The organism is Nonomuraea guangzhouensis (assembly GCF_019396345.1).
GTDB lineage: Bacteria > Actinomycetota > Actinomycetes > Streptosporangiales > Streptosporangiaceae > Nonomuraea > Nonomuraea guangzhouensis.
This window is the reverse complement of sequence record NZ_JAHKRM010000046.1, coordinates 1-92,902: the sequence shown is the minus strand read 5'-3', so window position 1 is coordinate 92,902 and position 92,902 is coordinate 1. Positions and strand designations below refer to the sequence as shown.

General features: G+C 70.1%; 95 protein-coding genes, 1 tRNA gene and 1 pseudogene. 32 read left to right on the top strand and 65 right to left on the bottom strand.

The genetic code is table 11. From position 1 onward, the window contains the following. On the bottom strand, positions 1–1,810 hold a 1,810-nt coding region (locus KME78_RS56670; RefSeq protein WP_246654681.1), incomplete at its 3' end, for an AAA family ATPase. A 271-nt stretch (positions 1,811–2,081) separates the two neighbouring features. On the opposite strand from KME78_RS56670, the gene KME78_RS56665 reads away from it, so the two are divergent. Then, entirely contained in the window at positions 2,082–2,582 is a 501-nt protein-coding gene (locus KME78_RS56665; protein ID WP_219538362.1) for a hypothetical protein, read from the top strand. Here the strand turns inward: KME78_RS56665 and KME78_RS56660 are convergent. Further along, positions 2,579–2,941 (bottom strand): STAS domain-containing protein, encoded by a 363-nt coding sequence (locus KME78_RS56660; protein ID WP_219538361.1) that lies wholly within the window; start codon positions 2,939–2,941, stop codon positions 2,579–2,581. The two genes, KME78_RS56665 and KME78_RS56660, sit on opposite strands and share 4 nt — an antisense overlap. Positions 2,942–3,184: 243 nt before the next feature. On the opposite strand from KME78_RS56660, the gene KME78_RS56655 reads away from it, so the two are divergent. Further along, positions 3,185–3,517 (top strand): helix-turn-helix transcriptional regulator, encoded by a 333-nt coding sequence (locus tag KME78_RS56655; RefSeq protein ID WP_219538360.1) that lies wholly within the window; start codon positions 3,185–3,187, stop codon positions 3,515–3,517. A gap of 51 nt (positions 3,518–3,568) precedes the next feature. Here the strand turns inward: KME78_RS56655 and KME78_RS56650 are convergent, their stop codons facing one another. Together KME78_RS56650 and KME78_RS56645 are read right to left on the bottom strand one after the other, a co-directional pair. Continuing rightward, on the bottom strand, positions 3,569–4,867 hold the full coding sequence (locus tag KME78_RS56650; protein WP_246654678.1) for a serine hydrolase domain-containing protein: 1,299 nt from the start codon (positions 4,865–4,867) through the stop codon (positions 3,569–3,571). Between the two features lie 416 nt (positions 4,868–5,283). Continuing rightward, positions 5,284–6,246, bottom strand: a complete 963-nt coding sequence (locus tag KME78_RS56645) for a hypothetical protein (protein ID WP_219538359.1) — start codon at positions 6,244–6,246, stop codon at positions 5,284–5,286. Positions 6,247–6,362: 116 nt separating this feature from the next. Between KME78_RS56645 and KME78_RS56640 the strand changes: the two genes are divergently transcribed. Beyond that, entirely contained in the window at positions 6,363–7,073 is a 711-nt protein-coding gene (locus tag KME78_RS56640; RefSeq protein WP_219538358.1) for a TetR/AcrR family transcriptional regulator, read from the top strand. Positions 7,074–7,348: 275 nt separating this feature from the next. Here KME78_RS56640 and KME78_RS56635 read toward each other — a convergent pair whose 3' ends face one another. Continuing rightward, positions 7,349–9,214 (bottom strand): CASTOR/POLLUX-related putative ion channel, encoded by a 1,866-nt coding sequence (locus tag KME78_RS56635; protein WP_219538357.1) that lies wholly within the window; start codon positions 9,212–9,214, stop codon positions 7,349–7,351. A gap of 85 nt (positions 9,215–9,299) precedes the next feature. Here KME78_RS56635 and KME78_RS56630 point away from each other — a divergent pair, with 85 nt between their 5' ends. Both KME78_RS56630 and KME78_RS56625 read left to right on the top strand, forming a co-directional pair. Continuing rightward, positions 9,300–10,799 (top strand): serine/threonine-protein kinase, encoded by a 1,500-nt coding sequence (locus KME78_RS56630; RefSeq protein WP_219538356.1) that lies wholly within the window; start codon positions 9,300–9,302, stop codon positions 10,797–10,799. Between the two features lie 80 nt (positions 10,800–10,879). After that, positions 10,880–11,989, top strand: a complete 1,110-nt coding sequence (locus tag KME78_RS56625) for a DUF5925 domain-containing protein (protein WP_219538355.1) — start codon at positions 10,880–10,882, stop codon at positions 11,987–11,989. A gap of 133 nt (positions 11,990–12,122) precedes the next feature. Here the strand turns inward: KME78_RS56625 and KME78_RS56620 are convergent, their stop codons facing one another. The 4 genes from KME78_RS56620 to KME78_RS56605 are packed head-to-tail and all read right to left on the bottom strand — an operon-like array spanning position 12,123 to position 15,669. After that, complete coding sequence (locus tag KME78_RS56620) at positions 12,123–12,344, bottom strand: hypothetical protein (RefSeq protein WP_219538354.1); 222 nt, start codon at positions 12,342–12,344, stop codon at positions 12,123–12,125. A gap of 33 nt (positions 12,345–12,377) precedes the next feature. Then, entirely contained in the window at positions 12,378–13,973 is a 1,596-nt protein-coding gene (locus KME78_RS56615; protein ID WP_219538353.1) for a DUF7824 domain-containing protein, read from the bottom strand. Then, positions 13,910–14,311, bottom strand: coding sequence for a hypothetical protein (locus tag KME78_RS56610; RefSeq protein ID WP_219538352.1), 402 nt, complete (start codon positions 14,309–14,311; stop codon positions 13,910–13,912). The genes KME78_RS56615 and KME78_RS56610 overlap by 64 nt, the downstream gene beginning before the upstream one ends. After that, positions 14,308–15,669 carry an SWIM zinc finger family protein gene (locus KME78_RS56605; protein ID WP_219538351.1) on the bottom strand — a complete coding sequence of 454 codons (1,362 nt, stop codon included), beginning with the start codon at positions 15,667–15,669 and terminating at the stop codon, positions 14,308–14,310. The genes KME78_RS56610 and KME78_RS56605 overlap by 4 nt, the downstream gene beginning before the upstream one ends. Positions 15,670–15,752: 83 nt before the next feature. Between KME78_RS56605 and KME78_RS56600 the strand changes: the two genes are divergently transcribed. Genes KME78_RS56600 through KME78_RS56590 form a run of 3 tightly spaced genes read left to right on the top strand, consistent with a single transcriptional unit; the run spans position 15,753 to position 19,978 of the window. Beyond that, positions 15,753–16,805, top strand: coding sequence for a C39 family peptidase (locus tag KME78_RS56600; protein WP_219538350.1), 1,053 nt, complete (start codon positions 15,753–15,755; stop codon positions 16,803–16,805). 3 nt (positions 16,806–16,808) lie between these two features. Next, positions 16,809–18,719, top strand: coding sequence for a dipeptidyl-peptidase 5 (locus KME78_RS56595; RefSeq protein WP_219538349.1), 1,911 nt, complete (start codon positions 16,809–16,811; stop codon positions 18,717–18,719). After that, positions 18,716–19,978, top strand: a complete 1,263-nt coding sequence (locus KME78_RS56590) for a M20/M25/M40 family metallo-hydrolase (RefSeq protein WP_219538348.1) — start codon at positions 18,716–18,718, stop codon at positions 19,976–19,978. The genes KME78_RS56595 and KME78_RS56590 overlap by 4 nt, the downstream gene beginning before the upstream one ends. Here the strand turns inward: KME78_RS56590 and KME78_RS56585 are convergent. Next, positions 19,971–21,452: an FAD-dependent monooxygenase gene (locus KME78_RS56585; protein ID WP_219538347.1), complete on the bottom strand. Its 1,482-nt coding sequence runs from the start codon at positions 21,450–21,452 to the stop codon at positions 19,971–19,973. The genes KME78_RS56590 and KME78_RS56585 overlap by 8 nt on opposite strands. A 94-nt stretch (positions 21,453–21,546) precedes the next feature. Here KME78_RS56585 and KME78_RS56580 point away from each other — a divergent pair, with 94 nt between their 5' ends. Further along, positions 21,547–22,197: a TetR/AcrR family transcriptional regulator gene (locus KME78_RS56580; RefSeq protein ID WP_219538346.1), complete on the top strand. Its 651-nt coding sequence runs from the start codon at positions 21,547–21,549 to the stop codon at positions 22,195–22,197. Between the two features lie 39 nt (positions 22,198–22,236). After that, complete coding sequence (locus tag KME78_RS56575) at positions 22,237–22,818, top strand: TIGR03086 family metal-binding protein (protein WP_219538345.1); 582 nt, start codon at positions 22,237–22,239, stop codon at positions 22,816–22,818. Positions 22,819–22,837: 19 nt separating this feature from the next. Here the strand turns inward: KME78_RS56575 and KME78_RS56570 are convergent, their stop codons facing one another. From KME78_RS56570 to KME78_RS56560, 3 genes are read right to left on the bottom strand one after another with little or no spacing between them, the layout of a single operon-like run. Next, positions 22,838–23,803 carry an ABC-2 membrane transporter-related protein gene (locus tag KME78_RS56570; RefSeq protein WP_219538344.1) on the bottom strand — a complete coding sequence of 322 codons (966 nt, stop codon included), beginning with the start codon at positions 23,801–23,803 and terminating at the stop codon, positions 22,838–22,840. Next, positions 23,800–24,654, bottom strand: a complete 855-nt coding sequence (locus KME78_RS56565; protein WP_219538343.1) for an ABC transporter ATP-binding protein — start codon at positions 24,652–24,654, stop codon at positions 23,800–23,802. The genes KME78_RS56570 and KME78_RS56565 overlap by 4 nt, the downstream gene beginning before the upstream one ends. Beyond that, entirely contained in the window at positions 24,651–25,043 is a 393-nt protein-coding gene (locus KME78_RS56560; protein ID WP_219538342.1) for a GntR family transcriptional regulator, read from the bottom strand. The genes KME78_RS56565 and KME78_RS56560 overlap by 4 nt, the downstream gene beginning before the upstream one ends. 141 nt (positions 25,044–25,184) lie before the next feature. Here KME78_RS56560 and KME78_RS56555 point away from each other — a divergent pair, with 141 nt between their 5' ends. Further along, positions 25,185–26,222 (top strand): DUF8094 domain-containing protein, encoded by a 1,038-nt coding sequence (locus KME78_RS56555; protein WP_219538341.1) that lies wholly within the window; start codon positions 25,185–25,187, stop codon positions 26,220–26,222. On the opposite strand, the gene KME78_RS56550 is transcribed toward KME78_RS56555, so the two are convergent. Genes KME78_RS56550 through KME78_RS56540 form a run of 3 tightly spaced genes read right to left on the bottom strand, consistent with a single transcriptional unit; the run spans position 26,219 to position 28,110 of the window. Next, positions 26,219–26,974: a DUF427 domain-containing protein gene (locus KME78_RS56550; protein WP_219538340.1), complete on the bottom strand. Its 756-nt coding sequence runs from the start codon at positions 26,972–26,974 to the stop codon at positions 26,219–26,221. The two genes, KME78_RS56555 and KME78_RS56550, sit on opposite strands and share 4 nt — an antisense overlap. 50 nt (positions 26,975–27,024) lie before the next feature. Then, a complete protein-coding gene (locus tag KME78_RS56545; RefSeq protein WP_219538339.1) occupies positions 27,025–27,612 on the bottom strand; it encodes a phosphatase PAP2 family protein in 588 nt (195 codons plus the stop codon). A 30-nt stretch (positions 27,613–27,642) separates the two neighbouring features. Next, the gene (locus KME78_RS56540) at positions 27,643–28,110 is read right to left on the bottom strand and encodes an adenylyltransferase/cytidyltransferase family protein (protein WP_219538338.1); all 468 of its coding nucleotides are present in this window, start codon (positions 28,108–28,110) and stop codon (positions 27,643–27,645) included. A 159-nt stretch (positions 28,111–28,269) separates the two neighbouring features. On the opposite strand from KME78_RS56540, the gene KME78_RS56535 reads away from it, so the two are divergent. After that, entirely contained in the window at positions 28,270–28,731 is a 462-nt protein-coding gene (locus tag KME78_RS56535; protein WP_219538337.1) for an ATP-binding protein, read from the top strand. 114 nt (positions 28,732–28,845) lie between these two features. After that, complete coding sequence (gene bla, locus KME78_RS56530) at positions 28,846–29,787, top strand: class A beta-lactamase (RefSeq protein WP_219538336.1); 942 nt, start codon at positions 28,846–28,848, stop codon at positions 29,785–29,787. Between the two features lie 5 nt (positions 29,788–29,792). Here bla and KME78_RS56525 read toward each other — a convergent pair whose 3' ends face one another. Beyond that, on the bottom strand, positions 29,793–30,764 hold the full coding sequence (locus tag KME78_RS56525) for a helix-turn-helix transcriptional regulator (RefSeq protein ID WP_219538335.1): 972 nt from the start codon (positions 30,762–30,764) through the stop codon (positions 29,793–29,795). 226 nt (positions 30,765–30,990) lie between these two features. Between KME78_RS56525 and thrS the strand changes: the two genes are divergently transcribed. The 3 genes from thrS to KME78_RS56510 all read left to right on the top strand — a co-directional run bounded on the left by thrS (position 30,991) and on the right by KME78_RS56510 (position 35,116). Continuing rightward, on the top strand, positions 30,991–32,166 hold the full coding sequence (thrS, locus tag KME78_RS56520; RefSeq protein WP_219538334.1) for a threonine--tRNA ligase: 1,176 nt from the start codon (positions 30,991–30,993) through the stop codon (positions 32,164–32,166). A gap of 86 nt (positions 32,167–32,252) precedes the next feature. Further along, complete coding sequence (locus tag KME78_RS56515) at positions 32,253–34,172, top strand: TRAP transporter permease (protein WP_219538333.1); 1,920 nt, start codon at positions 32,253–32,255, stop codon at positions 34,170–34,172. Then, positions 34,169–35,116 (top strand): TAXI family TRAP transporter solute-binding subunit, encoded by a 948-nt coding sequence (locus KME78_RS56510; protein WP_219538332.1) that lies wholly within the window; start codon positions 34,169–34,171, stop codon positions 35,114–35,116. Before KME78_RS56515 ends, KME78_RS56510 begins: the two co-directional genes overlap by 4 nt. On the opposite strand, the gene KME78_RS56505 is transcribed toward KME78_RS56510, so the two are convergent. The 5 genes from KME78_RS56505 to KME78_RS67745 all read right to left on the bottom strand — a co-directional run bounded on the left by KME78_RS56505 (position 35,117) and on the right by KME78_RS67745 (position 39,521). Beyond that, positions 35,117–36,085: a magnesium transporter CorA family protein gene (locus tag KME78_RS56505; RefSeq protein WP_219538331.1), complete on the bottom strand. Its 969-nt coding sequence runs from the start codon at positions 36,083–36,085 to the stop codon at positions 35,117–35,119. It lies immediately after the preceding gene. Further along, positions 36,085–36,798: a DUF72 domain-containing protein gene (locus tag KME78_RS56500; protein ID WP_219538330.1), complete on the bottom strand. Its 714-nt coding sequence runs from the start codon at positions 36,796–36,798 to the stop codon at positions 36,085–36,087. The genes KME78_RS56505 and KME78_RS56500 overlap by 1 nt, the downstream gene beginning before the upstream one ends. Positions 36,799–36,841: 43 nt before the next feature. Beyond that, positions 36,842–37,702 carry an NAD(+)/NADH kinase gene (locus tag KME78_RS56495; RefSeq protein WP_219538329.1) on the bottom strand — a complete coding sequence of 287 codons (861 nt, stop codon included), beginning with the start codon at positions 37,700–37,702 and terminating at the stop codon, positions 36,842–36,844. 65 nt (positions 37,703–37,767) lie between these two features. Then, positions 37,768–38,373, bottom strand: coding sequence for a response regulator transcription factor (locus KME78_RS56490; RefSeq protein WP_219538328.1), 606 nt, complete (start codon positions 38,371–38,373; stop codon positions 37,768–37,770). Then, complete coding sequence (locus KME78_RS67745; RefSeq protein WP_219538327.1) at positions 38,370–39,521, bottom strand: sensor histidine kinase; 1,152 nt, start codon at positions 39,519–39,521, stop codon at positions 38,370–38,372. The genes KME78_RS56490 and KME78_RS67745 overlap by 4 nt, the downstream gene beginning before the upstream one ends. Positions 39,522–39,632: 111 nt before the next feature. Between KME78_RS67745 and KME78_RS56480 the strand changes: the two genes are divergently transcribed. Beyond that, a complete protein-coding gene (locus KME78_RS56480) occupies positions 39,633–40,262 on the top strand; it encodes a VC0807 family protein (protein WP_219538326.1) in 630 nt (209 codons plus the stop codon). A gap of 13 nt (positions 40,263–40,275) precedes the next feature. Here KME78_RS56480 and KME78_RS56475 read toward each other — a convergent pair whose 3' ends face one another. Together KME78_RS56475 and KME78_RS56470 are read right to left on the bottom strand one after the other, a co-directional pair. Further along, a complete protein-coding gene (locus KME78_RS56475; protein WP_219538325.1) occupies positions 40,276–41,439 on the bottom strand; it encodes an NAD(P)/FAD-dependent oxidoreductase in 1,164 nt (387 codons plus the stop codon). Between the two features lie 237 nt (positions 41,440–41,676). Beyond that, on the bottom strand, positions 41,677–42,504 hold the full coding sequence (locus KME78_RS56470) for an alpha/beta fold hydrolase (RefSeq protein ID WP_219538324.1): 828 nt from the start codon (positions 42,502–42,504) through the stop codon (positions 41,677–41,679). A gap of 140 nt (positions 42,505–42,644) precedes the next feature. On the opposite strand from KME78_RS56470, the gene KME78_RS56465 reads away from it, so the two are divergent. Next, a complete protein-coding gene (locus tag KME78_RS56465) occupies positions 42,645–43,082 on the top strand; it encodes a peptidase inhibitor family I36 protein (protein ID WP_219538323.1) in 438 nt (145 codons plus the stop codon). Between the two features lie 5 nt (positions 43,083–43,087). Here KME78_RS56465 and KME78_RS56460 read toward each other — a convergent pair whose 3' ends face one another. From KME78_RS56460 to KME78_RS56420, 9 genes are all read right to left on the bottom strand, one after another. Then, the gene (locus tag KME78_RS56460) at positions 43,088–43,627 is read right to left on the bottom strand and encodes a hypothetical protein (protein WP_219538322.1); all 540 of its coding nucleotides are present in this window, start codon (positions 43,625–43,627) and stop codon (positions 43,088–43,090) included. Between the two features lie 13 nt (positions 43,628–43,640). Next, the gene (locus tag KME78_RS56455) at positions 43,641–43,895 is read right to left on the bottom strand and encodes a hypothetical protein (RefSeq protein ID WP_219538321.1); all 255 of its coding nucleotides are present in this window, start codon (positions 43,893–43,895) and stop codon (positions 43,641–43,643) included. After that, positions 43,886–44,998 carry a purine-cytosine permease family protein gene (locus tag KME78_RS56450; RefSeq protein WP_219538320.1) on the bottom strand — a complete coding sequence of 371 codons (1,113 nt, stop codon included), beginning with the start codon at positions 44,996–44,998 and terminating at the stop codon, positions 43,886–43,888. The genes KME78_RS56455 and KME78_RS56450 overlap by 10 nt, the downstream gene beginning before the upstream one ends. Next, positions 44,995–45,903: an isopenicillin N synthase family dioxygenase gene (locus KME78_RS56445; RefSeq protein WP_219538319.1), complete on the bottom strand. Its 909-nt coding sequence runs from the start codon at positions 45,901–45,903 to the stop codon at positions 44,995–44,997. The genes KME78_RS56450 and KME78_RS56445 overlap by 4 nt, the downstream gene beginning before the upstream one ends. Next, entirely contained in the window at positions 45,900–46,325 is a 426-nt protein-coding gene (locus tag KME78_RS56440) for a nucleoside deaminase (protein ID WP_214641747.1), read from the bottom strand. The genes KME78_RS56445 and KME78_RS56440 overlap by 4 nt, the downstream gene beginning before the upstream one ends. Positions 46,326–46,332: 7 nt before the next feature. Next, a complete protein-coding gene (locus KME78_RS56435) occupies positions 46,333–47,145 on the bottom strand; it encodes a transglutaminase family protein (RefSeq protein ID WP_219538318.1) in 813 nt (270 codons plus the stop codon). Beyond that, on the bottom strand, positions 47,130–48,020 hold the full coding sequence (locus KME78_RS56430; protein ID WP_219538317.1) for an alpha-E domain-containing protein: 891 nt from the start codon (positions 48,018–48,020) through the stop codon (positions 47,130–47,132). The genes KME78_RS56435 and KME78_RS56430 overlap by 16 nt, the downstream gene beginning before the upstream one ends. 25 nt (positions 48,021–48,045) lie before the next feature. Next, entirely contained in the window at positions 48,046–49,563 is a 1,518-nt protein-coding gene (locus KME78_RS56425; protein WP_219538316.1) for a circularly permuted type 2 ATP-grasp protein, read from the bottom strand. A 194-nt stretch (positions 49,564–49,757) separates the two neighbouring features. After that, complete coding sequence (locus KME78_RS56420; protein WP_219538315.1) at positions 49,758–50,561, bottom strand: alpha/beta fold hydrolase; 804 nt, start codon at positions 50,559–50,561, stop codon at positions 49,758–49,760. Between the two features lie 98 nt (positions 50,562–50,659). Between KME78_RS56420 and KME78_RS56415 the strand changes: the two genes are divergently transcribed. Further along, the gene (locus KME78_RS56415) at positions 50,660–51,307 is read left to right on the top strand and encodes a TetR/AcrR family transcriptional regulator (RefSeq protein WP_219538314.1); all 648 of its coding nucleotides are present in this window, start codon (positions 50,660–50,662) and stop codon (positions 51,305–51,307) included. After that, positions 51,304–52,302: an N-acetylglucosamine kinase gene (locus tag KME78_RS56410; protein WP_219538313.1), complete on the top strand. Its 999-nt coding sequence runs from the start codon at positions 51,304–51,306 to the stop codon at positions 52,300–52,302. The genes KME78_RS56415 and KME78_RS56410 overlap by 4 nt, the downstream gene beginning before the upstream one ends. On the opposite strand, the gene KME78_RS56405 is transcribed toward KME78_RS56410, so the two are convergent. Further along, the gene (locus tag KME78_RS56405; RefSeq protein WP_219538312.1) at positions 52,297–52,815 is read right to left on the bottom strand and encodes a carboxylesterase family protein; all 519 of its coding nucleotides are present in this window, start codon (positions 52,813–52,815) and stop codon (positions 52,297–52,299) included. The two genes, KME78_RS56410 and KME78_RS56405, sit on opposite strands and share 6 nt — an antisense overlap. Before the next feature lie 314 nt (positions 52,816–53,129). On the opposite strand from KME78_RS56405, the gene KME78_RS56400 reads away from it, so the two are divergent. Continuing rightward, the gene (locus KME78_RS56400; protein WP_219538311.1) at positions 53,130–54,044 is read left to right on the top strand and encodes a helix-turn-helix domain-containing protein; all 915 of its coding nucleotides are present in this window, start codon (positions 53,130–53,132) and stop codon (positions 54,042–54,044) included. Between the two features lie 58 nt (positions 54,045–54,102). Here KME78_RS56400 and pruA read toward each other — a convergent pair whose 3' ends face one another. Both pruA and KME78_RS56390 read right to left on the bottom strand, forming a co-directional pair. Beyond that, entirely contained in the window at positions 54,103–55,776 is a 1,674-nt protein-coding gene (gene pruA, locus KME78_RS56395) for an L-glutamate gamma-semialdehyde dehydrogenase (protein ID WP_219538310.1), read from the bottom strand. After that, entirely contained in the window at positions 55,777–56,694 is a 918-nt protein-coding gene (locus KME78_RS56390) for a proline dehydrogenase family protein (protein ID WP_219538309.1), read from the bottom strand. 76 nt (positions 56,695–56,770) lie between these two features. Between KME78_RS56390 and KME78_RS56385 the strand changes: the two genes are divergently transcribed. Next, complete coding sequence (locus KME78_RS56385) at positions 56,771–57,823, top strand: PucR family transcriptional regulator (RefSeq protein WP_219538308.1); 1,053 nt, start codon at positions 56,771–56,773, stop codon at positions 57,821–57,823. On the opposite strand, the gene KME78_RS56380 is transcribed toward KME78_RS56385, so the two are convergent. From KME78_RS56380 to KME78_RS56370, 3 genes are all read right to left on the bottom strand, one after another. Next, the gene (locus KME78_RS56380) at positions 57,824–58,414 is read right to left on the bottom strand and encodes an FMN-binding negative transcriptional regulator (protein ID WP_219538307.1); all 591 of its coding nucleotides are present in this window, start codon (positions 58,412–58,414) and stop codon (positions 57,824–57,826) included. A 10-nt stretch (positions 58,415–58,424) separates the two neighbouring features. Then, entirely contained in the window at positions 58,425–59,528 is a 1,104-nt protein-coding gene (locus KME78_RS56375) for a glycosyltransferase (RefSeq protein ID WP_219538306.1), read from the bottom strand. A 108-nt stretch (positions 59,529–59,636) separates the two neighbouring features. Further along, positions 59,637–61,469: a SpoIIE family protein phosphatase gene (locus KME78_RS56370; RefSeq protein WP_246654676.1), complete on the bottom strand. Its 1,833-nt coding sequence runs from the start codon at positions 61,467–61,469 to the stop codon at positions 59,637–59,639. A 58-nt stretch (positions 61,470–61,527) separates the two neighbouring features. On the opposite strand from KME78_RS56370, the gene KME78_RS56365 reads away from it, so the two are divergent. Continuing rightward, positions 61,528–62,247 carry a GAF and ANTAR domain-containing protein gene (locus KME78_RS56365; RefSeq protein WP_219538305.1) on the top strand — a complete coding sequence of 240 codons (720 nt, stop codon included), beginning with the start codon at positions 61,528–61,530 and terminating at the stop codon, positions 62,245–62,247. 18 nt (positions 62,248–62,265) lie between these two features. On the opposite strand, the gene KME78_RS56360 is transcribed toward KME78_RS56365, so the two are convergent. Next, entirely contained in the window at positions 62,266–62,622 is a 357-nt protein-coding gene (locus KME78_RS56360; RefSeq protein ID WP_219538367.1) for an STAS domain-containing protein, read from the bottom strand. 176 nt (positions 62,623–62,798) lie between these two features. On the opposite strand from KME78_RS56360, the gene KME78_RS56355 reads away from it, so the two are divergent. Both KME78_RS56355 and KME78_RS56350 read left to right on the top strand, forming a co-directional pair. Beyond that, positions 62,799–63,569, top strand: a complete 771-nt coding sequence (locus KME78_RS56355) for a SigB/SigF/SigG family RNA polymerase sigma factor (protein ID WP_219538304.1) — start codon at positions 62,799–62,801, stop codon at positions 63,567–63,569. Positions 63,570–63,584: 15 nt separating this feature from the next. After that, positions 63,585–63,998, top strand: a complete 414-nt coding sequence (locus KME78_RS56350) for an ATP-binding protein (RefSeq protein ID WP_219538303.1) — start codon at positions 63,585–63,587, stop codon at positions 63,996–63,998. A 61-nt stretch (positions 63,999–64,059) separates the two neighbouring features. Here KME78_RS56350 and KME78_RS56345 read toward each other — a convergent pair whose 3' ends face one another. The 13 genes and pseudogenes from KME78_RS56345 to KME78_RS56285 form a co-directional block, all read right to left on the bottom strand. Continuing rightward, a complete protein-coding gene (locus KME78_RS56345; RefSeq protein WP_219538302.1) occupies positions 64,060–64,254 on the bottom strand; it encodes a hypothetical protein in 195 nt (64 codons plus the stop codon). 6 nt (positions 64,255–64,260) lie between these two features. Continuing rightward, entirely contained in the window at positions 64,261–64,965 is a 705-nt protein-coding gene (locus KME78_RS56340; RefSeq protein WP_219538301.1) for a hypothetical protein, read from the bottom strand. A gap of 5 nt (positions 64,966–64,970) precedes the next feature. Continuing rightward, positions 64,971–65,519, bottom strand: coding sequence for a hypothetical protein (locus KME78_RS56335; RefSeq protein ID WP_219538300.1), 549 nt, complete (start codon positions 65,517–65,519; stop codon positions 64,971–64,973). A gap of 69 nt (positions 65,520–65,588) precedes the next feature. Continuing rightward, positions 65,589–66,014, bottom strand: a complete 426-nt coding sequence (locus KME78_RS56330) for a hypothetical protein (RefSeq protein WP_219538299.1) — start codon at positions 66,012–66,014, stop codon at positions 65,589–65,591. A 114-nt stretch (positions 66,015–66,128) separates the two neighbouring features. Beyond that, the gene (locus KME78_RS67740) at positions 66,129–67,115 is read right to left on the bottom strand and encodes a group I intron-associated PD-(D/E)XK endonuclease (RefSeq protein ID WP_219538298.1); all 987 of its coding nucleotides are present in this window, start codon (positions 67,113–67,115) and stop codon (positions 66,129–66,131) included. A 60-nt stretch (positions 67,116–67,175) separates the two neighbouring features. Beyond that, a tRNA-Pro gene (locus tag KME78_RS56320) sits at positions 67,176–67,249 on the bottom strand. 417 nt (positions 67,250–67,666) lie between these two features. After that, positions 67,667–68,374: pseudogene (locus tag KME78_RS56315) on the bottom strand (transposase); the annotation flags it as partial. Positions 68,375–68,406: 32 nt separating this feature from the next. Further along, complete coding sequence (locus KME78_RS56310; protein WP_219538366.1) at positions 68,407–70,092, bottom strand: SulP family inorganic anion transporter; 1,686 nt, start codon at positions 70,090–70,092, stop codon at positions 68,407–68,409. 68 nt (positions 70,093–70,160) lie between these two features. Then, positions 70,161–70,502 carry an ArsR/SmtB family transcription factor gene (locus tag KME78_RS56305; protein WP_219538296.1) on the bottom strand — a complete coding sequence of 114 codons (342 nt, stop codon included), beginning with the start codon at positions 70,500–70,502 and terminating at the stop codon, positions 70,161–70,163. Next, positions 70,502–70,702 (bottom strand): hypothetical protein, encoded by a 201-nt coding sequence (locus KME78_RS56300; protein ID WP_219538295.1) that lies wholly within the window; start codon positions 70,700–70,702, stop codon positions 70,502–70,504. Before KME78_RS56300 ends, KME78_RS56305 begins: the two co-directional genes overlap by 1 nt. Before the next feature lie 178 nt (positions 70,703–70,880). After that, on the bottom strand, positions 70,881–71,606 hold the full coding sequence (locus KME78_RS56295; RefSeq protein ID WP_219538294.1) for a universal stress protein: 726 nt from the start codon (positions 71,604–71,606) through the stop codon (positions 70,881–70,883). 5 nt (positions 71,607–71,611) lie between these two features. Continuing rightward, positions 71,612–74,137 (bottom strand): cation-translocating P-type ATPase, encoded by a 2,526-nt coding sequence (locus tag KME78_RS56290; protein ID WP_246654674.1) that lies wholly within the window; start codon positions 74,135–74,137, stop codon positions 71,612–71,614. Between the two features lie 183 nt (positions 74,138–74,320). Next, positions 74,321–74,734 carry an Hsp20/alpha crystallin family protein gene (locus tag KME78_RS56285; RefSeq protein WP_219538293.1) on the bottom strand — a complete coding sequence of 138 codons (414 nt, stop codon included), beginning with the start codon at positions 74,732–74,734 and terminating at the stop codon, positions 74,321–74,323. Between the two features lie 368 nt (positions 74,735–75,102). On the opposite strand from KME78_RS56285, the gene KME78_RS56280 reads away from it, so the two are divergent. Continuing rightward, complete coding sequence (locus KME78_RS56280) at positions 75,103–75,282, top strand: hypothetical protein (RefSeq protein WP_219538292.1); 180 nt, start codon at positions 75,103–75,105, stop codon at positions 75,280–75,282. A 440-nt stretch (positions 75,283–75,722) separates the two neighbouring features. Here KME78_RS56280 and KME78_RS56275 read toward each other — a convergent pair whose 3' ends face one another. From KME78_RS56275 to KME78_RS56255, 5 genes are all read right to left on the bottom strand, one after another. After that, entirely contained in the window at positions 75,723–75,941 is a 219-nt protein-coding gene (locus KME78_RS56275; protein WP_219538291.1) for a PLD nuclease N-terminal domain-containing protein, read from the bottom strand. Positions 75,942–76,126: 185 nt separating this feature from the next. Then, the gene (locus KME78_RS56270; RefSeq protein WP_219538290.1) at positions 76,127–76,612 is read right to left on the bottom strand and encodes a nitroreductase/quinone reductase family protein; all 486 of its coding nucleotides are present in this window, start codon (positions 76,610–76,612) and stop codon (positions 76,127–76,129) included. A gap of 46 nt (positions 76,613–76,658) precedes the next feature. Beyond that, a complete protein-coding gene (locus tag KME78_RS56265; RefSeq protein WP_219538289.1) occupies positions 76,659–77,285 on the bottom strand; it encodes a sigma-70 family RNA polymerase sigma factor in 627 nt (208 codons plus the stop codon). Positions 77,286–77,344: 59 nt separating this feature from the next. Then, on the bottom strand, positions 77,345–78,001 hold the full coding sequence (locus KME78_RS56260) for a CBS domain-containing protein (RefSeq protein ID WP_219538288.1): 657 nt from the start codon (positions 77,999–78,001) through the stop codon (positions 77,345–77,347). Between the two features lie 143 nt (positions 78,002–78,144). Further along, positions 78,145–78,987 carry a universal stress protein gene (locus tag KME78_RS56255; protein WP_219538287.1) on the bottom strand — a complete coding sequence of 281 codons (843 nt, stop codon included), beginning with the start codon at positions 78,985–78,987 and terminating at the stop codon, positions 78,145–78,147. A gap of 128 nt (positions 78,988–79,115) precedes the next feature. Between KME78_RS56255 and KME78_RS56250 the strand changes: the two genes are divergently transcribed. Both KME78_RS56250 and KME78_RS68480 read left to right on the top strand, forming a co-directional pair. Beyond that, the gene (locus tag KME78_RS56250; protein WP_219538286.1) at positions 79,116–79,865 is read left to right on the top strand and encodes an HAD family hydrolase; all 750 of its coding nucleotides are present in this window, start codon (positions 79,116–79,118) and stop codon (positions 79,863–79,865) included. Then, entirely contained in the window at positions 79,862–80,764 is a 903-nt protein-coding gene (locus KME78_RS68480) for a pyridoxamine 5'-phosphate oxidase family protein (protein WP_443687886.1), read from the top strand. The genes KME78_RS56250 and KME78_RS68480 overlap by 4 nt, the downstream gene beginning before the upstream one ends. 42 nt (positions 80,765–80,806) lie before the next feature. Here the strand turns inward: KME78_RS68480 and gap are convergent, their stop codons facing one another. Further along, positions 80,807–81,790, bottom strand: a complete 984-nt coding sequence (gene gap, locus KME78_RS56235) for a type I glyceraldehyde-3-phosphate dehydrogenase (RefSeq protein ID WP_219538285.1) — start codon at positions 81,788–81,790, stop codon at positions 80,807–80,809. 229 nt (positions 81,791–82,019) lie between these two features. Between gap and KME78_RS56230 the strand changes: the two genes are divergently transcribed. Continuing rightward, on the top strand, positions 82,020–82,730 hold the full coding sequence (locus tag KME78_RS56230) for a DUF4389 domain-containing protein (RefSeq protein WP_219538284.1): 711 nt from the start codon (positions 82,020–82,022) through the stop codon (positions 82,728–82,730). A 37-nt stretch (positions 82,731–82,767) separates the two neighbouring features. Here the strand turns inward: KME78_RS56230 and KME78_RS56225 are convergent, their stop codons facing one another. From KME78_RS56225 to KME78_RS56210, 4 genes are read right to left on the bottom strand one after another with little or no spacing between them, the layout of a single operon-like run. Continuing rightward, positions 82,768–83,748, bottom strand: a complete 981-nt coding sequence (locus KME78_RS56225) for a carbamate kinase (protein WP_219538283.1) — start codon at positions 83,746–83,748, stop codon at positions 82,768–82,770. Further along, on the bottom strand, positions 83,745–84,674 hold the full coding sequence (gene argF, locus KME78_RS56220) for an ornithine carbamoyltransferase (protein WP_219538282.1): 930 nt from the start codon (positions 84,672–84,674) through the stop codon (positions 83,745–83,747). Before argF ends, KME78_RS56225 begins: the two co-directional genes overlap by 4 nt. Then, positions 84,671–85,846: an arginine deiminase gene (locus KME78_RS56215; RefSeq protein WP_219538281.1), complete on the bottom strand. Its 1,176-nt coding sequence runs from the start codon at positions 85,844–85,846 to the stop codon at positions 84,671–84,673. The genes argF and KME78_RS56215 overlap by 4 nt, the downstream gene beginning before the upstream one ends. Further along, positions 85,843–87,192, bottom strand: a complete 1,350-nt coding sequence (locus tag KME78_RS56210) for an amino acid permease (RefSeq protein WP_219538280.1) — start codon at positions 87,190–87,192, stop codon at positions 85,843–85,845. The genes KME78_RS56215 and KME78_RS56210 overlap by 4 nt, the downstream gene beginning before the upstream one ends. A 167-nt stretch (positions 87,193–87,359) precedes the next feature. On the opposite strand from KME78_RS56210, the gene KME78_RS56205 reads away from it, so the two are divergent. Next, positions 87,360–89,951 carry a bifunctional acetate--CoA ligase family protein/GNAT family N-acetyltransferase gene (locus tag KME78_RS56205; RefSeq protein WP_219538279.1) on the top strand — a complete coding sequence of 864 codons (2,592 nt, stop codon included), beginning with the start codon at positions 87,360–87,362 and terminating at the stop codon, positions 89,949–89,951. Positions 89,952–90,057: 106 nt separating this feature from the next. Continuing rightward, positions 90,058–90,732, top strand: coding sequence for a CBS domain-containing protein (locus tag KME78_RS56200; protein ID WP_219538278.1), 675 nt, complete (start codon positions 90,058–90,060; stop codon positions 90,730–90,732). A 373-nt stretch (positions 90,733–91,105) separates the two neighbouring features. On the opposite strand, the gene KME78_RS68555 is transcribed toward KME78_RS56200, so the two are convergent. Together KME78_RS68555 and KME78_RS68550 are read right to left on the bottom strand one after the other, a co-directional pair. Continuing rightward, positions 91,106–91,543: a hypothetical protein gene (locus KME78_RS68555; protein WP_504740178.1), complete on the bottom strand. Its 438-nt coding sequence runs from the start codon at positions 91,541–91,543 to the stop codon at positions 91,106–91,108. Continuing rightward, complete coding sequence (locus tag KME78_RS68550) at positions 91,449–92,009, bottom strand: sigma-70 factor domain-containing protein (protein ID WP_219538277.1); 561 nt, start codon at positions 92,007–92,009, stop codon at positions 91,449–91,451. The genes KME78_RS68555 and KME78_RS68550 overlap by 95 nt, the downstream gene beginning before the upstream one ends. Positions 92,010–92,134: 125 nt before the next feature. Between KME78_RS68550 and KME78_RS56190 the strand changes: the two genes are divergently transcribed. After that, complete coding sequence (locus tag KME78_RS56190) at positions 92,135–92,779, top strand: response regulator (RefSeq protein ID WP_219538276.1); 645 nt, start codon at positions 92,135–92,137, stop codon at positions 92,777–92,779. The last annotated feature ends 123 nt before the right edge of the window (positions 92,780–92,902 follow it).

The following is a 92,902-nucleotide window of genomic DNA, read 5'->3' as shown; positions in this document are numbered from 1 at the left end:
CCTCGGCGACGGTCGCCGCCGAGGCGGCGAAGTCGCCGATCCAGGTGGCCGCCATTCCCAGCGACGCGAGGCAGAGCGGGAGGTCGGTCAGGGCGCCGGCGGTGCGTACCACCTCGACCGCCCGGCTGTCGATCATGCGCATGGCCTGGTCGTCCCAGACGGCCGAGCTGACACCGTCGACCACCCAGCCCCACTTCAGCACGTCGCGCGCCGGAAGGTCCGCGAGCGCGGTCACCGCCCGGCGCAGTACGGGGACGGCAGCGGCCCTGCCGTCGGTGACGAGCAGCGCGCAGCCCTCGATCACGAGATCGAGGGCGCGCGGAGTCCCCGTCGCCGCCGGAAGCGCTCTCATGGCTCGGGAGATCGCCTTGAGGCTGTCCGCGTCCGCGAGCAACGCCGAGGCACCCCACGCGATCAGGTAGGTCTCGCGCGCGAGGTCCCTGTCGAAGGGTTCGAGCCGCCGCGCGACCGTCAGCAACATGGACGGCGCCTCGCTGTCGAGGTCGGCCGCGAACGCGATCCGGCTCCGTACGAGGTGGGCTCGGGCCCGCTGGAACTCGCTCCGGGCGTCCCGGTCCGCTATGTCGGCGAATTTCCGTGCGGCGTCGAGGTCGCCGGCCTGGAGGGTGGCGTCCGCGGCCGACACCGCGCGGTCCGCGCGCCGCGAGATGTCGACGGTCAGCGCCACGGATCGCTGCAGGAACGCCGCCGCGGCGGCCAGCCCGCCACGCGCCTGCGCCCGGCCGGCGGACCGTTCGAGTTCGGCGGCGACGGACTCGTCGGGCCCGGCCGCGGCGCACGCGAGGTGCCAGGCGCGGCGGTCCGGGTCGACCCGCGGGTCGGTGACCTCCGCCAACGCCAGGTGCGCCGCCCAGCGATCCTCTTCCGTCGCCGATCGGTACACGGCCGACCGCACGAGCGGATGACGGAACGTCACGCGTACGTCGAACGAAAGCAGCCCGTCCGTACCGCCGGCCAGGGCCGACGCGGGCGTCACGCCGAGCCGGTCGGCGGCACGCCACACCACGACGGGGTCGCCCACCGGCTCGGCGGCGGCGATCAGCAGGAGCAGCCGGGTCTGCTCGGGCAGGTCTTCGATCCGGCTCAGGAAGCTCTGCTCGATCCGGCCCGGCAGCGTGTCGGTGTGCAGGAGGCCGAATCCGCCGGCCATCTGGGTGACGGTCAGGCCGCGCGGCAGTTCCAGGAGAGCCAGGGGGTTGCCTTCGGTCTCCGCGACGATCCGGTCCCGGATCTGCCGGTCGAGCCGGGCGTGCGTGACCGAGTTCAGCAGGGTGTCCGCGGCGGCGTCCCCGAGGCCGGTGACCTCCAGGTCCGGCAGTCCGAGCAGGTCCTGAGCCCGCTCGCGGGCGCCGAAGACGAGGGCGACCGACTCCGCCAGCAGCCGGCGCGCGACGAAACCCAGGGCCTGCGCCGAAGCCCGGTCCATCCACTGGGCGTCGTCGACCACGCAGAGCAGCGGACGTACCTCCGAGGCGTCCGACAGGAGACTGAGGACCGCCAGCCCGATCAGGAAGCCATCGGGCGCGCTCCCCGCTCGTATCCCGAACACCGTCTCGAGCGCGGTGCGCTGCGGTGCGGGAAGATTCCGCAGCCGATCGAGCAACGGCACGCACAACTGATGCAGCGTGGCGAACGGGAGCTCCATCTCGGATTCGATGCCGACCGCCCGGAGTACGCGCAGGTCATCGGCCGTGTTCTGCACGTAGTCGAGCAGCGCCGACTTTCCGACGCCGGGCGCGCCGTGGACCACGAGCGCGCGGCTCTCCCCCATGCGGACGGCGCTGATCAAGTGGTCCAGGAGGGCACACTCGCTCCGGCGCCCGAGCAGGCCGACATTTTCCCCGTTACCTGAGCTATGCACCGGATATGCCATCTTTGCCCGCCTTTGTCGCGGTTTGGCCCCGGTACACGCTACAACGGCATTATCGCGGCCCGCATCTTCGCCCGACAAAGGTTTGCCCAAAGCAGACACACGAGCCCTCGGATAACACACGACCAGGGCCTTTCCCTGGCTCGACCGACCGCCGAACGCTGCGTACCGCAAACTCAGCTACAGGGTTGTGGCGACCTCCCGCTCCATCCGCCCGCCCGACGATCCCAAGATCCTCGCCGTGCCCGGCGATCTGTCTCAGCGGGGCATCGGCGGCCACCTCGCGAACATCTCCTCGTCCCTGGTCGAGTACGCCAACTCCCAGGTGCCCTCGGCACTCGCCTCACTGACCAAGGGCGGTCTGAGCGCGGTGACCAAGGCGCTGGCCATCGAGTACGCGACCCGTGGCATCCGGGCCAACGCCGGGGAGATCGACGACGTCGTCGAGGCCATCGTCTATCTCGAGCAGGCCCACTTCGTCACCGTTCTCCGCGAGGTCCTGGACCGCTGGAAGTCCGCGGTCGACGCGCACGAACCCCAGCGCGTCGCCGCCGGCTTCACCGAGAACGCGATCTTCCAGGGCCTGCACCCGTACGGCGTCGGACGGCAGGGAATCGTCGATTACTACGCCTCGCAGCCGCTCGGGATGGCCGGTCTGATCAGCCATTACCAGGTGTCCAAGCTCGACTAAGCAGGCTCCTGCGGGTGGAGCCGCTCGCCCTGCGTGCTGGTGATGGCCTGCTGCACGCCCGCGTGGATGTTCATGGTCATCCAGACGCCGGTGAGCTTCAGCAGGCGGGCCGGTGTGTCGTGCACGGCCGCCAGATGGAGTGCGCCGCCTTGTTCGTGCAGTGCCGCGTTGAGGCGTATCAGCACGTACAGGCCCAGACTGTCCAGGAAGGTGAGACCGCTCAGGTCGAGCAGCAGCGGCTCCCCGGGCCGGATCTGCTGGCCGAGGTAGGTCTCCAGCCGGGCGGCGTTGGTGGCGTCCACCTCGCCGGTCACGGTGGTCAGTGTGCCGATGATCAGGCGCCGGCTGTTCAGGCTCAAGGGCGGCATGGTGACTTGACGGGCTGCTCAGCGGGCCGGCGGCGGCACGACGGTCATGGCGTCCTCTCGGGGTGGAACCGGGGGGTCTGCCGAGTGCAGGCGGAGTGCCTTCCTCGCTTCTAGACTGTAATCCCCGAAGGGGGTTACCGGAAAGGCACTTCCGTATAGGATCTCCTGAAAAGAGGGTTCGGTCCGCCCCGCCGCCGCTGACAACCGCGCCGGGGGCGGAGAAGGTGAAGACCCGTGAGCGCATCCGACGACCGTTCGTCCGCCTGGACATTCCTCACCCATCACGCCCGCGTGCTGCTGGAGATCGCCCGCAACCCGCAGGCGCGGATGCGCGACATCGCCGACGGCATCGGCATCACCGAACGCACCGTGCAGGGCATCGTGACCGACCTGCATCAGGCCGGCTACCTCACCCGCGACCGGGTCGGGCGGCGCAACCACTACAAGCTCAACCTTGATGAGCACTTCCGCTACCCGACCGAGGCCGGCCTGCCGATCCGGCTGCTGATCGACATGGTCACCCGCCACGACCAGCTGGACCCCGACACCACTCCGCCCCCGCGATAGCCGGCGGGTCCGGGGTGGCGCCGGGAGGTGCCGCTTGGCGGCGGCTGTCCGTCAACGTTTGACGGACAGCCCCGCTGTGGGGAACAGGACGAGCGGGGACGCCTGCGACGTCCTTGCGTCGCTCTGCCCGCACAGCGCCAGCAGGACGTGGTCCACGAGGGCGAAGTCGATCGGACTCGGTTCGATGTTCCCGTTGTCGTCGAGGTGCTGGTACTTGGCCAGGTTGATCCCGAAGGACAACTGTCGCTTGCCGTCCGGGCTGGACAGCGACTGCGTGATCATGCCGAACACGCCGCCGTCATGCCCCCAGAACCGTCCACAGGGCAGGTCGATGGAGTAGATCCCGAGGCCGTAGTCGATCGCCACGCCGCCCGCCAGGACCGGCAGCGTCTTCCGCATCTCGGTGAGCTGGGCGTCGCCGATCAGTTCGCCGCGCAACAGCGCCCGGTAGAACCGGTTGAGGTCGTCCATGGTGGACACGACCGCGCCCGCGGTGCTCGCCCACGACATGTTGTAGACGCTGTAGTCGCGTGGCGGGTCGATCCAGCCGAACAGGGACTCGTAGGCCTTGGAATGCGGTCCGGGGATCTGCGGCGTACGAGGGAAGGAGGTGTGCCGCAGGCCCGCCTTGCGGATCACGTTGCGGGTGATGTACTGCTCGGCGCTGACGCCGGTCACCTTCGCCAGCAGCAGGCCCGCGATCACGTAGTTGGCGTTGGAGTACGATCCGGGCGTCGTACCCGGCTCCCCGGTCGGCGGCGCGGCGAGAGCGAACTTGACCAGCTCTTCCGGGGCGAACTCACGGAACCGGTTGTCGTCCAGACTGGCGCCCGAGCCCTCCAGCAGCGAGGGGAACGCACCCGCGATGTAGTCGCCGATGTGGCTGGTGTGGTTGAGCAGCATCCGTACGGTGATCTTCTGGCCGCGGTCGCCGGGGATGAGGCCGGGCAGGTAGCGGTTCACGGGCGCGTCCAGCTCGATGGTGCCGCGCGCCACCTGCTGGAGGATCGCCACCGAGGTGAAGGTCTTGGTGATGCTGCCGATTCGGTGGACCATGTCGGGTCGCACCGGCCGGCGGGTCACCACGTCGGCGACGCCCGCCGCTCCCTGCCACGTCTTGCCTGCTTCGCGTACTTCGGAGTAGATGCCGTACATCCCGGCCTGGTGGACGGCATCGAGGGACTGCCGCAGCGCCTGCCGGTCGAGCGCTGGATCGGTCGCCGCCGAGGCCGGGCCGGGTGTGGCCAGAACGCCTGCCACGGCCAGCGCGGTCACCGCGGCCATGATCCGCTTCGGGCGGCGCGCTGCCGCGGGTAACTTGTCGATCTGTCTGGGATGGCGAGAAATCATAGCCATCAGCCTGATCCAGGAGTGCCAACAGCGTCAGACGGCATTGTCATCGACCCGACATGACACCCATCATGCGAAACCGATGACAGGCGCGCCCACCTCGCTGAACCACCCAAGCGAAGACCGTCCCGGTCCGACTCAGAGACCTCGTGTGTGTGGGGGTCCACCGCCGGCGTGGGGTCCACCCGCCGTCGTGAGAGGTCTCCCGCCGTTATGGCCGTCCGCGCCGTTACCCGCCCGCCGTCGGCAGAAGCTCAGGGTCGAGTGTTCCTTTGTCGGGCCGGCTCGCGAGCACTCTCGTCGGCGGGCCCGCCACAGTGCCGTCGCCGCGCCTACGAGCAGCAGCGCGACCCCGATGAACGCCTCGGTGCCGCCGTGGGGTGCGAGGTGCCCGGCGTGGGCCAGCAGGGTCGCCGTCATCGCAGGTCGAAGGTGGTCGCGACGGCTGGGGCCTCGGCGAGGTGGATGGTGTGGGTGGTCGCGATGTGCAGCCAGGCGTTGCCGGTCCGCAGCGTCGTGACGGCCTTCGCCAGACCCCAGAACGCGACCTGCATGAACCATGCGAGGGACAAGGCGACCTGCGCGGGCGAATCCCACGCGAGGAACGCCTCGGTGATGTTGAGGGCGCCGTACGCGAGGGCGGACAGGACCGATCCGGTCACCCACGACCGCGCCAGGACCGACAGCCGCGGGGTCAGCAGCGACTGGGTCGTGATCATGATGGGCAGGAACGACCCGAGGGTGAACAGCACGAGGGTGAGCGCGTGCCCGGTGACGGAGGTCGTGTAGTACTCCGGGGTGGCGACGAAGAAGATCGGCGGGAGCCCGACGAGGGCGAAGTACGGTATCCACACCTTCGGCCGGTCGAACCGCAGCAGCATGCTGTCCGGGCGGTAGCCCAGCCGGTAGCGGAAGAACCAGTACGGCAGCACCGCGAGAGTGACGAAGTTGAAGATCGCCCAGGTCAGGGTGGTCGCAGGGGTCTGCCGGTCCCAGACGGCCTGCGCGCCGGGGGTGAGCCCGACGAAGGCGATGTGGGTGCGGATGCCGAACACGCTGCCGACCGCCAGGACCGCCGCCATCCAGGCCAGCAGCCCGGCGGTCTCCTTGCCGGGGTTGCGGAAGTCGGGGGCGTTGCGGTGATCGAGCGGTGCGCGGCGCCGCGCGAGGAGGAACAAGAACGCGATGCTGACGATGCCGCCGCCGATGCCGGAGAAGTACCCGATCGGCTCTTGGTCGCTGAGCGGCAGCATGGACCGGTCGGTCGTGAGGATGTAGACGGTGGCGGCCGCCCAGGCGGCGAGGAACAGCAGCAGCCATCGGTTGGTGAACAGGTCGCGCACGGCGGTCGGTGCCGTCGTCGGTGTGGGGGTGGTCATGGGGGACTCTCCCGAGAAGGCCGAACAGAATGGAGAACGATGTTCTCGTTGAGAGCATCGTTCTCTTTTGCCGACATGTCAAGAACAGTGTTCTCGTTTTGTGCGACCATGACGGGATGACGACCGCTTCCACCGGTCTGCGGGCCCGCCGCCGACAGGAGCTGCTCGCCGCTATCCGGACCGCCGCCCTCGAGGAATTGCGCCGCTCCGGCGCCGCCGGCCTGTCCCTGCGCGCCGTCGCCCGCGATGTCGGGATCGCCGTTTCCGCCCTCTACCGCTACTTCCCGAGCCGCGACGAGCTGCTGACCGACCTCATCGTCACCGCGTTCGACGAGCACGCCGACGCCGTCGAAGCCGGCGGCGCGCACGATGACGTGGGGGACGCGCTGCGTGGGGTCTGGCACGCGTACCGCGCCTGGGCGGTGGCCCACCCAGCCGAGTTCGGGCTCGCCTACGGCACACCGGTCCCCGGCTACGTCGCGCCGCCGGAAGACACCGTGCGTGCCGGCAGCCGCATCGGCCGGTTCGCCCTCGGGCTGCTCGCCCGCGCCTACGCCGAAGGCCGCCTCGACCGCGACACGCTGCACCGGCGCGCCATCCACCTCTCACCGGGCACCGCCGAACAGCTCGAGACCTGGTCCGGACGGCACGAACAGCAGGTGCCGACGGAGGTCCTCGCCGTCTGGCTCGACCTGTTCGTGCGCCTGCACGGTCTCGTGTCCATGGAGGCGTTCGGCCTGCTGCGCCCCATCACCCCGGACGCCGCCCCCTACGCCGCCGAAGTCGTCGAGACCGAGCTCGCCGCTCTGGTCAGACCCCGACCTTGATGGCCGGATGTTCGCCGCAGGGAACGCTTTGGACAGACGCTGACGAAGTTCTGCCTGCAGGTGAAGACCAGCTGTTTCCCCGGGCCGAGGTCCACTGCCCGTTGACGGGGCCTCCCGTCCGCGCGTTCCCGAGACCCTCGCTCATCACGGACATCCAGTAGCAGCAGACCCCGCTTCCGCGGACTGCCCGCGAGCGAACTCAGGACCGCGTCACGATCGGCTGAACCGGGTGCCACGTCCCGCCGTTACGGCCCGCGCTGCGACCCTGACCCCGTTCAGCGTTCGGCCAGGACGATGACCGCGTCCTGCCGGTTCAGGACGATGGGCTCGGACTTCGACGGGTTGAGGACGATGCCGTAGTGCGGCGGGATGTTGATGGCCGAGGTGTTGCGGTAGCCGATGGCGGTCTCCCCACGGCGCCGCGCCGCTTCGATGACCGTCGAGAACGTGACCCGCGTACCCGACGCGACGTAGGACCCGGCCGGGCGCGGATAGATCTCCGACCCGTGCGAGTCGAACAGGTAGCCGAACACGTCCGCCAGATGGCGGTTCTCCGCGAGCTGCGCCAGCAGGAGGCCGATCACCGTGTCGCTGATCACGATGTCGTCGGCCTCCGTCACCTCGGCGAGGGCGCGGTTGTTCTCGTCGTGCATCTCGCTGACGATCGAGTAGTGCTCGCCCAGCGCGCTCTGCATGTCGCGGAGCTGCAGCAGCGTCATGAGCGTGCGGGTGTCGGCGTGGTGCGGCTTGTAGCGGTCGTCCGACAGGACGATGACGTGCTGGAAGAGGCCGACGCCGAGCGACTCGAGCGCGTAACGGTCCGTGGTGTCGCACTCCTTGACGTTCACGGTGAGGTTGGCCAGGTCCGACAGGCCGGTCCCGGCCTTGGGGTGGTCGGCGGCGATCTCCAGGACGGAGCCGGGAGCGACGTAGGCGTCGAGGTAGTGGACGATCTGGCCGGCCCGGCCGTTCCAGTTGAGCAGCAGCGTGCGCTCGGGTTCGGCTTCGGGGCTGCCGGCGACGGTGAGCGCGGTCTCGTCGAGGGCGGGCGTGCCGGTGGCGAGCCGGATGGCGGAGTCGTCGTGCGCGATGACGACGACCTGGTCGCCGGCTTCGATGACGGTGTCCATGGGTGGGTTCAGCACGACTCCGGTGGGTCTGCGCAGTCCGATGACGGTGGCCGTCTCGTAGGCGTGCAGCGCCTCGCCGTACGTGCTGCCCGCGAGTTCCGTTCCGGAGCGCAGGTAGATCTCGCCGCCGTCGAAGTTCAGCAGGTCCATGCAGACGACGGACATGCCCGACTGGCGCGACGACTGGACGATGAGCCGGGCGGCGGTGTCGTCGGAGTCGACCAGGTGGACGTCCTTGCCGCCGGCCAGGCGGGCGGCGGCGATGTTGCGGCTGGCGGCGATGGCGGCGACGACCGGCGGGCGGATTCCCGGGCGCTTGGCCAGGGCGAGCAGGATCTTGATGACGTGCGCGTCAGGGTCCTCGCCCTCAGGCGAGAGCACGACCACGGACCTGGCGGCGGCCAGGTTCATCAGGTTGAGGTCACGCGACTCGGTGGGACGTCCCGTGCGGCAGACCAGGCGGGTCCGGCCCAGGTCGCCGACGTGGTCGCGGATGTCCTCCTCCATGGCCAGCTTGTCGTGTTCGGCCAGTACGGCGATGATCGAGCCCGGCTGGCTGGCGTGCGCCTTGACCAGCTCGGCGACGATCGTGAACACCTGGTCCGACCAGCCGAGCACCACCGTGTGCCCGGACTCGACGATGCGGGAGCGGCCCCTGCGCAGCCGGTCGACCTTCTGCTTGAGGCCGTTGGACAGCAGGCCGACGAGCATGCTGACGATGAAGATGCCGCCGAGCGACCCGGCGAACATCACCGCCATATAGGCGACCGACCCCTTGTCGCTGGCCACCTTGCTCGGGGTGAGCGCGTGCATGAGCGCGATCCACATCACCTGGCCTGGGCCGCCGACGCCCTCGGGCTCCTCCGGAGCCAGCCAGAGTGTGAGCCCGGCGACCACCGCGATGAGCCCGGACGACACCACGGCCAGCCAGCCGATCAGTGAGACCGTGCCCCTCGACATGGTGTTGTCGAACCAGTACCGCGCCCGCTCGCGGAACGTCACTCTCGCCACCCCGAATACCTCCCCGTCAGTTGACCAAGGAGACAAGGTACCGGCCCAACCAGGCGGATGCATGGTGAGCGGTAACGTAGCCGCCATGGCGACCCCCCTGGCCCCGGACGATCCCCCATCGCTCGGTGCGTACCGCCTCGCCGGGCGGCTCGGCAAGGGTGGGCAGGGCGTCGTCTACCTGGCGCACTCCCGCGACGGCGAGGCGGTCGCGATCAAGCTGCTCAGCACCGGCGACCAGGAGACCCGCGCGCGGCTGGCGCGTGAGCTCGACGCGCTGGAGAGCATCGCCTCCTTCTGTACGGCACGCGTGCTGGACGTCTCGATCGAGGGGCCGCGGCCCTACGTGGTGAGCGAATTCGTGGAGGGCCTGTCGCTGGCCGACCGGGCTCGCGAACGCGGCCCGTTGCGCGGCGGCGAGTTGGAGCGCCTGGTGGTGGGCACCGCCACGGCCCTCGCGGCCATCCACGCGGCGGGCGTCGTGCACCGGGACTTCAAGCCGGCCAACGTACTGCTCGGTCCCGACGGCCCCCGGGTGGTGGACTTCGGCATCGCCAGGGCGGAGGGCGCGGCGACGATGACGTCGGGGCTGATCGGGACGCCCGCCTACCTGGCGCCCGAGCAGATCGCCGGCTCGCCCGCCGCCCCCGCGTCGGACGTGTTCGCGTGGGCGGCGACGATGGTGTTCGCGGCGACGGGCCGCAGTCCGTTCGGCGCGGACACGGTGCCCGCGGTGCTCCACCGGGTCCTGCACGCGAACCCGGACCTGTCGGAGCTGCCGCCCCGGCTGCGGGGGCTGCTGGCGTCGTGCCTGTCGAAGGACCCCGCGCACCGGCCCACGGCCCGGGACCTGATGGTCTCCCTGGTCAACCCCACCGCGGCCCCACCAGCCCCTTCGCCGGGCCACCCCACCGGAGCCCCGCCTTCCCCTTCGCCGGGCCACCCCGCCGGAGGGCCGGGCGGCATCCCCGATGCGGGCGCCGGGGAACATACGGGGCCGCGAGCTCCGGCGCTCACCACCGACGTCTCCGGGCGCAACCGCTCGCGGGGCCTGCTGATCGGCGTGCTGGCGGCCGTGCTCGCCCTTGCCGCAGCGGGAGGCACCCTCCTCTGGATCAACCGCGCCCCGACCCAGACGTCCACCAGCCACACGCCACGCGCGACCGCCACCACCGAGGAACCCGCCGACCAGACGGCCACCAAGCCAACCCCCACCACGGGCCCGGCGACCACCAAGCCGCAGAACGGCTCGCCGAAGATCCCCGCCGCGTTCGCCGGCAAGTGGTCCGGCCACACCACCTCCACGAACCCGATCGACACCGAGGGCGCCACCAACATCATCGAGCTGAAGACCGGGCGGTCCACCGCCCCGTGGGAGGAGAAGAACAGCAGCGGCAGCTGCACCGGCAAGATCACACTGACCAAGGTGGCCGATGCGCGGCTGACCTTCACTCTCCAGCCCGACACCGGCGGCTGCATCCCGGGCACGGTCTCGCTCACGCTCCACGGCGACAAGCTCACCTATCTCTGGCGTGACGTACCGGGCCTCGGCTTGGTGGAGGAAACCGGAGAACTCACCCGGAGCTGACACCCGGAGCGCCAGCAATACCCCCGGAATTGCGCAAATCCCGTCGACAGACCGGGCCGCGAACCAGGACTATTAGTGTTATGTCTGTGATTAAGGAGGTGCCGTTCCCCAGTCCGGATTCCCCCGAGCTTCCGATGAACATCTGGATCGACGACGCCGACTCCGCCATCGACGTCATCGACGCTCTGGCGCTGTCGCCGTTCGCGACTGGTGTGCAGCCCTGGTCCCGCCTGGCCAACCTGGAGCGCGTACGCCCCGACGCCGCGCTCCGTCCCGAGCAAGGCCGGATCGTCCGCACCGCACAGGTGCAGGACGGTTCCGAGTCGCGCCTGATCTGCGGCGAAGGCTGGACCTTACGGATCATCCGGCACCGCAACCGCACCGCGACCGTCAGCGTCACGGCCGTCAGCGACGAGCTGGCCCGGTCCGTACTGAAGGAGTGCACCGACGGCGCCGAGGAACCGGAGCCCGACACCGACCACGTCGAGATGGGCTTCTGGTGGCGCGGCACGCACGGCGGCACCCGCTCCGAGAAGCCGATCACCGCCTCGCCGTGGGACGAGATCAGCGGCAACTACTCCGCCCGGGTGCGCCGGTCGCTAGATGGCCTGATGACGGTCACCCCGGCCGACATCGGCGGGCGCCTCATCCTGCTGCACGGCCCGCCGGGCACCGGCAAGACCACGCTGCTGCGCTCGCTGGCCAAGCAGTGGCAGGACTGGTGCCAGGTCGACTGCGTACTCGATCCGGAGCGCCTGTTCAACGAGCCGGGCTACCTCATGGAGGTGGCGGTCGGCTATGACACCGATGAGGACAAGCAGCGGTGGCGGCTGCTCGTACTGGAGGACTGCGACGAGCTGATCAGCTCGTCCGCCAAGGCCCAGACGGGTCAGGGGCTGTCGCGGCTGCTGAACCTCACCGACGGCCTGCTGGGGCAGGGCCGTGACGTGCTGGTGGCGATCACCACGAACGAGGACCTGACCCGGCTGCACCCCGCCGTCGTCCGGCCTGGCCGGTGCCTGGCCCAGCTCGAGATCGGCGCGCTGACCAGGGACGAGGCGGTCGGCTGGCTCGGCTCGTCACAGGGCGTCGGGCCGTCGGGGGCGACGCTGGCGGAGCTGTACGCGCTCCGCGCGGGCCGCACGATCCCACCGCACGCCGAGGGCGAGTCCACCGGCCTGTACCTCTGACCGACCACACTCTCCCCGGCCGGTACCTCTGACCGCCGAGCCGCCGACCGGGCAGAGGCCCGTCGGCGAAAGCCGGTCAGGGCGACGTGCTCCGGCCGGCGGACCCGCCCAATGAGCCGGGCGGACAGGCGGATCAGCTGAGCCGGGCGTGCAGGCGGCGTGCCTCACGGACGAAGCCGCTGCTCCCCCTGCGCCGCGCGATCTCCGCGACGCACGGCAGCTCCCCTCGGGCCCCCGCCCATGCCGCCGCCCGTACGGCGAAACCGAGCGCCTGGGTGTGGGCGGTCCGCGGATGCTCCCCCGGCCCGGGCAGGTAGACGGCCAGGAACCCGGCCACCACCTCCCACACCTCCACGTGCGCCCCGTGCCGAGCCGCGCTCTCCAGCGACTAGACCACCGCGCCCAGCTTGAACCAGGCCCTGCGCAGCAACAGCGCGAGCTGCCGCCCCACCTCGGCGGCGGGCAGGTCACCCCGCTCGGCCATCCCGACCAGCACCCGGACCCCCGCGTTGGGCTGCGTCCCGCCCAGCCGGGAGTCTCGCTCGACCAGGAAGTACGCCAAGAGCAACGCCACCCCCTCCCCCGCCACCCCGTCCGCCCGAGCCAGCGCCCGCAGGATGCCGGACTCCGCCCCGAGCGCGTTCCACTGGTACAGCAGGGACGGCAGGCAGTGCAGCGCCACCACCTCCCGGTCCGACGGCAGCACGGCGGGCCACCACGGCAGGTAGACACTGTGGCCGTCCCACCGCTGCCGGTCCGGGTCGGAGAACAGGTCCCGGAGCGGACTGAACTCGCCACGCGGGAGGTCGGGCGGCGGATCGACTTCCCCGTACGGGAGCTCGAGCGGCAGACTGGACTCCCCGTACCGGAGGTCGAGCGGCGGACCGGACTCCCCGTACCGGAGGTCGATCCTGGGCACGAGGTCGGGATGCTCCCCGCCGGAGGGCTCGCGGTCGCCGGCGCAGGGAGTGAAGCCGCGTGTCCACCCGACGGCGGTCACCGGCGAGGGCCGGTCGCTCATCCACCGCGCGGCCGTGCTGCCCGCCCTGGACGTCAGCCCGCCAGCACGCGCCACCACCTCGGGCGCGATCGAGCGGGGCAGCCGCAGGAGCGCCTGCCACAGGTCGACGTCCAAGGCCTTGACACCGGTACGTTCATAGCCTTCGAGCCGGTCGACCAGCACGCCGGGATCCAGGTGCCCGGTGCCGCTCGTCGGGGTGGCCAGCAGGTACGGCGGCAGCGTGCCCGCCCGCAGCGCGGCGTGGACCTCGGCCCAGCGCCGCAGCAGGAACAGGTGCTGCGGCGACACCCTCGCGGGCGACGGCAACCGCGACGACAGTGACGGCCACGGCACCGACGAGGACACCGGCGGCGGGTCGAACCGGATCTCGGGTGTGACGATCTGCCTGGCCATCGCTTCGGACCACTGGTCGAGGTAGCGCCACTCCGGCTGCACGTCCAGACGCGTCGGCCAGCTCGTCCTGCGCGCCAGCACCGAGCGGAGCAGGTCACGGTCCTCGGTGCAGAACCGGACGAACGCCGCCAGCCAGCGTTCGGTGCCCTGCCAGTCCTCGCGGTCGGGGAAGACGCCCAGCTCCCGGATGTCCTCGATCGGCGGAAAGCCGGCGTCCAGCGAGGGCAACTCGGGCAGCGGCACGGGCACGAAGTCGTCGTCCTCGTCGGCCGCCACCTCACCGCCGAACATGGTCACGAGCTGTTCGCCGAGGTCCGGTGGGAGCAGTCCGAGCGCGTCGCGGATGACCTCGGCGCCCGAAGGGGTGAACCGCGCGCCGTGCTTGAGCGCCAGCCGTACGGCCCGCTCCTGGATGTCGGGGGATTCGCAGGCGAAGGCGTACGCCAGGGCCAGGGCGTATTCGTCGGCATTGTCACCGGCGGCGCGGGCGGCCTGGTCGAGCCAGGTCAGCCCGACGGACACCAGCTTGCGCTCGGGCCTGAACAGCAGCGCTTGGAGGGCCTCCGCCACGTCGGCGGGGTCGAGCGCGTCGAGCCGGCGCAGGTGCGCAGCGCCAGCTCGGCGACCGCTCCCGGCGCGGCGGGCAGCAGCCGCAGGTAGTCGTGGGCCCGTGAGGCGACCTCGGCGTAAGTGGGTTCGAGGAGTTCGTGCAGCCGGGCGAAGAAGCGCAGGTCGCCGGCCGAGCCGCCGCGCAGGAAACGGCGGAGGCAGCCGTCGATCAGCAGCCCCCGGTCGATCGTGCCCTCGCTCTGGAGCACCGTCAGCGACATCAGCCAGGTGCCGATCTCCGCGGCCTTCGCCGGATCACAGGTGGCGAGGGCCTCCTCCACGGCCTCCCGAGCGCTCACGCCTCGACCTCGGCACGGGCGCGGGCGGCGATCTGAGCGGCGAGTACGTGCTTGCACGGTCCGCGCCCGGCATGGTCGAACCACCACGGACAGGTGCAGGACCCCTCGGCGAGGCGGACCAGCCGTACGCCGCCATCCGTTGTCACTTCGGCCGTGTCACCGGAGAGGCGCACCGCACCGGAGTCGGCCAGCGCGCGGGCGGCGGTGAGGCGTGGGTTGAGCTCGGCGACCTGGTCCCGGTCGTAGGGGAGTTCGCGGTGGAAGTGGGCGGCCTCGTGCAGGTCGTAGCCGACGCGCCCGGACGTGCCGAGCTGGGTCAGCGCGGCGCGTACCCGCGACGGGGGCAGGCCCGAGCGGTCGGCCAGCAGCCCGATCTCCACGGCGGGCTCGAAGTTGAGCAGCATCCCCACCACGTCGGCGTCCTCGGCGGCCTCGTCGGTGGCCAGGTCGGCGAGCACCGCGCCCTCTCCGGAGAAGCCGCGCCACGGCTGCGGCGAGATCGCCAGCGTGTAGCGCATGCCGGGCAACTCCAGCTCCCAGGCACTCGCCTGATGCCCAGCGCCACCCGCCGGACCGCTCGCCTGATGCCCAGCCCCACCCGCCGGACCGTACACGCGCAGTGCCTTGGCGAACCTGAGCAGCGGCATCAGCGTGGCGATCCGGCCGACCCCGGACAGGCAGACGCCGCCGGGCGCGGGCGCGGTCGCCACCCGCAGGTCACGGCCCGCGGGGATCGCCCAGACGGTCGCGTTCGCCCGCTTCGGCAGCGAGCGCAGGAAGCGTACGGCCTGCGGTCCGCGCAGCTCGGCCCGCAGGTCGAAGGCGGCCGCGATCACCTGAACCTCGGCGAAGCCGCGCAGCCAGCGCGACGGCAGCGGCACCTTCTTCTCCACGACCGCGCCGTCGAGCGTGGTCACCGCCAGCTCGTCGGGCCCGACGCCCAGGTGGAGCGGGTCCCTGCCGCCCACCCTGGCCAGCGCCTCGCGGAGCGGGCCGTTGACGTCGACGTTCGTGGTGCCGCGGTCGAGCACGTCGCCGTCCAGGGCGAGCACGTCGAGCCGGGCGTAGACGCCGCCGCAGGCGGAGAACGACTCGAACCTGAGCCGGTCCCCGTCGCAGGTCACCACCGGGTCGCGGGTCCAGCCGGGGCGGGGCTGGTGGTAGCGGGTGAGCGCCACGTCGGCCACGGCCAGCAGGCCCGCGGCGGCCGGCGCCGCCTGGGTGAGCAGGCCGCTGAAGAATCGGGGATGGCTCTGGGGACCGGATAACGCCGTCCCACCGGACGTCGAGAGACCGAGTCTGCCGTCGGCGAGCAGGGAGGGTCCGGCGTAGGAATACGCCTGCACTGCTTGATTCATGGCCGGAACATTAGAGATCACCACCGACAAGATCACCGCAGTACGTAAACCATCCGATGCGCGACAACCGGTGCGAAACCACAATGGGTCCGGTGCTCACCGTGGACCTGGCTCGCGTCGCCTTCGCCCGCTTCGCCATGCCCGCCACCCCTCTGACCTCATGGACCAGCCCGGAACACCCGATCGGCTTCACCGCCACCCAGCTCGTCCCCTCGTGGACCGCGCTGACCCCGCCCGGCACGTGGATCGAGGTGGAGCTGCAGGTCAGGGTCTCGACGGGCGAGCTGTCGAAGTGGTACGTCATGGGCCGCTGGGCCGAGCACGGCGAGGTCCGCACCTCGATTCCCGGCCAGGGCGACGAGGACGGCGACGTGGCCGTCGACACGTTCGTGGCGCGGCGGCCGGTCACGGCCTACCGGGTGCGGGTCACGCACCACGGCGCGGGCGCCCGCGTGGACTGCCTGGGCGTGATGGCCTCCGCCCTCTCCCAGCGTCCGCCCGTCTTCAGCCGTCACGGCGGGGCCGAGGCCGTCGAGCTGGTGGTGCCCCGGCACTCGCAGCACACCCACGCCGGTCACCATCCGGAGCTGGACGGCGGGGGCGCCAACTGGTGCAGCCCCGCCTCGGTGGCGATGGTCGTCGGCTTCTGGGGCCGCGGTCCCGGTCCTGAGGAGTTGGACTGGGTGGGGGCCGACGACCCGAGTCCCGTGGTCGACCACGCGGCGCTCGGCACGTTCGACCACAGCTACCAGGGCACCGGCAACTGGCCGTTCAACGTGGCCTACGCGGGCCGGTTCGGGCTGGCCGGGTTCGTGACCAGGCTGCGGTCGGCGACCGAGCTGGACCTGTTCGTCCGGGCGGGGATCCCGGTGATCGTGTCGCTGGCGTTCAAGGCGCACGAGCTGCCGGGGTCCAGTTACTCCTCGAGCGGGCACATCCTGGTCGTCACGGGTTTCACCGCCGAGGGCGACGTCATCGTCAACGACCCGGCCGCGCCGAGCGAGGCCGAGGTGCGCCGGGTCTATCCGCGGGCCGCGTTCGAGAACGTCTGGCTCAGGAGCTCGGGCAGCGGCGGCATCGTGTACGTCATCCACCCGCCCGAGCATTCCTTGCCCCCATCCCCCGGCAATTGGTGACATATGAGCATTCGACCGATTGATGTGGCCCGTACCGATGGTGGTCCCCAGTGGGTGGAGGCCGTCGCCACGCCCGCCGGGCTGGAGGTCTGGTGGGACGAGCCGCGCCCGCATGAAGGCGGCCGGCGCTGCGTGGTGCGCCGCCTGCCGGACGGCACGCGGGTCGACGCCCTGCCTCAGGGGTGGAACGCGCGCAACCGCGTGGTCGAGTACGGCGGCCGGTCCTGGCGCCCGCTGCCCGGCGGCGGCCTGGTCTTCACCAACTGGGCCGACCAGCGCGTCTACCGCCTGGACGGTCCGCAGATGCCTGGTGAGGCGGCCACGAGCGGAGGCGCGGCCGGGCAGCCCGCGGCCGGTGAGCCCGTGGCGCTCACGCCTGAGGGGTCGGCGCGCTACGCCGACCTCTATCTGCCGCCCGGGCGGGACGAGGTGTGGGCCGTGCGCGAGCAGGACGACGTGCGCGACCTGGTCGCCGTGCCCCTCGGCGGCGGCCCGCTCAAAGTGATCACCAAAGCCCAACATTTCCTGATGAACCCCCGCATCTCCCCCGACGGCGGATATGTCGCCTGGATCGGCTGGGACCACCCGAACATGCCCTGGGACGGCACCGAACTGTGCGTCGCCCCCCTCGACCAGGACGGCACCGCCGGGCCGTACCAGGTGATCGCGGGCGGCCCGGCGGAGTCCGTCATCCAGGCGGAATGGCGCGACGAGCACACCCTGTACGCGGTCACCGACCCGACCAGCTGGTGGAACATCCACCTCATCGCCCGCGACGGCTCCGGCGCCCGCAACCTCACCCCGATGGAGTCCGAGGTCGGCAGCGCCCCCTGGAAACCCGGCGGCACCTACTTCGCGATCGCCGATGACCGCCTGGTGGTCGTGCACGGCACTGCCGGCCGCCGCCTCCTGAGCGTCCTGGACCCGGAGCGCGGCGACCTGCGCGAGCTCGGCGGCGAGGCGACGTACTGGGCTCCGACGATCTCGGCCGCCGGGGGCAAGGCCGTGTCGGTGTCCGCCACGCCGTACACCCCGGCGGAGGTGACCGTGGTCGACCTCGACAGCGGCGCGCACGAGAGGGTGTCGGAGCCGAAGCCGCTGCCCGACCGGGCGCTGCTGCCGACCGCCGAGACGGTCACGATCGAGGGCGTGCACGCGCACCTCTACCACCCGACCGGCGTCGAGGGTCCCGTGCCGTACGTGGTCTTCGCGCACGGCGGGCCCACCGGCAACTACACGGTGACGCTCGACCTGGAGGTCGCCTACTTCACCAGCCGGGGCCTCGGCGTGGCCGAGGTGAACTACGGCGGCTCCACCGGCTACGGCCGCGCCTACCGCGAGCGGCTGCGGCACGAGTGGGGCGTGGTCGACGTGGACGACTGCGCCAGGGTGGCGCGCGGGCTGGTCGAGCTGGGCCGGGCCGACGCGGCCAGGATCGCGATCCGCGGCGGCAGCGCCGGTGGCTGGACCACGGTCGCGGCGCTGGTGCACAGCGACGTGTTCGCGGGCGGCGTCGCGCACTACGCGATCACCGATCCGGAGAGCTGGGCGGCCGAGACGCACGACTTCGAGTCGCGCTACCTCGACGGCCTGATCGGGCCGCTGCCCGAGACCCGGCAGCGCTACACCGACCGCTCGCCGCTGCTGCACGCCGCGCGGGCCTCTGGGCCGTACCTGATGCTGCACGGCCTGGAGGACGCGATCGTGGACGTGGGCCAGGCCGAGCGGTTCGTCGCCGAGCTGGACCGGCACGGCAAGCAGTGGGCCCTGCTCACCTTCGCCGGTGAGCAGCACGGCTGGCGCCGGGAGGAGACTATCGTGGCGGTGCTGGAGGCCGAGCTGGCCTTCTACGGACTGATCTTCGGGTTCGAGACGCCCGAGGTGGCACCGCTTGAGCTGAAAGGACGGCCGTGAAGAGCGTCGGCGAGATCTGCTCGGACCTGATCAGGTTCGACACCACCAACCCGGGGTCCGGCGAGCGCCCGGCGGCCGAATACGTGGCCACGCTGCTGGCCGACGCCGGTCTGGAGCCGGTGGTGTTCGAGTCGGCGCCGAAGCGGACGACCGTGGTCGCCAGGATCGACGGCGACTCCCGCGACGCGCTGCTCATCCACGGCCACCTCGACGTGGTGCCCGCCGACCCGGCCGAGTGGCGGATGCACCCGTTCTCGGGTGAGATCACCGACGGCTGCGTCTACGGCAGAGGCGCGGTCGACATGAAGGGGTCGTGCGCGATGACGCTCTCGACCGTGCTCGGCATGGCGGCGAACGGCCTGCGTCCCAAGCGCGACCTGGTGCTGGCGTTCCTGGCGGACGAGGAGGCGACGGGCGACTTCGGCTCGCGGCACGCCGTCACCGAGCACCGGGAGCTGTTCGACGGCGTGACGGAGGCGATCAGCGAGTCGGGCGGCTTCAGCGTCGCCGACGGCGACCACCGCGTCTACCCGATCTCCGTGGGCGAGCGCGGCACGGCCTGGATGAAGCTCACCGCCCACGGCGTGGCCGGCCACGGCTCCAGGCCCGCGGTGGACAACCCGGTCGCGACGCTGGTGCACGCCCTGTCGCGGGTGGCCGCCCACCAGTGGCCGGTACGCCTGACGCCGTCGGTCGCGGCGCTGCTCCAGAGCCTGTCGGAGATCACCGGCCGGCCCATCGACCTCGACCGCCTCGACGAGGAGGCGGCCCGGCTGGGACCCCTCGGCCACCTGTTCAAGGCGCAGATCCGCAACTCGGCCAATCCGACGATGCTCGACGCGGGCTACAAGGTCAACGTCGTGCCGTCCACGGCCCACGCGCACGTGGACGGCCGCTTCATGCCGGGGCTCCAGGAGGAGTTCCTGTCGACCATGGACGAGCTGCTCGGGCCGAAGATCACCAGGGAGTTCGTCAATCTGGAGGACGCGCCGGCCGCGCCGTATCCCTCGCCGTTCTTCGACTCGCTCGCGGGCGCGCTCGTGGCCGAGGACCCGCTCGCCCGGCCGGTGCCGTACGTCATGAGCGGCGGCACCGACGCCAAGTCGTTCGCCGGCATCGGCATCACGGGCTACGGCTTCGCGCCGCTCATGCTCCGGCCTGATCTGGACTACTTCGGGATGTTCCACGGGAAGGATGAGCGGGTGCCGGTGGAGGGCCTGGAGTTCGGCACCCGCGTCCTGACCCGGCTGCTCACCTAGGGCCGAACCACATATCGAGCGCCTCGGCGAGACCGGCTTCCGCACCGGCCCAGGCGACGTAGCCGTCCGGGCGTACCAGCAGGGCGGCCTGGTCCGGCGCGCCTTCCACCACACGGAGGTGGTCTTCACGGCCCTTGGCGAGCGCGCGGGTCTCGGGCGGGCCCGTCAGCAGGCCGCGGCCGTCCCTCAGCAGGTCCCTGAGCCAGCCGACGCCCTCGATCTCCCGGTCCGGCGCGAACCGCCCGGCCAGCGGATGCGGCGCGCCCGGCGCGTAGTCGATGTCCGTGCCGTTGACCATCTCCATGAAGTGCCGCTTGGCCTCCGGGATCTCCAGCGTCTCGGACAGCACCTCGCGCAGCGCGTCGACCTGCGGCCCCGGCCGCATCAGGGCGACCTGGGCCCTGGTGTTGCGCAGGACGCGGGCCGCCACCGGGTGGCGTTCGGCGGTGTAGGTGTCCAGGAGCCGTTCGGGCGCCTGGCCGCGGACCACCAGGGCGAGCTTCCAGCCCAGGTTGGCCGCGTCCTGGAGGCCGAGGTTGAGACCCTGCCCGCCGAGCGGTGAGTGGACGTGCGCCGCGTCCCCGGCGAGCAGGATGCGGCCCCGGCGGTAGGTCTCGGCGTGGCGGGTGTTGTCGCTGTAGCGGATGGCGGCCTCCAGCCGGGTGACGACCGCGTCCGTGCCGCTGACCCGCCGGATGCTCTCCTGGATCTCCTCGGCCGTGACCGGCAGGTCCCGGTCTGCGGGACCGCCGTCGAACTCGATGGTGGCGATCTCCCCCGGCACCAGCGACAGGTTCACCAGGCCGCCGGGGCCGCGCAGGGACGAGGTGATCGCGCCGGGGTCGGCCAGCTCGGCCAGCGCGGTGCGCCCGGTCATCGTCGCGGACGTGCCCGAGAACGGGATGCCGGACCGCTTGCGCACGAGGCTCCGGCCGCCGTCGCACCCCACCAGGTACCCGCCCCGTACGGTCCCGCCGTCCGCGAGCGTGGCGACCACGCCGACGCCCTCATCAACAAGCTCGACGACCCGGCACCCGGACCGCACGGCGACGCCGAGCTCGGCCGCGCGGTCGGCCAGGACCTGCTCCAGCTGGTGCTGCTTGAGCAGGAGCATCTCGGGGGTTCTGTTGCCGGGCTCGCCGACCAGCGGCAGGCCACTGAAGTGCCCGCTGCTCACGCCCTGCCGGAGCGTCTTCACGAGCCCTGCGACGATGTCGCCGTCCGCCAGCTCGCGATCGGTCGCCAGCTCGTCGAACAGCGCCCACTGCGCCTCGGCCAGCGGCTCCACCAGACCGCGTAGCCCCAGCGTGTGCATGGTGCGCCCGTTGAGCGAGCGCATCCCGAGGCTGCGCGTGACCCGTTCCCGGCCGGTGGCCGCCTCCAGCACCAGCGGGTCCACGCCCGCCAGCTTCAGCTCGCAGGCCAGCAGCAGGCCGACCGGCCCACCGCCGACGATCAGTACGTCCGCGTCCACGGCATCTCCCTACTTACGGTGTATGCTTACGCCGTAAGTAGAAACATACACCGTAAGCTCTGTCAACCGGAGAGCTACGGCAAGAGGAGCGACCATGGCCCGGCGCGAGCCGCTGAACAGGGAGAAGATCCTGGACGCGGCCCTGGAATTGGCCGCGCAAGAGGGCCTTGAGGGGCTGTCCATGCGGCGACTGGCGAAGTCCCTCGGCGTCGAGGCGATGTCGCTCTACAACCACGTCTCCAACAAGGCCGACATCCTGAACGGCCTGGCGGAGCGCGCCTTCAGCCAGGTGGAGCTGCCCGACCCGGCGCTGCCGTGGCAGCAGCGGCTGCGGGCCATGGCGCTGAGCATGTACGAGGTGTTCGGCCGCTCTCCGGTGGTGCCGATCGCCCTGATGACCGACCAGGCGAACCCGACCTCCGTACGGGCGCTGACCCCGCTCGACAGCCTGGTCGGCGCCCTGTACGAGGCCGGCTTCGACGACGCGGGGGCGTGGCGCGCGCTCGGCGCGGTGAACGGCCTGCTCTTCGGGTCGCTGCTGCTGTCCACGGGCGGGTTCAGCGGCAACCTCGGCGAATACGCGGGCCGGGAGGAGGTCGGCGTCTACATCCGGGAGATGGACCCGGCCCGGCTCCCCCATTTCAGCAGGCTGGTGCGGAACATCCCGCGGACCGGCCCGGCCAAGGACTTCGAGCAAGCCCTGGACATGCTCATCCTAGGACTGGAACAAAGCATTCCGTTCTGATACTATGGAGACACAACGAAACGAACGGAAGGACCTCTGATGAGCGGCTGGAACGTCATCGATGTTTCGCACGAGGCACTCCGCAAGGCCGTCCGCGGCGTCCCGGCCGACGGCTGGGACCTCCCGACGCCCTGCGCGCAGTGGAACGTCACCCAGGTGCTCCAGCACGCCGCGGGCGACCAGGTGGGCTTCGCCGCCTTCCTCACCGGCGAGCCGGGCCCCGCCGAGAACCCGTTCGAGCCTTCGGGCGAGCTGGCCGGGGACCCGCTGGCGTACACGGAGGCCGCGCTGGAGCGTTCGGCCAGGGCCTGGGCCGGTGTCGACAAGGACGCCGAAGAGGTGCCCGTCCCGGTCCCGCCGAACAAGATGGCGCCCTCGCTCGGCGCCGGCGCCTGCGCGCTCGACGCGGCGGTGCACGCCTGGGACATCGCCCTGGCCACCGGGCAGCCCTCGCCGCTGACCCCGGAGCTGGCCAGGGAGCTGCTGCCGGTGGCCAAGAGCATCGTCGAGCCGCTGCGCCAGTGGGGCGCCTACGCCGCGGTGGTGCCCGCCGAGCCGGGCGACGACGAGGTCGCGGAGCTCCTCCGCTACCTGGGCCGCAACCCGGCCTGGACCGCCTGACGGCGCGGGACCGTGCGCGTCAGCGGAGCTTGCCGCGCACGGTCCGCCGCACGACCAGGATGAACATCGCCACCGAGGCCACCGTCAGGATCCCCGCCTCCGTCCACTGGAAGCGCCAGAAGCGGGACGGCGGGTGGTAGTAGACGACATACCGGTATCCCTTGCCGAACAGGCAGCGCTCCCACGCCTCGGCGTTGCGGTTGCTCTGCCCGACGTCCACCCGGCGCGGGCACACCCCGGCGGCCGGGATCGCCACCTCCTTGCCCGACGGCTCCTCCCAAGCGACGCTGACCAGCCGTATGTCGGGATCGTCCATCACGACACTGCCCGTCAGCTCGGCCCGCGCCGGCTCCGCGTAGTACTCGCTCACCGCGAACAGCGTGAACATGCTCGCCACGATCCCGGCCACGACCAGCGCCATGGCGGGCACCGTCCGCCGGAACAGCGACCCGGCCAGCGTGCCGAGCGCGAACGCGAACAGCCACCACGCCGCCGGCGCGACCCCGACCATGTTGAACACGCCGATGTTGCCGAACGACGAGTCGATCCCGCTGCGGAACACCGGCCGCCACAGGCTCACCATCAGCGACAGCGCCAGCCCGCCGGCCACCGCCGCCCCGCCCAGCAGGGCGAGCTTGACCGCCAGCCAGCGCCCCACCGGCAGCGTCTGGGTCCAGGCCAGCCGGTGAGTACCGCGCTCGTACTCGCGGCCCAGCAGCGGGGCGCCCCAGAACGCGCCGATCAGCGCGGGCAGCACCAGCGGCATCCAGCCGAAGATCGAATAGACGGCGTCATAGCGCTGCCCCAGCACCACGTCCAGCTCACCGCAGACCGCCGCTGGCCCCGGACAGCCGGGCGGGGCGTGGTCGGCGATGTAGAGCTTGGCCTCGATCGCCGAGCCGAGCAGCAGCAGCCCGAGCGCGGCCAGGAAACCGGCGGTGATCACCATCTGCGACCGGTGTTGTCGCCAGGTCAGCCAGATCATCCGGTCACCCCCGCCAGCCCCGGCAGCGCCGCCGAATCGGGGCTGCGCAGGTAGCCCATGACCAGCTCCTCGAGCCCGGCTGGCCGTACGTTCCAGCGCGGGTCCAGCACGGGCTCGCCCCGTACGAGCAGTGTGACCTGCCGTGCGGTGCCCGTGGCGCTGACGACCCGCGTCCTGGCCGCCACTCCGTCGGCCAGCTCGGCGGGCCCGGACAGCACGCGGTGCTCGGCCAGGAGCTCCTCGACGTCGCCGCTGACCTGCAGCCGCCCGCCGTTCAGCACGACCAGCCAGTCACAGGTGTCCTCCAGGTCGGAGACCACGTGCGAGGACAGCAGCACGCTCAGCCCGCGGTCCGCGACCTCGGCCATGATCGACCGCATGACGTCGTGCCTGGCCAGCGGGTCGAGGTTGGCCAGCGGCTCGTCCAGCACGAGCAGATCGGGGTGCCTGGCCAGCACGAGCGTGAGCGCGACCTGGGCCTGCTGTCCGCCGGAGAGCTTGCCCACCTTCCCGTCGAGCCCGATGCCGAGTGCCCGGAGCCTGCTCCGGGCGGCCGCGTCGTCCCAGCCGGGGTTGAGCCGGCGGCCGAACGCGAGCATCTCGGCGACGGTGAAGCCGTCGTACAGCGGCTTGTCCTGGGCCATGAAGGCCGCCTCGCCGTACACCGTGACCGAGCCCCGGTCGGGGTTGATCAGGCCCGCGGTGGCGTGCATGAGCGTGGTCTTGCCGGCGCCGTTCGGCCCGACGAGCGCGGCGACCCGCCCGGCCGGGACGGAGAGCGAGCAGTCGCGCAGCGCCCACGTGCGCCGGTAACGGACGCCCAGGCCCGTCGCCTCCAGCACGGGCCTCACGCCACCCCCTCCTTCATGGCGTCGGTCACGACGACGTTGAACAGCGCCCGCAGGTCATCCAGATCGAGCCCCGCCTCCTGCGCCTCCCGCACCCACCCCTCCAGGCTCCGGCGCAGCCGGGTGTGGTCGGCGAGCGTGGCCCCGGCGATCGACTGGAGCACGAACGTCCCCTGCCCGGGCCGCCCCTCGACCAGCCCTTCGCGTTCGAGCTCGCGGTAGGCCTTGAGCACGGTGTTGGGGTTGATCGCCAGTTTTTCGACGACCTCGCGCGCGGTGGGCAGCTGGTCGCCCGGCCGCAGCGTCCCGAGCCGGAGCGCCTGCTTGACCTGGTGGACGAGCTGCAGGTACGTCGACACCCCCGAGCTGCGGTCCAGAGAGAACTCGATCACCAAAAACCCTTTCACTAATTCAATAGGGAAAGAGTGTTGGACGGGGGCGCTCCTTGTCAACCCAACCGCGGCGACATCCCCTTCCGTCACTACTGCTACCTTTATGCGCTTTAGTCCGTCTATGCAGGGTGAGGTGCAGGGGTGCGGCGGTTCGGGACAGTGATCGGTAGCGTGACGGCGGGATGCCTGCTGGCGGGATGCTCCGCCCTGCCCAGCCTGCCCGGACTCGGCAGAGCGGCGGAGCCGAAGGCGCCGCCGACCGCCTCCGCCGCCGCCTCGCCGGGGGCCGGCCGCTCGGTGTCGGACGAAGAAGGCCGCACGATCATCGCCGACTACATCAAACGCAACAACGCCGCCAACCAGGCCAGGAGTGAGAAGCTGCTGGCCGGGTTCGAGGGCGGGTCCAGCTTCGCCATCGACAAGGCCGCCTACACCTCCAGCCGGCTGCTGACCAAGCAGGCCGACTACACCTACAAGCCCTTCGCCTACACCAAGCCCACCTATTACGCGCCGCCCGCCGGCGGCGCGCCCTGGTTCCTCACCACCGCGCACTGGCAGCGCGGCAAGGAGACGGACAAGGAGGTCACCTACCTGCTGTTCAACCGGCAGGCGGACGGCTGGCGGCAGGTGTACTCCCCCGACTCCTACGAGGACACGGCCGACAAGCTGCCGGACCTCAAGACCGACGGCGCGGGCGCCGCCGCCGCGGTGGCCCAGGCGGACGGCAAGGGGCTGCTCATGTCGCCCGGCGACTTCGCCCGGCGCTACGCGGCCCACCTCAGCGGCAAGGGCACCGCGGCCGACAAGACCCTCTTCGCCGCCGACGACATCTCCACCGGTGCGGCGTCGAACCGCGCGAAGATGAACAAGTACGCGGAGCTCACCGAGGTGGTCCGCCCCGCCACCCGCTACCCGTCGTACGCGCTGCGCACCGCCGACGGCGGCGCGCTGGCCTTCACCACGCTGCAGCGCGACAGGCACTACGACGTGCGGCAGGGCCCGGAGCGCAACTACGTCTTCCAGAAGGACAGCGGCCTGCTGCGTGGCCACTACTACAACTCCATGAAGATGACCGAGCTGATCCAGGTGGCCGCGCACATCCCGCCCAAGGGCGGGAAACTCGCCCAGGTCCAGCTGGTGGCCGGCTACTCAGGCCTGACCGCCGGCAGCGGCCGCTAGCTGAACTTGGTCTTCGGCCGTTCCTGGAGTTCGCCGTCGACGTAGATGTCGAGCTTCTCGTTGTAGAACGCGACCAGCCCCGCGACCCGCTCGCTCTCCGGCAGCGGCGTCCGGTACGACCAGGCGAGGTCCTTGCGGCCGTTGACCGTCCAGTACTCCGCCGTGCCCTTGTACGGGCAGTGGGTGGCGGTGTCGGTGCGTTCGAGCAGGTCGAACCGGACATCCACCTTGGGCAGGTAGTAGCGCGTGGGCAGGCCCGTCTCGAAGAGGATGCGCGGGCTGCGCGAGTCGGCCACCGTCACCCCGTCGACCTCGACGCGTACGTGCCGCGAGCTCGGCAGGATGTCGACCCTGGTGTACGGGTCGCGCGGGTGGAAGAAGACCTCCTCGTCCTCCTCGAACCAGGCGTCCATGGCGTCCCACTCGAAGCGGACGTGCCCGCGGATGTCCTCCAGCGGCGACTCCGGGTACGCCAGGGCCCCCTCCGGAGCCTCCGCGCCTCCCGAGGTGACCGTGTAGACGACGCCGTCGCCCCGGCTGGGCGAGTGCTTGGTCGCGCCCGCCTGCTTGAGCGCCGACTCCTCGACGTCCGCCAGCGGGAAGTAGTACGTCGGGTAATAGGGGATTTCCCACACCAGGAGGGCGTGGGTGGTGTCGGCCACCACCCGGCCGCCGAGGTAGGTCCTGACACGCTTGGCGGAGCGCTCGACACGCACCCGGCCGCGGCTCGTGGCTTCCTTGGTCGCTTCCATGCTCGGCGCAACCGCCGGCCGGCCGCCGCTATTCCAGGCGAATAACCCCTTTACGACAGACCGAACGCCGCCAGCGTCGCCCAGGTCGCCGCCGTGCCCACCAGCGCCCCGGCCACCACCTGCGCCCACGTGTGGTGCGCCAGTCGTACCCGGGCCCAGCACACCACCGCCAGGACGGCCACCCCGGCGAGTGCGGTCGGGGCCACGGGCAGGACGTGGGCCAGCACCACCACGGTCCCCGCGCAGACGGCGGCGTGGAAGGAGATCTTCCACCGCATCGTGACCGGCACGGTGACGGCCAGGGCGACGAGCATCGCGGTCACCGTGGCCACCAGCAGGGTCGGCGCGCCCAGCGCGACGAGCAGCACCAGGGCGACCAGCACGGCGGCGACGGCGGCCAGCAGCGGCCCGGTGCGACGGGCCCGGTCGACGATGTGGTGGGAGTCGAGCCGCCCCGACCGGACACCCAGCGCGATCACCCCGGCGGGCACGCCGCCGCACAGCGCCGAGGCCGCCAGCCCCCACGCGCCACCGCTCCAGCCATGGGCGATCAGGCCCACGGCCGGGGGCATGGTGATCACCAGCACTTGCGGGGCCAGCAGGTCCGTCACCCGCTTCGCCACCAGGTCCGCCGTCATGACAGCAGACTCTACGCGATCATGAAGAGGTCAGCCCATGCCCGCGGCGTTGACGATCCTCGTGGTCGAGCGGCCGGGGATGGCCTCCAGCTCCCAGCATTCGGCGCCCAGCAGCGCGGCGGCGGCGCAGCGGCCGCCCGCGTGCGGGTCGCCCGCGGTGTGCGCGAGCGCTCCCGGCCGCATGGGGGCGAGCAGGTCGATGTAGTCCTCCGGGCCGTGCGCCTCCGAGGGCCCGGTCACGATGAACACCCCGCTCACGAAACGGAGCGCGGCCAGCACCTCGGCGCGCTCGGCGGCCGGGTTGACCGGGCGCGTCGGTCCCTTCCACGCGCGTACGCGTGGATCGTCCTCCACGCCGACCACCAGCGGCAGCCCCCGTCCGGCCACGGCACCCAGATAGCGCACGTGCCCGACGTGCAGGATGTCGAAGACTCCGGTCACGTACACGGCCCCCGGGTGGTCGTACGGCTGCACCCAGACGGCCTCCAGGCTGCTCACGCAGGCACCCCTCCTAGTCGACTCGTCGATCGCAGCGTACTCGGTCGGCCGGAACAGGCGCGCAATCGATCGCAGGAAAGGGCATTCCTACCTTTTCGCGATAACCTCTCGCACCCGTCTGACGCGTCTCATGACGCAGCCGTCATCGGGGAGGTCGCCGTGGCACCGCCGGACTTTCACAGTGTCGAAGGGGGCGAGGAGCCCGGGAACGGTGCGTTCGTCGTCCGGTTCCCGGGGGCTCCGGCCCAGGTGGCGAGGGTGCGGGGGCTGGTGACGGCGGCGCTCGGCCGCGAGCATCCGCTGTACGACGACTGCGTGCTGCTCGCCAGCGAGCTGGCCACGAACGCGATCCTGCACTCCCGCTCCGGCGAGGGCGGCTGGTTCACGGTGTCGGTGCACGCCGCGGGGCCTCTGGTGCGGGTGCTGGTGAAGGACGGGGGGTCGAGCGGGTCGCCGTGCGCGTGCCGTACCGGGACGCAGGCGACCAGCGGGCGCGGACTGCCGCTGCTCGACGCACTCAGCCACCGGTGGGGGGTCATCCGCGAGAGCGGCGCGACGGCCGTCTGGTTCGAGATGCGACTGGTGACGATCCCCGCGCAACGGTCCGCCGAGGCGGTCTGACCTGCGGTCATGTGATAACCGATATGGCGCTGTTCTCGATATCGATATTAGACATCACCTGATCAGATCTGCTGTGCTCTCCTCTCCTGTGTTGGACGAGAGCAAGGACATGGCATGCGAAACCCCCGTACCCGCCGCTTTCCGGCCGCGCTGCAAGCGGCCGCGCTGACGATCTCCCTCCTTGGGGGCGGCGTCTATGGGACGGGCACCGCCTCAGCGGCGACGGCGGTGACCGGTCTACGGGACGCCTCCAGCGCCCAGAAGGAGCTGCGCGCGCTCGAGGCGTCCTTCAAGGGCCGCATCGGCGCGTACGCCCTGGACACGGGCACGGGGAAGACGATCGCCTACCGATCGAACGAGCGCTTCCCGCTGCTGTCCACCTTCAAGGCGATGGCCTCCGCCGCCGCGCTGCACAAGGCCCGCACCTCGGACCCGGGGCTGATGGAGCGGGTCGTGCACTGGACGAAGGACGACCTGAAGTCGAATTCGCCGGTGACCGAGAAGCACGTGGCGGACGGGCTGACCGTCGCCGAGTTGTGCGAGGCCGCGATCACCTACAGCGACAACACCGCCGCCAACATGGTGCTGAAGCAGATCGGCGGGCCGGCGGGCCTGACCCGCTACTTCCGTACGCTGAAGGATCCGATCTCCCGCCTGGACCGCTGGGAGACCGAGCTCAACGACTGGACCCCCAAGGAGCGGCGGGACACCACCACTCCCGCGTCCATCGCCCGCGACCTCCGGAAGGTCACGACCGGTGACGCGCTCGACGCCAAGGACCGGGCGACCCTGAACGGCTGGCTGAAGGCGAACACCACCGGCGGCGCCCGCATCCGCGCCGGCCTGCCCAAGACCTGGACGATCGGCGACAAGACCGGCACCGGCTCGACCTACGGGACGGCCAACGACATCGCGATCATCTGGCCCGCCAAGGACGCCGCCCCCATCATCATGGCGATCTACACCAACCGCCCGGCCGCCGACGCCGCCAACGACGAGAAGGTCATCGCCGGCACCGCCACCATCCTCGCCCGCGGCCTGGGCAGACTTCCGTAACGCGGTCAGACGTCCAGACGGCACAGGCCCTCGGCGAGGGCCTTGGTCGTGAGGCGGGTGCGGCTGTCGCAGCCCAGCTTGGCGAAGATGTGCTCCAGGTGGGTCGTCACCGTGCGGACGCTGAGCACCAGGGCGGCGGCGATCTGCGGGTTGGAGTCGCCGGCCGCGACCCGGGTGAGCACGTCCACCTCCCTGCCGGTCAGCTCGTACGGCAGGGAGCACGGGCGTTCGGCCACCACCGCGCCCTGGAGCGAACCCTGGAACCCGACACCGGCCCGCACCACCCGCACCTCGTGCCAGCGACCGCCGCGGTCGAGCCAGAGGCCGCGGCGGCTCAGCTCGCGCGAGTCGATGAAGGCGCGGGCGAACCCCGCGATGGCCGGTTCGTCCCAGAGGACGGCGGACTTCGCGACGCCGGGGACCTCGCGCCGGACGCCCAGCCGGTCGTAGGCGGCCGCGAGGAACCCCGGCGGCAGCCCCACCGGGTCGATCACGCACCGGGTGAGGTCCGTGACGTGCGCCAGCATGGGCGCCACGGCCGCCACCAGCCGGCCGGTCAGCTCGGGGAAGGCATCCCTGGCCGCCAGGTGCAGCAGGCCCGTGTAACGTCCGTCGGTCAGGAACAGCGGCGCGGTCAGCCCGGCGCGCCAGCCGTACGGGGCGAGATGGCGGCGGAAATAGCGCTCGGTGCCCGGCTCGGGCATCGGCACCGGCGCCCGCGTGGCCATCGCCGTGCGATAGGCGTCGAGCCCGGCGTACTCCTCCGCGGCGTCGCCGTCGATGCGCCGGTGGCCGTCGGAGACGACGCTGTGGTGGCGCCCGCTGGCCGGGTCGAACGCGACGAACTCGTAGGCGTCCACCGGGACCACCCGGCGCAGCGCGCCCATCGCGCCGCGCGCGCCACCGCCGCCCGCCGCCTGGTAGCCGACCTCGGCGAACGCCTGCAACTGGCGGACGTTCAGGGTGATCTCGGCCACGGTTCTTTATATCAGGGCGCGAACTCGCGCACCGAGACCGCCTGACCACGCCCTGGTACTCCGGAACATTTACCGCGCGAGGTGATCGGCTCGGCTGCTAAGGTCGCGGACATGCAGCGCGCTTACGTCACGACGACGCCGGACACGGTCCCGGCGCGCTGATTCCATGCTCCCCGGGCGAACGCCCGGGGTTCTGGTCGTTCGCCCTTTCACCCGAAGGACGATCATGAACGACCACCGCAGGCTCGGCCGCGAGCTGGGCATCTTCGACACCGACCCGTTGATCGGCTCCGGGCTGCCGTTCTGGCTGCCGGCCGGCGCGGCGATCCGCAAGGCCGTCGAGGACTACGTGTACGAGCTCGAACGCCGCCACGGCTACCAGCACGTCAACTCGCCGGTGCTGGGCAAGCGCGAGCTGTACGAGAGATCCGGCCACTGGGCCCACTACGGCGACGACATGTTCCCGGTCATGGAGGTGGGCGGGGAGGAGTTCGTGCTGCGGCCGAGCCTGTGCCCGCACCACGCGCTCATCTACCGCTCGCGGCCGCGCAGCCACCGCGACCTGCCGCTGCGCGTGGCCGAGCTGGGCGGCATGTACCGCTCGGAGCTGTCGGGCGTGCTGGGCGGCCTGACCAGGGTGCGGGCCATCCAGCTCAACGACGGTCACATCTTCTGCGCGCCGGAAGACGCCGCCGCCGAGGTCTCGGCCGCGCTCGACCTCATCGAGGCCGCGCACGCCCAGCTCGGCATCGAGGCCGCCCGCTACCGGCTCTCGCTGCGGGGCGAGGGCGGCAAGTACGTCGACGACCCGGCGCTGTGGGCCGAGTCGGAGTCGGTCCTTCGTGAGGTGCTGCGCGAGCGGGGCCGCGCGTACGACGAGGAGCGGGGCGAGGCCGCCTTCTACGGCCCGAAGATCGACATCCAGATCGCCGACCCGCTGGGCCGCGAGGCGACCCTGTCGACCGTTCAGGTGGACCTCTACCAGCCTGGCCGCTTCGACCTCTCGCACGCGGGCGGCGGGCGGCCGGTCATGGTCCACCGCAGCGTCGTGGGCGGCCTGGAACGGCTGGTCGCGCACCTGATCGAGGTGCACGGCGGGGCGTTCCCCGCCTGGCTGGCGCCGGTGCAGGCCGTCGTGCTGCCCCTCACCGACGCCGAGCTGCCGGCCGCCAGGGATCTGGTACGTCGCGGCGTCGCGGCCGGGCTGCGGGCCGAACTGTCCGCGCCGGAGAAAGGCAGCCTCGGGGCCCGGATCAGAGCGCATCGGCTGGTGCCGTACCAGCTCGTCGTGGGCCCGCGCGAGGCGGCGGGCGGCGAGGCGTCGGTGCGGTTGCGCGACGGCAGCCAGGCGGGCGCGCTGCCCCTTGCCGAGCTGGCCGCCCGCTGCCGTCCGGAATTCTGACCGGACGTCGCCCCTGAAAAGGGTCTTCCCTAGCCATGTAAAGGACTCGTAAAGTCCCCTCAAGCGCGCTGTCAGGGAGGACCCACTTGACCGAGCTGAGCGACCGTGACGCGGAGCTGGTGTCGGCCCACGAGCAGGAGCGTCCGGCCCGGCAGTTGACCGGGGTGCTGCGGCTCGGCGTGTGGATCGTCGGCGGGCTGCTGTCGGTCTATTCACTGGTGGTGGTGTTCAGGCCGGTCGAGGCGCTGGAGCATCGGCTGACGTTCCTGGCGGTGGCGCTGCCGCTGGTGTTCCTCTGCTATCGCCCACGGATCTCGTCGGCGATCGATCGGCCCGGGGTGACCGACTGGTTACTGGCGGCGGCCTCGCTCGCGGTGCTCGTCTATCCGCTGCTCGACATCGACGCGTTCCGCGATCGGGGCTCGGGTTCGGCGCTGACCGAGCTCGACATCGTGGCCGGCCTGGTGCTGACCGTGCTGCTCCTGGAGGCGGTTCGCCGCACGGTCGGCTGGTCACTCACCATCATCTGCCTATTTTTCCTGATTTATGCCTATTTCGGGGCGTATCTGCCGATTGGCTGGACGATCGGTCATCGAGGCTTCGATCTCGGGCAGATCGTGTCGCAGCTCTACACCGGCACCGAGGGTTTCTTCGGCGTCCCCATGCAGGTCGCCGCCAGCTACATCATCCTTTTCACGATTTATGGTGCGGTGCTGGATTATTCGGGCGCGAGTAAGTTCTTCATCGACCTGAGTTTCGCCGCCTTCCGCAAGTCCCGTGCCGCCCCCGGCCGCACGGTCACCACCGCGGGCTTCCTGCTCGGCACCGTCTCCGGCTCGGGCGTGGCCACCACGGTCAGCCTCGGCAGCGTCGCCTGGCCGGTGCTCCGGCGGGCCGGTTACCCCAAGGAGGCGGCCGGCGGCATCCTCGCCTCGGGCGGCATCGGCGCGATCCTCTCACCGCCCACGCTCGGCGCGGCGGCGTTCATCATCGCCGAGTATCTCAAGGTCAGCTACCTCGAGGTGCTCATCTACGCGACGATCCCCACGATTCTGTACTACCTGGGCATCTTCCTGGCCATCGAGATCGACTCGCGCCGCTTCAGCACCCACGCCGTCCCGGTGGACGCGCCGAAGGCGGGCCGGCTGCTGCTGCGCTTCGGCTACCACTTCAGCTCGCTCGTCCTCATCATCGTGCTGATGGCGCTGGACCGGTCGGCGTTCCAGTCGGTGGTGATCGCCACCGCCGTCGCGTTCGTCCTGTCGTTCCTCGATCCCGAGCACCGGATGGGGCCGAAACGGACCGCGCAGGCGCTGGCCAAGGGCACGCTGGAGGTGCTGCCGGTGACGGCGGTGTGCGCGGCGGCGGGCATCATCGTCGGCGTCATCACCCAGACCGGGCTCGGGCTCAACCTCAGCGGGATCATCGTGGACGTCGCCGCGGGCAACCTCATCCTGACGACGGTCATGTCCGGGGTCGCGGTCATGCTGCTCGGGCTGGCCGTACCGGTGACCGCGAGCTTCATCATCGCGGCGGTGATCATCGGCCCGGCGCTCACCACGCTCGGCGTCACGCCCGCCGAGGCGTACATGTTCGTCTTCTACTACGCGGTGCTGTCGGAGGTGAGCCCGCCGACCGCGCTGTCGGCCGTCGCGGCGGCGGCGATCACCGGTGGCAACACCTACAAGACGATGATGATGACCTGGCGCTACACGCTGCCCGCGTTCCTGGTGCCGTTCGCGTTCGTGCTCACGCCCAACGGCCAGGCGCTGCTGGGGCAGGGACCCTTCAGCACCGTGCTGCTGATGACCGCGGTCTCGGCCGTCGCGGTGGCCGCCCTGGCCATGGCCACCGGCGGGGTGAGCGGGTGGCCCGAACGCGTGCTGGCCGCCGTGGCCGCCGTGTTGCTGCTGTTCCTCGAACCCGTCCCCATCGTCGCGGGCCTGGCCGTCCTGGCCGTCGCGGCGGCCGTGCACCTCATCAGGAGAAGGAGAGTCCCAGCGTGAAGCGGATTCTTGCGGTACTCGCCGTGACGGCACTGGCCGCCGGGGTGGCGGCCTGCGGCAGCGTGACCGGCTCGGGTCACCGGCTGTCGATCGCGACGGGCGGCACGACCGGCGTCTATTACGTGTACGGCGGGGGCCTGGCCAAACAGCTGACCGACAACATCGCCAACACCCAGGCCACCGCGTCCGTCACCTCGGGCTCCGTCGAGAACATCAAGCTGCTGGCCGGCGGCAAGGCCGACATCGGTTTCTCGCAGACCGACACCGCCGCCGACGCCGTCAACGGGACCGGGTCCTTCACCGCCAAGCAGCCGATCAAGGCCATCGCCCGCATCTACGACAACTACGCCCACGTCGTCGTCGCCCCCGGCCTGAAGGCGAGCAAGGTCGCCGATCTGGCGGGCAAGCGGGTCTCGATCGGCCCGCCCAACTCGGGCACCCAGGTCCTGGCCAGGCGCCTGCTGGAGGCGGCCGGGCTGAACCCCGACTCCGGCATCTCCAAGCAGCAGTTGTCCATCAACGAGTCGGTGCAGGCCGTCAAGGACGGCACGATCGACGCCTTCGTCTGGGTCGGCGGTCTGCCCACGGCCGGCATCGTGGACCTGGCCACCAGCAAGCCGGACATCAAGCTGCTCGACACCACCGACGTGCTCGCGCCGATGCAGGCCAAGTACGGCAAGGAGTACGTCGGGCTGGACATCGACATGTCCCTGTACAAGCTGCCGGGCACCATCAAGACGGTCGGGGTGGCCAACGTGCTGCTCGTGCCGGACAAGATGGACGAACAGCTCGCGTACGACATCACCAAGACGCTGTTCGAGAAGAAGGCCCAGCTCGCGGCCGTGCACCCCGAGGCGGCCAAGCTCGACCTCAAGATCGGCCAGCAGGTGGATCCGGTGGCCCTGCACCCGGGCGCGGCCCGCTACTACAAGGAGAAAGGCTGATTAAAGCCAGTCCTTCTTCTTGAACACCACGTACAGCGCGACGGAGACCACGGCCACCAGCGCGGATGACAGCCAGACGCCCCAGGGCTGACCTTCACCCGGGTAGGGCACGTTCATGCCGTAGAAGCCGGTGATCGCGGTCGGCACCGCGATGATCGCCGCCCAGCTGGTGACCCGCTTCATGATCTCGTTCAGCCGGAACCCCTGCTGGGCGAGGCGGGTCTCCCGCATGTTGGCCAGCAGATCGCGCAGCGACTCCGTCCACTCCGTCACGCGCACCACGTGGTCGTAGACGTCCTCGTAGTAGGGCGCCATCACCGGGTCGGCGATCAGCTCCTGGTCGCGGCGGAGCAGGACGCCGACCACCTCGCGCATCGGCATGGTGATCTTGCGGAAGCTCGCCATGTTCTTGCGCAGGTCGTACATGGTGCGCTGCAGTTGCCTGCCGTCGATCGGGGTCTCCTCGAACAGCAGGTCCTCCAGGTTCTCCACCCTGTTGTCGAACTCCTGGACGAGGTCGAACTGCTCGTCGACCACGTAGTCGAGCAACCCGTGCAGCAGGAACGCCACGCCGTGCCCGGCCAGCCGCTTGCCGGCGTCCCAGCGCTTGAGCACCTCGCCGATGTCGAAGTGGTCGCTCTCGCGGACGGTGACCAGGGCGTTCTTCGTCACGAAGGCGTTGACCTCGACCGGGTCGAGGCGCCCGTCGTCGAAGTGCACCCCGTACACGGTGAGGAACAGATGGTTCTGGTAGATGTCCACCTTGGGGCGCTGGTGGTCGGACAGCACGTCCTCGACCGCGAGCTCGTGCAGGCCGAGCTCCTCGCCGACGGCGGCGAGGTCCTCCGGCGTCGGCGAGCACAGGTCGAACCAGACGGTGTTGGCCTCGTCGTCCACGTAGTCGGAGACTTCCTCGATCGGGAAGCCTTCCTTCTCCAGGACACCGTTCCTGTACAGGCGGGTATGCACTAGACGAGTCTGGCAAAGCGTCGCGCGTTGCGCACAGCGGCTCCCCCGGAATCGTTGTTGAAGTAGACGTAGGCGTCGCGCCAGCCGGCTTCTCCGACCCGCCTGGCCCAGGTCTTCAGCGACGTGTCACCGTACGACGGGAAGGGGGTGGCCCTGCCCTCGTGCAGCCGCACGTATCCCCAGCCGGCGGTGCGCCAGAACGGGTTCAGCGGCCTGCCGAGGCGGTCGGCCCAGCACAGGGCGGCGTCGCGGGCCGCCAGGATCTCGCGGACCTCGTCCGTCCACCACGACGGGTGCCTGGGTTCGACCGCGACGCGCACGTGCTTCGGGAAGCAGTCCAGGCAGCGGGAGAGCCGCTCCGGGTCGGCCTTCAGGGTCGGCGGCAACTGCAGGAGGATCGGGCCGAGCTTGTCCTTGAGCGCCGAGGCGGCGTTCATCAGCCGCTCCACCGGTTCGGCCGGATCGGCCAGCCGCTTGATGTGGGTGAGGAACCTGCTCGCCTTGACGGCCATCACGAACCCGTCGGGCGTGCGGTCCCGCCAACCGGCGAAGGACTCGGGTGAGGGCAGGCGGTAGAAGGCGTTGTTGCTCTCGACCGTGTCGAACGTCTCGGCGTAGGTCTCCAGCCAGAGGCGCTGCGGGACCTCCTGCGGATAGAAGGTGCCGCGCCAGTCCTTGTACTGCCATCCGGACGTGCCCACCAGCGTCGCCATGCCCGTGCGCCTACCCTGTGGAAGGCGCCCCTACCACCTGGCCTCAGTCGACCTCGGCGCTGCCGTCCACCCGCAGCTTGCGCCGGGCCCGCTCGTAGAACGTCGTCCCCAGCCGCACCACCTTGGCCGCGCCCGGCAGGGCGGCCACCGTGATGCGGTCACCGGGGCACAGATGCCCCAGCACCGCCCCGTCCACCTCCACCGCCAGCCGCCCGCTCGACGGCAGCAGCTCCAGAGTCACGTCCTCGTCGGCGGGCAGGACCAGCGCCCGGTTGAAGGAGGAGTGGGCGGCGGCGGGCACGACCAGCAGCCCTTCGACCCGCGGCGACACGATCGGCCCGCCAGCGGCGAAGCTGTAGGCGGTGGACCCGGTGGTCGTGGCCACGATCACGGCGTCGGCCGCGTAGCGCACGAACGGAGCGCCCTCCGGCATGACGCTCACAGCGGCCATGCCGTCGCCCGGGATGCGCACCAGCGCGATGTCGTTGAACGCGATCAGCTCCGCGGCGCCGTCGATCTTGGTCCGCACGGCCATGCGCGGCTCGACGGTGTAGCGGTGGCCGTCGATGGCGGACAGGGTGGCGGGCAGCTCCTCGACGTCGATCTCGGCCAGGAACCCCAGCCGCCCCAGGTTCACCCCGAGCACCGGCGTGGGCCGTCCGGCGATGAGCCGCATGGTGCGCAGCATCGTCCCGTCACCGCCGAGGCTCACCAGCAGATCGGCCCGCTCGACCAGCATGTCGGCGTCGACCGCCACGGCGCTGCAGTCGATGCGGCCGACCTCCTCGGGCAGCCCCATGACGGTGGCTCCCTTGCCGGCGGCCCAGCTCAGGATGGTGTCGATCGCCTCTTTGGAGTCGCGCCTGGGATGCAACACCAGCCCGACCGTACCGACCATGCCCATGTCGCCAGCTTAGGGGCCGACGGTCACCTGCCCTGACGCCCGCCACGCGACCGGCTTCTGCGGCGTCAGAGCCAGCCGTTCTCCTCGGCGATCCGGACCGCCTCCGCGTGCGTGCTCGCCCCCGTCTTGCCGATCGCCGAGGACAGGTGGTTGCGCACGGTGCCGTTGGTGAGGTGCACCACCCTGGCGATCTCCGCGACGGTGCCGCCGTGCCGGGCGGCCAGCAGCACCTCGCGCTCCCGCCCCGTGAGCGGGCTGGTGCCGTTGACCAGCGACTCGGCGGCCAGGTCCGGGTCGATCGCGCGGAGCCCCGCGTGCACCCTCCGTACCGCGGCCACGAGCTCCTCCGGCCGCGCGTCCTTGACCACGAAGCCGACAGCCCCGGCGACCATCGCCCGGGTGAAGTAGCCCGGCCGGCCGAACGTGGTGCACATGATCACCCGGCACGACGGCAACGCCGCTCTCAGCTCCGCCGCGGCTTCGAGCCCGTCCATCCCCGGCATCTGCACGTCGATGAGCGCCACGTCAGGTCGGGTACGGCGGGCCGCCGCCACCGCCTCCGCCCCGGTGGCCACGGTCGCGACCACCTCGATGTCCGGCTCCAGCCCCAGCATCGCGGCCAGCGCGCCCCGTACCAGAGCCTGGTCGTCGGCGAGCAGCACCCTGATCATGGCACCTCCGCCCGCAGCCGGAACCCGCCCTCGGGCAGCGGGCCCGCGTGCACGGTGCCGCCGACCGCCTCGATCCGCTCGGTCAGCCCGGACAGGCCGTTCCCGAGCGCGTGCCCGTCGCTCGCCCCGCGGCCGTTGTCGCGTACCTCCAGCCAGGTGCTCCCCAGCGCCACCTCGCACCGGGTGGCGCCGGAGTGGCGGATCACGTTGGTCACGCCTTCGCGCAGCACGTACCCGAAAGGCTCCCGCAGCTGGACGGGCACGTCGTCGACGGCCCGCGGCAGCACCGGGTCGATGCCGGCGGCGCGCAGCGCGGCGCCGGCTCCGACGATCTCGCCGGTCAGCGTGGTGCGCCGGTAGCCGGAGACGGTGGCCCGGATGTCGCCCAGCGCCTGCCTGGACAGCTCCTCGGCCTCGCCGACCTCGGCGAGCACGCGGTCCGTGCCGGCACCGGTCTCCAGCATCCGCCTGGCCAGCCCGGTCTTCAGGGTGATCGTGGTCAGGCTGTGGCCGAGTACGTCGTGCAGGTCCCTGGCCAGCCTGGCCCGCTCCCCCGCCACCGCCAGGACCTTGATCTCCTCCCTTGCCTCGCGCAGCTGCGTGACCGTGCGCATGAGCCGCATCAGCCCGACCATGCCCACCGCGAACGAGGCCAGCAGGGCCGCTTGCATCACGTCCTCCTCGGAGGTCAGCGGCCAGGCGAAGGCGACGAAGCCCGCCACCGTGGCGAGCCCCAGGAGCTGGGCCCAGCGCACCGGCAGCAGCAGCGCCGCCGCCGTGATGGCGAAGGCGATGACGGACAGGTCACCCGGGTTACCGGTGACGATCGCCAGCCCGGAGCCGGTCAGGTAGAGCCAGCCGACCATGCCGATCCTGGCCGCCCGTCCGTACCCTGGGCCGTACCACAGGATGGCCAGGTACGTCGTGCCGTACACCGCCGTGACGCCCCAGACGGCCACCGCGAAGCCGGGCGAGTGCGGCGGGTCGAGCGCCATGAACGCCATGTGCACGAGCCAGCCGAGGAAGGGCACGGCCAGCAGCGTGCGGCGGGCCCGCTCACGGCGGGCGCGCGGCGAGGTGGCGACCATCGGCCATTCCCACGACTCCCGCACGTCTTCGTCCTCGATGTCTGTCCGGCTCGCCGTCACGCGCATTCTGGCGCGCGCCGGGCCCGAACGCGAGACCCGCTGACACTTGTCATGGCCGAACGGTGACGGGTGTCGTGGGGGCCGGCCGCCGGCGCGGATCAGAATCCGCGCATGGACACTCGCGCCTCAGCCCTCTCGCTCCGTGGACGTGCACTGATCTCGCTGCTGCTGTGGGAGATCGTGCCGCCGATCGGTGCCTTCTATCTCTTCCGGCTCCTCGGATACGGCAGCTACGTCGCCCTGCTCGTGGGGGCGGGCGTCGCGGCGCTACGCACCGTCTATGTCGCGGTACGGCACCGCGCGTTCGACGGGGCGGCCGTCTTCCTGCTGGTCCTGTTCGGCACGGGACTGGCGCTCACGCTGGTCACGGGTGACGAGCGGTTCCTGCTGGCCAAGGGGTCGATCCACGTGGCGTTCCTGGGCCTGCTCTTCCTCGGTACGTGCCTCGTGGGCAGGCCGCTCACCTTCCACCTGGCCAAGCGCTTCGTCGCCGGGGACATCGAGGCCAAATGGGACGCCTCGCCGGCGTTCCGCCGCGGCTTCTACACGGCGGCGCTGGTGTGGGGGTTCGGCATGCTGGCCGACGCGGCGATCCACATCCCGGTGATCTTCCTGCTACCGATCGACGTCGCGGTGGCCGTGTCCTACGTGCTGCACTTCGCCGACCTGGCGGCCCTCACCCTCTGGACCCGCTGGTACCGCCTGCGCGCCCAACGCAGGGCGGCCACGGACCCCCGGTGACGCGATCAGCCCGTCAGACGATGTTGAGCTCGGGTCTGGCCCCGGCCAGGACGAAGCGGCTCGCGTCGAAGGCGGTGACGTCGACGAACGGCGCCCGTTCCAGGTAGAGGTCGCGCACCACCTCCCCGACGGCCGGGCTCATCAGGAAGCCGTGGCCGGAGAAGCCGGTGGCGTAGATGAACCGGTCGACGTTCGGGGCGGTCCCGATGAGCGCGTTGTGGTCCGGCGTGTCTTCGTACAGGCCGGCCCAGCCGGTGGCGATGCCCGTCTCCATCAGCGCCGGGGCGCGGCGGGCCATGGCCTCGCCCAGCCTGGGCAGCCAGGCGTCGGACCGGTCGAACTTGAACCCCGGCGTCTCGTCCGGATCGGACATGCCCAGCAGCAGGCCGGGGCCTTCCCGGTGGAAGTAGAACGTGGTGCCGAAGTCGATGGTGAACGTCATGGGCGGCAGGTCGGGGACCGGCTCGGTGATCAGGATCTGCCTGCGCAGCGGGCTCACCGGCAGGTCGACGCCCACCCACGCGCCTATGGGGCTCGACCAGGCGCCGGCCGCGCAGATCACGGTGTCGGTCTCGATCCGGCCACCCTCGGTGCGGACGGCGACGATGCGGCCGTCCACCGTCTCGATGCCGGTCGCGGCGCAGTTGGGCAGCAGCCGGGCGCCGAGCCGGCGGGCCGCGCCCGCGTAGCCGAGCACCACGGATTCGGGCGTGCAGTGGCCGTCGGTGGGCGAGTAGGCGGCGGCGAGCAGTCCGTCGGTGTCGATCAGCGGCGACAGCTCCGCGGCCTCGCGCACCGAGATCATCCGGCTGGGCACGCCCAGGTCGTTCTGGACCGCGACGTTCTTCTCGAACTCCGCGACGGACTCGGGCGAGTCGAGCAGGAACAGGTAGCCCACCTGGTGCAGGTCGATCTCCTGCCCGAAGCGGCCGGCGAAGGTCTCGAACGTCTCGAGGCTGCGTGCGGCGAGCTCGATGTTGACCCGGTCGGAGAACTGCGCGCGCACTCCCCCGGCGGCCTTCGAGGTCGAGCCGGAGCCCAGTGGCCCCTTGTCGAGCAGGACCACGTCGGTGACTCCGGCCGCGGCCAGCGCGTAGGCCGAGCTGACGCCCATGGCGCCGCCCCCGATGATGACCGCCGAGGCCCGCGCGGGCAGCTCGCGTCCGGTTTCGTTCATTGACCGGTTCCCTCCTTTGATGCCTCTAGGATCGCCGAACGCCTGGAGCGGGAGGAAGCGGTCGAGCACGGTCATCTGTGGGCGTAGCCGAAGAGGTTCTTACGCTGCCAGCGTATAGCGGTCGTCGAACAGGGCAGTCGTGGGCCGTGATCGACGAAGGACTGGTGCTGTTGCCGGCCTGGGGTACGACTGTCCGTACCGGTGACCGCCCTTGCCCCGTTCAGCGACAGGAGGTGATCACCCCTTGGGCGGCACGGGGTCGCCCAGCACGTCGCCCAGGGTCTTGGCGAACTCGCCCGCGTTGGTCAGGAAGCCGACGTGACCTCCGGGGACCTCCACGATCCGTCTGCCCAGGCCCTCAGCGACAGCCTCGGTGGTGCGCCGCAACAGCGTCTCCCCCGATTCGGCGCCGAACGCCACGACGATCGGGGCGTCACGCAGCGCGTCCAGGTCCGGTCTGAAACGGACGAACGACCGCAACTCATACGCGAGGACCGTGTCCAGGTTGGCGCGGACCCGATCCAGCATCTCCCGCACCGGCGCGGGCAGGCCCTCGGACGGCTCCGGCGGAAGGTCCACCCCGACGTCCGCGCTGAACATCCGCAGCGCCGTGTCCGCGCCTTCGCGCCGGTAGATCTCGTACACCTCCTGGAACCGGGCGTGCCACCGGCCGGCGTCGGGCAGCAGCTCGATGACGAACGGCTCGTGCGCGACCAGGGCCCGGACCTGGGCGGGATGCCGGGCGAGCAGATCCATGCCGACCATGCCGCCGTAGCTGGTGCCGAACACGTACGCGGGCTCGGCGTCCAGCGCGCGCAGCAGCAGGTGGGCGTCGTCGGCGTGCTCGCCGATCCGCTGTTCGCCCGGCTCGCCTGTCAGGCGGCTGCGCGAGTTGCCGCGCGGGTCGTAGGTGATGACCTTGAAGCGGCCGGCGAGCAGCGTGGCCAGCGGCCCGAACAGCGCCGCGTCGCCGTCGCCGCCGTTGATGAGCAGGAGAGCCGGTCCGGAGCCGCGTACCTCGTAGTAGATGTCGGCGCCGGGCACGTTGAGCGTGCCGGTTTCCATGAGTCCGCCTTCCTGGTCTGAGACGGGGACCGTACATCGGGCCGCCGGAATACGACAAGGCGACGACAACTATAAGACAGCTCAATGACAGCGGAATTTGCGAGGTTTGTAGCCGTCGATAATCAGCAACGGAGGAATCCATGCGCACGCCTTTGAAGCCGGCCGTGAAGATGCTCGCCGCGGCCATGGTCGCGGCCCCCTTGATCATCGGAGCCGGCACGGCCGCCCAGGCATCCACGACCACGGTCTCGTCGCTGATGGCCTACGGCGACTGCGCTGCCAACTACTTCTGCTCATGGCGCGACGCGGGCGGCAGCAGCATGTTGACCGCTCATCCGAATCTGCCCGGCAACCAGGGCGTGTATTACATGACCGAGCCCGACAAACTCACCTCGTTCTACAACCGAGGAACGAGAGACGTGCTGCTCATGGATTGGAATGCCGGGCGCGGTTGTTATGAGCGTATTTATACGGTCGGCCCCGGAGGATGGGGAAACCTACCGGCGGCACTCAACGACCGAACGGACGTGCTCAAATTCGGATATGAGTCGAGCCTTCCGGGAGCCTGCCCGATCTGACCCCGTCAGGCGCGGTCGAGACGCTGGTACAGGCCGTACACGAACCGAGCCCGATAGTCCGTGCCCTCGTGGGCGAAGTCGACCACCCAATGGTGCGGAGCCGACCCCTCGCCCTGGGCCGCCCCGGGGAAGCTCGAAGCGACGTCGGCGACCACACACCCCCACGGCACCAGGTCCGCGAAGGCCAGCGCCTTGTCGCCGTGGGGACGGACGAACCACTGGTTCCACACCGCGCCGTCCGGCCCGAGCAGGACCTCGAACTCCAGGTCCGGCCAGGCCGGCAGCGCCCAGCGAGCCACGTCGCAGGTCAGGCTCCCGATCGTGGTCCTGCCCTGGTACGGCGGCGGGCCGAGCACCGTCCGCAGCCCGGCCAGCCCCTTCCGAGTCCGCACGGAGTGGGCCATCTTCGTCCATTGGGTGTGGGCGGCGCGGAGCTCGGCCCGGGACGCGCCCATGTCGATGAGCGCGTCCTCCACCCGCCCGTCGTTGAGATCACGCATCCGATGCATCAACGTCAGCTCGAACTGACGAACCCCGAATCCCATAGCGGCAAGCCTGTCACGAACTCCTGCGTCTCAGGGCCAGGTAGAGGGCGGCCGAGATGAGGAAGCCCACCTCGAAGGCGATGTCGCCGACCGCGGGGACCCGCTGAGGGATCAGGCCGACGTACTGCTGCTGGTTGGAGAAGAGCCAGACCGACACGACGACCCCGACGATCATCGCGATCGGGCCCGCCCAGTTGGTGTGCCGCCTGTCGAACAGCACCGGAGGGGGCTCCCCGCCGCGGCGCAGGAACAGATCCGTCAGCACCACGCCCAGCCACGGGCCGATCCAGTAGGCGATGACCAGGAGGAACGCCTCGTACTGTGCCCGGCGTCGGCCAGCCCGGACAACGCCACGGTGAAGCCGATCGCCCCGCAGGCCAGGGCCATGATGGCTCTTCGGAGGTGCAGCGGAAGCCGTACCCCCAGCGCGAGCAGCGACATCGCGCCCGAGTAGACGTTGAGCGCGTTGGCCGCCACCGCGCCGAGAGCGATCGCGAGCAGCGTCAGGCCGGCCACCGGGCCGGGAAGGTGCTGGGTGAACGCGGTGGTGGGCTGGCCGAGCGGGTCACCACCGCCGATGGTCACGGAGGCCGCGCCGACGGCCTGCAGGATCACACAGGAGAGGAAGACGCCGAGCCCGGCCGAGAGGCCGACCGCCCGGCGGGAGGAGCCGGGCGGCAGGTAGCGGGTGTAGTCGGCGGCGTACGGGTTCCAGCCGGCGGCGTAGCCGAAGGAGGCGCCGATGGCCAGCAGGAAGCCGCCCGTCCCGCCGCCCTCGCCCGCGTGGCCTAGGTCGGCTTGGGACACGATGAGAACCGAGGTGACGAGCAGGATCACGGCGAGCACGGGGAAGGCGAAGCGTTCGAAGGCCTGGACCAGGTTGTGGCCGAAGAAGCCGAGCGTCACCATGGCCGCGACCGCGATGGCCAGGCAGAGCCAGGCGGGCAGGCCCGTCAGCGTGTTGAGGGCGAGCGCGGCGCTGACGCTGTTGACCGCGAACCAGCCGATCCCGGCGGCCACCGAGTTGAACGCGGCCGGCAGGATGTTGCCCCAGTAGCCAAAGGGCAATCGTCCGAGCACCATCTGCGGCACTCCGGAGGCGGGGCCCTGGGCCGACAGGATGCCGTGCGTGATCGCGCCGAGGCCGCTGCCCACGGCGCAAGCCAGGACCGCCTGCCAGAAGCTGAGTTTGAAGGCCGCCACGGCGAGCACGCCGAGGAAGATCGTGGCGAATTCCAGGTTCGGCGACATCCAGGTCCATAACAGGCCCGAGGGCTTGCCGTGCCGCTCCGCCAGGGGGATGAACTCCAGGCCGCCCGGCTCGATCGCGGCGACTTTGTCGCCATAGGTGCCTTCGCGTACGACGGTCATAGGGTGATCGCCCTCAGCTTCTCCATGAGGTAGTCGGATGCGACGACGGGCTCGGCGTCACCGATGAGCGGCACCACCTCGGTGAGGGGATTGCACTCGTAGAAGTAGATGAGCGACACCAGCTCCTCATCGGGGGCCGACGGGTCGGGCGGCAGGACGCGGTGGCGGGTCGAGCGCCAGCGCTCGCCGGTCCAGCGGGCCAGCAGGTCACCGATGTTGATCGTGAGGGCGTCCGGCACGTAGGGCGCGTCGATCCACTCGCCGTCGAGGGTGAAGACCTGGAGGCCGCCGACGCCGAGCTGGCGGTCCAGGATCGTGACGGTGCCGAAGTCGGTGTGCGGGCCGATCCTGAACTGGCCCGGCTCGGGCGGCCCGACCTGCGACAGCGGCGGGTATCGGTTGATGTTCATGGTGAAGGTCGGGTGGTCGGCCCTTGAGGTGAAGAAGTCCTCCTCGATGCCCAGGGCCCGCGCGCAGATCAGCAGCAGCCGGTCGGCGAGCGCGCGCATCTGGGTCAGGTACGCGGTGACCAGCGACTCCAGCTCCGGCACCTCGGGGGGCCACACGTTCTGGAGGAACCATTCGCGGTCGATGCGTGGATGGCCGATCGGCTGGTCGGCTCCGACGGCGAAGGTCTCCTTCAGATCGGGTGGCGTGGGCGTGCCTTCGGCGTAACCGTTGGCCTCCACGCCTGGTGGCAGCCAGCCCCGCTCTCCCACGGTGGCCGCGTACCGCTCCTTGGCCTCTCCCGGCAGGGCGAAGAAGCGCTTGGCCGCCCGCCGCACGTCGGAGCGGAGTTCGGCGGGGACGCCGTGGCCGGTGATCAGCAGGAATCCGAACTCGCGCAGGGCGGCGTCCACCCGCTCCGGCACGGACTCGCCTTGAAGGTCGATGACGGGGATCATTTGCCGATGTCCTCATTCCACAGCGTGGGGTTGGCGGCGATGAAGGCGGTCATGAGGTCGACGCATTCCTGGGAGTCGAGCACCACCACGTCCACGCCGTGGCGGGCGAGCCACTCGTGCTGGCCCATGAAGGTCCGGCACTCCCCCACGACGAGATGCGAGATGCCGAACTGGCGGATCAGCCCGCTGCAGTACCAGCAGGGCGACAGTGTGGTCACCATGGTCGTGCCCCGGTAGGTGGGCTGCCGTCCGGCGTCGCGGAACGCGGCGGTCTCCCCGTGCACCGACGGGTCGCCGTCCTGGACCCTGCGGTTGCGTCCACGGCCCAGCAGTGTGCCGTCCGCCGCGAACAACGCCGCTCCCACCGGGACGCCGCCTTCGGCGAATCCTTTCCTTGCCTCTTCCAGCGCTACTTCCAGCATGTTCCGACTATCCCCTCAGGCGAGTGACGGTCACCCTGATTTCCTGACGGCTTTCCCGCGGGCCCTGATAGACGCCCTTCAGGGGAGGGACGTCGGAGTAGTCGCGGCCGCGGGCCACCACGACGTGGGCCTCGCCGACCGGGGAGCCGTTCGTGGGGTCGAGAGGAAACCACTCCCCCGCCCAGTACTCCACCCAGGCGTGGCTCTGCCCCTCCACCGGCTCGCCGATCTCGACGTCGGGCTTGGGATGGAGATAGCCGGAGACATAGCGGGCGGGCAGGCCGGCGGCGCGGAGCATGCCAACGGTCAGGTGGGCCATGTCCTGGCAGACGCCCTTGCCCTGGTCCCACGCCTCCTGCCCGGAGGTCCGCACACCGGTCGAGCCTGGCATGTAGACCACGCGGGCGGCGACCACCGCGCAGATCGCCTCAGCGCACTCATGCGGGTCGCGCCCGCTCGCCTGTACCGTGGCGAGCTCTGCCAGCTCGTCGCTGACGGAGGTCGCGGGGGTACTCCTGAGCAACTCGCTCATGGACGGGTCGGGCGTCCCGGCAACGGACCGGGGCCTGCGAGGCCCGGTCGTCTCCACCCGGCTGACCGCCTCGACCGACAGCGAACGGTGCGGATGGGACACGTCGAAGGCGCTCACCGTCGTGCCCCAGTAGTCCTGGTAGGTGTAGATGTGGGCGGCGGGCTGCACGACGATACGACTCGACAGCACCCCGGTCGCCGGCGTCATCCGCACCTCGTTGAAGGAGGACCGCGCCTCGTCGGCGTACTCCATCCGCGTCAGGTGGCGGATCATCAGGCGCCAACCCATGCCAGCTCCTCCCTCTGCTGGAAGAACCGCTCGCCGATCGCCTCACCAGCGGACGCGCACGCCTCCTGCAGGGAGACGAGCAGCTCGGGCACCCGGTCCTGCAACTGGGCGAGATCCGTGTACTGCAGGCCGGTGCGGACCCGGCCGATCGCGGCCAGCGCGGGATCGGCGACTCCGGCTCTGACCCTGGCGGGCGTCAGAGCCTGCAGGCATTTCTCCGCCGTCAGCAGCGAGTAGAGGATCGAGCGCGGGAACAGGTTGTCCAGCAGCAGGAATTCGAGGGCGTGGTCGGCGTGGGCGCCGTGCGTGCGGGTGAAGGACTCATCGGCGCCGCTGGCCTGTAGCAGTAGCCGCCTGTCTCCGGGCAGGTGTACGGCCAGCAGTCTGGTCGTCATGTCCACCCGCTCCAGACTCCGGCCCAGCACGATGAACCGCCAGCAGTCGTCCCTGCTCATCGTCGCGTCGGCCAGCCCGAAGAACAGCGCGGCCCGCTCGCGGACGAATGCCAAGTAGCCGTGCGGTGCGACCGTCGGGAGACGCCGGAGCTGGTGCCAGGTGACGTTGAGACATTCCCACGCCTCGCTGGAGATCACCTCTCGCACGCCACGGGCGCTGTCCCTTGCCGATCTGACCGACGCGGCGATCGAGGCGGGTTCGTCCAGGTCATAGGCGAGCCGACGGATCATCATGGTGGCGCTCAACGGCTCAGGCTGCAGGATGCCGAGAGTGGCGCAGATGGAGCGACATGTCTCGGGCTCGTCCAGCATGCGGTGCGCGGACACATCGAGGAGCCGGGCGGTGTCGTCGGCGCGTTCGATGTAGCGGCCGATCCAGTACAGGGTCTCAGCGATGCGGCTGAGCAGCGGGCGAGTCATCGCGGGTCCTCCTCGTACGGGCGGGTCATTGTTCCTCGGCCCCCGCCGCGACCCTGCTCGGGCTCCACTGGGCGACAGGCGGAGCGGTGACCGAGGCCATCGGAGCGTGCGCGTTGCCGAGCACCCACGTGTCCTTGGAGCCGCCGCCTCGGCTGGAGTTGACCACCAGTTCGCCCTCCGGCAGCGCGACGCGGGTCAAGCCGCCGGGCAGCAGCCACACGTCGTCGCCGTCGTTGACCGCGAAGGGCCGCAGGTCGATATGGCGCGGCACCGGCCGCTCGCCGATCCAGGTGGGCGAGGTGGACAGCATCACCGGCCGCTGGGCGATCCAGCCTCGCGGATGGTCCCGTACGGCCTGTCGTACGGAGGCGAGCTGGCCCGCGGTGGCCACCGGACCGATCACGATCCCCTTGCCGCCCGCACCGTCCACCGGTTTGAGAACGAGCTCGGCCGCCGACTCCAGCGCCCAGTCACGCATGTCGGGATCGTCCAGCCGGTAGGTTTCCACGTTGCGCAGGAGGGGCTCCTCACCGAGGTAGTAGCCGATCAGCTCGGGCACGTAGGTGTAGACGAGCTTGTCGTCGGCGACCCCGTTGCCGACGCCGTTGGAGATCGTGACGTTGCCGGCGCGGGCGGCGTTGACCAGGCCGGGGCAGCCCAGCACCGAGTCGCCACGGAAGTGCAGGGGGTCGAGGTAGTCGTCGTCGATCCGCCGGTAGATCACGTGGACGGGCCGCCTGCCGTACGTGGTGATCATCGAGATGCGGTTGCCCTCACAGATGAGATCGCGCCCCTCGACCAGCTCCACCCCCATAAGGCGGGCGAGCAACGCGTGCTCGAAGTAGGCGGCGTTGTAGACGCCGGGCGTGAGCACGACGACGGTCGGGTCGGTGACCCCGGCGGGTGCCGCCTTGCGCAACGCGGCCAGCAGCCTGGCCGGGTATTCCTCGACCGGGCGGACGAACTGCTCGGCGAACAGCGACGGTAACGTCCGGGCCATGGCCAGGCGGTTCTCCAGCACGTAGCTGACCCCGCTGGGGGTACGGACGTTGTCTTCGAGCACGCGCAAGGCACCCTGCTCGTCGCGGATGAGGTCGATGCCGCCGACGTGCACGCGTACCCCGTTGGGCGGTCGCCAGCCGTGTGCGACCCGGTGGTAGTGGGGGCTGGAGTGCAGCAGTTGCCAGGGCATCACGCCGTCGCGGAAGACCTGGCGTGGGCCGTACACATCCTCCAGGAACGCCTCGAGCGCGCAGATCCGTTGCCGGACACCACGCGCCACGAGATCCCATTCGGCCGCGTCGATCACCCGCGGGATCAGGTCGAGCGGGAACGGCCGTTCCTCGCCCGCATAGTCGAAGGTCACGCCACGATTGGTGAACATCCTGGCGAGCTGGTCGGCTCTGGATCTCAGCTCGTCCACGCCGAGCGGTTGGAGGGCGGCGAAAAGCGCCTGATACTGCGGCCGTGGGATGCCCGGCCGCTCGAACATCTCATCCCATGATTCGGACCCGAGGGAGTAAGCGTCGAATATGTCCGCCATGTCCGGAGATTAAGGACAGTATGTTTCGCGCAACCGCTTCGTTTGTTACAGGGCTGCCTCCACGGGGCCGGGCGCAGGGCTTCGTGCCCGGCCCGGGATACGGCGTTGCTCGCTCAACCAGCGTCGCCGGGCCCAGGACGTTGACGACGGGCAGACGAGTGGAGAGCCGAAGTCGCCGCGCCGCTTGCGGGTGTCTAGTGGCCTTCGGCGAATTGCCGTAGTGCGGGGGCGAGCACGTCGGCTGTGGTGCCGTGGTTCTCGCCTGGTACGGCGCGCAGTGTCGCGGTGGGCAGGAGGTCGGCCAGTGCCTGGGCCGCGGTGATCAGCCATGGCATGGTGCCGGTGCCGTGCATGACCAGGACGGGCATGGTGATCGCGGCCCAGCGATCGGCGGGCAGAGGCGCGCCCGACATGGTGCTGCCCATGATCCGCCCGTCGTAGGCGATGGTGTGCGCGACCGCTTCCACGGCGGGCCAGAACGGCGCCTGCCGCATACCGGCGACCGCGTCGGCGGGGACACCGGCCGCCGCGGTCATGAACAGCTCCACCGCGTCACCCGGGCGACCGTCGGCGACGTCGGCATCGAGCCGCTGCACGTAGTCGGCGGGCAGCGGCGGGCGGCCGTCGTCGACGACGAACGGTGGTTCGAACAACGCCAGCCGGGTGATCGGCAAACCGGCGGCCGCGGCGTGCAGGGCCAGCACGGCTCCCGAGGACCAGCCGAACACGACGGCCGACCCACCCGCGTCGTCGATCAGGGCGGCGAGATCCTCGATCTCACGCTCTAACGCGTACGGCAGGGTATCGGTGCTCTCACCGCGGCCACGGCGATCGTAGGCGTAGACCTGGAACTCTTCGCGCAGCAGTTGCCCGACCTCGGCGTTGATCGGGTTGACGGCGCGGTGGGCGGTGGCCCCGTCGATCATGATCAGCGGCTGGCCGTCGCCCCAGGCGTCGAAAGCGATCGTGGTGCCGTCCTTGGACTGGACAGTGCCCATCTCTCATCCTTCCGAAGTGTACTGTACAGTACGGTACATGGGTGAACCGTACGGTACGGTACCTAAAATGAGAATGTCAACCGGCGGGAGGACCAGAAGTGCCGGAAGTCGAACGAGGAGAGGGCGTCGCCGAGCAGGCCCGGCGACGGATCATGGACGCGGCGCTCGAGGTGTTCCTCCGTGACGGCTATGTCGGCGCCAAGACCGACGAGATCGCTTCCGCGGCGGGGGCGTCGAAGCAGACGATCTACAAGCACTTCGGGCGCAAGGAGAACCTGTTCGAGCAGATCGTGCTCGAACGGCTCGTCGGCATCGGGCAGATCTTCCAGAACGCCATGGGCGAGTTGGCGGCCACGGATGACGTCGAGACCACCCTGCGGGCGGTCGCGCGCCAGTTCGTCCACGCTCTCACGCAACCGTCACACCTGCGCGTACGCCGCCTCGTCATCGCCGAAGCCGGCCGCTTCCCGAAACTCGGCCACGCCTACTTCGAGGCGGGCCCCGTGAGCGTGCACGCCGCACTGGCGTCATGCTTCGAGCAACTCACCGGCCGAGGCCTGCTGCGGATCGACGACCCCCTGCTCGCGGCCAACCACTTCACCTGGCTCGTCACCTCGATCCCGGTCAACAAGGTGATGTTCTGCGGCGACGACATCCGGTTTCCCCCCGCCGAGCTCGATCACTACGCCGACGCCGCCGTCCGGGTCTTCCTCGCCGCCTATCGCCAGACCGGAACCACCACATGACCGTCACTCTGGTGCTCGGCATGGACATCGGCGGGACGTCGAGCCGTGCCCTCGTGGCCGATGTGGAGGGACATGTGCGCGGTGCCGGTCAAGCGGGCGGCGGCAACCCGATCTCGCGCGGCCTCGCCGGCATCACCGCCATCCGCGACGCCCTGCGTGCCGCGACGGCCGGCGTCGACCCCGCCGACATCAAGGCGGCTGTCTTCGGGCTCGCGGGCGGCGAGGTCGCCATGCGTACCCCTGAGATCGTCCAAGCGCTGGAAACCGGGTGGCGGCAGGCTGGACTGCTGTGCACACCGGCCATGGTCAGCGACGTCACTCTCGCGTACGTGTCCGGCACCGACGCCGCCGACGGGACCGTCGTGGTCTCCGGCACCGGCGCGGTCGCGGCAGCCATCCGTGACCGGACCGTCATGCGAGCCGCCGACGGACATGGCTGGCTGCTCGGCGACCACGGCTCAGGGTTCTGGATCGGCCGGGAAGCCGTACGAGCGGTGCTCATCACCCTCGATCGCGACGGCTCGCTGTCCGAACTGAACCGGCAGGTCCTCCGCGACCTCGGTGTGCCGGACGCCGACCGGCTGGCCGGCGGCCGGACATTGACCAACGCCATCATCGAGACCGCACACCGCATACCACCACCCGAACTGGCCAGGCTCGCCCCCCTCGTCCTGACCGCCGCCGACGGCGGTGACCAGGAGGCCACGCTGATCACCCGCCGGGCGGCCGACCACCTCACGGCATCGGTGAACGTGATCCGGCAGCCCGGCGCCACCAGCCCCATCGTGCTCGGCGGCAGCCTGTTGACCACGCCCAACCCGCTCTCCCGGGCATTACGCACGTCACTCGGGAGAACATGGCCGGACACGAAGATCAGCACCTCCGGGGAGGGAGCCGCCGCGGCGGCGTGGCTCGCCAGCAGGCACTTGCCCGATATATCGGCCTTGGCATCCCGCCAGCTCTATACAAGGCTCCTGACCACCAAAGGCTCATGATGCGCCCTCCGGGGACTGCCAGAAGCGGCATTGATGCTCCCGGCACAGATCCACCGGACGGATGCCGGACACACCGGGGGCGAGCCGCTGGACGAAGTCCTGCCCGGCGCGTACGGCGGGCCAGGGCGGTGTCGCGGGGCCGTTGGGATCGCCGTGATGGGCGAAGCGGCTCCAGTAGTCGATCATCGTGTCGGACAACCGCGACTGGTCCGGTGACAGGCTCCGACCGGCGAAGTAGTCGGCCGCGAAGAGATACTGCAGCTCGGAGGCATGGAACGCGCCGGTGGGGAAGCTCGGTACGACCGGCGTGCTGCTCGCCCACGGGGCCCGCCGTACTTGTCCAGCGGGTAACGGGCCAGCACCTTGGCGGCCCGTTCGCCGAAGAAGCGCGGCACCGGAGCCGCATAACAGACCGAGCCCGGCCACCACCGCCGCCGCACCCCGGCCGGCTCGCGCGAGCATCCCGCGCCCCCGATCCCCGGACGTCCGCGACCCCGCACGTAGTAGATCCACTGCTCCTCCTGCCATGTACAAGACAGACCCGTGGCTCACTCTCGCGTCGCCGACCCGGCGAAACACTCCCGGCACCACCCCAGACCACGTTCCGGACCGCCTTACCTGGGGACTGCGGCGCACGCCTCCGCGAGAGGATCATTGTCCGCATCTGGTCGGATCCGCTTGCTGAGCCCGTTCGCGGGTGTTATCCACAGTGGGTAGCCTCGTGCGGATATCGAGGAAACCGACGAACCCCCTCCAGCAGTTGCCGAGACAGTTGAACGATCTGCCGGATTTCCCGGCAGCTGCGGGCGGCCGAATTGGGAGCATAAATGCCGACTGCTCGCGGTAGAGGCGACTCGACCGGAATCCCTGGCGAGGCATTGCGCCAGTCCGGACCGACGGCGCTGCGGATGCTGGTCGGCGTACGCCTGCGCCGGCTGCGCGAGTCGAGCGGCATCACTCGTGCGGACGCGGCCGCCGCCATCGGAAGCTCGCCCTCCACACTCGGCCACCTGGAGAGCGGGCGCACCGATCTCCCCCTGGACGACGTGGCCGATCTGCTCAGCCTGTACGACGTCGACGAGGCCGAACGTCAGATCGTGCTCACCCTGGCCGCGCAGGCCGACGCCCCCGGCAGGTGGCAGGACTACCGAGACGTGATCTCCGACGAGTTCGCGGCGTTTCTCGGGCTGGAGCAGGACGCGACGGTCATCCGCACCTACGAGGTCCAGCAGGTCCCGGCCCTGCTCCAGACCAAGGACTACGCCCAGGCGGTCGTCGCGCACAACAGCGAAGGCCACGCCGAGCTGATCGAGCGCCGGGTCGCCTTGCGGATGCATCGCCAGCAGCTGCTGCTGTCCCCTCAGCCACGCAAGTTATGGGTGGTCATGGATGAGTCGGTGCTGCGCCGCCAGGTCGGTGACAGCGCGACGATGCGCGCCCAGCTCGAGCATCTCCAAGAGATGGTCACCCTCCCGCACGTCACCCTCCAGATACTCTCCTTCGGGCCAGGTAAGGGCGTGGACCCCTTCACGATCCTGCGCTTCGCCGAGGCGGACCTGCCTGATGTGGTCTATCTGGAACAGACCGCCGACGCCCACTACCTCACCAAGGACGCCGACGTACGGCCGTACCGGCATCTGCTGAATCAGCTGAGCGTCTACGCGCAGCCCGCGGCCGCGACCCCGGAGATCCTCCAGCAGGTCATCAGCACGCTGTGGTCGGCGCCCCCGCCGCCGGAATAGGCGAGCCATCCCCGGGTCCGGGGATGGCTCGCCTGTTCAGCCGCCAGACGGCTGGGTCTCAGTAGCCCAGCTTCTTCAGATCGGGCTGCTCGGCGCCCGACTGCGGGACGTCACCCCGGAACGGGCCGGTGATGACCGGCGGGACGAAGGTCTCCTTGATCGTCCGGGCGTTCACCCAGCGGATCAGGTTGTAGATCGAGCCCGCCTTGTCGTTGGTGCCCGAGGCGCGGGCGCCGCCGAACGGCTGCTGGCCCACGACCGCGCCCGTCGGCTTGTCGTTGATGTAGAAGTTGCCCGCCGCGAAGCGCAGCCGCTCCGAGGCCGAGGCGATCGCGTAGCGGTCCTGGGCGATGATCGACCCGGTCAGCGCGTACGGCGAGACGCTCTCCATCTGGTCGAGCACCGCGTCGAAGTCGCCGTCCTCATAGACGTGGACGCCCAGGATGGGCCCGAAGTACTCCTTGACGAAGATCTCGTCCGTGGGGTCGGCGCACTCCAGGATGGTCGGCTTCACGAAATATCCGGTGGAGTCGTCGTACGAGCCGGTGATCAGGTCGATGTTCGAGGCGCCGCGAGCCCGGTCGATGGCCGCCTTGTGCTTAGCGAAGGCCCGGTCGTCGATGACCGCGCCCATGAACGTCGACAGGTCGGCCGCCACGTCCCCCACGGTCAGCGACTCGGCCGCGGACACGAAATCGTCACGCATGCGCGACCAGATCGACCGCGGCACGTACGCCCGCGAGGCCGCCGAGCACTTCTGGCCCTGGTACTCGAACGCGCCCCTGACCAGCGCGGTCGAGAGCACGGCCGGGTCGGCCGACGGGTGGGCGAGGACGAAGTCCTTGCCGCCGGTCTCGCCGACGATGCGCGGGTAGCCGCGGTAGGTGGAGATGTTCGCGCCGATCGTGCCCCACAGGTGCTGGAAGGTCGCGGTCGAGCCGGTGAAGTGGATGCCCGCCAGCGCCGGGTGCGTGAGCGCCACCTCGGAGATCGCCTGGCCGTTGCCGGTGACCATGTTGATCACACCCGGCGGCAGGCCGGCCTCCTCCAGCAGGCGCATCGTGAAGTGCGCCGCGAACTGCTGCGTGGGCGACGGCTTCCAAACGACGACATTTCCCATCAAAGCCGCCGACGTCGGCAGGTTGCCGGCGATGGCGGTGAAGTTGAACGGGGTGATCGCCAGGACGAAGCCTTCGAGCGCCCGGTACTCCATCCGGTTCCACACCCCGGGCGAGGACACCGGCTGGTCGGCGTAGAGCTGCCGCGCGTAGGCCACGTTGAACCGCAGGAAGTCGATCAGCTCGCAGGCCGCGTCGATCTCCGCCTGCTGCGCCGACTTCGACTGCCCGAGCACGGTCGCGGCGTTCAGCGTCGCCCGCCACGGCCCGGCCAATAGGTCGGCTGCCTTGAGGAAGATCGCCGCCCGCTCGTCGAACGACAGCGCCCGCCAGGCCGGAGCGGCCCGCAGCGCGCTGTCGACGGCCTCCCGCACGTCCTGGGCCGTCGCGTCGTGCGTGCGGCCGAGGACGGAGGCGGTGTTGTGCGGCTGCACCACGTCGATCGGCGCGCCGCCGCCGAGCCGCCGCGCGCCGTCGATCGTCATGGTCAGGTCGATCGAGGAGCCGGACAGCTCCTTGATCCGGTTCTCCAGCGTCGTACGCTCCGGGCTGCCCGGCGCGTAGCCGTACACCCGCTCGTTGGCGGGAACGGGCACGTTGCTGATGGCATCCATTTACTTACCCCCAAGGGCACGAAGGAAGAAGGCGACGTTGGCGGGGCGCTCGGCCAGGCGCCGCATGAAGTAGCCGTACCAGTCGTCGCCATAGGGAACGTAGACGCGGACGGTGTGACCCGCTCCGGCGAGATCCTCCTGCCGGTCGGTGCGGATCCCGTACAGCATCTGGTACTCGTAGGACCCAAGCCCGCGGCCGAAGCGGTCGGCGAGGAGCTCGGTGATCGAGATGATCCGGTCGTCGTGCGTCGCCACCATGGGGTACCCCTGCCCCGCCATGAGGATCCGCAGGCATCGTACGTACGCCTTGTCGACGTCGCTCTTGCCCTGGTGGGCGACCGTGGCGGGCTCCCGGTAGGCGCCCTTGACCAAACGTACCCGCGAACCCTCGCCGGCCAGTTCGCGGCAGTCGTCCACGCTGCGGAACAGGTAGGACTGGATCGCCACGCCGGTCGACGGGAAGTCCGCGCGCAGCTTGCGCAGGATCCCGAGCGTCGAGTCGACGGTGGTGTGGTCCTCCATGTCGAGCGTCACGGTCGAGCCGTTGGCGTCGGCGGCGGCGCAGATCTCGCGGGCGTGCTCCAGCGCCATCGCGTCGTCGAGCCGCTGCCCGAGGGCAGACAGCTTGACCGACACCTCGCCCCGGCGGCCGAGCTCCAGCGGGCGCAGCGCGGCGAGCAGCGTGATGTACGCCTTGGCGGTGGCCGCCGCCGCTCTGGCGTCGCGGGTCTCTTCGCCGAGATGGTCGACGGTGACCGCGAGATTGGCGTCGCGCAGCCGTTCGATGGCGGTCCGGGCCTCTTCCACGCCCTCACCGGCGACGAACCTGTCGACGACCTTGCGCGTGAGCGGGAAGCCCGACACAGAGCGGCGTACCAGCGCGCTCCGGGAGGTGGCGAGGAGCAGTTGACCCAGCATGTTCTCAGCGTAAAACCGCAGTTCATAACAGGGCCATCGACGCACGTAACGGCGGTTGTGGCAGGCTGTCATACAAATGCACAATTCGGCAGATCTACAGGAGACCGTCGACGAGCTCGCCCGCCTGCTGGGGGCGTCCGCGACGCTGGAAGACCGCTCGTTCCGCCTGCTGGCGTATGGCGCGCAGCACGGCGACATCGACACCGTCCGCCAGGAGTCGATCCTGCGCAGGCGCGCCACGGGCGAGGTCCGCGACTATTTCGAACGCTACGGCATCGCCCGGGCGCACGGCCCGGTCCGGATCCCCGCGGACGCCGACCTCAAGGTCCTGGCCAGGGTCTGCTGGCCGCTGCGCCACGGCGAGGTCACCTACGGCTACCTGTGGCTGCTCGACTCCGGCAGCCTCACCGACGAGGTGCTGCTGCGGGCCGCCCCGCTGGTCGCCAGGGCCGCCGCCGCGCTCGCCCAGGAGGCCAGGAGCCGTCAGGACCTCGGTGACGGCCTGCGCGCGCTGCTCTCGGCGGACCCGGAGGAGCGGGCCGGCGCCTCCATCGAGATGCGCGGGCCCGTCGCCGCGATCGCCGTACGCGAGTCCGAGGAGCGCGTCGCCGCCCTCTGGACGCTGCCGCGCGGCGTCCTGGCCCGCGCCGGCTCGCCCGTCGCGCTGCTCGCCCCCGCGCACCTGGCCGCCGAGGTCGCCCAGACCCTCCAGAACGCCTACGGTACGGCGGCCGGCCTCGGCGCCCCCCGGGCGGACCCGGCGGACGCCTGGCAGAGCTGGCGCGAGGCGCGGCAGGCGCTACGCGTCGCCGAGCACTTCCCCCGCTTCGCGCCCGTCGCCCGGTGGGAGGACCTGGGCGTGCACCGGCTGCTGGTCAGGCTGGGTCAGAGCGACCTGCGCGAGCTGGCGGCCGAGACCGCGGCGCTCGACCACGAGCTGGCGCACACCGTGGAGGTCTACCTGGACCTCGGCGGCCACGCCCAAAAAACAGCCGCCGAGCTGGGCATCCACCGCCAGACGCTGTACTACCGGCTGGGCAAGGCCGAACGGGTGCTGCACCGGGACCTGTCGGACGGCGACGACCGCCTGACCGTCCACCTGGGCCTCAAGGCGGCCCGCCTCTGCTGATCAGAGATGGCTGAGGGCCGACGAGTCACCGGGCCCGGCACGCTCGGTCAGCCCCTTGGCCACCCGCTCCCGGTGGGCGGCGTCCTTGTGGCCGTCGTACTTGAACTTGCCGCGGATCTCCTCGATCGCCAGCCGGACCCCCTGGATGCCGGACATCAGCCGCGGCATCCGGGCCGGATCGCCGTGCCCGGATTCGAGGTCGGCGAGCTGCTCGCGCAGGATCTCCAGCTTGCCCTCGGTCTCGGTGACGACCTCGGCCCGGCAGATGAGCTGGACGGAGGAGTAGAACGTGGTCGGCACGCCGAGCTCGGGCTCGTTGCCTGGCTCGGCCCGCCACCGGCCGGGGATGTAGGCCCAGGGGCCCGCCACCGACATGACCACCTTGGGGTTCTCACCGATCGCCGCCCAGACGGGGTTGGGCCTGGCCAGGTGGAGCACGATCGTCCGGTCGTCCACGAGCAGGAACTGCGTCGGCACCACGACGGGCACCTCACGGCCGCGGCCCGCGGCTATGAGATGCCCGAACTGGTGGTCTTTCACGTACGCCAGGGACTGCTCGTCGGTGCCTGCGTCCCAAGGATGAATCAGCATAAAAGGAACTTTAAGCGCAGGCGAGCTCATACACCCGTACCAGCTCCTGGCTGACCCGCTCCCATGAGTAGCGCGAACGGGCGCGGTCGGCGCCCGCGTAGCCGAGCGCGGTGCGCAGCGTCGGGTCCGTCAGCAGCTCACGGGCCAGGCGCGCGGTCCGCGCGGGGCGGTCCGGCGGCACCAGCAGGCCGGTGACGCCGTCGATGATCGAGTCGAGGTGCGCGCCGACGGCCGAGGCGATGACCGGCACACCGCAGGCCATGGCCTCCAGCGCGACGACGCCCGTCGTGGCCTCGCGCGGCACCGACACCACGGCGTCGGCGCTGCGCATGAGCTTGGGCACCGCGGCCCGCTTGACCTGGCCGAGCAGGGTCACGCGGTCGGCCACGCCGAGCTGCTGCGCCAGGGCGCGCAGACGGCGCGCCTCCCGGTCCTCGTCGAGCAGCTCCAGCTCGGGGCCGCCCGCGAGCACGAGCTCGACGTCCTGGAGGCCCTGCAGCGCGCGGATGATCGTCGGGGCGCCGCGTTCGGGCGTGAGCGGGCCGAGGTGCAGCAGGCGCTTGCGGCTGCCGCGCGTGGCCACCGGGCCCTGGCGGTGGAAGCGCTCGGTGTCCACGCCGTACGGCACGACGGCGATGTTGTGGCGTGGGACGCCGAGCCGGATCAGCGCCGACTCCTCGTCACCGGAGCCGACGATGACCGCTCTGGCGTTCCGGCCCAGCGCGAGCTCCAGCTTCAGGTGGGTGGCGTCGACCGAGTGGAAGGTCTGGGTGACCGGCACCCGCAGTCCCTTGGCGCCGCTGACGGCGGCGAGGCCGCCGGTCCAGGAGTGGGCGTGGATCACGTCCGGCGTTTCCTGGTTCCACCGCCTGCTCAGGTATTGGCCGACATCCTTGAGGTACGGCATGACGTCGGTGGAGCTGAGATCGCGCAGCGGGCCCACGTCGATGTGCTCCAGCATGACGCCCGGCGCCACCCGCGTCCTGGGCTTTCCCTCGGCACTGTCACGCCGGGAGTAGATCGTGACGTGATGATCGCGTCCCAGCTCACGCGCGACGGAGAGAATCTGGTGACGTTTGTTGCCTGTGGCGGAAGCGACGATCGCGATATTCATGGCACACCTCAGCGTTAAAACAGCTTTCAAGGTGTGCCTGCGTCTTAGGCACGTCTTTCTCTGGACAAGACCTTACCCATAGATGGCTCATCCGCAAACCCCCGCAGATCAGACACCACGGAGAGCCAGCACCACGATCTCATCCCAAACCTGCCCACCGGAGAACGCGTGCCGGTCCGCCTCGACCGCCTTCACGATCGTCGTCGGCGCCTGACCCGCGCATCTGCCCAGCACATCGGCCAGCCGCTCCTCGCCGTACGGCTCGCCGACCTCGTTCCTGGAAGAGATCAGCCCCTCGGAGTAGAGCAGCAGCGTCTCGCCCACCGCGACGTTGAGCTCCTCGGCCTCGGTCTCGGCCTCCGGCGAGATGCCCAGCGGCACGCCGCCACCCGCGGCGAACCGGACGCTCCCATCGGGCAGCAGCAGCGCGGCCGGATGGTGCCCCGCCGACGACAGGCGGATCCTGCGGCCCCGCACGAACCCGGCCACGACCATCACGAACATGCCGGTGCCCTGCGACACCAGGGCCTCATTGACCTTGCGCAGCACCACGTCGGGATCGGACTCCCAGACGCTGAGCACCCGCACCCCGCCCCTGACCATCGCGCTGACCGACGCCGCCTCCTCGCCCTTGCCCGCGGCGCCGCCGAGCGCGAACGCCCAGCCGTCCGCGACGGGGAACACGTCGTAGAACTCGGCGCCGACCGACGCGCCGGGGTTGTAGATCGCGGCGGCCTCGTACCCGGGCACATCCGGCAGATTGCGCGGCGCGACGGTCGCCGACAGCGCGTCGGCGGCCCGTGACCGGCTCTGGAAGCTGCTCTGCGCCCGCAGCGCGAGCCCGAGCTGGAGCCCGACCTCCTGCATGACCCCGAGGTCGGCCAGCGTGAACGGTGGCCGGTCGTGCGCTCTGACCAGTGTCAGCACGCCGTCGGCCCGGCCGATGGGCACGCACAGCATCGAGCCCGCGCCCATCGCGGTCAGCAGCGGTCCGTCGGCGCAGAAGCCCAGCAGCGTCTCGTCGTCGACCATCTCGTGCACCACGCCGGAGCCGCGCTCCAGGACCTGGGTCACCACCTGGCTCGCGGCCGGGACGGCGGACTCGACCTGCCGTACCAGATCGCCCAGCGGGTGGTCCTTGGGCGCCACCACGGCCGCGCGGCGGGCCAGCCCGTCGCGCACCACGTCGGCGATCACCCAGTCGGCCCAGCCGGCCGCCAGCAGCCGCGTCGCCCTCGGCAGCGCCACCGGCTGGCTCAGCGCCTCCTCGTCCAGCAGCAGCGTGGTCATCGTGGCCAGCAGGTCCTGGCGCTTGGCCGCCGCCAGCAGCAGCGCGCCGTCCGACTGCTCGGGCCGCCGCGCGCCCGGCTCGGGCAGTTGCACCTCGGTCGGCAGCGCCACGGCCGCCACCATCTGCTGCGGCTCGCCGGGCATCGTCAGGCGGGTCAGCGCCACCTGGACCGTGTGGGTCCTGCCCTGGTGCGCCAGCCGTGACTCGAACGCCGCCGGCTGCCCGGTCTGCAGCACCGACGTCAGGTGCGAGCGGAACGCCGCCCGCCGCGACACGTCCACCAGCAGCGGGAACGACCGGCCGACCAGGTAGCCGTCAGGGCTGCCCAGCATCCGCGAGGTCTCGGGGTTGATCCGCCTGACGACGCCGCCGCCGTCGAGCACGATCACCGGCACGGGGAAGGCCCGGTAGACCTGGCGCAGCAGCTTCAGCTCCCGCTGGGTCCCGTCCTTCTTGCCCCCCTGCCGTTTGGAGGCGTTCTTGAGCGCTTCGCGCGCCTCGGCGAGCAACTCGGCGGCGGTGTCGAGCTCCGCGAGCGCGGCGTCCAGAGTCGGCGCCAGGTCGGAGGGGTAGGCCGTCCGCGCCTCGCGCAGGGAGGAAACACGTCCGGACAGAGCGTCCAGCGCATGTTCGAGGCCGGGCATGGTCATCCTCTGACGCTACGCCACGCTGGATAATGCTAGCCATAAGGGGTAGGGCGTTCCTGCTATGAAAACAACAGCGATGATCACCCCCGGACTTGCCCGTAACCTGGCGACTCTCGGGCGGTTGGGCGAAGACAACTCAACGGAAAGTGTGCTGCGTGGCCTGACGACCGCGCTCGCCGACGGAGTGCCCGGTTGCTCGGGCGGCTCCGCCGAGCACTGGCGTGACCAGCGGGTGCTGGTGTCGGGCTCGCACAGCGAGCTGATCATGCTGGTCGAAGGCGAGCGCGACATCGGCGAGGGCCCGTCGACCGAGGCCCGGCTGACCGGCGGCCGGGTGGTCGTGACCGACGTGCTGAGCGACTCGCGCTGGCCGCGCTACGCCCCGCTCGCCGCCCGCTGGGGCGTGCGCTCGGTGCTGGCCGTGCCGATCCGGCTCGACCCCGTCCTGCTGGTCGTCGGCCTGTATTCGGTACGGCCGTCCGCCTTCTCCCCGCAGGCGGCGCAGGCGCTGGCCGACATGCTGACCGAGCAGGTGGGCGTGGCCATGGCCAACCTGTGGGACTTCGAGGAAGCGCGTACCGACGCCGCCCAGCTCCACGAGGCCCTGGCCGGACGATCGGTGATCGACCAGGCCAAGGGCATCATCATGAAGACCAGCGGATGCTCGGCCGAGGGCGCCTTCGAGGAGCTGCGCCGGATCTCACAGCACCATCAGGTCAAGGTGGCGGATCTGGCCAGGCTCCTGGTCGAGGAGCACCAGAAGAAATCCCGCCGCAAGTGACGTCGGATCGCGCTCGGCTCAGCCAATGGCGGCCAAGGCGTCGTCGAGCGTGTCGTACAGCGGCAGCCGCTGCGCGAGCCCGGTGATCCACATCACCTTCGACTTCGAATATTCCACGCCGACCAGCGCGAACCTGGCCCCCGACGCCAGGCTGGTCTGCCAATGGTGGACGATCAGGCCGAGCGCGCGCGAGTCCATGAACGTCACCCCGGACAGGTCCAGGATCAGCTCGGAGCCCGCCAGGGAGAGGTAGTCGGCGAACTGCTCGCGCGTGGTGGCGTCGAGTATGCCATCGACCTTGATCACCGTGATCTCGTCCACGGTCGACGACGTAAGGCGCAGGGCCGTCACCGCCCCTTCGCCGTTCTCCGGCATTGTCACGGGGCAACCTTACTGTCACCACGCGAAGGAGGAATACTTCCGCCGCCAGGGGGGACACTGGTTCCGAAGTCCAGCAGAGGGCTTCCGTCTCGGATGTAGAGCGAGGCATGCCTCTGCCTGGGCTTTTTCTGCAGGTGGAGGCCGCCCTGCGACCCATATGAGGAGCAGCGATGGCTGTGCAGGAATACGTCCTCGAGGAGTTGACCGCCGAAGAACTGCTGGCCGAAATGGCCGGCGAAGCCACTCCCGACAGCCACAAGGAACGCCTGCGGGAACGCATCGTCGAGATGCACCGCTCGCTCGCCATGGAGATCGCCAGGCGCTACCGCTATCGCGGCGAGCCCCTGGAGGATCTCCTGCAGGCCGCGTACGTCGGCCTGATGAAGGCCGTCAACGGCTTCGACCCGACGCTCGGCCACGCCTTCAGGGGGTACGCCGTCGTCACGATGACCGGCGAGGTCAAGCGCCACTTCCGCGACCGCACCTGGGCCATCCGGGTGCCGCGCCTCTACCAGGAGCGCCGCTCCGAGCTGAACCGGCTCGTCGGCGACCTCAGCCAGGACCTCGGCCGCTCTCCCACCGTGGCCGAACTGGCCGCGAAGATGAACATCAGCGAGGAGGACGTCCTGCTCACGCTCGACGCCTCCGCCGCCTACAGCACGCTGTCGCTCGACGCGCCGCTCGGGACCGACGACGACGCCGCCTCGCTCGGCGACGTCATCCCGGAGGACGACGACACGCTGAGCAAGATGGTCGATCGGGAGGCGGTCAAGCCGCTGATCGACGCTCTCCCGTCTCGGGAGAAGCACATCCTGCTTCTTCGTTTCTTTGGGAACATGACTCAAGCCGAAATAGCGGCAGAGTTCGGCATCTCTCAGATGCATGTATCGCGAATCCTCCGTAAAGTGCTGGACCAGCTACGTAGTGAGCTAGTCGGCTGATAAGGCGGTTACCGGGTGAACGGGGATGTCGATCCTCAGGCGGGCTCCATCAGCCCGCCACCTGGCGCGCCGGTGAAAGAGCTGAGCTTCCGGCTGCCGGACCTGCCACAGGTCCGGCAGTTCGCCGCGTCCGAGGCCCGGGGGGTGGGCATGCCGGAGGAGGCGGTGGGCGATTTCGTCATCGCCGTCAACGAGGTGGCCACCAACGCCGTCACGCACGGCACGGTCGACGCGCAGCTCCGCACCTGGGTACACAACGGCGAGCTGGTGGTCGAGGTACACGACGAGGGCACCTGGAAGCCCGGGCCGATGCCCGGCTCCGTGGGTGGGATGGGACTCTGGGTGGCCCGCCTGCTCTCCTCCGACCTGTCACTGCGGGTCGGCGGCGAGGGCAGCACGGTCACCATGCGTTTCCCCAGCAAGACCTGAAGGACATGTACGCGCGGCGCCTCGTGACCGAGTGCGCCGCGCGCGTGCTTCGTCCGTCTTGTTACCGACGGGTGCGGCCCCGCCAGCCGCCGTAGCTCTTGACGCTGGCCGTACCGATGCCGGCCTGGTGCAGCGCCAGCAGCGTGAGACCGAGCAGCATGAACGTCGTGCCCGAGATCCCCGACCCGATGCTCACGTTCAGCAGGTCGAGCAGGAATCCCAGACCGAAAATGATCGCCGCGACTATCGCCAGCATGTCCCGTTACCTCGTTTCATGAGCTGACAGCGTGAGCAGGCGCTCCAGTACGACTCGGTACTCGCGCAGCGCCAGCCGTAGTTGCTCGGTGTCGCCCGCGCCCTTCCAGCGGTCGCGCAGCTCACCGGTGCGGGCCGTCAGGCTGCTGGTCAGCGCCTCGACCACCTCGTCGACGAGCCCTTCGGCCCGCTGGACGGCGTCGCCGGGGTCGTCCACGAACGAGGTCTGCAGCTCGCGCCAGCGGGCCTGCACCTCGGCCGGGTCCTGGTCGAACAGGACGACGGACTCGGGCGGCGCCGCGTGGGCCGGCGGCGCGCCTTCCACCGCCACCAGCTCGTGTACGTCGTCCTGTTCGTCGCTGTACTCGTCGGGCTCGGCGTGCTCGGCGTGCGCCGGGTCCGAGCCCGGGCTCGGCGGGGGGTAGGCCAGCATGTCGCCGTCCGCCGGGGCGTACGGCTCGTGGTGGCGGTCTTTCTCGCCTTCTCCGGTGAGATCGACCGTGGGGGTGTCGTTCGCGCGGAAGTCGTCCCGCTCGTCTTCCTGTGACGGGTCGTCCGTACGGAAGTCGTCCGCTGGGCCGTACCCGCTGCCCGAGGCGCGCTCGTCCTCATCGTTGGGAGGGTCGTTGGCGCGGTCGTTGGGATGGTCGCTGGGATGGTCGTTGGGATGGTCCGCCCGTTGCGACGGCACTTTGAGCTCGTCGCTCGTCATATCTGTCACCGTCCTCGCGTGGTCTCTTGCAGGAGTTCCTCGAAGAGCGCGCGGTAGTGCACCATCGCCTGGCGGAGGTCCTCGGTGGAGGCCTCCTTCCTGGCGGCGCGCCCGCTGATCTCATGGGCCGTCCGGTAGTGGTCCAGGGTGGACGCGTGCCCGACGGACAGGTCGGACACCTGCTGCTCGAAGCCCTCCGTCGGGTAGCCCCGCTCGGCCATGACCGACGTGACCAGTTGGTCGGCCTCGGTCACCGCGAACCCGGGGGCGTCGACGAAGCGCTCCTGCACCTCGGTCCACCGGGTGGCGTAGCTGTCCCGCGACTCTTCCGGCAGGGGCCGGATGCCCAGCTCGGAGTGGCGCTGCTCACGGGCGAGCAACTCCTGCTCCGCGTCGTGCCTGCTGTCGTGCTCCGCCATCAGGCGTTCGTACTCGGGGCCGAAACGTGCGCGGAGGCGGCTGCGGCGCTGCTGTTGCTGCACCACCACGTAGCCGACTGCGGCAAGGGCCACCACCGCGATCACGACGACGACCACCCAGATAAAGGTGGACATGTTGTTCGCCTCCGGTCTCTATGGTCGAGACCAGCGACTGCCCTCGTACGAACGTCCGAAACGCCGCTGTCAGCGGCCTTCCAGCGCTTTCCTGGCGCTTTCGAGCACCACTGCGACGTGAGAGCCACCAGGGGCCGCCGCGACCTCCCTGAACCCGCTGACGCTGTCGTAATCGACGTCCAGCCCGGCATCGACAAGCCGCTGCGCCCACCGCAACGCGGTGTTCAACCGCTCGGCCGCCGGCGGCTTCCCCTGCGCGGCGGCGGACAGGTTCCGCAGGTTCGTGGCGGGCCCGGACTGGGCGTGCCCGCGCTCCAGTTTCCACGGCAGGGCCCGGCTGTGATCGAGCATCGGCTTGGCCAGACCCGCGGCCCGCTTGGCCTGCAACACCCCGGACTCGCTCACCCCGAAGTGCGCGGCCAGCTCCTGCACGTTCATCCCTTCGGCGACGAGCCGAGCCAGCTCACCCCGATCGACGGTCGGCCTGCGCCCCACGGGCCCCTCCTGCCTCCTGCTCGAGTACACGTGCGGTTCTGATGTGCGCCAAGGCTATGGCATCTCACCCCACTGGCGGCTCGCAGCCATCCGCCGCGTTGTTCCAATTCGCGGTTATTCGATGAGGCTGCGAGCGGATCCGACGCGGAAGCGCTGATACTTCTTGAGCGAAATTCGCAGCTTTCCCGTCACGATGGCGATGGGGATGAGATAAATGTTGAGATCGCCGTCGAGAATGAAGAACTGCTCGACGTCCGATGCGTCGTACGGGACGAGCGCACCCTTCGTCGTGCCCGACAGCCTGTAGGCGATCGTCACGTCACCCTTGCTCGCCATGCACGTCTTTATCTGCACGCGTTGGACGGAACCCCCAGTGTCCACAAGGAGGTCGTACGGCTTCGCTTCGAGCGGCATCGAAGGGATATAGCCGCGAAGAATGAACCAGGCGGCGGCAAGGGTGGGCGCGGCCGCACGCAGATGGCCGAGGTGACTTTGACCCAGCGTGGCAGGTTTGGGCTCGTCCAACATGTGTGCCGTGGGTATATCCAGGCGCTCGGCATGACGCAGAATAGTGGTGCGATTCTGCCGGTTGTCGGCGACGCCGAGGGCCTGAGTCACCGCATCCCAATCGCCGGCTCCTTCCAGGGCCTGGCTCAATTGTGCGGGACTCCAGCGTCGAGTTCCCTTGAAATGGGACACGTCCAGGCCAAGGGCCTTGATGCGGTCTTTGAGGACTCGCAACTGTCGACCGCCCTTGGACGATATGCCCAGGGACCGGGACACTCCTCGCCACGATGTCGCCAGTGCCACGGCCATGCGGAGTTCGTCGTCTCCCCATGGTGGATGAAAGTGGCCGGCGAGCCGGTCCGCCGGTGGCAACTTACTGGGACGGCCGGGCTGGGCAACGAAGTGCGAGCTATCGATGCCGAGTTCGGTGGCGCGCTCCTGCATGATCTTCCTGGAGGCGCTCCCGGTAGGACTGTAGCCGAGAATTCTCGCCACCTCGGCCCAGCTATGTGCGGTTTGGACAGCGGATGCCAGTTCGCTGTCGTTCCATCGCAGCGCGTCCTTGCGAGTATTTTTATGGGTGAGAGCTGACACGGCTCAAGAATAATAAAGCCCGACCACCCTTTAACGGTGATCGGGCAAATGCCAGAAATGTCGGGACGACAGGATTTGAACCTGCGACCCCCTGACCCCCAGTCAGGTGCGCTACCAAGCTGCGCTACGTCCCGTCAAGCCCTTTGCCGAACCTTTGGCCCCGCGCGGTCTTGCGTGATGAAGACTATCACGATCGGCGGACCCCTCCGCGCCAACTCTTGCGAGGACCAGAGAGGTCAGTCGCCGTTGACAGTAGGACCACCTCTCCGGGAGCCTGTGCCGATCCGTCACCAGTCGACGCTCCAACAGCCGCGCAGGTCCTTGCCATCCAAGCGATCGCCCAGCCGCGCTCGCCACAGGCCGCGCGGGCGCGCAGCCACCCGCCTACGGCGCTACCGAGCGCGCCAGCGTCCAGGCCGATCAGCATCGTCGCAGGGGTGGCTCCCAGTGAGCACCGAGTGCGAGCAGGACTGTGCAGCATGTCAACGATCTCAGGCCGACGGCTCCGGACCCGAGTCTCCACTGACTGGAGCGCCCGGTAGCTCTCATTAGGTGAAGCGATGTCCGTCGAGGTCGGTGAAGCGTAGTTGGGCGCCGGGGTGCGGGCGTTCCTTGCGGACGATGACCCGCATCCCTTTCGGCCAGTCGGCCAGCTCTAGCAGGCTGGTGAGCTCGGCAATCCACGCGCCGGGCCGTACCTGGCGTTCGGCGTCGTAGGCCGGCGTCCAGGCAGTGGCGGGCAGCTTGAGGATCGCGGTGGCGATGTCGTCGGTGATGGTGAAGCCGATGGAGTACTTCAGCCATCGTCCCGGGCCGGTCAGCCAGGTGAGAAGGCGTGGGTGCCGCCGCCGGAGCCGGTGCGGATGAGTACGTTGCGTCGCTGGGCGCGGGGCAGTTGGGCCAGGGCGAGCCGGGTGGCCTCGATGTGGTCGGTGGCGGTGTTGGATCCGGCGTTTCCCGCCCGCAGCATCAGGGCCAGGGGTTCCCCGCCGTCGTCCGGGCCATGATCGGCGCACGCGGTCATCAGGTGGAATCCGTAGCTTTTCTTCCAGGTCGGTGCCGCGTGTTGCATTGTCGGAGTGGGAGATCACGATGGTGGCGTCGAGGTCCACGATCACGGGCTGGCCGTCGGCTCCGGCCAGCTGCCAGGCGCGTTGGCGGGCAATGGCCCGCGCGGCGCGGATCACTTTCAATGCGCGGGCCGGGTCGGCGGCGAGCCGGTTGATCAGGCGCGAGACGGTCGGTTCGGAGGCGACCGGAAGCACCGATGGCGACCCCGGTGCCGGGGTCCTCATCGAGGGTGGCCTTCCGCGGCGCGCTGCCGTACCTGGCCGCTGGAGTTGTCTGGTTGTCCCGCGCGATCTTCGGCGGTGAGCAGTCCGGCTCGGTGAAGGTGATCGCGGGCGGCGGCGATAGCCTCAGGCGTGGTGGCGAAGACGCGGCCTGTTTCGTCGAGGCGGGCGATGACGCCTAGCGCGTGCAGGGGTTGGTGGTGGCCGTCGCGGATGCCGGAGACGTAGACGGTGATGCCGCGGCGCTCCAGGCGTTCGATGGCATCGCCCAGGACCAGAGCGCCGGTGGCGTCGATGGTGGTGACCCGGGACATGCGCAAGATGACGGCGGAGACGCTGGCAACCTCCGACAGTTCCAGCAAGAAGCGGTGGGCGGCGGCGAAGAACAGCGGCCCGTCCAGGCGGTAGGCGACGATGTGCTCGGCCAGTAGCGCGTGTTCTTGCTCGGTGTGGTCGCCGGGCAGGTCCGGGCGCAGCGGCATCTCATCCAGGCGGGCATTGCGCGCGACGGCGCGCAGGGCCAGCGCTCCAGCCACGACCAGGCCGACGATGACTGCGGCAACCAGGTCGAGCGCGACGGTGGCCAGCGCGGTCATCGCCAGCACGACGGCGTCGCCGCGGGTGGAACGGATCATGGCTTTGACCGAGCCGACCTCGACCATGCGCACGCAGGTGGCCAGCAGCACGCCCGCCAGCGCGGCCAGCGGAATGCGGGCGACCAGGCCGGCAGCGGAGTAGACGATGACGGCCAGGATGGCGGCGTGGGCGAGGGCGGCCAGCCGGGAGGTGGCGCCGGCGCGGACATTGACCGCGGTGCGAGCGATGGCGCCGGTGGCCGGCACGCCGCCGAACAGTGGCGCCAGCAGGTTGGCCACGCCCTGGCCGAACAGCTCTCGATCCGGATGGTGGCGGTGGTTGACGCTCATGCCATCAGCCACTGCGGCCGACAGCAGCGACTCCAGCGCGGCCAGCGCGGCGACAGCCACCGCCGGGGCCAGCAGCGAGCCGAGCGCGGAGGGGGCGAGGAAGGACAGCGAGGGCGCTGGCAGTCCGGCCGGGAGCTGCCCGATTCTGCTCACCGGCAGATCGGCCAATTCCGCCCCCACGGTAGCGGCCGCCACGGCCAGCAGGGAGAAGGGCACGGTGGGCCGCCAGCGCGCGCCCGCCAGCATCAGCCCGGCCACCGCGAGCGCGAGAGCGAGCGGCCACCAGCGGGGTTGGCCTGTGAAGTCCTGGACGGCTTGCCAGGCCACAGCGATGACTTTGTCGCCCTCCGGGGTGGGCACGCCCAGGGCGGAGGGGATCTGCTGCAGGCCGATGACGCAGGCGATGCCGATGGTGAAGCCCTCCACCACCGGCGCGGGCACCAGCGCCATGTACTTACCCGTGCGCCCCAGCGCGAGCGCGATCAGCATCAGCCCGGCCATCAGGCCGACCATCAGCACGCCGGACGCGCCGTGCGCGTGCATGATCGGCACCAGCACCACGGTCATCGCCCCGGTCGGCCCGGACACCTGCAGGCCCGAGCCGCCGAAGACGGCCGCGAGCGCGCCCGCGACCACCGCGGTGGCCAGCCCTGCCTCGGCACCCATCCCAGAAGAGATGCCGAATCCCAGCGCCAGCGGCAACGCCACGATCGCGACTGTCAGCCCGGCCAGCAGGTCACGGCGCGGGCGGCGGCCCATCTCGGCCAGCTCGGCGCGCTCGGGCAGCACTGAGCGCACCCGAGCCCAGCCCGAGGAGATCCAGCCGTTCACGGGGTGCCGGCCTCCGCCTTGAGCAACTCATTCAGCAACTCATGCTGGCCGGTGAGCATCTGGGTCAACAGGGTGCGCGCGGCGCGTAGCAGGTTGGCCACGTCCCCGCCGGCCAGGGCGTAGACCACGGTGGAACCGTCACGGTGCGCGCTCACCATGCCTGAGCGCCGCAGGACAGCCAGATGCTGCGACAACCCGGTCGGCTCCACCTCGATGGCGGCCAGCAGATCCCGCACCGGCATCGGCCCCTCAGTCAGCAACTCCAGCACCCGAATCCGCACCGGGTGCCCCAGCAACCGGAACAACTCCGCCTTGGCCTCATACAACGGCACCGACATCACAGCGCCGACCCTTCCTCCGGATCGGACGCCTCCACGTCGAGGGGTACCCCATGCCGGCGAGCAAAGCGCTGCGCGTCGTCCCATTCCCCCTCAGCCCGCATTAGATCCTCGGCATCGCCGCTGCGGCGGGCCGCCTCCAGCGCCGCGCCTGCCCGCCGGGCGCGTTCCCTGACCGCGGCAGCAAAGGACTCACTCACCACAACCCCCTGAACCGTGAACCACTCAACAAGACTGCATCATGATGTACCAAATTGCGCATATTCGCAATTTGTGGATGCCTCGATGGCGGTGCTGTCTCTGATCCGGTGGCAGGAGAATGCGCCCCTGTTCGTGATCGGCGAGGTTGATCCTCAGGCTGACCGGTGCCGCGCTCTCTCAGTCCCGATGACCTTTGCCCCTGGAGGTTCCCACCACGGCGACTGGGCACGGGGCGTGCTGGAGGAGCGAGGCGATCGTGCCGAGGTGGTCGGCCCGCTTGCGACCCGCCACGATGAGCGTCGGCGTCTTGTGCGCCTCCTGAACTATGGAGGCGACGTTCGGATGGCTCTCCTGCCAGGCCTTGGGTCCGGCGGTGGTGACCAGGGCAAGTCGGCGCATGTCCGCCTCATCGGCGGCGAACTCCAGGACTGAGGCGGTCGGTTCCTTGTCGGCGACCACGATCGGCCCTGGATGCGCGAGGGCGGGCAGCGGCCCTGGTCCGCGTACCACGATCACCGGGCACTCGGCATGCGCGGCAACATATCGGGCTACCGACCCCACGAGGGCCCCGGGCAACCCGTGCAGCCCTCGCGAGCCGACCACGACGAGGGCGGCGTCGCTGGACAGTTCGACGAGCCGCTGCGCCGCCGGGCCCTCGTACAGGTCGGTCTCGACGCCGACGACCGAGCTGGTCGAGCGGGCGCATTCGGCGCCGTGCCACAGCACGTGGTCGGCCGCCTTACGCAAGTGGTTCTTGGCCTCCTCGTCGGCTTCGCCGTAGGGCCACTGCCAGGAGTGGGCGACGGTCAGCGAAAGCTTTCTGAGCTCGGCCTCGTCCAGCGCCCAGTCCAGGGCCTGTACGGAGAAGTCCGAACCGTCGTAGCCGAGAACGATGTGGTTCATGGCAGTTACCTCCTACCAGGCGGCGGTGCCGCCGTGACAGATACTGATCCGGTCGTATCCAGCGCAGAGCCCGCGTCTTCGGCCTCTTCACGCGCGCGCTTGGCCCGCCACGCCTTATGCGCGGTGTCGGCGAGGACCATGACGGGAATCGCCATCGCGGCGAGTGCCCATCCCGCAGCGGGCGGGAAGGCGCCGCCGAGCAGGTCCGAGACGAGCGGCAGGCCGAGGAAGACCAGCAGCAGTACGGCTTCGACGACCACCGCGCCCAGGAGCAGGGGGTTGGTGCGCCAGCGAATGCGCCCGATCCAGCGGGATTCGCTGCGGCAGGCGAAGGCGTTGGCGAGCTGGCCGAGCACGACGGCGGCGAAGGCCGTGCCCGAGGCGGCGGCGAGCAGGCCGAGGCTCGGGGCGGTGCCGACCTGCCAGCCGCCGAGCAGCAGGACGCCGATGAACGCGCCCATCTCGGCCAGGGCCTGGGCTGGGCCGAGAATCGCGAAGACACGGACGAGCAGGCGGCGGTCGATGAGGTTTCCGGCGCGGGCGGGGCCGTGCATGGTGCGCGGGTTGGCCGGTTCGGCGCCCAAGGCGAGGGCGGGCAGCAGATCGGTGCCGATGTCGAGGGCGAGCACCTGCAGCACGGTCAGGGCCAGCGGGATGGTGCCGCCGGAAAGTGCCCAGATGGCGAACGGGGTGAGTTCGGCGACGTTGTCGGTCAGGTGGTAGGTGAGGAAGCGGCGCACGTTGGCGTAGGTGGCACGGCCCAGCTCGACCGCGCCGACGATGGTGGCGAAGTGGTCATCCAGCAGCACCAGGTCGGCGGCCTCGCGGGCGACGTCGGTGCCCGACTTGCCCATGGCGATGCCGATGTCAGCCTCGCGCAGCGCCGGCGCGTCGTTGACGCCGTCACCGGTCATCGCCACCACGTGGCCGCGCCCGCGCAAGGCTCGGGCGATGCGCAGCTTGTCCTCCGGTGTCACGCGGGCGATCACCACGCCGTCATGGTCGAGCAGCTCGCCCAGCGCGGCGTCGTCGGCGGGCAGCTCGGCGCCGGTGACCACCAGCTCATCCGGGCCGAGCAGCCCGACCTCGGCGGCGATGGCCCGGGCGGTGCGCGGGTGATCGCCCGTGACCATGGCCAGCTTGATCCCGGCGAGGCGGCATTTCCAGATCGCCTCGGCCACATCCTCGCGCGGAGGATCGTGCAACCCGACCAGACCGAGAAATTCCAGCTCCGACTCCTCGGCCGTGCGACCGCGTGCGACGGCGAGCACCCGCAGGCCGCGGTCGCTCATCTGGGCCAGCACGTCATCGGCCCCGGGTGCGGCCCGGCACAGCGGCAGCACGGCATCCGGTGCGCCCTTCAGGTGCAACCCGCCATCCACCAGGACGGAGGCGCGGCGTCGTACTGAATCGAACGGGAAGCGCCGGGTGACCTGCCCTTCCACGTCAGCGCCGAGACGCAGGGCCTCGACGTGCAGGGCCACCTCCATCGGGTCGCCCACGGGCTTGCCGCCGCTCATCCGGCCGGTGGAGCTCAGCACCGCCGTACGCATGACCTCGGCGGGCGGGCTCGACGGCGCCCACACCTCGGCCACGGTCATCTCGTTACGGGTCAGCGTGCCGGTCTTGTCGGTGCAGATGAACGTCGCCGAGCCGAGCGTCTCTACCGCTTCCAGATGGCGTACCAGGGCGTTGCGGGCGGCCATCCGCTGGGCGGCGCGAGCCAGCGACAGCGTGACGGTCGGCAGCAGCCCTTCGGGCACCAGCGCGACCGTGACACCGATGGCGAACAGGAAGCCCTGCCCCAGCTCCATCCCCAGCAGCACAGCCAGCCCGAAGAAGACCACGCCGACCGCCACCGCGATCCCGGCGACGACCTTGACGACCTTGCCGAGCTGGACGGCCAGCGGGCTGGGCGGCCTGATCGCCTCCCTGGTGAGCTTGGCGATCGCGGCCAGCCGGGTGCGCGCCCCGGTGGCCACCACGACGGCCTCGGCCTCCCCCTCGACCACGAACGTGCCCGCGTAGACCGGGCCGCCCGCTCGCGGCCGGGCCGGACGGCTCTCCCCGGTCAGCATGGATTCGTTGACGGCCAGCCCGTGTACCTCGGCCAGTTCCAGGTCGGCCGAGATCCGGTCACCCGCCTCCAGGAGCACCACGTCCCCGACCACCAGATCAGTCGCGCCGATCAGGATGCGCCTGCCATCCCGCCTGACCACCACGTTGGCCGGGATCAGCTCCCGCAACCGCTGCGTGGCCCGATCAGCGCGGTACTCCTGGGCGAAGGCGAAGCCACCGTTGAGCAACACGACCACCGCGATCGCCACGGCCAGCTGCGGCATCCCGGCCAACACGGCGAGCACGGCCGCTCCCCACAACAGCAAGGCGAAGAAATGCACCATCTGGCGCAGCAGCAACACGATGGGAGAGACGCGGCGAGCCGAAGGCAGCACATTCGGGCCGTCGGCGGCCAGCCGCTCCGCCGCTTCGACAGTGGTGAGCCCGCAACGGGATGGAGACAAGATGGTCATGCTCGCCACTCTCGCCGCCACTCCCCTGCGTTGGGCAGGGACTTTCGGCACCATCCCACGGGCCGTCCGGCACTGCCTGTGACGCCCGGCCGTACCGGGAAGCGGGCTGTTCATCGTCGACCTCCTCCGGGCGGTGGGCGCGGGCGGGAGCGAGTGCTTCATCCACCCGCGCCTGGCCGGACGTCAGTGCTCGACGGCGATCCGCCGGCCTTCCGCCTTCTTGCCCTCGGCCAGCCCGACGCTGACCTCCAGGACGCCGCCGTTATAGGTGGCCCTGACGTCATCCGTCTTGGCCGTGGCGGGCAGTGTCACCGATCGCGACAGCGTCCCGTAGGAGAACTCCGAGCGGTGCGGCTCGGCGACTTTGCGAGTCCGCATGGCCCGGATGTGGAGTACGCCGCCACCTACGGTGATCTCGACGTCCTTGTCGGGGTCGAGCCCGGGCAGCTCGGCGCGCAGCACGTACCGGCCGTCGGCGACGTAGTCCTCGACCCGGACGATCTGTCCGAACGGCCGGAACCCGAACATCGGGCTCTCCATCCACTCGAACAGCTCCGGGAACGGGAATCTGATGTCCCTACGCTCTGGCAGGTTCATCGCAGCCTCCTTGTGTGGTTCCGATTCCCACACCTTCAGGACACACCCGGGCCCGCCCCGGCCGCAGAGGCTGAAGTCCCTTCCCGTCAGGGCGATCGGCCCCTGTTTTGCCAGCCGCGGTAAGCCTGTGGACCGAGGCGCACGACCGGCCGCGCCACCAGCCGTGCTCGAACATCCAGCGTGCTGCCTCGGCGTCGTTCAGCCCACCAGGGCCTGAGTGGCCGCGTCCATGCCTCCACCGCGCGTCCGCCCACCGGATCTGTGCGGCCAGTGCCTTTGGTCCTGCCGGTCGGGGACGTTCGCCGCTGTCGCACTGCTGTGGTGGCGCCCACGATGTGCTTGTACCGCTCTATGGAGGTGAACCGATCATGATCGGCGGACGAATGATCATGGAGTCGTCGGCGCTCGACTCCGAACTACTGTCGCTGAAACAGCGGGTCGACAAGCTGGAGGAGCTGGTCCGCACGCTGACCGCCGCGAACCTCGCGCTCGTCAAGGCCATGGAGAACCTTCAGCGCACGCCGACCGGCGTGGCTCCGAGTAACTGAGGCACGCCCGAGCCAACCCTGGGGCGGCCGTGACGCACGACCGCTCGTACGCCCGGTCGTCGTACGGCGAGTGCCGAGCATGCGGCGTCCTGCGCGCGGCACGCGTTCCCACGCGTGCACGACGACGAGCTGTCCCTGTCCTGCGGCTTTCACCCGCGCGGGGCTGTGACTGACCGTCGCATAGCCCGCATGCGTCGCCCCGCGCAAGATAACCCGCAACGGCGCGCCGCCTTCCAGGTTGCGCCACCACAGCCGGGAGCCGCGGCTGATCACTGTGAGCGTGTCCCCCTGCTGGCTGTACTGGACCGGCACGAGCAGCCTCGCGCCACTCCTGCGGCCGGTGATCTCCGCGAGCACCACCCATCGCGACAGCAGGTCGTGCAACGGGGTCCGCAACACCCATGCGACGATCGGGTTGACCAGCCGGGTCCGCATCCGGCCTAGCGCCCGCACCGGGACCGCCGCCCGCACATCAGGTAAGCGACAGGTCCGATCGGCTGGACGAATATACCCAGCCACCACAGTTCCTTACGCCCCCGAACCTCGTCCCTAGGCCGGAACCACAGGTCCACCGCCGCCGTCGCGGTCAATGCGAACTCTGCTGACACAGCCACTAACAGCAGGCCCTGCTGCCGTTCGGAGAGCTCGTTCCAGCGCATCAGCCCTGTCCCTTCTCTCGGCGTACCTCCATCAGGAGCCTGTCAGGCTCCCCGCCGGTCGTCCCGGGCCGAAGGGCCCAAGATCAGAGGCCTTTGGCCACCGCCACTGTGGGGACCACGTCGCGGATCGCCGCTCCGGCGAACAGATGGGGGTTCCTCGCGCCACCTGGGAGTACGCACCGCTCCTAGCCGGCGTAGGCCGTGATGCGGAAGACCGGAATGCGGGGCGCGATCCGCTCGAACTCCTCCAGCGGGGCCCGCCGGTCCACCGGGATGTGCGGGCGGGCGCCGGGCGCGCATGCCAGGTAGCGGCGCAGGATGGGGGCGCGCAGACCGGGCTCGACCTCGTCGAGGCGAACCCTCTCGCGGCGGCCGTGCCGCAGCACCGCCCGCCCCTGAACAGCCTGGAGGTTGCGCACCCAGTTCGCGTTCTGGCCCAGCATCGAGACCAGATAGCGCTCCCCCTCATAGTCGGCGACGACCAGAGGGAAAGAGATGACGCGGCCACTACGCCGCCCAGGGACCTCCAAGGTCACCAGGCGGCCTGGCATCACCCCCGCCGAATGGAGGATGGCGGAGAACCGGTTCATCGCCCGCGCCAGGCGGTTCGGCCGGCCGCCTCGATAAAGCCACCGGTACCAGCGTCCGGGTCGATGTGCGTCGTGTGTCATGTCCCACCTACCTAGAAATTCTTGCCGCAACCTGCCCCGAGGCGGGTCACGATGCCCATGCCTGCAATCCCCTGCTACCGTGGCGGCGCATCCAGGCAAGCGACTCCTTCTCCAACTGACGCACCCAATACGGGGTCAGCCCCATCTGCCTGGCGATCTGCCGGGGCGTGTGCGTGGCGTACCCGTCCAGGCCGAACCGCAGCCGCATGATCAGTGCCTGCCGTGGAGCCAGCCCCTCGATGAGTGACGTGAGTACCTCCGTCAGCGCCTTGCGCTCGACAAGCTGGTCGGCGGGCAGGCTCTGAACGTCCTCCAGCAGCTCGCCCAGCGTCGAGCGGTGCGGCCCCTCACCCACCACCGTGTCCGGGCTGACGCATTCCCGCGGCAGCATTCGCAAGGTGAGGAGCTTCGCCGGCCTTAGTCCCGTCTCCTCGGCCAGTTCGCGTTCCGTAGGCGTGCGGCCGAGCCGATGTGTGACCGCCATCTCCGCACGGGCGATCTTGGCGAACTGGTCCCGCATCCCGATCGGCAGCCGCACCGTGGGGGCGAACTCCAGCCCTCGCTGGATGGCCTTGCGGATCCACCAGACAGCGACGGTGGAGAACCGGTTGCCCCGGGTGTGGTCGAAGCGCTTGACTGCCTCTATCAGCCCAAGGTTGCCGTCCTGGATCACGTCGGCCAGACGACCTCGCCGATGCTCACCGCCCGCCAGGTGGCTTCCATGTCGGGCCTCTACAGCAGCGGCGGGACGACGATGAGATCGCCCCTGTCCCAGGTCAACTCGGAGACGACGTCAATCACGCCCTCCACCTGGTGGATCTCCTCCACCAGGCGGGTGACCTCAGAGCCGCGTGCCATCCGGCCGCTGAGCCGCACCACTCCACCGGAGACGCTGACCGACACCGACGTCCGGTCACCGATCACGGCCCTGACGTCGCTCTCCAGCTCGCCCGCGGACCGGGTGAAAACGCGCAGCACGTCTGACTGGTGCAGAGTGCCGGCGATGCGCCCGGTGACCGCGTCGATCACCGGCAGTTGCTTGATCCGCTTCTCGTGCATCAGCCGGGCCGCGTCGCGAACCGGAGTTGCCGGGGTCACAGTGATCGCGGGCGTGCTCATGAGCGCCGACGCGGTGACCGCAGCCGCCCTCTTATGCTCCTCGCGCCGTTTGCGGCTCTCGAAGATCGGAGCGCTGTGCCGTACCGGGTCCATCTCTTTGAGCAGCAGATCGTCTTCGGAGACGACTCCCACAGGCCGACCATCAGTATCGATCACGCTGACCGCCCCGAGGGTGTATCGGCGCATCGTACGCACGATCTCGGCGAACGACGCGTCCTCCCGCACCGCGATGGCGACGTTCCTCATGACGTCCCTGACCTTGATGGCCATGGTGGCCTCCTCATCTCTCTCCCCAACGATGCGCTTTGAGCGGCCATGGGCGGCATGGGCGAACGTCCCTCCTCGCAGAGCCTTTGGTCCTGCAAGGCGTGGACCACGGGCTGCGGGTCGTGTTCCTCGTCGGCAGAAGGCTTCTATGCGCGTACCACCGCCACCGGGCAGCGGGCGTGGTGCAGAACCCCGCGGCTGACCGAGCCGAGCAGCATCGCTCCCGTCGCGCCGTGGCCGTGCGAGCCCACCACCAGCAGGTCGGCGCGGGCGGAGGCGTCGGTGAGGGCTTCCACCGGCTGCGCTGGCTGGACGTCCTCGACGACCGTCACCTGCGGGTTGTCCTTCTTGAACGTTTCCAGCCGGTCGTGGACGACCTGGTGCTGCGCTACGCGAACCTCATCCATGTCGTAGGGCACCCCGGGTGCGAACGCGTGCACCGGCAGTTGCCAGGCGTGCACCACCCTCAGCGCGCTCCCCCGCAGCTTGGCCTGCCGGAAGGCGTAGGCCAGCGCGGGCTCGCATTCGGGCGAGTCGTCCACACCGACCACTATCTCCCCGCGCACCGGCTGGTGATCGCCGCGTACGACCACGACGGGGCCATGCACGTGGCCCGCCACGTGCGTACTGACCGAGCCCAGCAGCGCTCCGGCAAACCCGCCGAGCCCGCGGCTGCCGAGCACGATCTCGGTCGCGTCCTCGGCCTGCTCGCGCAGCACCTCGGCGGGCGCGCCCTCGATGTCCTGCGTCGTGACCTCGACGCCGGGCTGACGCTCGTGGGCCAGGGCCAGCGCTTCGCGCAGGATCCGCTGTCCCTCTCGCAGCAGCGTGTCGGGCAGAGCGACGTTGGCGAACCTGCCGATCTGGTACGGCGAGCGGTCCACGGCGTGCACGATCCGCAGTGGCTCTCTCATCCGGAAGGCGTCGTTGGCCGCCCACTCCACTGCGGCCCGCGCGGTCACTGAGCCATCCACACCTACGATGATCATGATTTTTTCCTCCTTCGTCACCTCTCCATCGGACTCGTTCACGGAGCACCGTTGCAGGGCCGGAAGTCTGTCAGGCAAGAGCCGAAGGACCCTGTTCGCGCCGGTGACGGGTGCGTAGCGTCATGGGCATGGCAGCCATCGATCTGACGCGGCTCCGTGCGGTCGTCTTCGACACCGATGGTGTGGTCACCGACACTGCCCGGGTCCACGCGGCCGCGTGGAAGCACGTGTTCGACGCTTTCCTGGGCGGCCGTTCCACCCCGTTCGACATCAGCGCCGACTACCTGCGCTACGTCGACGGGCGCTCGCGTCTGGACGGGGTGCGCACGTTTCTGGCCTCCCGCAGTATCTGCCTGCCCGAAGGCGGGCCGCAGGATGAGCCGGGCGCGCCGACCGTGCACGGGCTCGGGCTGGCCAAGGACGCGCTGTTCGTCCAGGAGATCGACAGGCATGGGGTGGCCGCCTTCGGCTCGACCGTTGACCTGCTGCGCGAGTTGCGGCGGCGCGGTTGCCGTACCGCCGTGGTGTCGGCGAGCAGGAACTGCCGCGCGGTGATCTCGTCCGCAGGGCTGATGCACCTGTTCGACGTGCTGGTCGACGGTACCGAAGCCGCGCGGCTGGGCCTGCCGGGTAAGCCTGACCCGGCGCTGTTCCTGGACGCCGCTCACCGGTTGGAGCTTCCGGCGGGCGAGGTGGCGATCGTGGAGGACGCGCTGCCCGGTGTCGAGGCCGGCCGCAGAGGCGGCTTCGCCCTGGTAGTCGGCGTGGATCGGACGGGCTCGCAGCGGGCCGCGATGCGTCGCGCCGGAGCGGACGTCATGGTGACGGATCTGGCCGAGCTGGCCATCACCGGCCGCGTCCCTGTGTTGCGGCGATGAATCCCTGGACGCTCGCCTACGAGGGGTTCGACCCGGCCTCGGAGTGGTTACGCGAGGTGCTGTGCACGCTGGGCAATGGCCGGTTCGCCACGCGCGGCGCGACGCCTGACGGCGAGGTGCGCACGCCTGGCACCTACGCCGCGGGCTGCTACGACCGGCTGGCCTCCACGGTCGCGGGCCGCACGGTCACCAATGAGGACTTGGTCAATCTGCCCGACTGGCTGCCACTGACGTTCGCCACCCCGGTTCGACGCGGTTCCGCCCGGAGCGGGCTGACCTGCTGGAGTACCGCCAGGAGCTCGACCTGCGGCAGGGGGTGCTGCTGCGGGGATCACGCTGGCGCGACGAGGCGGGCCGCGTCACCCTCGTACGGCAACGCCGTTTGGTGTCCATGGCCGACCCGTATCTGGCAGCGCTCGAAACCACCTTCACCGCCGAGAACTGGTCCGGCCCGGTTCGGTGGCCCTGCGCCGGTTACGGCTTGCTCCGCGTTTCTGGAAGTGCTTGAGCCCGAGGAGTGTCTGCGCCTGGTTGCGCCCGGCGGTGTCGGCCGCGTGGCGTTCAACGGCTCGCACGGACCGACGGTGCTGCCCGTCAACTACAAGCTCCACGACGGCGCCATCGTGTTTCGCACCGCGTACGGCGGCCCCATGGACCAGGATCTGCGTACCGGTCAGGAAGGCGTGGAGATCAAAATCGGTTTCGAGGTCGACAGGATGGACGAGATACAGCACGAGGGCTGGAGCGTCCTCATCCAGGGTGCCGCCCACCACGTGTCGGCGGACGAACTGGCCAAGGTCCCCGATTCCGACGTCACCCCGTGGGCCGGCGGCGACCGGCAGCTCTACATCCGCATCATCCCGCACCAGATCACCGGCCGCCGCATCCACGGCCGGTGAACCGAAGGGACGAAAATCCCGAACCAGAAAGCCCTTCCGGCGTCACGCCATTCGCTGGGCCATTTCGACCAGCCGGTTGGCATAACCCCACTCGTTGTCGTACCAGCCGAACACCTTGACCAGATCGCCGCCAGCCTGGGTGAGCCCGGAATCGAACACGCACGAGGCCGCGTCACCGATGATGTCGCGGGAGACGAGCGGATCGGTGCTGTAACGCAGGATGCCCTGCAACTCGCCCGCGGCAGCGGCGGCGAAAACGTCGTTGACCTCCTGCGCGGTGACCGGGCGGGAGAGCTGGGCGCTCAGGTCGGTGATCGAGCCGTCCTCGACCGGCACCCTGATGGCGATGCCATCCAGCCTGCCGTCCAGCTCGGGCAGCACCTGGCCGACCATGCGGGCCGCGCCGGTGGTGGTCGGCACGATGTTCACCGCGGCCGAACGCGCTCTGCGCGGGTCCTTGTGCGGCCCGTCCAGCAGCATCTGGTCACCGGTGTAGGCGTGGATGGTGGTCATGAACCCGCGCCTCAGGCCGAAGCTCTGGTGCAGCACCTTGACCATGGGAGCGACGCAGTTGGTGGTACACGAGGCCAGCGAGACGATCTCGTGCCGGGCCGGGTCGTAGGCGACGTCGTTGACGCCGGGCACGATGGTGACGTCCAGGCCCTTGCCGGGAGCCGACAGCAGCACCCTGCGGGCACCCGCCTTCAAATGGCCGGCTAACGCGTCCCTGGTCCGGAAACGGCCGGTGGAGTCGATGACCAGCTCCACGCCGTGGGCACGCCAATCGATCTCGGCGGGGTCGGCATGAGCACTGACCGCGATGCTCGTGCCGTTGACGCTCAGAGCGTCGGTGGAGGCAGTGATGGGAAGGTCGAGCGCGCCATAAGTGGAGTCGTGCTTGAGCAGGTGGGCCAGTGCGGCCGCGTCGGTGATGTCGTTGATGGCGACGATCTCCAGGTCGGTGCGGAGCACGCGACGCAGGACGGCCCGGCCGATCCTGCCGAAGCCATTGATTCCGATTCTCATGCCGCCATCGTCCGGCGGACCGGGCTCGGCGTTCAGAGGCAACGGTCCCCGCGGGATGGGACCTTCGACCCCAATGGGAGCACAGGATCCTCGACGCTGAACCGGGGTCGCAGCGCAACGCACGCACCGACAGCGGCGAGAGTGAGCCGCCGTGGTACAGGCCCAACGGCGCCCGTATGGAGGACTTTCGGCTGCTGTCACCTGGTGAACCGGATGATGGGCTGGATAGATGAATCCTTATCCCGTGCGTGTCGAGGCCCGGCTGGAAGAACAGCTCAATCGGGGCCTGTGGATCGTCAAGTGGATCCTGGCGATTCCCCACTACATCGTGCTCGGCTTCCTGTGGATCGCCTTCGGTGTGCTCACCGTCGTCGCGTTCTTCGCGATCCTGTTCACTGGCCGCTACCCGCGCGCGCTGTTCGACTTCAACCTTGGCGTCCTGCGCTGGACCTGGCGGGTGGCCTACTACAGCTACGGCGCCTTAGGCACCGACCGCTACCCGCCCTTCACCCTCGGCCCCGCCCCGGACTACCCGGCCACGCTGGAGATCGACTACCCCGAGCGGCTCTCGCGGGGGCTGGTACTGGTCAAATGGTGGCTCCTGGCCATCCCCCACTACCTGATCGTGGGCCTGTTCACCAGCGGCAGCGCCATCTCCTGGCGCGGCGGGCTGCCCGACGCGGGCGGGGTGCTCTACACCCTGGACTGGGGCGGCCTGATCGGGCTGCTGGTCCTCATCGCCGCCGCCTTCCTCCTGTTCACCGGCCGCTACCCGCACGGCATCTTCGACCTCGTACTCGGCATGAACCGGTGGGCGCTGCGGGTGGCCGCCTACGCCTGCCTGATGACCGACGCCTACCCACCCTTCCGTCTGGAGCAGGGCGGCCATGAACTGTTTCGCTCATCGCCCGTCGCGCGGCCCGGGTCGATGGCGTCGTAGACGTGCGCGACGAGTTGCTGTGGGACGAGGACGACGCCTAACGGTCCGGCATCCTCCGCCTGATCGCTGTCTCCTGGCCCCCGTCGCTTGGGGCGTCCCTCTCGTCGTCAGGGGGAACTTTGGTCCTGGGTTGGATCCGGGTGCCGCGAGCGCCTGTCACGACTGCCTCCAACTCGTCGAGGGCACCGATGACCGAAGGTCGTCCGGTGGCGCCGCTGAACGCGCGGACAGCGTTGATCTTCGGCCGCATGGAGCCGGCCGCGAACGATCCGGCGTCCAGTTCGCCAGGCGCCGCGTACACGATGGGATGCTGGCGGGGCGTTCCGTACTCGGCGTACACGTAGGGCACGTCGGTCAGGACGGCCAGCAGATCGGCCCCGACCTGCTCGGCGAGGAGCGCGGCGACCAGGTCCTTGTCCACGACGCCCTCCACTCCCGACTGGTCGGCCATGACGGGCGCTCCTCCTCCGCCGCCCGCGATCACCAGGCAACCGTCGTCCAACAGGTGTCGGATGATCGGCAGCTCGATGATCTCGGTGGGCCGGGGCGAGGGGACGACGCGCCGCATGCCGTGCCGGTCCTGGGTGAAGGCCCAGCCGCGCTGCCCTGCCAGCCGCTCGGCCTCCGCCGCCGGATAGTAGGGGCCAATGGGCTTCTCGGGACGGTCGAAGGCCGGATCGGCAGCGTCCACGCGGACCTGGGTGATGAGCGCGGCCACATGAGTGTCGGGCAGGCGGCGGCCGATGCTCCGCGCCAGCCAGTAGCCGATCATGCCCTGCGTCTCTGCCACCAGGGTGTCCAGCGGATAGCCGCGGTCCAGTGTGGGGTCGCGTTCGCTCTCCTCGGCCAGCAACCCCACCTGAGGACCGTTCCCGTGCACGATGAGGACCTGGTGGCGCGCGGCCACGCGCGCTATCTGCTCGGCGGCGATCGTGACGTTGCGGATCTGCGTCGCGGCGTCGGCGCGTTCGCCGCGGTGCAGCAGCGCGTTCCCGCCGAGCGCGATGACGATCCTCATAGGGCTCCCGCCAGGGTACGGGTGAGCAGCGCCTCCAGTACGGCCTGCGCCGTGGGCAGCCGGTTGGCCGCCTGGTGGAACACCTGGGACGCGGGGCTGTCGATCACCTCGGCCGTGACCTCCTCGCCGCGGTGGGCGGGCAGGCAGTGCAGGAAGATCGCGCCGGGGCGGGCGGCGGCCATCAGTTCCGCGGTGACCTGGTACGGGGTCAGCGCGGCGACGCGCGACTCCTTCTCCTCCGCCGCATCGCCCATGGACAGCCACACGTCGGTGTAGACGGCGTCCGCGCCCGCGACCGCCTCGCGGGGATCGTCAGTGAGAAGCAGCTGTCCGCCGGTGGACAGCTTCCTGGCCACGGCTTCGACGGCCGGATCGGGGCGGTAGGCGTCGGGAGTCGCGACGGCCATCGACAGCCCGGCCAGGGCGGTGGCCTCCATGAGGCTGTGCGTGACGTTGGTGGCGGCGCCGACGTAGGCGATCTTGCGTCCTCGCAGGTCGCCGACGTGCTCGCGGAGCGTCATGAGGTCGGCGAGCGCCTGCAGCGGGTGGTGGCCGTCGGTGAGGGCATTGATCACCGGGACGTGCGCCGCCTGGGCGAAGGCTTTCACGTCGTCGTCGGCGAAGGTCCGGATGACGACGGCGGAGGCGTAGGAGCTGACGACGTGGGCGGTGTCACCGATGGTCTCGCCGCGGCCGAGCTGCAGCTCGGCCGGTCCGACGGTGAGCGGTGTCCCGCCGAGTCGGACCACGGCGGTCTCGGCGGAGATCCGGGTGCGGGTGGACGGTTTGGCGAAGTACAGCAGAACGGTCCGGCCGCTGAGCAGTTCGCGTGCATCGAGGGGTTGGCGTGCGAAGTGTTCGGCGCGGTCGAGAAGATGGGCGAGGTCGTGCGGGGACAGGTCGGCGACGCGCAGCAGGTCCTTCACAGCGGGCTCCTTTCGATGGGGCAGCTCATGCACCGGGGGCCGCCCCGGCCGCGGCCCAGCTCGGCGCCGGAAATGGTGATGACCTCGATGCCGTGCTTGCGGAGCATGGTGTTGGTGGTGACGTTGCGCTCGTAGGCGACGACCACGCCTGGGGCGATGGCCAGCACGTTGGTGCCGTCGTCCCACTGCTCGCGCTCGGCCGCCCAGACGTCCTGCTCTGCCCGCAACACGCGGACCGCGCCGAGCGCCTTGAACAGGTCGTCGTTCTCGCGTACCCGCAAGCCAGGGGTGAGGGTGAACGAGCGCAGCGGCGGCAGCTCCGGATAAGCCACGAAGGCGCCGCGATCGACCATGGTCATCACGGTGTCCAAATGCATGAACGCCCGCTTCCTCGGCAGGGCGGCGACGATGACGCGTTCGGCGGCCTCCGCCTCGAACAGGCGCCGGGCCAGCAGCTCGATCGCCTGCGGCGTGGTGCGCTCGCTCATCCCGACCAGAACGGCGCCGTCTCCGACGACATGGATGTCGCCGCCCTCGATGGTGGCGGGCTGCTCTGCCTCGGCCGGGTACCAGATCGGCGCCTTCCCGGCGAACAAGGGATGGAAGGCGTACACAGCGGCCACATGCGTGGTCTCCCGGCGGCGAGCCGGCTTGGCCATCGGGTGCAGGGACACTCCGCCGTAGATCCAGGCGGAGGCGTCGCGGGTGAACAGGTGATTGGGCAGCGGCGGCAGGACGAAGTCGTCCTCACCGAGCCCCGCCAGGCGCAGGCTGTCGATGCGCAGGCCGAGTTCGCGCCTGGTGAGCCCGCCGATGAGGTGTCGTACGAGAGCGTCGGATGGAATCTCCTCCAGCGCCTCGCGCAGCGGCGGCGCCAGGGTGGGGCCGAAGGCGGCCTCCGTGACGACGCGGTCCAGCACCCACGCGCGGGCCTTGTCCAGCTTGAGCGTCTCGGCCAGCAGTTCGTCGAACAGGTGGACCGTGACGCCGCGCTCGCGCAGGGTGTCGGCGAAGGCGTCGTGTTCCTGGCGGGCGCGCGTGACCCACAGCACGTCGTCGAAGAGCAGCTCATCGCAGTTGGTGGGGGTCAGCCGCTTCAGTTCCAACCCGGGCCGGTGCAGGATGACCTGCCGTAACCGGCCTACCTCGCTGTCGACCTGGAACACCGTCATGCCGCCTTCTTGTTGATCTGGACCGTGGTGTCGTGGTCACGGTGCTTGAGCCACACGTAGACCGGGATACCGGCGAGCAGCAGCAGTGTGCCCTTGTAGACCACCTCGTAGCCCGATCCCGCGATCGTCCACAGCGCGTAGGCGAAGGCCAGGCCCGCGATCGTGAGGTCGGTCGCCAGCCGCCTGCCGGAGAAGTGTTCGCGGTCGGTGAGCGCCAGCATGAGCTGCGCGGCCGCCGCGTACGCGTACGGAATCAGAGTGGTGAGAGTGGCCAGCAAGATCACGAAGTTGAACTGCTCGACCAGTCCGGCGTTGTAGTTGAGCACCATCAGGGCGGTGACCAGGACGCTGGAGACGACCAGCCCGACAGCAGGAGTGCCCCAGCGCGACAGCTTGGCGAACACCCGCGGGAACAGCCCGTCACGGGCGGCCGCCAGCGGCACCTGCCCCTGCAGCATGATCCACCCGTTGAGCGCGCCGAACGCGCTGATGATCGCACCGATCGCGACCGCGGTGCCGGCCCAGCCGCCGAACATCGCCTCGGCGGCGTCCGCGAACGGCGCCGTGGACTGGGTGAGCAGCGTGCGGGGCACGGCGGCGAACACCGCGACGGTGCCCAGGATGTACACGGCGGCGGAGACGATCGTGCCGATCATGGTGGCCCGCGGGATCGTCCGCTCGGGGTTCTCCACGTCCTCGGCGGGCACGGTGGCCGACTCGATGCCGATGAACGCCCACAGCGTCAGCGCCGCAGCAGCCGTGACAGCCCCGAATGTGCCCTGGTCACTGGGGTTGAACGGGGTGAAGTCGCCGGCGTCGACGAAGAACGGCGCCGCCACGGCCAGGCCGATCAGCGGAAGTAGCTTGGCGACGGTGGTGACGAGCTGTACCCAGCCGCTCTGTCGCACGCCCCGGATGTTGACTCCGGTCAGCAACCAGACGGCCGCCAGTGCCAGCCCCGAGGCGGCCAGCGCGGTATCTGTCAGCGCGGGCCAGAAGTAGCCGAGGTAGCTGACGAACGCCACCGCGATGGCGGCGTTGCCCACCCAGACCGCGATCCAGTACCCCCAGGCTGTCTGGAACCCGACGAAGTCACCAAAGGCGCGGCGGGCGTAGGCGTACGGGCCGCCGGTCTTGGGGTAGGCGCGGCCGAGCCGGGCGAAGACCAGCGCCAAAAGCAACGCGCCCGCCGAGGTGAGCACCCATGCCAGCAGGCTCGCGCTGCCGAAGGCGGCCAGCGAGGCGGGCAGCAGGAACACGCCCGAGCCGATCATGTTCCCGACGACCAGCGCGGTCGCCATCCACGGACCCAGCTTGCGGCGGCGCGGTAACGAGGTGACGGACATGGTGATCTCCCTTCCTTCAGGTATCCATGGCCCCAGCCTCACGCTTCGACCGCTCGGTCAGCAGGGACCTTCGTCCCCAAGGGGAGGGCCGTACGGCACTGCCTGTCGCACCGGCCCCCGGACAGGCTCGGGGATGAGAGCCACGCCGCGTGAAGGGAAGATCCGGCATGCCTGAGGGATACGACGTCCTGCTGCGCGACGGGGGTATCGCCCATGTGCGCCCACTGGGCCCCGCCGATCGGGAAGCTCTGCACAAGCTGGTGGACCGCTCGTCGGAGCGCTCGGCCTACCTGCGCTTCTTCACCGGCGGCCGGAACACCGCGCACGCCTACATGGATCGCATCACCGGCGACAAGTACCGCGGTCACGCCCTGGTGGCCAGCCTGCACGGCCGGCTGGCCGGGGTCGCCGAGTACATCCCCATCGATGACGGGAGCGCCGACCTGGCCATCCTCCTCGACGACGCCGTCCACGGGCACGGCCTCGGCACGCTGCTGCTGGAGCACATCGCGTTGGACGCGGCGGCGCACGGCGTACGCGAGCTGGTGGCTGACGTGCTGACCGAGAACCAGCCGATGATCAGAGTGCTGCGCGATCTCGGCCTGGACATCACCCAGCGCTTCGAAGATGGGTCGCTGCACATCAGCATCGCCGCCGAGCCCACCCCCGCGCTGCGGGATGGCATCGCCGCCCGCGACCACGAGGCCGGGCGGGCGTCACTGACACGGGTGCTCGCACCCCGCTCGGTGGCGGTGATCGGCGCCAGCCGCAACGAGGGCGCGGTCGGGCACAAGGTGCTGCGCAATCTCATCGACGGCGGCTTCGCCGGACCGATTCACCCGGTCAACCCCAGCGCCGCCACGGTGGCCGGGCTGCCGTGCCAGGCCAAGGTCCCTGACGGCGTGGACCTGGCGGTGGTGGCGGTGCCCGCCCGGCACGTGCTGGAGGTGGCCCGTGACTGCGCGGCCGCAGGGGTGGCCGGGCTGGTGGTGCTGACGTCGGGGTTCGCCGAAGCAGGGCAGGGTGACGTGGAGTCGGAACTGCTGCGGATCTGCCGTACATCCGGAATGCGACTGGTCGGCCCGAACTGCCTGGGCGTGGTGAACACCGGGGCCCGACTGAATGCCAGTTTCCTGCCGCACCATCCTGTACGCGGCCGGGTGGCGTTGATGTCGCAGTCGGGCGCTGTCGGAGCCGCGCTACTGGACCGGCTGGAGGTCTCCTCGTTCGTCTCTGTCGGCAACAAGGCCGACGTCAGCGGTAATGACCTGCTGGAGTACTGGGAGGACGACGCGGACACCGATGTGATCGCGCTGTATCTGGAGTCGTTCGGCAACCCGCGGAAGTTCGCCCGCATCGCCCGCCGCGTTGGCGCGCGCAAGCCGGTTCTGCTGGTCAAGAGCGGCCGCAGCGGAGCCGGAGGGCGGGCGGTGCGCTCGCACACGGCCGCCGCGGCCACCCCGGACGTGGCGGTGGACGCGCTGACCCGCGCCGCCGGCGTGATTCGGCTCGACAGTGTCCATGAGCTGATCGACACCGCCAAGCTACTGGCCACCCAGCCGCTTCCGTGCGGGCGCCGGGTAGCCATCGTCGGCAACTCCGGCGGACCGCAGGCGATGGCCGCCGACGCCTGCGAGCGCCACGGCCTCATCGTTCCCGAACTGCCTCCCGGACTGCTGAACGCTCGGGCCGCCGCCGCGCTGGGTAATCCGGTGGACCTGACGGCGGATGCGAGTGCGGCCGAGATCGGCGCCGCTGTCGCGGCGCTCGCCGCCTCGCCCGAGGCGGACGTGATCCTCGTCGTCTATACCCCGCCGTTCGGCTCCGGTCTGGAGGCGACCCGGCAGGCCATCGCGGACGCGACGAAGGATGCGGCGAAACCCGTGCTGGCCTGCGTGGTGGGCCACGACGGGCTCATCGACGGCCGCGTGCCCTCCTACGCCTTCCCCGAGCAGGCCGTCGAGGCCCTCGCGCACGCGGTCGGCTACGCCGAATGGCGCCGGGACCGGACCGATCCCGGCGTCGTCCCCGTGTCGGTGGACGAGCGGACGGCGCGCGAGATCATCCAAGGGGAGCTGGCTGCACACCCCGAGGGCGGCTGGCTCTCCCCCGCTGCCATCACCAGGCTGCTCGGTTGCTACGGCGTGCCCTTGGTGGAATCCGTCGAAGTGGACGGTCCCGAGGCCGCCGCCGCGGCAGCGGCGCGTGTCGGGCTGCCCGCCGTGCTCAAGGCCGTCGGTCCCGTGCACAAGAGCGACGTCGGCGGGGTCCGGCTCAACCTACGAACTCCCGAGGAGGTGGACCAGGCATATCGCGAAATGTCATCCCACATTGGTCTTGAAATGACCGGTGCGATCGTCCAGCGGATGCTGCCGGGCGGCGTCGAGATCATCGTCGGCGGGGTCAACTACCCGGCGTTCGGGCCGCTGGTCATGGTCGGCATGGGTGGGGTGATGGCCGATCTGCTGGCCGACCGCGCCTTCCGGGTGCCGCCCGTAACCGACGCCGCCGACATGATCGGCGAGCTGCGCTGCGCCCCGCTGCTGCACGGCTACCGCGGCTCACCGCTCGTCGATGTCAATGCCCTGGCCGACCAGCTCGTACGCGTCGGCAGGCTGCTCGAAGACCTGCCCCAAGTGGCCGAACTCGACCTCAACCCGGTCATCGTGGGCCCAGATGGCGCCACCACGGTCGATGCCCGACTCAAAGTCGCCCCCTGCGAGCCACCGCCCTCGCCGCTGTTGCGCCACCTGCGCTGACCAACAACTGCCCAGTTCAGGACTTCCGTCCCTAGGACACGTCTGTTTCGCAAGATGTGATGAAAGCAACCGAACAAGAAGCCAGAAAGAGCTGACCATCATGCGTATGACCGTCGCGGACGTGATGACGACCAAGGTCGTCTCGGTCACCGCCGCCACCCCGTTCAAGGACATCGCCCAGGCGCTCATCACCGGCGGCATCAGCGCCGTCCCGGTCATGGACGACGACAACCATGTGATCGGCATGGTGTCCGAGGCCGACTTGCTGCGCAAGGAGGAATTCCGGGAGGAGTTCTACCGCGAGGGTTACCGACCGCCGCTACGCGCCCGGCTACGCCACCCCAAGGGCCGGCAGAAGGCCGAAGGCGACACCGCCGCCGAGCTGATGACCAGCCCTGCGATCAGCGTCTCCCCCACGGTGTCGGCGGTCGTCGCCACCCGCCTGATGGACGCCCACAATGTCAAGCGGCTCGCCGTCGTCGCCCCCAACGGCCGCCTGGTAGGCATCCTCAGCCGCCGTGACCTGGTCAAGCTGTTCGTGCGCGGCGACGAGGAGATCGCCGCCGAGGTACGCGACGACGTCCTGGACCGCAGCCTGTGGGTGGACACCTCCGGGGTGAAGGTGAAGGTGCACCAGGGTGTCGTGACGCTCTCCGGCCAGATGGACCGCCGCACCGAAACCGGCATCGCGGCCCGCATGAGCGGCCGCGTCAACGGCGTCGTCGACGTGGTCAACAAGCTGACCTGGAAGACCGACGACTCCGTCTGGGAGGCCAGATAGCCATGCTCGTCCGCGAGGTCATGAGCAGCCCGGCCATCACGGTCCGCCGCACCGACCCGGTCCGGCAGGGCAACGAGGCGGAAGCCCATCAGGCCGCGACTCACTGGACGGCCTTCAGCCCACCTTCCTTGAGGGCGAGCACCGCGGCCGCGGCGAGCGTCCAGGCGACGACCACGGCCAGGTCGGCCCAGGGCCACGGCCGTCCTGCCGGATCCAGCACGGCGAGCAGTGTGGGAGATGTGCTTGAGCGGGAAGAGATCGCCAATCGTTCTCAGCACACCAGGCAGTTCCCCGCCGATGACGAATACGTCGGAGACAAAGGCCAGCGGCAGGAAGGTGCCCAAGGTGATCGCGCCGACGGTCTGCTGCTTGGTCACGAGTGCCACCACCAGGGCGGCGAGCACCGCGAAGCACGCGGCGCCGACGACGATCGCGCCGAGCATCCCGGGAACCATCGCGAGTTCGATCCGCACCCCGAAGCCGAACGCGGCCACCAGCACGAGCACGGCAGCGGTCGCCGACGTGACCAGAGTGTCAGGGAGGTCAACTCGATCCGGCGCTCCAGTGCCCAGCCCGTCAACACGTGCATGTCCGTGGCCGGCTGCACGGTCTGGAGCGACACCGCCGCACCGTGCGCCTCGACGCGGCCCGTCAGTGTGGGCAGATCGGCGACGACCGTACCCTCGGGGAGACGGAAGGACAGCACGCTGGCGCGCTCACCTACGACGAGCGTGTCCGGCGAACCGATCGCGATCAATCGGCCCGCACGCAGCACCGCCACGCGGTCGGCCAGGTGCTGGGCTTCGTCCATTGAGGCCGACCTGCTCGATGACCTCGTACGGATCGCGGGGACGCGGGTAGAAACCGGGGTAGAGCCGGACCAGCTCGGCGACAGAGAACTCGTCCTCGAACCCGGCTTCCTGCAGCACGATGCCGATGTGCTCGCGGTAGGCGCGGCCGCCGGTGGCCGGATCGCGTAATCTTTCAACGATCACCGATGACATGTCGGCTCCTTCCGTCGTCGTGAGCGTCCTGCTCGGATGCATGACGCAGCAGGGCCGAAAGGCACGACGTTGGTCCCTTGGTAACGAGACGACCGGATCTGCTCGCCCACGCGACGGTTGCTCGATCAGACGAGCGGCATGAGCCCCTGCATCCATCCACTTGGCAAGCCGGACCTCCTGGCCAGGGGTCAGTAATGGAGTATCGCCGATCCAGGCCAAGTGGGCGCTCACCTGATCGGGCGGGTGCTGCCCGTCCACTCCTACGAGAACCATGCGTCCTCCTCTGTTCCCCATCCAGGACACGCTGGAGACGGCGACCGGCGTAGCGCCGATAGGCCTTATGCGGTGGGGACTTTCGTTCCTTTTGATCAGGTCTGCGCTCCGGTAGCGTCGCAGGCATGATTCGTGTGTTCCTGCTCGATGATCACGAGGTGGTGCGGCGGGGCGTGGCCGCGCTGCTGGACTCCGAGGACGACATCGAGGTGATCGGCGAGGCCGGGACCGCAGAGGCGGCCATCGCCCGCATCCCTGCCCTCAAACCGGACGTCGCGGTGCTGGACGTGCGACTGCCCGACGGCAACGGAGTGGACGTGTGCCGTGAGGTGCGCTCGAAGCTGCCGGAGCTGGCCTGCCTGATGCTCACCTCGTTCGCCGACGACGACGCGCTGTTCGACGCCGTGATGGCCGGGGCGTCCGGCTACGTGCTCAAGCAGATCCACGGCTCCGACCTGGTCGGCGCCGTGCGCACGGTCGCGTCCGGCCAGTCTCTGCTGGACCCCCAGACCACCGCCGCCATGCTCCAGCGCCTCCGCGACCAAGCGGTCAGAAAAGACCCTCTGGCCGCACTGTCGGAGCAGGAACGGCACATCCTCGACCTGATCGGCGACGGGCTGACCAACCGGCAGATCGGCGAGCGGATGTTCCTGGCCGAGAAGACTGTCAAGAACTACGTCTCCAACCTGCTGTCCAAACTCGACATGAAACGCCGCACCCAAGCCGCCGCACTCTCCGCCCGGCTACGGGCGGAGAGCCACGAACACTAGTGGGCCGTCCCGGAACGTTGACCGGGTAATTGATCTCGGCTGGTGAACCCGTCAGGCTGGCTGCCTCTGAAAGCTGGGAGGTAGTCGTGGCTCGTCCACCGGATGTGTTCGTCCGGCCCTTGT

Bases quoted from the DNA above. Each gene is read 5' to 3' on its own strand.
- KME78_RS56480 (WP_219538326.1), top strand. From the start codon at position 39,633: ATGGACACTCGCGCCTCAGCCCTCTCGCTCCGTGGACGTGCACTGATC.
- KME78_RS56385 (WP_219538308.1), top strand. From the start codon at position 56,771: ATGCACAATTCGGCAGATCTACAGGAGACCGTCGACGAGCTCGCCCGC.
- KME78_RS56355 (WP_219538304.1), top strand. From the start codon at position 62,799: ATGGCTGTGCAGGAATACGTCCTCGAGGAGTTGACCGCCGAAGAACTG.
- KME78_RS56270 (WP_219538290.1), bottom strand. From the start codon at position 76,612: ATGACACACGACGCACATCGACCCGGACGCTGGTACCGGTGGCTTTAT.
- KME78_RS56335 (WP_219538300.1), bottom strand. From the start codon at position 65,519: ATGTCCACCTTTATCTGGGTGGTCGTCGTCGTGATCGCGGTGGTGGCC.
- KME78_RS56435 (WP_219538318.1), bottom strand. From the start codon at position 47,145: ATGGGTTGGCGCCTGATGATCCGCCACCTGACGCGGATGGAGTACGCC.
- KME78_RS56465 (WP_219538323.1), top strand. From the start codon at position 42,645: ATGCGCACGCCTTTGAAGCCGGCCGTGAAGATGCTCGCCGCGGCCATG.
- KME78_RS56290 (WP_246654674.1), bottom strand. From the start codon at position 74,137: ATGACCATCTTGTCTCCATCCCGTTGCGGGCTCACCACTGTCGAAGCG.
- KME78_RS56470 (WP_219538324.1), bottom strand. From the start codon at position 42,504: ATGGAAACCGGCACGCTCAACGTGCCCGGCGCCGACATCTACTACGAG.
- bla (WP_219538336.1), top strand. From the start codon at position 28,846: ATGCGAAACCCCCGTACCCGCCGCTTTCCGGCCGCGCTGCAAGCGGCC.
- KME78_RS56445 (WP_219538319.1), bottom strand. From the start codon at position 45,903: ATGATCCCCGTCATCGACCTTCAAGGCGAGTCCGTGCCGGAGCGGGTG.
- KME78_RS56250 (WP_219538286.1), top strand. From the start codon at position 79,116: ATGGCAGCCATCGATCTGACGCGGCTCCGTGCGGTCGTCTTCGACACC.
- KME78_RS68550 (WP_219538277.1), bottom strand. From the start codon at position 92,009: ATGGTTCTCGTAGGAGTGGACGGGCAGCACCCGCCCGATCAGGTGAGC.
- KME78_RS56340 (WP_219538301.1), bottom strand. From the start codon at position 64,965: ATGACGAGCGACGAGCTCAAAGTGCCGTCGCAACGGGCGGACCATCCC.
- KME78_RS56460 (WP_219538322.1), bottom strand. From the start codon at position 43,627: ATGGGATTCGGGGTTCGTCAGTTCGAGCTGACGTTGATGCATCGGATG.
- KME78_RS56650 (WP_246654678.1), bottom strand. From the start codon at position 4,867: ATGATTTCTCGCCATCCCAGACAGATCGACAAGTTACCCGCGGCAGCG.
- KME78_RS68555 (WP_504740178.1), bottom strand. From the start codon at position 91,543: ATGGACGAAGCCCAGCACCTGGCCGACCGCGTGGCGGTGCTGCGTGCG.
- KME78_RS56575 (WP_219538345.1), top strand. From the start codon at position 22,237: ATGAGCGGCTGGAACGTCATCGATGTTTCGCACGAGGCACTCCGCAAG.
- KME78_RS56275 (WP_219538291.1), bottom strand. From the start codon at position 75,941: ATGCGCTGGAACGAGCTCTCCGAACGGCAGCAGGGCCTGCTGTTAGTG.
- KME78_RS56295 (WP_219538294.1), bottom strand. From the start codon at position 71,606: ATGAACCACATCGTTCTCGGCTACGACGGTTCGGACTTCTCCGTACAG.
- KME78_RS56630 (WP_219538356.1), top strand. From the start codon at position 9,300: ATGGCGACCCCCCTGGCCCCGGACGATCCCCCATCGCTCGGTGCGTAC.
- KME78_RS56260 (WP_219538288.1), bottom strand. From the start codon at position 78,001: ATGGCCATCAAGGTCAGGGACGTCATGAGGAACGTCGCCATCGCGGTG.
- KME78_RS56280 (WP_219538292.1), top strand. From the start codon at position 75,103: ATGATCGGCGGACGAATGATCATGGAGTCGTCGGCGCTCGACTCCGAA.
- KME78_RS56580 (WP_219538346.1), top strand. From the start codon at position 21,547: ATGGCCCGGCGCGAGCCGCTGAACAGGGAGAAGATCCTGGACGCGGCC.
- KME78_RS56640 (WP_219538358.1), top strand. From the start codon at position 6,363: ATGACGACCGCTTCCACCGGTCTGCGGGCCCGCCGCCGACAGGAGCTG.
- KME78_RS56645 (WP_219538359.1), bottom strand. From the start codon at position 6,246: ATGACCACCCCCACACCGACGACGGCACCGACCGCCGTGCGCGACCTG.
- KME78_RS56345 (WP_219538302.1), bottom strand. From the start codon at position 64,254: ATGCTGGCGATAGTCGCGGCGATCATTTTCGGTCTGGGATTCCTGCTC.
- KME78_RS56400 (WP_219538311.1), top strand. From the start codon at position 53,130: ATGCCGACTGCTCGCGGTAGAGGCGACTCGACCGGAATCCCTGGCGAG.
- KME78_RS56215 (WP_219538281.1), bottom strand. From the start codon at position 85,846: ATGACGGTGTTCCAGGTCGACAGCGAGGTAGGCCGGTTACGGCAGGTC.
- KME78_RS56205 (WP_219538279.1), top strand. From the start codon at position 87,360: ATGCCTGAGGGATACGACGTCCTGCTGCGCGACGGGGGTATCGCCCAT.
- KME78_RS56200 (WP_219538278.1), top strand. From the start codon at position 90,058: ATGACCGTCGCGGACGTGATGACGACCAAGGTCGTCTCGGTCACCGCC.
- KME78_RS56420 (WP_219538315.1), bottom strand. From the start codon at position 50,561: ATGGGCACTGTCCAGTCCAAGGACGGCACCACGATCGCTTTCGACGCC.
- KME78_RS56495 (WP_219538329.1), bottom strand. From the start codon at position 37,702: ATGGGCATGGTCGGTACGGTCGGGCTGGTGTTGCATCCCAGGCGCGAC.
- KME78_RS56450 (WP_219538320.1), bottom strand. From the start codon at position 44,998: ATGACCGTCGTACGCGAAGGCACCTATGGCGACAAAGTCGCCGCGATC.
- KME78_RS56190 (WP_219538276.1), top strand. From the start codon at position 92,135: ATGATTCGTGTGTTCCTGCTCGATGATCACGAGGTGGTGCGGCGGGGC.
- KME78_RS56490 (WP_219538328.1), bottom strand. From the start codon at position 38,373: ATGATCAGGGTGCTGCTCGCCGACGACCAGGCTCTGGTACGGGGCGCG.
- KME78_RS68480 (WP_443687886.1), top strand. From the start codon at position 79,862: ATGAATCCCTGGACGCTCGCCTACGAGGGGTTCGACCCGGCCTCGGAG.
- KME78_RS56380 (WP_219538307.1), bottom strand. From the start codon at position 58,414: ATGCTGATTCATCCTTGGGACGCAGGCACCGACGAGCAGTCCCTGGCG.
- KME78_RS56255 (WP_219538287.1), bottom strand. From the start codon at position 78,987: ATGATCATCGTAGGTGTGGATGGCTCAGTGACCGCGCGGGCCGCAGTG.
- KME78_RS56360 (WP_219538367.1), bottom strand. From the start codon at position 62,622: ATGCCGGAGAACGGCGAAGGGGCGGTGACGGCCCTGCGCCTTACGTCG.
- KME78_RS56370 (WP_246654676.1), bottom strand. From the start codon at position 61,469: ATGACCATGCCCGGCCTCGAACATGCGCTGGACGCTCTGTCCGGACGT.
- KME78_RS56285 (WP_219538293.1), bottom strand. From the start codon at position 74,734: ATGAACCTGCCAGAGCGTAGGGACATCAGATTCCCGTTCCCGGAGCTG.
- KME78_RS56475 (WP_219538325.1), bottom strand. From the start codon at position 41,439: ATGAACGAAACCGGACGCGAGCTGCCCGCGCGGGCCTCGGCGGTCATC.
- KME78_RS56225 (WP_219538283.1), bottom strand. From the start codon at position 83,748: ATGAGGATCGTCATCGCGCTCGGCGGGAACGCGCTGCTGCACCGCGGC.
- KME78_RS56600 (WP_219538350.1), top strand. From the start codon at position 15,753: ATGGGTCCGGTGCTCACCGTGGACCTGGCTCGCGTCGCCTTCGCCCGC.
- pruA (WP_219538310.1), bottom strand. From the start codon at position 55,776: ATGGATGCCATCAGCAACGTGCCCGTTCCCGCCAACGAGCGGGTGTAC.
- KME78_RS56570 (WP_219538344.1), bottom strand. From the start codon at position 23,803: ATGATCTGGCTGACCTGGCGACAACACCGGTCGCAGATGGTGATCACC.
- KME78_RS56210 (WP_219538280.1), bottom strand. From the start codon at position 87,192: ATGTCCGTCACCTCGTTACCGCGCCGCCGCAAGCTGGGTCCGTGGATG.
- KME78_RS56440 (WP_214641747.1), bottom strand. From the start codon at position 46,325: ATGCTGGAAGTAGCGCTGGAAGAGGCAAGGAAAGGATTCGCCGAAGGC.
- KME78_RS56390 (WP_219538309.1), bottom strand. From the start codon at position 56,694: ATGCTGGGTCAACTGCTCCTCGCCACCTCCCGGAGCGCGCTGGTACGC.
- thrS (WP_219538334.1), top strand. From the start codon at position 30,991: ATGAACGACCACCGCAGGCTCGGCCGCGAGCTGGGCATCTTCGACACC.
- KME78_RS56375 (WP_219538306.1), bottom strand. From the start codon at position 59,528: ATGAATATCGCGATCGTCGCTTCCGCCACAGGCAACAAACGTCACCAG.
- KME78_RS56550 (WP_219538340.1), bottom strand. From the start codon at position 26,974: ATGGAAGCGACCAAGGAAGCCACGAGCCGCGGCCGGGTGCGTGTCGAG.
- KME78_RS56410 (WP_219538313.1), top strand. From the start codon at position 51,304: ATGACCGTCACTCTGGTGCTCGGCATGGACATCGGCGGGACGTCGAGC.
- KME78_RS56595 (WP_219538349.1), top strand. From the start codon at position 16,809: ATGAGCATTCGACCGATTGATGTGGCCCGTACCGATGGTGGTCCCCAG.
- KME78_RS56305 (WP_219538296.1), bottom strand. From the start codon at position 70,502: ATGTCGGTGCCGTTGTATGAGGCCAAGGCGGAGTTGTTCCGGTTGCTG.
- KME78_RS56230 (WP_219538284.1), top strand. From the start codon at position 82,020: ATGAATCCTTATCCCGTGCGTGTCGAGGCCCGGCTGGAAGAACAGCTC.
- KME78_RS56500 (WP_219538330.1), bottom strand. From the start codon at position 36,798: ATGGCGACGCTGGTGGGCACGTCCGGATGGCAGTACAAGGACTGGCGC.
- KME78_RS56605 (WP_219538351.1), bottom strand. From the start codon at position 15,669: ATGAATCAAGCAGTGCAGGCGTATTCCTACGCCGGACCCTCCCTGCTC.
- KME78_RS56545 (WP_219538339.1), bottom strand. From the start codon at position 27,612: ATGACGGCGGACCTGGTGGCGAAGCGGGTGACGGACCTGCTGGCCCCG.
- KME78_RS56310 (WP_219538366.1), bottom strand. From the start codon at position 70,092: ATGGGCCGCCGCCCGCGCCGTGACCTGCTGGCCGGGCTGACAGTCGCG.
- KME78_RS56625 (WP_219538355.1), top strand. From the start codon at position 10,880: ATGTCTGTGATTAAGGAGGTGCCGTTCCCCAGTCCGGATTCCCCCGAG.
- KME78_RS56365 (WP_219538305.1), top strand. From the start codon at position 61,528: ATGAAAACAACAGCGATGATCACCCCCGGACTTGCCCGTAACCTGGCG.
- KME78_RS56425 (WP_219538316.1), bottom strand. From the start codon at position 49,563: ATGGCGGACATATTCGACGCTTACTCCCTCGGGTCCGAATCATGGGAT.
- gap (WP_219538285.1), bottom strand. From the start codon at position 81,790: ATGAGAATCGGAATCAATGGCTTCGGCAGGATCGGCCGGGCCGTCCTG.
- KME78_RS56430 (WP_219538317.1), bottom strand. From the start codon at position 48,020: ATGACTCGCCCGCTGCTCAGCCGCATCGCTGAGACCCTGTACTGGATC.